Raw genomic sequence first — 115,111 nt, 5'->3', positions numbered from 1 at the left:
CCGGGCCGGCCGAGCTGGCTCGCTACCGCGATCCGGCGCAGTCCGCGGTCGATGCGCCGGCTGCGATGCCCGCCGCGCTGCAGGGCTTCGCCCGCAAGGCCATCGATGCTGCGCTGCGCGATCCCGATGCCATCGACCGCGCGCTGGGCGAATCGCTCACGGAGCCCAAGGCCAACGTCTGGTTCGGTGAAGGCGGCGAGGTGCCCGATGCGATTCAGCATGTGGCGCTCGACCGCCGCACGCGCATGCTCTACGACGCGCGGCACATCTACATCAATGGCGAGAGCTTTCGCGCTGGTGGCGCCGATGCGACGCTGATGCGGAAGCTGGCAGACCGGCGCGCGCTCGGGCCGCGTGAACTCGCGCGTGCCAGCGAAGGTGCCATTGCGTTGCTGGGCGAGTGGTGCGAAGCAGGGTGGCTTCATGCCGGGTGACCTGCCCGAAGGGCGTTTCGACGGCCGGGAGGCCTTCGATGCTCTCCTGCGCAATGCGCTGTCGGCCGCGTCGGAGCAGGGCTGGAAGGAGATCGTCTTCAGCGATCCCGATTTCGCCGACTGGCCCCTCGGCGAGCGCGCGACCATCGAGGCGATGCAGGCCTGGTCGGCCAGCGGCCGCCGCCTGATGCTGCTCGCGCAGCGCTTCGACATTCTCGAACGCGGCCACGCGCGCTTCGTCTCGTGGCGTCGCATGTGGGACCACATCATCGAATGCCGCGCCACCGGCAAGGCCGCGGGCTCCGAAGTGCCGAGCGCCATCTGGACGCCCACATGGTTCGTGCATCGCATCGACCCCGAACGCAGCCGGGGCGTGAGCGGCACCGAATCGCGCGCGCGCCGCGAGTTGCGCGAGGCCATCGACGAGTGCTGGCGCCTCGGTCGGCCCGCGTTTCCGGCATCGACGCTCGGCTTGTAAGCCAATGCCGCGAATGCGGCTGCGAGACATATTCGGGCGGATATGCAGGTCTAGAATTTTTTCGTTCCAGACCTTCATTGCCAAAGGAGATTCCATGAAGAAGTCATCGTCCGTCCTGATCGCCTCGCTGATTGCCGCTGCCGCGCTCGTCGCCTGCGGCAAGAAGGAGGATGCAGCGCCGGCTGTCGTGACGCCGCCTCCTGCGCCCGTGACTGAACCCGCACCCGCTGCGGCCCCCGCGCCAGCAGCCGATCCGGCCGCATCGTCCACGGCGCCGGCTCCGGGCGCTTCGTCCGCACTCGATGCCGCTAACGCAGCCACCGAGGCAGCGAAGAAGAATGAAGCGCCGAAGCAATAGCCAACAAGGCTTCGGCATCCGCCATGCAAAAAGCCGCCATGAGGCGGCTTTTTTTCTTAGGTGAGCGTGAGGACGAGGACGCTGCTGCTGCTCAGACGTCGAGCCAGGGCGAGCCCCCGGCAGCCGTTGCAGTAAGCATCTCGGCCTCGTTGCCGCCCAGTGCCTCGGCCATCAGGCGCCGCACGATCTCGGGTCGGTTGTTCTGCTCGCTCAGGTGCGCCGCGACCACGTGCCGCAGGCCGTCGTGCAGGAGCGCGCGGGCGATTTCGGCCGCGGCCGTGTTCGACAGGTGTCCGTAGTTGCCGCCTACGCGGTGCTTGAGGAAGGGCGGATAGCTCGAGTTGGCCAGCAGCTCGCTGTCGTGGTTGAACTCCAGCAGCAGCGAATGCACGCCGCCCAGCCGAGCCAGCACGTGGGCCGTGGCATGACCCAGGTCGGTCAGCACGCCCAGCGTGCGGTTGCCGTCGGTACAGCGCAATTGCAGCGGTTCGCGCGCGTCGTGGGGAACGGTGAAGGGCTGCACGCAGATGTCGCCGACCGCGAATTCCGCGTCGTCACGCGCCAGGTTCAGCAGGCCCTCGAAGTCGCGCCCGCCGGTGGCGAGCCACGTGCCTTCGCTCATCCAGACGGGAATGCGGTTGCGCCGCGACAGCGAATGGGCACAACCGATGTGGTCGCCATGCTCGTGGGTCACGAAGACCGCATCGATGTCGCTTGCGGCAAGACCCGCCTGGGCCAGCCGCAGGTCGAGCTGCTTGAGGCCGAAGCCGCAGTCGACGAGGAGGCGGGAGGTGCGGCCGGCGCTGGTCGTCTCGACCAGCGCGGCGTTGCCCGTGCTGCCGCTGCCGAGGCTTCGGAAGCGGAGCATGCGGGTTATCTCAGGTCGTCGGCGATGACCTTGACGATGCGCTCGGCGTTGACCGAGGTTTCGGGCGCGCCGGCTTCGTTGAGCACCGACACCGTGGTGGATTCGCCCTGGCCCTTGACCGAGATGCGGAACTTCGCAGGCGCTTCGGTCTTGCTCGAGCCACCGAACAGCTTGCCGAAGAAGCCGGGCTCCTTCTTGTCGGGGTTCGGCGGCACGTAGCGCACGAAGTAGAGGCCGGCGCTGCGGTCGCGGTCTTCCACGGTGAAGCCGGTGCGGTCGAGCGCGAGGCCGACGCGGCGCCATGCGCGGTCGAAGCCTTCGCTGATCTGCACGACCGGCTGGTTGCCGACCTTGGCGATGGTGGCGGTCTTGGGCGTCGCGGTGGTGGCGGCCAGGATCTTCGACTGCTCTTGCGACACGCCGAGCTTGACCATCAGGCGGCGCAGGAATTCGGTCTCGAGTTCAGGATCGCTGGGGCGGGGCTGCCACACGGTCTGGTCCTGGCGCGAGTTGTTGTAGACCTCCTGCATGCCGCGATGGCTGATGAAGATCTCGGTGCCGGTGGGCGTGCGTTCCAGGCGGGTGCGGAAGCGGTCGAGTTCGCCGGTCGAGTAGACCGAGTCGACCAGCTTGCCCAGCGTGCCGCGGATGATGTCCTGCGGCAGCTTGGCGCGGTTCTCGGCCCAGTCGGTTTCCATGATGCCCAGGTTGCGCTGGTCGGTGGTCAGCAGGAAGCCGCTTTCCTGCCAGAAGTCCTTCACCGGATCCCAGAGCTGGTCGGGCGTGCGGTTGACGACGATCCAGCGCTGCGTGCCCGAGCGCTCCATGCGCACGTCGCCGATGTTGGCAACGGCGGTGGGGATGCCCGGGGCGTTGGCGATGCCGGCCTGGTAGGAGTTGGCCGTCACGGCACCGCCGGGGATGGCGTAGCGGTTGTCGCGCGAGAGTTGGGAGAGATCTGGTGGGACTTCGAGCGTCGGGGCCTTGCCTGCGCTCTTGTAGTCGATCTTGTCGCTCTCGAGGACGGAGCAGGCGGCGAGGCTGGCAACGAGGGCCAGCAGTGCAAGTCGCGAAAGGTTCTTCAACGTCGTCTTCCTTGTTGGAATGGTTCGGTCAATCTAGGGGCCGCAGTGCCCGCCGCCATCTCTGAGCGCGGTTCGGGCAAAAGGTTGCTTAACCTTGCTGCGGCCAGGGGAAAGGCAGGTCCGGGACGTGCTGGAGAGAGGCGCTCAGCCCTTCAGCAGGCCGGTGGCGCGCAGGGCGCCCTCGACTGCCGGGCGGCTCGCTTCGCCGAGTTCGGTGAGCGGCAGGCGCAGTGCGCCGCCGCACAGGCCGAGCCTGGCCATGGCCCACTTCAGCGGGATCGGGTTGGGCTCGACGAACAGGTTGCGGTGCAGCGGCATCAGCTCGAACTGGATCTGCATGGCGCGCTTCACGTCGCCCGCCAGCGCAGCCACGCACAGCTCGTGCATCTTGCGCGGCGCGATGTTGGCCGTGACGCTGATGTTGCCCTGGCCGCCGCAGAGCATGAGCGCGACCGCGGTCGGGTCGTCGCCGGAGTAGACGGCAAAGTTCTTCGGCACATCGCGGATCAGCCACTGGGCCCGCTCGATGTTGCCGGTGGCTTCCTTGATGCCGATGATGCCGGGTACCTGCGCCAGGCGCAGCACGGTGTCGTGCGCCATATCGGCGACGGTGCGGCCGGGCACGTTGTAGAGCACGATGGGCAGGTCGCCCACGGCCTCGGCGATGGCCTTGAAGTGCTGGTACTGGCCCTCTTGCGTGGGCTTGTTGTAGTACGGCACGACCTGGAGCTGCGAATCGGCGCCCACGCCCTTGGCGAACTTGGCGAGCTCGATGGCTTCCTTGGTCGAATTGGCGCCGCAACCGGCCATCACGGGAACGCGGCCCTTGGCCTGCTCGACCGAGACACGGATGATTTCGCAGTGCTCCTCGACGTCGACCGTCGGCGACTCGCCGGTGGTGCCGACCACGCCCAGGCAGTCGGTGCCTTCTTCGATGTGCCAGTCGATGAGTCGCCGCAGGGCGGGGTAGTCGACACTGCCGTCGTCGTGCATCGGCGTGACGAGCGCGACGATGCTGCCTGTCAGTTGCTCCAAGGGGAATCTCTTTGTCGGTGGACGAAAGCGCCGATTCTACTTACTCCAGGGGCCCCCGAGACAGCCGCCCCGGCCCCCTCAGTTTCCCTTAAGGAGGTGGCGGGCTGGTGGCCCGGCATCGGGGGCTGTGGGGCGAACGGCGGCGATGCGCTGCACGAAGCGCGCCGGTTCCGGGACGAAGCCGTCTTCGTAGGCCACCACGCGCAACCCGGCGCAGGCCGCCAGCAGTTCGCCCGGCTGAAGCAGGAAGTCGGGGCGCGAAGGCTTGCCGATGGTCTCGTTGCCCGCTGCGAAGGTCTCGTAGAGCAGCACGCCGCCCGGCGCCACCGCGGCCACGATGTCGGCCATGCGCGGACGCCAGAGGTAGTTGGTGACGATCACGGCGCCGAAAGCCTGTCCGGTGAAGGGCCAGGAGCCGGATTCGATGTCCGCCTCGACCGCGTGGCCGAATGCGCCGGCAGCCTCGACGGCTTCAGGAGAGCGGTCGACGCCAGTGACTGCATGCCCCCGGCCTGCGAACCATTGCATGTGCCGCCCGGCGCCGCAGGCCACGTCGAGCACGGTCGCATCGGAGGGGAGCAGGTGCGACCAGCGGACGATCCATTCGGACGGGGCTGCCATGCCGTGCATCGGCGCTACTTCTTTCATAGCGGGCCGGGGCTCAGAAGCACGACCAGATCTGGTCGACCAGCGTCACGAGGAAGTCCGGGTGCACGTAGAGCGTGAACACGCCGCCCAGCACCGCCAGCGCGGCGGCCAGCCAGCCCGCGTGAACGATGTGATGACGCAGTTGAGGAGTCATGGCCCCGATTCTTGCGCAACCGGGCCGGTCAGACGACAGCGCCCGCCGGCTGCGCCGAGGAAGGGCGCGAGATGGCGCTTTCCTTCACCGGCAGGTTGATCAGCGCCGCGAACACGCCCAGCGCGATCGAGATGTACCAGACGATGTCGTAGCTGCCCGTGGTGTCGTACAGGTAGCCGCCCAGCCACACGCCCAGGAACGAACCGACCTGGTGGCTCAGGAACACGAAGCCGCTGAGCATCGACAGGTGCGCCACGCCGAAGATGCCCGCCACGATTGCATTGGTCGCGGGCACGGTGGACAGCCACAGGAAGCCCATCGCCGCCGAGAAGAGGTACACGCTCAACGGCGAGATCGGCGCCAGCAGGAAGAGCGCGATCGACACCGCCCGCGCGAAGTAGATGGCTGCGAGGATCTTCCGCTTGGCCAGCTTCTGCCCCAGCAGCCCGACCGTGTACGTGCCGAACACGTTGAAGAGCCCGATCAGCGCCAGTGCGTAGCCCGCCACTTCTGCAGGCAGCGCGCGGTCGCGCAGGTAGGTCGGCATGTGGATGCCGATGAAGGCGAGCTGGAAGCCGCAGACGAAGTAGCCGGCCATCAGCAGGCCGAAGCTCGGGTAGCGGAAGGCCTCGCCAACCGCCTGCATCACCGACTGCTCGCGGTGCCCGGCAAGCGCCGCCGTCTTCGGTTCGCGAAGGCCGAAGGCGAGCGGAACGATCACCAGCGCCAGCACCGCCACCACGGCCAGTGCGGTCTGCCAGCCCAGCGTGCCGATCAACCGCCCCTCGATGGGCGCCATCAGGAACTGTCCGAACGAGCCGGCTGCCGCCGCCACGCCCATGGCCCACGAGCGCCGCTCGGCCGGAATCTGCCGACCGATCACGCCGTAGATCACAGCGTAGGTCGAGCCCGCCTGCGCCGCGCCGATCAGGATGCCCGCGCTCAGCGTGAAAAGGAGCGGCGTCGGCGAATGCGCCATGCCGAACAGCCCTGCCGCATAGAGCAGAGAGCCGCCGATCAGCACCCGGAACGCGCCGAACCTGTCGGCCAGCATGCCCGCGAACACGCCGAAGATGCCCCACGAGAGATTCTGGATCGCCAGCGCGAACGAGAAGGTCTGCCGACTCCAGTCCTGCGCCTGAGTGATCGGCTGCAGCCAGAGGCCGAAGCCGTGGCGTATGCCCATCGACAGCGTGACGATCATCGCCCCGCACAACAGGACTTGCTTGACCGAGAGGGCAGGAGCTGGGGCGGCGGATTGCATGACTTCGAATGTAACGATTCGCCTGCTCCGGCAGGTGGCATGGCGGCCAAAGCCATTGATGATTTATCGGCGGCTTTTCGATGCGCCGAATGCATCAAAGCCGCGAGGGCTTCAACGCGCTGTCGCACCGGCGACAGCGCGCGCTCCGGGGAAGCCGTGCGCGCAGGCCCTCCACGTCAGCCACAGCGCGGGCGCCAGCAATACGAGCAGCGACCAGGGCAGCGCGCCCGCGCCGCCGCCTTGCAGCAGCAGTCCGCCGATCAGCCCGCCACCCGCAATGGCCAGGTTCCACGCCGTGACCACCATCGATTGCGCCACGTCCGCCGATTCGCCCGCCGCCTGCGCCGAGGCGGTCTGGAACAGCGTGCCCGCACCTCCGTAGGCCAGGCCCCAGATGGCCACGCCCAGGTACACCACCGCCGTCGACCCCGCGGCTGTGCCGAGCAGCAGCGCCGTCAGCCCGAATGCGACCGTGCTCGCCAGCACCAGCTCGCGCAGCCAGCGGTCGATCAGCACTCCCGTCACCCAGATGCCCGCCAGCGAGGCCGTGCCGAAGACCAGCAGCACCAGGTCGACCCGCGCGCCCAGCCCCGCATGCACCAGGAACGGCGCGATGTAGGTGTAGAGGATGTTGTGCGCCAGCACGAAGGCCAGCATCACCCCCAGCACCGGCCGCACGCCCGGCAGCAGGAACACGCGCTTCACGCTCTGTCGGCGGCCGGCTTCCTGGCCCGGAAAGTCGGGCACCTGCCAGCGCACCCAGCCGAGCAGCAGCACTGACAGCGCCGACATGACCAGGAAGGCCGGGCGCCAGCCCACGCCCGTGCCCAGCAGCGTGCCGGCCGGGATGCCCAGCGACAGCGCCAGCGGTGCGCCCAGCATGGCGACCGCGATCGCGCGGCCCTGCATCGACGGCGGCACCATGCGGCCTGCGTGTCCGGCCACCAGTGCCCAGAGCAGCCCCGCGAACACGCCGGCGAAGAAGCGCGCGGCCAGCGTCAGCGGGTAGCTGTGGGACAGGGCGGTGACCGTATTGACGACCGCGAAGCCGCCGATCGCCAGCATCAGCAGCGGACGCCGCCGCCAGCCGCGTGTGAGAGCCACCAGCGGAATGGCAGCCACCAGCGAGCCGAGTGCATACACCGTCACCAGCTGGCCGACCAGCGCGGGCGTGATGGCAAGGCTCGCGCCGATCTGCGGCAGCAGGCCGGCCGGCATGGCCTCGGTGAGGATGGTGATGAAGCTGGCGGCCGCCAGCGCGAGCAGGCCGGACAGCGGCAGCCGTGCCCTGGAAGGGGATGAATTCGGGTTGAAGGATGTCATGCGGCCAACGATAGGAAGAAGCCGACTCCGGAAAAAGGGGGATACAGTTCCGATCAATACGGACATGAGAGTCCGCAATGGAGCCCAGCCATGGACAGCCTCAGCGGCTTCACCGTCTTCATCCAGGTGGCCGAAACCCGCAGCTTCGTCACCGCCGGCCGCGCACTCGGCGTTTCCGCGTCCGCCGTCGGCAAGCGCGTGGCGCGGCTCGAGGAGCGGCTGGGCGTGCGGCTGTTCCACCGCAGCACCCGCAGCATCACGCTCACCGCCGAGGGCGCACTGTTCCTTGCGCGCAGCCGCCGCGTGCTGGCCGAGATCGAGGCGGCCGAGCAGGAGCTGTCTTCCTCGGCCGGCTCGCCGCGCGGCAAGCTGCGCGTGAGCCTGCCGCTGGTCAGTTCGCTGGTGCTGCCGTTGCTGGCCGACTTCATGTGCGAATACCCGGACGTCGAGCTCGATCTCGACTTCAGCGACCGGCTCGTCGACGTCATCGAGGAGGGCTTCGACGCGGTGGTGCGTACCGGCGAACTCACCGATTCGCGGCTCTCGGCGCGTCGGCTGGGCCAGTTCTCGCAACTGCTGGTGGCCTCGCCCGACTACCTGGCGCGCCGCGGCGTGCCCCTCGTGCCGGCGGACCTGGTCCGGCACGCGTGCCTGCACTACCGCTATCCGGCCACGGGCAAGGTGGAAGTCTGGCCGCTCGTGCCCGGGCCCGACGGTACCGAGGTGAAACCGCCGGTCTCCATGATCTGCAACAACATGGAAACCCGCCTGTGCTTCGCGCTGCGCGGCCGCGGCGTTGCCCTGCTGCCGGACTTCTGTGTACGCGAGGCACTGGCCGCGGGCAGGCTGCGTAGCGTGCTGGCCGAGCATGTGCGCCCCCATGCCATCGACTTCGGTGTTCTTTGGCCTTCGGGACGAAATCCGTCGCCCAAGGTTCGGGCCTTCATCGATTTCCTGGGGGCGCGCATGTTCGTGTCGTAGCCGCCTCCTGTATGGGTATCCAGTTGTTTGGCGGCGACTGACTACAATCCGCCCCCATGGCGACTCCCCCCAAGACTCCCCCCAATTCTTCGTCCGCGTCCTCCGGCTACTCGGAAGGCTCCATCCGCGTGCTCAAGGGCCTGGAGCCCGTCAAGCAGCGCCCGGGCATGTACACCCGCACCGACAACCCGCTGCACATCATCCAGGAAGTGCTCGACAACGCCGCCGACGAGGCGCTCGCGGGCCACGGCAAGAAGATCAAGGTCACGCTGCATGCCGACGGCTCGGTCAGCGTCGAGGACGACGGCCGCGGCATTCCCTTCGGCCTGCATCCCGAAGAAAAGGCGCCCGTGGTCGAGCTGGTCTACACCCGGCTGCACGCCGGCGGCAAGTTCGACAAAGGCTCGGGCGGCGCCTACAGCTTCTCGGGCGGCCTGCACGGCGTGGGCGTGTCGGTGACCAACGCGCTGTCGAAGCGGCTCGAGGTGGCGACGCACCGCGAGGGCTCGATCGCAAGGCTGGCCTTCAGCGGCGGTGACGTGATCGAGCAACTCGAAGTGCGCAAGCTCGAGGCCGGCGAGCGCAAGCAGGGCACCACGGTGCGCGCCTGGCCCGACGCCAAGTACTTCGAGACCGCCGCGCTGCCCATGGGCGAGCTCACCCACCTGCTGCGCAGCAAGGCCGTGCTGATGCCCGGCGTGAGCGTCACGCTCGTCAACGAGAAGACCAAGGAAACGCAGCAGTGGCTCTACAAGGGTGGCCTGAGCGACTACCTGATGCAGACGCTCAACGGCGACCCCGTCATTCCGCTCTTCGAGGGCGGCGGCCACGCCGACAAGAACGCCGACAACTTCGCCGAAGGCGAGGGCGCAGACTGGGCCGTGGCCTTCACCGAAGACGGCCAGCCGGTGCGCGAGAGCTACGTCAACCTGATTCCCACCAGCGCCGGCGGCACGCACGAAAGCGGCCTGCGCGATGGCCTGTTCACCGCGGTGAAGGGCTTCATCGAGCTGCATTCGCTCTTGCCCAAGGGCGTGAAGCTGCTGCCCGAGGACGTGTTCGCGCGCGCCTCGTACGTGCTGAGCGCCAAGGTGCTCGACCCGCAGTTCCAGGGCCAGATCAAGGAACGCCTGAATTCGCGCGACGCCGTGCGCCTGGTGTCGAGCTTCGTGCGCCCCGCGTTGGAGCTGTGGCTCAACCAGCATGTCGACTACGGCAAGAAGCTGGCCGAGCTGGCCATCAAGGCCGCGCAGACGCGCCAGCGCGCCGGGCAGAAGGTCGAGAAGCGCAAGGGCTCCGGCGTGGCCGTGCTGCCCGGCAAGCTGACCGACTGCGAGAGCAAGGACATCAGCCACAACGAAGTTTTCCTGGTCGAGGGCGATTCCGCCGGCGGCAGCGCCAAGATGGGCCGTGACAAGGAAAGCCAGGCCATCCTGCCGCTGCGCGGCAAGGTGCTCAACACCTGGGAGGTGGAGCGCGACCGGCTTTTCGCCAACACCGAAATCCACGACATCTCGGTAGCCGTGGGCGTCGACCCCCACGGTCCCAGCGACACGCCCGACATGAGCGGCCTGCGCTACGGCAAGATCTGCATCCTGAGTGATGCCGACGTGGACGGCTCGCACATCCAGGTGCTCCTGCTCACGCTGTTCTTCCGCCACTTCCCGAAATTGATCGAAGCCGGCCACGTGTATGTCGCGAAGCCGCCACTTTTCCGGGTCGATGCGCCTGCGCGCGGCAAGAAACCCGCCTCCAAGGTCTACGCGCTGGACGAGGGCGAATTGACCGCCACGCTCGACAAATTGCGTAAAGATGGCGTGCGCGAAGGCGCCTGGAGCATCAGCCGCTTCAAGGGCCTGGGCGAAATGAGCGCGGAACAATTGTGGGAAACCACGCTCAATCCGGACACCCGACGCCTGATGCAGGTCCAATTGGGCCGGTTTGATTTCACGTCCACCCAGGGCGAAATCACCAAGCTGATGGGCAAGGGCGAAGCGGCCGCGCGGCGCGAACTCATGGAGTTGCGCGCCGACGACGTCGATATCGACGTCTGATTCCGGCCGGAACATTTCTCACGACAGGGCATGAACGGGCACAAGATCATTTGCGGTTCGCTGGCAGGGGCTTGCGTTGTGGGCGCGATTGCCATGCTGGCGCGCGCCCAGCCGGAGATCGCGCCGCCGGACATCTTCTTTGCCGGCCTGTTTCTGTTCTTCGTGTTCGTGTTTATCTGGGCGGGCTGGTGGGACGAGGCGGTCAACGACAACGCCGAGCCCAGCCTTGCAGAGCGGACCGTCGCCACCGGCTGGCTGTGGATGCGCCGGCTCGTCTGCTGGGGCGGTGCGTTCTTCTCTCTCCTGATTGCTGCGTCGATGGTCGCCAAGGGCATCCAGCCCGAGCAGGTGCCTGTTGTTGTCCTTGCCGTGTCGATTGGCGGCGTGCTGATCTGGGCCGGCCTGAAGGGCTTCGGGCGTGTGCGCGGCATGAGCGACGACGCCGCAGTCCACGCCGAGCGCCGCAAGCGCTACGGCTGGTGGTTCTGAGGACAGGGCCCGCATCGCCATGAAACGCTGGTTCCGCCCGTTCTTGCTGTGTGCAGCCCTCGTGCTGTCGCTGCAGGGTGCGCACGCCGCCGACATCTACGGCTACATCGACAGCAAGGGCATTGCGCACTTCGCTTCCGAAAAGATCGACGAGCGCTACCAGATCTTCTTCCGCGGCGGCCAGAGCTTCGACACCGCCAACGGCATCTCCCCGCTGGGCCGCGGTGTCGGCAAGCTCGACGGCAAGGTGTCGCCTGCCTCGCAGAGCCTGCTCGCCATGTTCGAGGCCTCGCCCGGCTACAAGACCGCCAAGGCCGCGCTGCGCGACGCGTCGAGCAAGCATTCGATCGACTACGAGCTGCTGCAGGCGCTCATTGCCACCGAATCTGGCTTCGATGCGCAGGCCGTCTCGCCCAAGGGCGCGATGGGCCTCATGCAGCTGATGCCCGCCACCGCGCAGCGCTACGGCGTGTCTGCGGACAAGCGCACGACCATCGAGAAGAAGCTGTTCGATCCGCGCGTCAACATCGCCGCCGGCTCGCGCTACCTGCGCGACCTGATCGCGATGTTCCCCGGACAGATCGAACTCGCGCTGGCCGCCTACAACGCGGGCGAGGGTGCGGTGCAGCGCGCGGGCAACAAGATCCCGAACTACAAGGAAACGCAGAACTACGTGCAGACCGTGCTGCAGCTCTATGCGTACCTGAAGCCTTCCGTGGCGACGGGCAGCGCCGGCAGCGGTGCGGTGCGCGGCGGCAAGACGCCGGGCCGTGTCCGCATGGAGCTGACGGTGCCGCAGGGCGGTGCCATCGGACGCGGCAACATGCCGTCCGACACGCCGCGTAACGTGCCGACCATGCCCGACATCCCCGAGCCGCAGGCCGTGCCGACCGGCGCGGCCGAGGCGACCGACACTACGCCGCTGTCCTGATGAGGGAGACCGTGATGCACCGTCGAAGCTTCGTTCTCGCGACCGCCGCCGGCATGGTGGCGGGCACGGTGCGCGCGCAGCATCCAGCCACGCACGACACGCTGCCGGCCGCGCCTTCCTCGGCCGAGCCTTACGCGCGGCTGCAGGGCGGCGTGCCTCATCACATGACGCCCGACCAGGAGGCGCAGCGGTTCACTGAAAGCATCGCGCCGCCTGGCCCGCAAGGCCGCTGGGAGCCGCGTGCAGCCTTGCCGATCCCGCGCAGCGAAATGGCCTGGGCTACCGCAGCGATGGGCCGCATGCACGTCGTCGGCGGCTATGGCGAAGGCAAGGTCAACCGCGACTACCACCATATCTACGACCCGAAGGCCGACCGCTGGCTCGACGGCGCGCCTCTACCGCGCGGCGCCAACCACGTCGCGGTGACGGCCGAAGGCGGCCGCGTGTACGCGCTCGGCGGCTTCGTCGAGCAGAACCGCCGCTCCGACACCAACGCCTACGTCTACGACATCGCCGCCAACCGCTGGAGTGCCATCGCCCCGCTGCCGCGCCCGCGTGGTGCCGCCGCTGCCGTGATGCTCGACGGCGCGCTGCACCTGATCGGCGGTGCTTCCGAGCCCGCGGCCGAGCGTGCGAGCGTCGGCTGGCACGAGGTCTACGACCCCAAGGCCGACCGCTGGTCGGCACGCAAGCCGCTGCCCGGCGCGCGCGACCACGTCGGCTGCGTGTCGCACGGCGGCCAGATCCATGTGATCGGCGGGCGCTTCAACACCTTCGAATACAACACCGACCTGCACCACGTCTACCTGCCCGCGCGCGATACCTGGGAGCTGCGCTCGCCGCTGCCCACCGCGCGCTCGGGCCACGGGCTCGTGGTGTATCGCGGCCGCTTCTTCGCCATGGGCGGGGAGGGCGGCATCCTCGTCAGCGGCGTGCCGCGTCAGGCCAGGGTGTTCGGCCAGATGGAAAGCTACAACCCCGTCGACGACACCTGGCAACGCCACGCCCCGATGACCACGCCGCGCCACGCCGTGGGCGCGGCCGTCATCGGCGACTGGATCTACGTCGCGGGCGGCGGCGCGGTGCTCGGCGGCGCCGTGCAGTCTGCGGTGCACGAGGCATTCACACTGGGCTGATCGCGACGCCCATCGCGCGCAGCCTGCAGCAACAGTTTTTCTCACCAGCTCTTTCATGGATTCCCAACCTCCGCTCGATCTCCAGGGTCCCACCGACGGCGACACGACCCTGACCCTCGCCGACTACGCCCAGACCGCCTACCTCGAATACGCGCTCAGCGTGGTCAAGGGCCGCGCGCTGCCCGATGTGTCCGACGGCCAGAAGCCGGTGCAGCGCCGCATCCTTTACTCGATGTCGCGCATGGGCCTGGGCTTTGGCGGCACCAACGGCACCGTGGGTGCCAAGCCCGTGAAGAGCGCGCGCGTGGTCGGCGACGTGCTCGGCCGCTTCCACCCGCACAGCGACCAGGCCGCGTACGACGCGCTGGTGCGCATGGCGCAAGACTTCTCGCAGCGCTATCCGCTGGTCGACGGCCAGGGCAACTTCGGCAGCCGCGACGGCGACGGCGCAGCCGCCATGCGCTACACCGAAGCGCGCCTGGCGCGCATCACCAGCCTGCTGCTCGACGAGATCGACGAAGGCACGGTCGACTTCATTCCCAACTACGACGGCAGCACCGAAGAGCCGCGCCTGCTGCCCGCGCGGCTGCCGTTCACGCTGCTCAATGGCGCCAGCGGCATCGCGGTCGGCCTGGCCACCGAAATTCCGAGCCACAACCTGCGCGAGATCGCCGATGCTTGCGTGGCGCTGATCAAGTCGAACGGCAAGCTCAGCGAGGAAGAACTCTTCGCCATCGTGCCCGGCCCCGACTACCCGGGCGGCGCGCAGATCATCAGCAGCGCGAGCGACATCGCCGACGCCTACCGCACCGGCCGCGGTTCGCTCAAGGTGCGTGCTCGCTGGAAGATCGAGGAACTGGCACGCGGCCAGTGGCAGCTCGTGGTCAACGAGCTTCCGCCAGGCGTCAGCACGCAGAAGGTGCTCGAGGAAATCGAGGAAATCACCAACCCCAAGGTCAAGACCGGCAAGAAGGCGCTGAGCGCGGAACAGACGCAGCTGAAGGCCGCGATGCTGTCGGTGCTCGACGTGGTGCGCGACGAGTCCAGCAAGGACGCCGCCGTGCGCCTCGTGTTCGAGCCCAAGACCTCGCGCATCAGCCAGGATGAGTTCATCACCACGCTGCTCGCGCAGACCTCGCTGGAGACCTCGTCGCCGATCAACCTCACGATGGTCGGCATCGACGGCAAGCCCATGCAGAAGTCGCTGCGCCAGATGCTCAACGAGTGGATCGCCTTCCGCGAGATCACCGTCGAGAAGCGCTCGCGCTTCCGCCTCGGCAAGGTGCAGGACCGCATCCACATCCTCGAGGGCCGGCAGCTGGTGCTGCTGAACATCGACGAGGTGATCGCGATCATCCGTACGGCGGAAGACCCGAAGGCTGCGCTCATCGCGCGCTTCAACCTCAGCGAAGTGCAGGCCGAGGACATCCTCGAAATCAGGTTGCGCCAGCTTGCGCGACTCGAAGCCATCAAGATCGAGCAACAGCTCAAGGAGCTGCGCGAGGAGCAGAAGAAGCTCGAGGACATCCTCGCCAGCCCGGCCGCGCTGCGCCGCCTGCTGGTGAAGGAAATCGAAGCCGACGCCAAGACCTTCGAAGACGCGCGCCGCACGCTGATCCAGGCCGAGAAGCGTGCTGTGGCAGAGGTGAAGGTGGTCGACGAGCCCGTCACCGTCATTGTGTCGCAGAAGGGCTGGGTCCGCGCGCAGAAGGGCTGGGCCAGCGAGAAGGCTGCTGGCAACGGAAACGGCGCGGCGCCCGAGTACAGCTTCAAGTCGGGCGATGCGCTCTACGAGGCCTTCGAATGCCGCAGCGTCGACACGTTGCTGGTGTTCGGCAGCGCCAAGGACAAGAGCGTGCGCGTCTACACCGTGCCTGTGGCTTCGCTGCCGGGCGGGCGCGGCGACGGCCAGCCCGTCACCACGCTCATCGAGCTGGAGGCCGGCACGCACGTCACGCACTTCTTCACGGGCCCTGTGGGCGCCAGCCTGCTGCTGGCCAACACCGGCGGCTACGGCTTCATCGCCACGGTCGAGAACATGATGTCGCGCCAGCGCGGCGGCAAGGCCTTCATCGACGTGGGCGAGGGCGAGCAGCTTTGCCGTCCGTCGCTGGTGGGCGGTGCGAGCGGCGCCGAGCCGATGCCCGCGGCCACGCACGTGGCCTGCGCCTCGACGGGCGGACGCATCCTGACCTTCGACATCGCCGAACTCAAGAGCCTGCCCAAGGGCGGCCGGGGCCTCACGCTGATCGACCTGGAAGCCAAGGACACCCTGGCCGGCGCGGCCGCCTACACGCGCAGCGTGAAGATCGAAGGCATCGGCCGCGGCGGCAAGGAGCGCGAAGAAACGCTCGAAATCCGCACGCTCAACAACGCACGCGGCAGCCGCGCGCGCAAGGGCAAGGCGGCCGACCTCGGCTTCAAGCCGGCGAGCATCGTGCGGGTGCAATAGCCATGGGCGGCATCGACATCAGCGTCATCGGCGTCTTCATCGCCGTGGTCACCGGCATCGGCAGCTACGTGCTGGGCCGGCGCATGCGCGAGAAGAGGGCGGCGAAGAAGCGCGAGAAGGACCGCATCGCCTCTCAGGCGAACGAGACGCGCCAGGTGCGGCGCGCGCGTGAGCGCAAGGAGCGCGGCGAGTAGCTCGCCGGCTCAGGAAGGGAAGGAGGGCCGGTCAGCGCAGATCGGTCCACCAGCGCGTGTTGGTCCGCGCGGCTCCCACCGTCACCACCTCGCCGATCACCGGCGTGGCCAGATCGATCTTCTTTGCTTCCGTGAGGGCCGCGATGCGGTCCAGCGGGTCGCGCCAGGCGTGGAACGCGAGGTCGAAGGTGCTGTTGTGCACGGAGAAGAAGGTCTTGCCGCGCAGGTCCTCGAAGGCTTTCACGCTCTGCTCGGGCGCCATGTGCACGGCGGGCCACATGCTGTCGTAGGCGCCGTTTTCCATCAGCGCGATGTCGAAGCCGCCGAAGCGCTCGCCGATCTGCTTGAAGCCCGGAAAGTAGCCCGAGTCGCCGCTGTAGAAGATGCGCTGGTCGCCGCTTTGCACCACCCATGAGGCCCACAGCGTGCGGTCGCGGTCGCCCAGCGTGCGGCCCGAGAAGTGCTGCGCGGGCGTGGCGGTGAGCTTCACGCCATCGTGCTCGGCGCCCTGCCACCAGTCGAGCTCGGTCACGCGCTCGGCCGGCACGCCCATCGCCACCAGCCGTGAGCGCACGCCCAGCGGCACGAAGTAGCGCTTCACGTCCTTCGAGAGGTATTCGATGGTCGCCACGTCGAGGTGGTCGTAGTGGTCGTGCGAGAGGATCACGCCCTCGATCGACGGCAGATCCTCGAGCGCGATCGGCGTCTTGTGAAAGCGCTTCGGCCCCGCCCATTGCACGGGCGACGCGCGGTCGCTGAACACCGGGTCTATCAGCCAGTACTTGTCGCGCAGCTTCAGCAGGTGCGACGAATGGCCCAGGCGCACCACGTGGTTGGTCTTCGTGTCGAGCGCGTCGAGCGTGGCCTTGTCCAGCGGCTTCACGGGAATGGGGTCGACCGGCACGGTGTCGACCTTGCTGCCCACGATGAAGCGCGACCAGATGCGCCATGCGCTGGCCTGCGCGGGCAGGTCGGGGTTGGCCATGTTGTGGAAGCCGCCGTCCTTGAACTGGGGCGAGTTCTCGTAGCGCGTCTCGCCGCCCCCGGCGGCGCTGCAGCCCGCGACGAAGGCGCAGCCGGCCGCGGCGAGCGCGGTGCCGCGGCGCAGGAGTTGGGGCAGGTAGGAGCCTTGCGAGCCCGGGTCTTCAGCCATGGGAGAGCCTTCTGGATTGTGTTTGTCGGATGGCCGGAGACTATCGAAGGCGCGTGTTTCAATGGTTTCAGCGATAGAAACATTCGGGCAGGAGGGGCATTCCGGTGCTATGCCATGCGCCGTATGGCGGGCGCCGCCGAGGCCCGGCACACTGCCGGACTTCATCGGTTTCACCCGTTCTGAGGAGGCACAAGATCCATGAGCACCAACCGCTATCCCATCATCTACGTGCGCGGCTACGCAATGACCGAGTCGGAGCGCGACGAGACCGCGGCCGATCCGTTCTGCGGCTTCAACATCGGCTCCACGGTGTACCGCGCCACCGTGAAGAAGGAAGCGCCGGCGCAGAAGTTCGTCTTCGAATCGCCGATGGTGCGGCTGCTGGCCGACTTCCAGTACCAGAGCGTCTACCAGAACGGCCTGGACATCCTCGACCCCGACTGGAAGCCCTCGCCCGACGCGAACGGCAACGACGTCGACGGCATTCCCTCGGCCTCGGTCATCATCTACCGCTACTACGACTCGGGCTCCGAGCTGCTGGGCGACGGCAAGGCCAAGGACGTCAAGGTGTACGCGCAGGGCCTGAGCCAGCTGATCCTTCGCGTGCGCGACCTCGTGGTGCAGCGCGAAGGGCCCTCGGGCTTCACGGCCGACGACTTCCGCTGCTACCTTGTCGCGCATTCCATGGGCGGGCTGGTGGTGCGCGCCTTCCTGCAGAACCCCGCGCTCGGCGACGCGAAGGCCCGCGCCTGCGTCGACAAGGTGTTCACCTACGCCACGCCGCACAACGGCATCGACATGGGCGGCATCAACGTGCCGGCCTGGCTCACGGTGAACGAGATGAATACCTTCAACCGCGACAAGATGTCCGAGTTTCTGGCGACGCCGGCCGTCAACGGCCGCATGGACTACCTGCCGGCCGCCGCCTTTCCGCCCGAGCGCTTCTTCTGCATGGTCGGCACCAACCGCGGCGACTACGAGACCGCCAAGGGCCTTTCGCGCATGTTCGCGGGCCACGGCAGCGACGGCCTCGTGCGCATCGAGAACGCTTCGCTCTGGGCCGTCGACGATGCTGGCAAGACGCAGCCGGTGGCCACCGCCTACACCTACCGCTCGCACTCGGGCTACTTCGGCATCGTCAACTCCGAAGAGGCCTACCAGAACCTCACGCGCTTCCTGTTCGGTGACGTGCGGGTCGACCTGTGGTTCGACGTTGACGGCGTCACCTTGCCGCCCGACCTGCCCAAGGACGCGGATGTCGATGCGCTCTACCAGGTCGAGCTGCTGGCCGCGCCGCGCGGCAAGCGCTGGTACCTGAGCCGCCGCATCGCAGAGGAAGACTCCCCCGCCTGCCGCACGCACAAGGAGCTGACCGACCCGGCCACGGCCGATCGCCGTTCGATCTATCTGTCGACCGTGTTCCTCGCCAACAGGGCCCGCGTGAAGCAGGACCGCCCGACGCTGGCCTACGCCATGACGCTGGGCGTGCGCGTGCCCGACTACCAGGTCAACAACAAGTTCTGGCTCGACGGCCATTACGAAGGCAGTTCGCTCTTTCGCGACACGCTGATCATCGAGATCGCGCCGCCCCAGCCCGGCGACCCGGCCGAGAACTGGAACGTCAAGTACGGATGGCAGACCGACACCGCCGGCCGTGCCTCGCTGCCCATGAGCCCGAAGCAGCTGGCGAGCGGCAAGCTGCAGTTCGTGGTGCCGTTGTCCAGCCTCGGCGCGGCACCAGCCGCGCCAGGCATCAGCGGCAAGGTGCGGCTGGAGGTGAGCGCCTGGGACTAGGCAGAACAGGTGGGCCGTAGTCAGGTCGGATCGTTCACAATCGCGCCGGCATGCACTACCTCCTGTTCATCGGAGCCCTCCTGTTCTTCGCGTTCATCGCGCCGCTGAAGCTCGCGGTGACCGCCTGCGCGCTGGTGCTGATCGTGACGGTGGCGGTGAAGGTGTCGGCGCAGGTCGTCGCTGGCACGTCGCCGACGCTGGGCGAGTCGTTCAAGTCCGTCTTCTACGCCTCGCTGCTCGTTGCGCTGGCCCTGATGGCCTTCATGAGCTTTTCGAGCGGCACGGGCATCCACCACATCGAAGGCTGGCCTGCGGTGGCAGTGCTCGCGGGGCTGTTCGTGGCCTACACGCTGGGCTTCCAGATCGGCATCGGCACTTCCTTCGGCGCCAGCGCGGTCATCGCGCTCATCTCGACGCTGGTCTCGGGCGCCATACTCTGGTCGGTCAAGAACCTCGCCTCCTTCTGATTTCCTTCTGATTGATGGATTCCATGAAAACTGCCGTTCTCGTCATCGACGTCCAGCGTGGCCTTTGCGACGACCCGCCGCGCCCCCATGAGGCCGGCGAAGTGATGCAGCGCATCAACGCGCTCACTGCGCGAGCCCGCGAGGCCGGCGTGCCGGTGGCCTTCATCCAGCACGAGAACGCCGTCGACCTCGAGTTCGATTCCGAGCGCTGGCAGCTTGCGAGCGCGCTGAACACCGATTCGCGCGACGCGCGCATCCGCAAGACCACGCCCGACTCCTTCCTGCGCACGCCGCTGGAAGCGTGGCTCTCGGAGCACGGCGTGAAGCGCGTGGTGGTCTGCGGCTACTCCTCGGAGTTCTGCGTGGACACCACCGTGCGCCGCGCCGCCGCGCTGGGCTACCACGTCGTGCTCGCGGCCGACGCCCACACCTCGCACGACAAGCCGCACGCCACGGGCGCGCAGATCCGCGAGCATCACAACGCCACGCTCGCGGACATCACGAGCTTCGGCGTGCCGATCCGCGCGGTGGCCAGCGCGGAAGTCGCGTTCGGCGACTGAACTGAATTGGGTCGGTAGGCCGGCGAGCTTGCCTCCGGAGCTAGACCGCTCTTCATCAGCCGCAGATTTAAGCACGGCGTTGACGGTGTCTTCGAAATCACCGTCGAGCTGCCCAACAGGTGCAAACCTGGGAGTAGTGCGGCTTCGACGCTGAGGACTGCGTTTACCACCACCACGGCTCAATAGTTTCTCGAGGCCAAGTTTGCCTAGACGAGAGAGCCTCACTACGCCTTTCTTCTATCTAGTGCATCACACCAGATATCTACAAAATGAAAATGTGCCGGCCTCGAGTTCATCTTGAAGGCCGGCCTTCAAAAGTACTAAGAACATCAGGTTGATTAAGGGAAAAAATGAGCAACTTAGCCACTCTCAGAAGAGCTATTTACTTCGTTCTTGCCTCCGTGGTGTTGCTATCCATGCTGCTCCGCACGGCGGCCGCCCAAACAATAAATACAACCCCGGTAAATGTTCCCAATCTCTGCAACAGCGTTAGCTTTCATCAGATTCCGGGAAACGGCAACTACTTCATTGGACGCAGGCTGATCAACACCACGCCTGATGGCTGCTCTGGTTCCAACTGGACACTTTCTTTGTTTCAGATGGATTGGGCTTCGCACACGCTAAACCGCATCAGAGATGTGATCAGTCTTCCGGTTGCTCTGACGGACCAGAATGCGAACATCACCTCCGCGTATGACCCCACGGTGATCTCGTTCAACGGAGAACTGTGGATGTCATTCGAGTGTGTTGACACCGGTGCCTCCATGGGGGGAGTTTCTTCCTGCCTTGCGCCCATTTCTTCGACGACCTTTGATGTCGATGCCTCACGAATGACGGTCGCTGTCTCGGCAATTCAACAAACAGCATTCAACGATGGCTACTCAGCGAGTGTTCCCAAGGTTTTCCAGTTCGGAGGTGCTCCATACTTGTATTGGTCCGTGAGCCATTTTGTGCAAAGTGCGGATGGCCCTCTTTTGTCCGACACGACAACCCGAGGAGCGATGCTGGCTCAAGAATCCTCTGGTCTGCGCCGCCTCTGGGTGAGCGGCTCTCTTGGAGCTCGAATCAACACGCTCAACTCGCAATTTACTACCGAAGTTTTCGGGCTGACTTCCGGGCAGAGTCTGTTGGATGGCACTGCAGACTCGTTTGATGTCAAAGTGGTCAGCGGAAAAATCTTGCTGACCACGGGTGTTGGCGGAAAAGGGTGTGGAACACCCATCAGTCCAGCATATGGCTGCTATCGAATGCAGATTCGATCTTCGACTACTCCATTGGGCAATGGAATATTCAATGGAAGCATTGCGACGAGCCCCTCGCTTCCATTCAATCCGCACGAGTACAGCAAGATCATCACGGATCCGAATGGCAGCTCGTTCGTGCTTGGGCAGTATCTCCAGGTCCAGGGTGGAGGAACTCCCGCACCGGCTAACACCATTCCCAACGGAATGTCGATGTTTCCTATAGATCTGAATGCCCTTCAGTTCTCTGCAACGGACCCCACACCGGCACCGGCGCCTGCCCATGCCGGAGAATTCTTCTATACGGCGTTTGACACGCTGCGGCAATTCCAGACCGGTTGCAAGCAGAGTAGTCCGAGACCAAATCAAAACAGCGGGGAGTGCGCCGCCGCGGTAAGTCGCTACTGCCAAAGCCAAGGCTATGGGGCAGGTGGAGTCATGGTCGAGAACGCAGGAAACATCGCTGGGGTGGCTTGCGTGACATCGAGTAAGTCAAGCATGGTCCCGACAACCATCCCCGCCTTGACGGCGTACCACGCTACATGCACGTCGAGCAACATGTACAGCGGCGACTGCGCAAGCTCGATCAATGCGTTCTGTAGTGCTACGGGCTACGGCGGCGGGGGATATGGCCCAATGGAAGTTTCTGGCTCAAACGTGGCGCTTAGCTGCATGAGCGACCAGATCGCAGCGCATGTCGCAACGACGTTCACGGCTCTTTCCACGCAGGCTGCTTGCGATGGCTCCTGGCCTGCGACTGGCTCATGCCACTCTGCAGTTCATCGTAGCTGCCAAGCACTTGGTTATGCATCAGGGTATGGAGTTACTGACTACTCCCAAGATACTGCGATCATGGGCTGCATCAAGAAGAACGTGCCGAACTAGACTTTACCGATACAGACTCAACCCGCTTCGGCGGGTTTTTCGTTATTAAGCGCCGCATCGGTTTTCAGTTGGCGAATGAGATGTCAATGGCTTCGTGCGCCTGAGCGATCACAACCTGCGCTTCTTGCTTCCGCATTGCCACGAACAAACAGGCTCGAGAAGCGGTGGCCGTTTCTGAGAGATGCTTCGCTAAGACATCCGACCAGTGGCAAGGGCGCTGGCCCAGTCAGGCCTGCCGTTCGACATTGCGAGCGCCGCCATGCTCGCGTGGTCGTAGGGCACTGAGATCAGCGTCGAAACCCAGCCTGTAGCCAGCCGTTCGACGATGGCGTAGCGCGCATCAGGCGAGCCCGTCTCGACGACGTGCGAATGCGGGTGAACATCGTCGTAGGCTTGCAGCCCGACGCTGCCCGGGTTGACGATCAACTGCCCGCCCGAAGCACGAACCACGCGTGGCACGTGCGTATGCCCGCAGGCGACGAGTTGCACCCGCGCATCGACCTGACCGAGCCGCGCATCGATCTCCGGCATCGTGGCCGGCCTTAGCAGTGACGGCTCGACCGTCTCCAGGAAGTAGTGCAGGTCGCTCTCGGGCGTGCCGTGGCACAGCAGCACTTCGGGGCTCAACTGGAGCCTGTGTTCGAGCGAGGCCATCCATGCGAACTCCTGTGGGCCGAGCCGGGCATGAGCGAATTCGTCGGACGCGCCACGCTTGCCGGCCGGCAGCGTGAGCACCTGGCGCTCGTGGTTGCCCGCAAGATGGACCCAGTCCTGCGCCATCAGGAAGCGCGCCGTTTCCAGCGGCATCAGCGGCCCGGAGAGGCTGTCGCCCAGGTTGACGACGGTATCCGCGCCGCGGCGGCCGATGTCCTCGACGACGGCTTCGAGGGCGGGGAGGTTTCCGTGGATGTCGGAGACGATGGCGATGCGCATGCGCTGATTCTGGGGGAATCGTGAGCCAGTTCGCCGCCACGAGCACCACGCCGAACCACACGGTCCATAAGGCAACTGCATGGCTATACTGCGCCCGTCACGTCGAACAAGGCGTGATCGGGTTTGACAGCCTGACGCAATCTCTGCGACGTAAGCCGCAGTTTTCCCGAAGGGCGAGTGCGGCGGTTTCTACAAATCGCAACCTCAGGAGGTCGTCCGTGACCAAGTCTGCTCGCGTGCTCAAGCACGCGCCGAAAACCGATACCGCTTCAACGCCGAAGTCGGCTCATCCCCATTCAGATGCCGAGTCGGTTGCCCTGCAAGCAGGCGACGACATCGAGAGCATTCGCCAAGTGCACAGCGCCTACGTATGCCTCGAAAAGCTCGTCGTGCCGATGCAGGTGGATGAGCGTGAGGAGATCTATCCGACCCGATCCGAACTCGGTGCACTGTTCCGCGTGGTCAATGAGGAAATGCAGCGGCGAATCGAAGCCGCGGACAGCACCATCGGCTCCTTGCGCGATGCTCTGAGCAAGCAGGTCCGCGAAGCTCATTGACGACCGGCTCGGGACAAGCGCCGGTCAATCCGCCCCCGGCCTCCACACCTTCGCCAGCGCCGCCAGCTTGCCCCTGAACCCCAGTCGGTCGTTCGACAGCGCATCGATGAAGTCCGAGAGCCGCTGCGACTTCACCATCGTGTAGATCGTGAGCCACGTCGTCGCGACGAACACCACGCCGAACCACACGGCCTTGCGCCACAGCGGCGCCTCGGCCTCGGCCAGCAGGTTCATGCCGAGGAAGCCGGTGGTGATGGTGCCGATCAGGCCGAAGAGCGTGACCACCGTGAGCCGCACCACGGTGGCGGCCTGGCGGCGCAGGCTGTCGGCGTCGAGATACGTGTTCATGTCGGCGATGCGCGCCTTGACCTCGTCGTAGAGCGGATCGAGCCCGAGGTGCGTGGCGCACATGTGGGAGAGGGCGCGCACCTGCGCCTGTTCCGAGATCTCGTGGAACCAGTAGCGGTGCGTGAAGCGCAGGAAGCGTTCGAAGCTCGCGCGGATGGCGCGCTTGAACTGCTTCACGCTCGGCGTGCTGCGGATGTCGAGCCGCTTGAGCGCTTCCACGAGCTGGTCGGAGAACATCAGCAGCGAGGCCTTCTGGAAGTGCGCGATGAGGAACAGCAGGAAGTGCTGGTGCCTGAACTGCGCGAGCACGCCGCGGTCGCGGCAGCAGAAGAACTCGGAGCGCGCGTCGCCCACCACGATGAGCGCGTGGCCGTTGCACAGGTAGCGCGTGTTGGGGGCCGCGCCGGCGTTCACCCAGAAGCGGTCGTAGCAGTACTTGTGTTCGAAGTCGGCGAGATGGTGGTCGGCGTAGGGCAGGTGGGCTTCGCTCGGGCCCGAGCCAGCACCGGTGACCAGCGCGAGCCGCACGAAGTCGTCGCGCGTGAGGCGGCGCGGGTCGTCCAGCGAGAGGTACGCCATCACCGGCATGCGGTAGTACTCGATCTGCCGGTAGCGCAGCACGCCCGCGTCTTCCGAATGGTCGCTCACCAGCGGCTGCATCAGGTAGGCCCAGTGCGCGGCGATGCGCGGCGCGCGGTGCTGCGCCACGTGCGAGAGAAAGGCCTCGCGCTGCTGGGCATCGGAGCTCGCGAGCACGCGGCCATCGGCGCCCAGCCATTCGACGCTGGCCATGCAGTGCAGCGCCGAGCCGTCGGCCTCCCAGCCCGAGGGGTAGGCGCGGCCGAAGCGATAGAGGATGTCCTGCGCCTGCGCGAGGCTCAGGTTGCTCGCACCGACTTCGAGGTTGAGCAGCACCACGTCGATGTCGAAGAAGAAGTACAGGTCGCAATGGATCACGTCGAGCGTGACCGGCGCGTCGCCCGGCTGCGACACGAGGCGCACGGCCGCGACGTCGTGGCGCCGGAAGATGCGCATCGGCGAATCGCCGTCGTTGCCCTTGCTTTCGCCGTTGCCGCGCGAACGGCCTTCGCCGTACAGGAAGCGCTGCACGTAGGGCAGGAAGCTCACGAACTCGTTGTAGTGCCGCTCGTGAAAGCGGCTGCTGTCGCCGGTGTATTCGTCGACCTCTTCGCGCCAGGGCGAGGCATCGCCCATTTCGCGCAGCACGTGCCAGGGCGCGTGATGGTGCCCGGCATGCGGTGCCGGCATCAATCGCAGGGGCCAGAGCAGGGCCTGCCTGAAATGCTGCACGGTGGGGGCGCCGGTGGGGAGCGCATGTGCCTCTGTGGGCATGGTGGCCGCGGGTGGGTTCAGCATGACTCCGGAGTAGGCAGAAGGTGGGACAAAACGACCACTTAGGGGAATCCCTATGAAATCGTGAAACCGGTTTCATATAAGCTGCAAGCATTGCTTTCAGGGCATGCACGTGCCCATGCCGCGCACCTCCAGGGTCCGCCCACCATGAACTACCAGTTTCAATTCGACGCCGTTTTCGCCGCCTGGCCGCTGCTGCTCAAGGGCACGTGGATCACGATCCAGCTCTCGCTGATCGCCACCGTGCTGGGGCTGGTGGTGGCCATCTTCTGCGCCTGGGGCAAGACCTCGGGGCCGGGCTGGCTGCGCTTCATCGTCAATGCCTACATCGAGGTGATCCGGAACACGCCCTTCCTCGTGCAGCTGTTCTTTTTCTTCTTCGCGCTGCCGGCCATCGGCCTGCGCTGGTCGCCGCAGACGGCCGCGCTGGTGGCCATGGTGGTGAACCTGGGTGCCTACGCCACGGAAATCATCCGGGCGGGCATCGAGTCGATTCCCAAGGGGCAGATCGAGGCGGGCAGGGCGCTCAACCTGAAGTCCTGGGAGATCTTCCGCTTCGTCATCATCAAGCCGGCGCTGAAGGCCATCTACCCGGCGCTCACGAGCCAGTTCATTTTGCTGATGCTGAGCTCGGCGGTGGTGTCGGTCATCTCGGCCGACGACCTGACCTCGGTGGCCGCCAACCTGCAGTCGCAGACCTTCCGCAGCTTCGAGATCTACATCGTCGTGGCCGCCATCTACCTCGCGCTGGCGCTGGCCTTCTCGGCCATGTTCAAGCTGATCTACAAGCGCACGCTCAACTACCCGGACCGCCGGTAAGAGTCGACGGACGGAGACAAAAACACCATGCGCACCTTCGGCTTTCCCGAATTCCTTTTCATCCTCGAAGCGGCCAAGTGGACGCTCGCGCTGTCGGCCATCGCCTTCGTGGGCGGCGCGATCCTGGGTCTTGCCATCGCGCTGATGCGCACGTCGGAATCGACGTGGGCGCGCGCCGTGTCGACCACCTTCATCCAGATCTTCCAGGGCACGCCGCTGCTGCTGCAGCTGTTCCTTGTGTTCTTCGGCGCGCCGGTGCTGGGGCTGGACATCAACCCGTGGGTGGCCGCGGGCGTGGCGCTCATCCTCAACAGCGCCGCCTTCCTCGGCGAGATCTGGCGCGGCTGCATCGAGGCCATTCCGCGCGGCCAGTGGGAAGCGGCGCAGGCCCTGAGCCTCAAGTACACCTCCCGCATGCGCGACGTGGTGCTGCCGCAGGCCTTCAAGATCGCGCTGGCGCCCACGGTGGGCTACTTGGTGCAGATCATCAAGGGCACCTCGCTGGCGGCCATCATCGGTTTCGTCGAGGTCACGCGCGCGGGGCAGATCGTCAACAACGCCACCTTCCAGCCGCTCATCGTGTTCTCGGTGGTGGCGGCGATCTACTTCGTCATCTGCTGGCCGCTGTCGCTGCTGGCAGCAAGCATGGAGCGCAAGCGCGCCCGTGCACTGGCCCGCTGACTCTCTTTCGTTTTCTTCCTTTCTCTTTCTTCATCCAGGAGACATCCATGACCCGTTCCACCACTCGCCGTGCCGCGATCGCCGCGCTGGGCCTCGGCGCAGCCCTCACCGTGTTCGCTCCTTTCGCCTCGGCGCAGACCGTGGCCGACATCAAGAAGAAGGGCGAGATCACCATCGGCATGCTGGTCGACTTCCCGCCCTACGGCACCACCGACGCGAAGAACCAGCCCGACGGCTACGACGCCGACGTGGCCAAGCTGCTGGCCAAGGACTGGGGCGTGAAGGCCAACATCGTGCCGGTCACCGGCCCGAACCGCATTCCCTTCCTGCTGACCAACAAGGTCGACCTGCTGGTGGCATCGCTGGCCGTGACGCCCGAGCGTGCGAAGCAGGTGCAGTTCTCGCAGCCGTATGCAGCGGCAACCATCGTGCTGTACGGCGCGACCAAGACCCCCATCAAGGCCGCTGGCGACCTGAAGGGCCTGCGCGTGGGCGTGGCCCGCGCCTCGACGCAGGACGTGGCCGTGACCAAGGCCGCGCCCGAAGGCACCGAAATCCGCCGCTTCGACGACGACGCCTCTGCCATGCAGGCACTGATCTCGGGCCAGGTCGACGCCATCGGCTGCTCGGTGACTGTGGCTGCGCAGATCGCCAAGCGCGTGCCCGCCAACACCTTCGAAAACAAGTTCACGCTGGTGCAGCAGTCGATGGGCATCGCGATGCGCCCCGGCCAGGAAGAGCTGCACAAGGCAGTGAACGACTTCGTGCAGAAGAACACCGCCAATGGCGAGCTGAACAAGCTCTACCAGAAGTGGCTGCAGGCCGACCTGCCGAAAATGAACTGACCCCCAGGCTTCGCGCACTTCGTGTCGCTACGCCAACCCCCTTGCAGGGGGCAACACCGGCGGCCCGGCAAAGCCGGTTCCGCGGTGTTCCTCGAGAAGGCGCAAGGCGCCCCACAGTGAGTATCGGAACAACGAGCATGACGACGGAATCGATCATCCGCATGGAAGCGGTCAACAAGTGGTACGGTGAATTCCAGGTGTTGACCGGCATCGACCTGTCGGTGCGCCAGGGCGAGCGCATCGTGATCTGCGGGCCCTCGGGCTCGGGCAAGTCCACGCTGATCCGCTGCATCAACCGTCTGGAGACGGTGCAGAAGGGCCGCATCGTGGTCGACGGCATCGACCTCACGGCCGGCGGCAAGAACGTCGATGCCGTGCGTGCCGAGGTCGGCATGGTGTTCCAGCAGTTCAACCTGTTCCCGCACCTCACCATCCTCGAGAACTGCATGCTCGCGCCGATGCGCTCGCGCGGCATGACCAAGGCGCAGGCGGAGGAGGTGGCCATGAAGTACCTCACGCGCGTGCGCATTCCCGAGCAGGCCAACAAGTACCCCAGCCAGCTCTCGGGCGGCCAGCAGCAGCGCGTGGCTATCGCGCGGGCGCTGTGCATGGCGCCCAAGATCATGCTGTTCGACGAGCCCACTTCCGCGCTCGACCCCGAGATGGTCAAGGAAGTGCTCGACACCATGATCGCCCTGGCTGAAGACGGCATGACCATGCTGTGCGTGACGCACGAGATGGGCTTCGCCCGCAGCGTGGCCGACCGCGTGATCTTCATGGCCGAAGGAAAGATCGTCGAGCAGGCGCCGCCGCAGGAGTTCTTCAGCAACCCGAAGGATGAGCGCACGCGCCAGTTCCTCGGCCAGATCCTCAGCTCGCACCAAGCCCACTGATGTCCTTCGAGCTTCTTGTTTCCCTGTCGTCCTTCGGCGCGGCCGAGGTGGGGCGGCATGGCCAGCTCTGGTGCTCGCAGCTCTCGCGTGCGGCCGGTGCCGATTCCGTAGAAGTGCGCGGCGAGATGCTGCGCGACGCCGACGCGGAGCTGCCCGCGCTGAACGGCCTTGCCTCGGTCTACTCCAGCCCCGAGGGCCTCTGGGCCGAAGGCGGCTGGCTCGACAGCGCCGCGCTCAAGCGCGGCATCGCCGCCGCCACGCGCGTGGGCGCGAAGCGGCTGAAGATGTCCATCGGCGACTTCCAGCCTTCGTCGCACGGTTCGCTCTGGGGCCTGAAGGTCGAACTCGCCGAAACCCGCGTCGAGCTGCTGATCGAGAACGACCAGACAGTGCGCGCCGGCACGCTGCCCGCGCTGCAGGTCTTCTTCGACGTGGCCGACCGTGCCGGCGTGTCGCTGGGCATGACCTTCGACATGGGCAACTGGCACTGGCTCGGCGAGTGCCCGCTGCAGGCCGCGCAAGCGCTCGGCCACCGTGTGCGTTACGTGCATTGCAAAGGCGCGCAGCGGCTGCCGCACAAGTGGGTGGCGGTGCCGCTGGGCGACTCGGTCGCGCCGTGGCGCTCGGTGCTGCGCGCGCTGCCTGCCGACGTGCCGCACGCCATCGAATACCCTCTGGTGGGCGACGACCTGCTGGCCGTCACCCGCGCACAGATCGACTTCATCCGCGCCGCGCGCGCATAAGCACACAAGAAAACACATGACGGAACCCGCCGCCTTCGACGTCGCACTTTTCGGCGAGGCCATGCTGCTGCTCGTGGCCGACCGGCCCGGCCCGCTGGAGGACGCACAGTCCTTCCACAAGCGCACCGCCGGCGCCGAGACCAACGTGGCCATCGGCCTCTCGCGCCTCGGCCTCAAGGTGGGCTGGGCCAGCCGGCTCGGCACCGACTCGATGGGCCGCGCGCTGCTGGCCGCGATGCGCGCCGAGGGCATCGACTGCTCGCACGTGATTACCGACGCGACGCAGCGCACAGGCTTCCAGTTCAAGGGCCGCGTCACCGACGGCAGCGACCCGCCGATCGAATACCACCGCAAGGGCTCGGCCGCGAGCCACATGGGCCCGGCCGATGTCGACGAAGCCTGGCTGCGCTCGGCGCGCCACCTGCACGCCACCGGCGTGTTCGCCGCCATCTCCGACACCAGCCTGCAGGCCGCGCTCAAGAGCATGGACGTGATGCGCGCCGCCGGCCGCACCATCTCCTTCGACACCAACCTGCGCCCCACGCTGTGGTCTTCCACCGAGACCATGCGCCATTGGGTCAACGAACTCGCCTCGCGCGCCGACTGGGTGCTGCCCGGCATCGAGGAGGGCCTGCTGCTCACCGGCCACACCAAGCCGGAAGACGTGGCGAAGTTCTACCGCGAGCGCGGTGCGAAGCTGGTGGTCGTGAAGCTCGGCGCCGAGGGCGCCTACTACGACAGCGACGTGGCCGGCACCGGCCGTGTCGACGGCTTCCCGGTGAAGGAAGTGATCGACACCGTGGGCGCCGGCGACGGCTTCGCGGCCGGCGTGGTGAGCGCGCTGCTCGAAGGCAGGAGCGTTCCCGATGCCGTGCGCCGCGGCGCATGGATCGGCGCGCGCGCCGTGCAGGTGCTGGGGGATACCGAAGGCCTGCCGACGCGGGCGCAGCTCGAGGAAGCGGGGCTCTGAACGCCATGACGCAACAGAAGAACGTCCTCGTCTTCCGCCCGTTGCCCGCAGACCAGCTGGCGCGCCTGCAGGCCGCGCACCATGTGGTCGTGGCCGATCCGCGCAAGGAGCCCGAAGCCTTCGCCGCCGCGCTGCACACCGCGAACGGGCTGATCGGCTCCAGCCACCCGGTCGATGCCGCGCTGCTCGATGCGGCGCCGCAGCTCCAGGTGATTTCCAGCGTGTCGGTCGGCGTCGACAACTATCCGCTGGCCGAACTCCACAAGCGCGGCATCGCGCTGTGCCACACGCCGGACGTGCTCACCGAGACGGTGGCCGACACCGTGTTCGCGATCCTCATGGCCACGCAGCGCCGCGTGGTCGAGCTCTCGACCATGGTGCGCGAAGGCCGCTGGACGAAGAACATCGGCGAGGAACTCTTCGGCACCGACGTGCACGGCAAGACGCTGGGCATCCTCGGCTTCGGCCGCATCGGCCAGGCCGTGGCACGCCGTGCGGCCCTTGGCTTCGGCATGCCGGTGCTCTACCACGCACGCCGCCCGGTCGACCTGGCCGCGCAAGCGCCCGAGCTGCAGGGCCGCGCCACGCACGCGCCGTTGAATGACCTGCTCGCGCGCTCCGACATCGTGCTCGCGATGCTGCCGCTGACCGAGGCCACGCGCGGCATGATCGACGCCGCCTTCTTCGCGCGCATGAAGCCCGGCGCGGCTTTCATCAACGGCGGCCGTGGTGCCACGGTGAACGAAGAAGCGCTGCTGAATGCGCTCGACCACGGCACGCTGCGCGCCGCCGGCTTGGACGTGTTCGCGAAGGAGCCACTGCCGGCCGATTCGCCGCTGCGCACGCACCCGCGCGTGACGCCGCTGCCGCACATCGGCTCGGCGACGCACGAGACGCGCCACGCCATGGCCGAGCTTGCGACGACGAACCTGCTGCAGGTGCTGGCCGGCGAGAAGCCGACGGCGCCCTACGACACCTCTGCCGCGTGAGATGAAGCCCACGGGCCGCGCCACCATTGCCGACGTCGCCGAAGAGGCCGGCGTCTCCAAGGCCACCGTCTCGCGCTTTCTCAATCATCGCGAGCGGCTGCTGAGCCCCGACATCGCCGCGCGCGTCGAGATCGCCATCGCCAAGCTGGCCTATTCGCCGAGCCCGATGGCGCAGGCGCTGAGCCATGGCCGCTCGCGGCTCATCGGCCTGATCGTGGCCGACATCACCAACCCGTATTCCGTCGCGGTGCTGCGCGGCGCCGAGAAGGCCTGCCAGGACGCCGGCTATCTTGTGATGCTCTTCAACCTCGGCAACGAGAGCGAACGCGAGCGCGAGGCCATCGATGCGCTCGCGGGCTACCAGGTCGACGGCTTCATCCTCAACACGCTGGGGCGCGGCAGCAACGTGGTCGACGCGGTCACGCTGCACGGCAAGCCGGCGGTGCTGGTGGACCGGCGCCACACCGGCATGCACACCGATTTCGTCTCGCTCGACAACCACGCCGCGATGACCGCCACCTGCGGCCATCTGGTCGAGGGCGGGTATCGCGAGCTGCTCTATGTCACCGAGCCGCAGAAAGGCGTGAGCTCCCGGCGCGAACGCACGGCCGCCTTCGGCACCTGCGTGGCCGCGCACGAGCCGCGCGTGGCGGGCGAGGTGTTCGAATCGGTCGAGGGCGAGACCGATGCGCTCGACGCGGCCCTGCGTGCCTTGCGCCAGCGCGCCAGGCGAGGCCGCCGCGCGGCGGTGGTCGCGGGCAATGCGGTCGTCACGCTGCGTGTCGCGCAGGCGATGGCGCGGCTGGGCTGGCAGTACGGCAGCGACCTGGGCTTCGTGGGCTTCGACGATCCCGAATGGGCCTCGCTCATCGGGCCCGGCCTGAGCACCGTGGCGCAGCCCACCGACGCCATCGGCCGCGCGGCCGCGACCTGCCTGATCGAACGACTCCGCGGGCTGGATGCAGCGCCGCGCCAGTTGCTGCTGCCAGGCGAACTGGTGGTGCGGGGCTCGTCGAGGGCAGCCTAGCGATCGAAGGTCAGCGGCCCGCGCATCCAGTCGGCGGCGCGCTCCGCGATCATGATGGTTGGCGCGTTGGTGTTGCCGCCGATCAGCGTCGGCATCACCGAGGCATCGACCACGCGCAGGTTCTCGATGCCGTGCACGCGCAGCTTCGCGTCGACCACGGCCATGTCGTCCGTGCCCATCCTGCAGGTGCCCACGGGGTGGTAGATGGTGTCGGCGCGGGCGCGGATGTGCTGCAGCAGCTGCTCGTCGGTTTGCGCGTCGGCCGTGTAGAACTCCGCCTGCCGGTACTTCACCAGCGCGGGCGCGCGCAGGATCTCGCGCATCTTCTTCACGCCGGCCAGCAGCCGAGCCACGTCCTGTTCGTCCGACAGGAACCGCGGATCGATGCGCGGCGGCGATGCGGGGTTGGCATCGTTCAGGCGCACGTCGCCGCGTCCGTTGGGCCGCAGCACGCAGGCGTGGCATGAAAAGCCGAAGCCGCCATGCAGCTTGCGCGCGTGGTCGTCGACCAGCCCGATCACGAAGTGCAGCTGCAGGTCGGGCTTGTGCAGTCCGGGTGATGTCCTGATGAAGGCGCCCGCCTCGGCGAAGGGCGTGGCCACCAATCCCTTGCCGCTGCGCCGCCATTCGGGAATGGCCTTCGCGAAGTTGAGCAGGCCGGCGGGGCCCAGCCCCGGCAGGCCCTTTTCCTTTGTGCGGTAGGCGAGGATGAAGTCGACGTGGTCCTGCAGGTTGCGTCCCACGCCCGGCAGCGCATGGTGCACCGCGATGCCGTGGCTCGCCAGTTCGGTCGGATCGCCGATGCCCGACAGCATCAGCAGCTGAGGCGAGTTGAAGGCGCCGCCGCACAGCACGACCTCGCGGCGCGCGAAGAGGGTGTCGATCTCGCCGTCGCGCCGCACCTCGACGCCGGTGGCGCGACGCTCGTCGAGCAGCACGCGCTGCGCCTGCACGCCGGTCAGCACGGTGAGGTTCGAGCGCGAACTCATCACCGGATGCAGGTAGGCCGCAGCGGCCGAGCAGCGCTCGCCGTTCTTCGCGCCGCCGTGGAACTGCGTGACCTGGTAGAGCCCGGCGCCTTCCTGCACGCCGTCGTTGAAGTCGTCGTTGCGCGGGATGCCGCATTCCATCGCGGCGCGCACGAAGGCTTCGCTGATGCCGCGCGGCGACTGCTGGTCGGCCACCTGCAGCGGGCCGCCGGCGCCGTGCATCGCGCTTTCGCCGCGCTGGTTGCCCTCGGCGCGCTTGAAGAAGGGCAGCACGTCGTCGAAGGACCAGCCCGTGCAGCCGGCACGCTCCCAGTCGTCGTAGTCGTCGGGGTGGCCGCGCACATAGAGCATGGCGTTGATGGCGCTGGAGCCGCCCAGGCAGCGCCCGCGCGGCTGGTAGCCGCGGCGCCCGTTCAGGCCGGGCTGCGGCACGGTCTGGTAGGCGTAGTTGTTGATGCGCGGGCGTCCCGAGATCATGGCCGCCGCGCCGGCCGGCGCCCGTACCAGGATGCCCCGCCCGTCGCCGCCCGCTTCCACCAGGCAGACCTGCACGGCGGGGTCTTCGCTGAGCCTTCCGGCCAGCGTGGCGCCACCGGAGCCGCCACCCACGATCACGTAGTCGAATTCCATGGCGACTCCTTTCTTCGTGTCGGTTCTTGAGCCGACCCGCGGGTCCGTCAGCCTCCCGGGTCAGTCGCAACTGTAGGAACGAAGTCGGGCGGGAGACTTAAGGTTTTCCCGCTGTAGCGTTCGGGCAGTCGAGCATTGCGTGGGTCCCAGGAGCGAATCACTTTGTCCGTGCTTCCTGTTTCTTGTCTTGTATGACTGGTGGAGGGGGCCTGTCCGGGGTGAGCGCGAACCACCAGGGAGGTATCCATACCTCGATGGCTTTCGACGAGGGCTTGAGCTGTGCGGCAAGCGGCTCGATGGCCCATCCGTTGGGAGGAGCAAACCCTGCCGGCATGTGTTTGTGCATTTCGATCGCACACTTCTGTGCCGATGTGTCGCTTCCGACCAGGGGATATCGGATGACCGGCTGCTTTACTGGAGAAGGGGATCGACGGCCTGCTGTGCTCGCCGTCGCCTGGACGTCCTCGATCGGAGGCACCGATGCACCAAGTGCTTGCCAATCTGGTCGGAGTGCCCTGGCCAGTTCGCGCTGTCCCGGACCATAGATCTGTATGTAGATCGTCATGTCCTTGCACACATTCGACGGACTTGGCGAGGGAGGTGGCGGCGCTGATGTGGGGGCAGGGGCAGGTGCAGGTACGGGAGCAGGTGTAGGTGCGGCGGCGAGTGGCGCCTCGGGGCATGCCACGGAAAGTCCTCTGCCATCCAGCCAGGTGCGCCATTCGGTGGCCCCCATCCTGGCTTTGCGGCGCGGATCGCACGGATGCATGGCCAGAAGGCGCGTCGCCGACGCGGCATAGCCGTAGCCCCAGTAGCCCGCTGGAACCGGAGGCTCCTTTTCCTTGCGCTGACCCTCCGGTTGAATCAGGCATCGCGGGATTTCGGCCGCCCCCTTGCCGGAGCTCATCTGCAGCAGTGTTGCGCAGGCGCTGTCGGGCGACATGGTGGACCCGAAGGTAGTGGCGCAACTGGTTTGCGCCGTCTGGAAGATCATTTCGCTGAAAGTCGACTTTTGGTACCACTTCGCCTCGTCGGATGGGCACAGCGTGTCCGCCGTGTGCACCAACGCCGCGGCCAGTTCCGATACTGCGGCCTTCCTCTTTGCGATCTCCTCCGGCTTGTCCTGTGGGGCCTGGGCGGCGGTGTCCGTCACCTTGGCCCATTTCTCCGTCAGGTCTTTCAGCGCGTCCCGCTCCGTTGCAACTTGCTTGGAGTACGAGGCCCGCACGCCATCGATGGCCTGCCAGGCGCCGATGCTGACGGTGGCAACCGCCCCCAGGCCCACAGTGGTTCCGACAGCACCCGCGGTCAACAGGCTCCGCGCCGGAACACGGCTGCTTCCGGATTCGTCGCCTTGCACCGCGCTTGCCGTCGGCTTCTTGTGGTGCAACGGGGCCGAGTCGGATTTGGCGCGCTCCTCGAATGCGGACTGGTGATCGTTCTCGAAGTACGTTTGCGAATGGCTGGCCAGCCTCGCCAGCAGGGCGGGGCTCAGGCACTTGCCGAGTTCGCGGCCCAACTGGAAGTAGCTCTCCCACTGCGCTTCAGAGAAGAACTGGTCGACCGTCGTCTGCTGGGGAAAAGTCCGGTTCTGGCTCCAGAAGTTCGTCAGATCCACAGGCAGGCCCGCGCACATGTTGGGCTTGACGACGACGAGCACACCCGGCTCGTCCTGTCCCGTGTAGCGAACCTCGGCGAGTGCCAGGCAGGCGCTGCTGTTCAGTGACGACAGGTCCTGGAGGGCACCGAATTTCGCGCGGACGGTTCTGGCGTGCGGGTCTCGCAAGCTTGTGTCGGTGCGCGGCTTCTGGAACGTGATGTAGGCCCCGAGATCGATTCGGGCCTTTCGCACCAGATTCTCCAGGTCTTCGAACAGGAATTCGGGGTCCGCGCCGCAGTCGGCCACCACGATGAGTTCGCACCGCTCGGCCAGCAGCGCATACGCGCCGGTGTTCTCGAAGTGTCCGCCGTCGGACAGGAACCAGTCGTCCTTGGGACCGCCGGCAAAGCTCCCCGTCATCTCGCTCAGTACGGCGGTGGACTTGCTCCCGAATTTCCCCTTTAGGCTCTTGTTCTCGCCGGCCCTTGCATCTGGTTCTGGTGTCGATGCGACTGGTGGAGCTTCAATCGCGCTTTCGCGTGCCTGGTGCCGCCACCAGTAGCCGAGACGAACACCAGCGAAGGTGGCCAGTGCCGAGATACCGCCTCTTGTCAGGCTCCCGAGACCGGGCGCGAAAGCCGCCCCGGAAATCGCGGTCCACGCGGCCAGCGACAGACCGTCTGCGCCTTGCATCACTTTCCAGCCGGCGCCCGGCACCCGTATGAGGCCACTGCTCGCCACCGTCAGCGGAAGGCCGCGCCGGTCCTGGTTGAACAAACCGCCGCGCGGGTCGATGGTCTGGTTGATGCAAGCGTTGATCAGGTGCACCGGTGCGCCCGCGGATTGCGGCTTGTAGTCCGTCAGGGGAACGTTGTCTTCGTCGGTCACCTTGTCGACCGGCGACAGGGCGAATCCCGTGCCCTGGAATTGAGGCACCGGCGCGATGCAGGCCAGCGGGTCGGCCATCGAAGGCTCCTTGCCGCCTGGGCCGGGAAACCGCAGCGGATTCGCGGCGCCCAGATAGCTGCGGGCCAGCCTCGCCCGATAGAACGCATGCAGCGACGAAAGATTGAGGAAGTTGAAGTTCCTGCCCGTCAACAAGAGGTAAGCGACGACAGGCAGAGCCAGCAGCAGCCACGTTTGCAGTGCGGCGTCGAAGTCGAGCGTGAGCCCGCTGGAAGGCGTCGGCACGAACAGGCTGGTCTGAACGACCTTGTGAGCCAGCGAAACCCACCAGGCGAACAGAAGGAACGTCAGTGCGTAGCCCAGGAGCCTGGCGAACAGAAGCAGGGCGCCGCTGCTGCCCGACCCCGGCGCCAGCTTGGAAACCAGCGGCATGCCCGCGCGAAGCACGGCGGCGGCAATGGCCAGCGATGCGCCGGTCTGGATCACCGTGCGTTCGAAGGCGATCGTCCATGCCACCCGGTCGACCAGGCCCGCAACAAGCAGGAAGACGATGACCCGGCCAAGTGTCGTGAGAAAGATCGTCAAGCGGTTGCGGGTCCAGTCTTCCCGCAAGTCGATCGAGTTGATGCCGCGAGCATGGGCTGAGGCGAAGTAGGTGCCGGTGGCCACGGCGACACCTGCCAGCCAGCCTGCCAGCAATCCAGCGATCCCGACGCACAGCACATAGCGGTATTGGGTCGCGGCGGACGGGTCTCCCCGGAGGTAGAGAACGAGCCAGACGAGCGCCCCGGCCGCGAGCGCGGAAACCCCCAAGACCCATACCGGGTTCTGCCTCAACCAAGGCACATTCCAGTAGGCGGCAGACACTACGCCCGCCAATGCGACGAAGAGCAGTGACACCAACCAGGTCACGGGAAGATAAGGCGACAGATGCGCCACGACATCGAAGAAGCGCGTAATGTTGCTCGGCCCCCACTGCGCCAGTGCCCACCATGCGTACAGATCGATGCCAGTGAGCAGCAGACCCAGCAGCAGCGCAATCAGTCCGATCTCGACATGGATGGCCACGAGGTTGCGCAGTACCACGGCCAGCGCGAAGGCAGTGTCTTTCGCACCGCGTGGAATGAGGTAGCGCCCATTGGCTCGCAGCCACAGCAGATACCAGCGCGAGACGTCGTCGCCCAATGCGGACTGGATCTGCTCGGCCTGCGTTGTCGTCGTGGCTCTGCTGAACAGCCGGCCAAGCATCGCGCCGAAATAGCCGCCCCCCGAAACCGTGGACAGCAGGTCGAAACGCAGGAGCACCTTGTTCTTTGCCAGCGATCCGGTCAGTCCGAGGCAGAAGGTCGCACTACGGATGCCTCCGCCCGAAAGGGCGAGCCCCCATTTGTGCGTGGGCCTTGCGGTTGGCTGAGATGCCTGTGGATCGGAGCCTGGTGTATTGCCGGAAGTCCCGGCGGCCCATGCCTTGCGCCTTTCCCGGATAGCCTTGTCAAGTTCACTGAGCGGCTGTTCCGGCTCGGCTTGCGCCGCGGCGGTCGCTTCGATTTCACTGCACCCGGCTAGCCAGCGGATCAGGCGGATCGGCCAGTTGCGAGTGCCGGTGGTCCTCGCTGAATCATTCGGAACCATGGCTTCCTCCGGTGATGAGCCGATACGCCCGCGGGGCTCGGATGCAAACGGTCGATGGACTACGCGAGGTGCTCGCCGGTATGACGCACGGCCATGAGTCGTTGAACTTCATCGATCAATTCGATCTTGCGGACCTTCACGCCGGGACACGCGTGCGTTGTCGCCTTGTCTTCTCGGTGAAGCCTGATCGTCGACGGGTCAAGGCCGAGCACAGCGCTGAGCGTGGCCATGGCCCCGACCGTGTTCTGGTGTACCGCCAGTCCTCTGCCGGAATTGAATTCGTCCTTGTCGTAGTCGCCCAGCATCTCGATGCCGATGGACAACTTGTTCCATGACGGGGAATGCACGCCAGAGACGGTAAGAGGCGTGAATGCCCAGATCTGCCTGTCGTCGATGAACAGATGCGGCCCGGCACTCCAGCCTTTCTGGTCGCGGTAGAAGGAAACCAGGTTCTGTATGTGGGCCTTGCTGAATCCTTTGGGGCGCTGGTCGAGCGAAGGCACGCCGGTGTTGTGAACCACGAGGAACGAGGGGCGCCACGATGTCCAACTGAGACTGTGGCAGTACGCGTCGAATGAATCGAGGTCGAAAGGACTCCCGACAATGTTCTTCCAGGCCATGATTTCTCTCCTCCGGACGACTTCTTGAATCGAGTGCCAACGCTTGCCGGTTCCACAGAGACTGCAGCACCGCTTGCCGGCGCGATGATGAGCTTCCGGCTTGGCACCGGCATCCCTCGAATAGGGGATGTACGCTGGTGCGCCGTTGTCGCTGTCGGCCTCATGGTCCACACTGAAGCTCCACATGGGCGGGCGGCAGGGTTACCCGAATTGGACGGGGAGCGCAATGCAATGGACAGCTACTCGCACGAAGCTGGTGCATCCTGCTCACGCGGCAAGATGAGAATCCAGAAACACGCAAGACACAGCAATGACGACAACAACAGCACTTTCTTCGATTTCCCGGCGCGGCATGCTGCGCCTGTCGCTCGGCGGCACCGCCATGGCATCCATTCCCGGCCTCGGCTGGGCCGCGACCGGCGCCGCAAGTCCCGCCTTCGCCGACGGCCTGGCGCGCAGCCGCCCCAAGGCGCAGGGCATCTCGCCCGCATCGATCCTGGCCTTTCTCGACGATGCCGAGCGCGGCGCGTTCGAGCTGCACGGCTTCATGCTGTGGCGCAACGGCCACGTGGTGGCCGAGGGCTGGTGGGACCCCTACAAGCCCGAGCGCCGGCACATGACGCACTCGCTGACCAAGAGTGTCACCGTGTGCGCGGTCGGCATGGCGATCGCCGAAGGCAAGTTCGGGCTCGACGACAAGGTCGTGTCCTTCTTTCCCGAGCACCTGCCGGCCACGGTCAGCACGAACCTCGCGGCCATGACCGTGCGCGACCTGCTGACCATGCGCACGGGCCACGAGTCGATGGTGTCGGGCTCGGTGTGGCGGCCTATCCGCACGAGCTGGATCGCGGAGTTCTTCAAGATCCCGGTGGTCTACGCGCCGGGCAGCAAGTTCGTCTACACCAGCGCCGCCACCTACATGCTGTCGGCCATCGTCACGAAGACCACCGGCCAGTCTGTGGCCGACTATCTCAAGCCGCGCTTCTTCGAGCCGCTGGGCATCACGGGCTATGAATGGGACGTCGGGCCCGAAGGCATCTCGCCCGGCGCCAACGGCCTGAGCTGGAAGACGGTCGATTCGCTCAAGCTCGGCATCCTGCATGCGCAGAACGGCATCTGGAACGGCAAGCAGGTTCTCACGAAGGCGTGGGTCGATTCGGTGCACGCTCCGCACACCAAGGACCGCTACGGCTACCAGTGGTGGCTGGGCCCGAACGGCGCCTACAACGCCGATGGCCTCTTCGGCCAGTACTCGGTGGTGTTCCCGGAGCACAACGCGGTGCTCGCGCTCAACTCTGCGCTGCCGCCCAAGGCGGGCTTCAACGCGGGCATCCTGTACAAGCACTTTCCGGCGGCGTTCGGCCCCGTCTCCGGCGTGCCCGCCAGCGAGAAGGACAATGCGGCGCTCAAGGCCCGCACGCGCTCGCTGCAGCTGCTGTCGCCGGTGAAGCCGACGAGCTCGCCCGTTGCCGCGAACGTCTCGGGCCAGCGCTACGAGTTCGCCGAGAACGCCGAGAAGATCAAGTCCGTGCGGCTCGACTTCGCATCCTCGGGCGATGCCTGTACCTTCACCATGGAGGACGAGCGCGGCGCGCACAAGGTGCAGGTCGGCCTGCGCAGGCCCGTGGAAGGCGACACCACCGTCACCGGCAACAAGCTGCACCACGAGTACCAGCCCGACGTGATGCGCGTGGTCGCCAGCGGCGAGTGGCTCGACGCGCGCACCTTCGTCATGACGTGGACCTTCGTGGAGTCGGCCTTCCGGGACACGGTGGTGTGCCGCTTCTTGGGGCCGTACATGCGCTTCGACCGCAGCGTGAACGTCAACTCCAGCGCGACGGAGATGCCCACGCTGACCGGAACGCGGGCGAAGGCTGCCGCCTAGGCCGGCTTCACCATTTGAGAGGCGCTTTTACCGGCGCTTCACTTGCCGGACAAATTCCCGGGCGGGCCTCGTGGCTCAATCTGCTCCATGCATATTCCGTCGGACGTCACGGTCTTCACGCAGGTGCGCTTCTGGTTGCTGGTGCTGTGCTCGCTGATATTTCCGGCGGCGATCTTCATCACGCTGTTCGTGCGGCGCGAGTTCTCGAAGAAGACCGTGTTCGCCTTCGGGCTGCTGCTGATCGTGCTGGCGGGCGTGGACATCTTCGTGCTGCGCGCACTCTCTCTCGAGGCCCAGGCCACGCCTTCGCTGGCTGACGACATCGTCTTCTCGTCGGAGCTGTCGATCGCGCTCTACATCATTCCTGCCGCGTTCGGCACCTTCGGGCTGAACATGGTTTCGCATGTGCTGATGCACTACCTGAAGCAGAAGGAAGCGCGCTTCGAGGCGCATCGGCAGCAGTCGGAGCAGCAGCAGCGGCCGCGGCCCGTCGTCGTTGCACCGCGGCATCCGAGGACGCCGGGTGCGCGACGCGCCAAGCCGGCAGCCATGGCGGACCGCCGCCGTGCGGCGGTACATGCCCCCGCTTCCCGTCAGGACGCCTGAGCGGGCCAGCAGGCCCTAATCGTTTTCCCGAAGATGGTGCGCGCCGCAACGGCGCATGCACCGCAATGTCATTGGGGGCGCGCAAGGAGAACTATTTTTTAGTTCGCCCGTTGCGAAAAACGGTGCTTGGTGCGCTCGCACCCCGCTCCTAGCATTCGCCTCGCTGGCCCCACGGATGCCTCGCTGCATCGCAGGCCGGCACACACGCACAGCCGAATGCCTTCACCTCATTGCATCGAAGAAAAGGAATCCGCCATGGCCCATCTCCGCGATCCCGGTCGCCGAAGTCTTCTCAAGACCTCCCTCATCGCCGGCGGACTCTCCGCAGGCGGCCTGCTCTCGGTCGGTGCCTTCGCGCAGGGCAAGGCGCGCATCAACATGCAGCTGGGGTGGATCGTCGGCGGCAACCAGATCGGCGAGGTGGTCGCCAAGCGCATGGGCTTCTACGAGCAGGAGGGCATCGACTTCGCGATCCAGCCGGGCGGGCCGAACATCGATGGCGTGGCCATCATCGCCTCGGGCCGCTACGAAGTGGGGCAGGTCTCGTCGAGCCCGTCGATCATGCTGGCCGTGTCGCAGGGCCTGCCGATCAAGTGCTTCGCCGTCGGCGCGCAGAAGCATCCCTACACCTACTTCTCGCTGGCGAAGAACCCGGTGCGCAAGCCGGCCGACCTGGTCGGCAAGCGGGTGGGCATCCCGTCGACGGCGGCCATCCTGCTGCGTGCGCTGCTCGCGAAGAACAAGATCGCCGAGAAGGACGTGAAGGTGGTCACCATCGGCGCCGACATGTCGCCGCTGCTCACGGGGCAGGTCGACGTGGTGACGGGCTGGCTCACCAACACCACCGCCATCAAGGTGCTGGGCCCCGACATCGCCACGCTCACGCAGTGGGATGCGGGCGTGCGCCTCTATGCGTTGCCCTACTACGCATCGACGAAGACGCTGGAGACGCAGCCCAAGGTCATCGAAGCCTTCCTGCGCGCTACCGCCAAGGGCTGGCATCACGTGCGCGCCAACCGCGACCAGGCGGTCGACATGCTGGTGAAGGAATACCCGAACCTCAAGCGCGAGGACGAGCGCGTGGCGGTCGACGCGATGCTCGAGTACGCCTTCGGCGGCGCGGCGCAGACCCAGGGCTGGGGTGCGATGGACCCGGCCGTGTGGCAGGAGCAGATTTCCACCTATGCGGAGCTGGGCCAGTTCACCGCGCGCACGCCCAAGGTGGAAGACGTGATCTCGCTCGACGCGCTGAAGGCGACCGCCGCCGCGCGGGCCATGAAGGGCTGACGCGCGATGGCCGCCGTTCTTTCCGCTCCCCCGGCCATCGCCTGCCGCGACATCGGCGTGCGCTTCTTCACCGAGCGCCGTGACGTCACCGCCATCAAGAGCCTCGATCTCGAGGTGGCGCAGGGCGAGTTCCTCACACTGCTCGGGCCTTCCGGCTGCGGCAAGTCGACCTTCCTGCGCGTGGTGGCCGACCTGCTGCCGCCCAGCCGCGGCAGCATCGAGGTGTTGTCGTCCACGCCGCAGGCCGCGCGGAAGAACCGTGACATCGGCTTCGTGTTCCAGGACGCGGCGCTCCTGCCCTGGCGCACCGCGCTGCAGAACGTCGAGCTGCCGCTTCAGGTGGGCGGCGGGGCAGGGCGCAAGGGCCGCCGCTCGCCGCTGGAGCTGCTCGAACTCGTGGGCCTGAAGGACCGCGTCAACGCCTTCCCGCACGAGATGTCGGGCGGCCAGCGCCAGCGCGTGTCGATCGCGCGGGCGCTGGCGAGCGACCCGAAGATCCTGCTGATGGACGAGCCCTTCGGTGCGCTCGACGAGATCACGCGGGACCGGCTCAACGAGGAGATCCTGCGCGTGTGGCGCGAGACCGGCGTGACCATTCTTTTCGTCACCCACAGCATCCACGAGGCCGCCTTCCTCGGCCAGCGCGTGCTGATGCTGGCCGCCAACCCGGGGCGGGTGCGCGAGATCGTGCCGGTCGAGCTGCCCGCCGAGCGCACGCTCGAGATGCGCGAGACACCCGAGTTCGTCCGACTCACGAGCCACCTGCGGCGCGTGCTGGAAACCTGCTGAGGCCGAAGCCATGAATACCCGTTCCATCGATTCGGCCGTGCCGGGCGCGCTCGGCGCGCCGGCGGCCTCGGCCGACCCGGAGTACATCGCCTGGGCGGCCGCGCGGCAGAAGCGCATCTGGCGTCGCCGCATCCTGCCGGCGCTGGGCATCGTCGGGCTGATCCTGCTGTGGTGGGCCGTGATCGTCGCGTTCGGCGTCAAGCCCTTCATCGCACCCACGCCGTGGGCCGTGCTGGAGACGCTCTACGCCAAGCGCGACGTGCTGCTCGACAACCTGCTGCCCACGGCCTTCGAGGCGGCAGGCGGCTTCGTGCTGGGCAACCTCGCGGCCATCGTCGTCGCGACGATCTTCGTGCACAACAAGACGCTGCAGGACATCTTCTTCCCGGTGGTGCTGATGTTCAACGCCGTGCCGCTGGTGGCCAAGGCGCCCGTGCTGGTGCTCATCATGGGCAACGGCGTGGAGCCGAAGATCACCATCGCCGCGCTGGTGTGCTTCTTCCCGACGCTGGTGAACATGGTGCGCGGGCTGGAGTCGGTGAATCCCCAGGCGATGGAGCTGATGCGCGTGCTGTCGGCCAGCAAGACCGAGATCTTCTTCCGCCTGCGGCTGCTCAACGCACTGCCATACCTGTTCTCGGCCCTGCGCATCGCGGCGTCGATGTGCGTGATCGGGGCGGTGGTGGGCGAGTGGGTGGGTGCGACGGTGGGCATCGGCGCAATGATCCTGCAGGCCACCTTCAACTTCGACTCGCCGCTGCTCTATGCCGCGATCGTGATGAGCGCAACGCTCTCCGGGTTGTTCTTCCTGCTGGTGACGCTGGCGGAAAAGTGGGTCATCCGTTGGCAGCCCGAAAGCACGCACTGACGCGCCCGGTGCACTTCACACACATCCAAACATTTCAACAGGAGATAGTTCTATGAGCCGTATTGGCGACTGGATGCAGGAGCCCGCGCACGACGTGCGCGTGGCAGCCGAATCGGACGTGGTGGTGGTCGGCGGCGGCCCCGCCGGGCAGGCCGCGGCGCTGGCCGCCGCGCGCAACGGCGCGAGCGTGACGCTGCTGGAGCGCTACAACCACCTGGGCGGGCTGGCCTCGGGTGGCATGGTGCTGGTGCTGGACGACATGTGGGACAGCCACCAGCAGGAAATTTCGGTGCGCGGCATCTGCCTGGAGATGATCGAGCGCATGTCGGCGCTGGGACTGGCCGAGTACCCGCGCCAGCACGAATGGGGCACGCTGCCCGAATCGGTGCGCCGCTGGAAGCGCTGGGGCACCTACGACTTTCACAGCAAGGAGAAGCCGCACCCGATCTGCTTCGCCGCCGCCTTCGATCCCGACGCATGGAAGCGCACCTCGCTCGAGATGGTGCTGCAGGCCGGCATCGAGCTGCGGCTGCATTCGTGGTTCTCGCGCACGCTGGTCGAAGACGGCAAGGTCAGGGGCGTGGTCTGCGAGACCAAGGGCGGGCGCGAGGCCATCCTGGGCAAGGTGGTGATCGACACCACCGGTGACCTCGACGTGGCCGCGTCGGCCGGTGCGCCGCACATCAGCGGCAGCTACATCGTGACGACCGTGTTCCGCCTCGGCGGCGTCGACACCGAGGAGGCCGAGCGCTTCGAGCGCGAAGAGCCCGAGGCCTGGCAGGCGCTCGACCGCGAGATCAAGCACATGCTCGGCGGCGCCTGGGAGGCGTGGTGGCTCAAGACGCCGCTGCCGGGCGTGGTGTGGTGCAACTGCCCGCACATGCCGGGGCTCGACGGCCTGAAGGTGAGCGATCTGACGCGCGCCGAGGTGCAGGGCCGCGCCACCATCCACAGGGTGATCGACTTCGTGCGTGCCAAGCTGCCGGGCTTTGCGAAGTGCACGCTGATCGACATGGCGCCGCAGACCGGCATCCGCCAGACCCGCCTGCTCGAAGGCGCCTACGTGATGACCAAGGAAGACGTCGCCCAGCGCACGCGCTTCGAAGACAGCGTGGCGCGTGGCCGCGACTACTACTACCCGTACCGCACGCTGCTGCCGCGCAGCGTCGAGAACCTGCTGGTGGCCGGGCGCCACTACTCGGCCACCTCCGCCGCGCAGAAGATCTCGCGCGAGATCCCGCCCTGCATGGCGATGGGCGAGGCCACCGGCACGGCCGCGGCGCTGGCGTTGAACGCGGGCATCTCGGTGCGCGAGGTCGACATCGCGAAGCTGCAGAAGACGTTGCGAGCCCAGGGCGCCGACCCCGGTGACCAGAAGGGGCCGAACGCCGACGTGCCGGCGATCGCCCGTTCGTTCGAGAAGGAGGCCGCATGACGACCACGACCGATGCACTGCCGCTCGACGGCATCCGCGTGATCGACTTCACGCAGGTGATGATGGGCCCGGTCTGCACGCAGATGCTGGCCGACCACGGCGCCGACGTGATCAAGATCGAGCGCAAGGGCGCGGGTGACCTGAGCCGCTCGACCTTCGCGCCGGTGGCGGGCGAGGACAACCCGATCTTCTGCAGCCTCAACCGCAACAAGCGCAGCGTGGAGATCGACCTGCGCGACGAGGCGCAGATGGAGCTGGTGAAGGCGCTGATCGCCGGTGCCGACGTGGTCACCAACAACTTCCGCGCCGGTGTGATGGAGCGGCTGGGGCTGGGCTACGAGGACTGCAAGAGGCTGAACCCGCGCATCATCTACGCGGTGGGTACGGGCTACGGAGAGACCGGGCCCTACGCCCACAAGGGCGGCCAGGACGTGCTCGCGCAGGCGCTCACCGGCGTGATGGCGCGGCGCGCCGATGCCTCGGTGCCGGTGTCGATCTACCCCACGGCGCTGGCCGACTACACGGCCGGCATGCACATGGTGCAGGGCATCCTGCTGGCGCTGCTGCAGCGCGAGCGCACGGGCGAGGGGCAGAAGATCTCGGTGTCGCTCTACAACTCCATGCTGGCCATGCAGATGCAGGAGGCGGCCATGGTGATGATGGAAGACTCCGAAGTGAACTGGGCCGCCATGCCGCTGTCGGGCGTGTTCGACACGCAGACCGGGCCGCTGGTGCTGGTGGGCGCGTTCAAGGCCAATCCGCTGCGCGACATCTGCACCGCGCTGGGGCTCGAAGACCTGTCGCTCGATGCGCGCTACGCCACGCTGTCGGCGCAGTTCACCAACAAGACCGCGCTGCACGACGTCTTCCGCGAACGCTTTGCGAGCAACACGCGCGAGCACTGGCTCGTGAAGCTCGAGGAGCAGGACCTGCTCTCCGCCGCGGTGCGCGACATGCGCGAGGCGCTCGTCGATCCGCAGACGCTGCACAACGGGATGATCCTCGAAGGCGGCTCGCCGTCGGGCCGGGCGCTGAAGTTCATCGGCAGCCCGATCCAGATGTCGGGCGCCAAGGCCGGCCTGCGCCGCGAGCCGCCCAGGCTCGGGCAGCACACGGTCGAGGTGCTGGCCGAGGCCCGCGCGCTGATCGAGGAGGCCGACGCATGAGCGTTCTCTTCGAAGTCGCCGACCACGTCGCCACGGTCACCATCGACCGGCCCGAGGTGCTCAATGCGGTCGACCTGCCGACGGAGGCCGAGCTGCAGCGCGTCTGGACCGAGATCGAGTCGCGCGACGACATCCGCGCGGTCGTGCTCACCGGCGCGGGCGAGCGGGCGTTCTGTTCGGGCGCGGACCTGAAGAACACCTCCAACCTCAAGGGCGTGGAGTACTGGGCCGCCGCGCGCCCCGGCGGCTTCGGCGGCATCGCGCTGCGCGAGACGCTCGACGTGCCGGTGATCGCGCGCGTCAACGGCCTTGCGCTGGGTGGCGGCTTCGAGATGGTGCTGGGCTGCGACATCGTCGTGGCCTGCGAGGAAGCCAGCTTCGGCCTGCCCGAGCCGCTGGTCGGCCGTTTGCCGCTCGATGGCGGCATGCTGCTGCTGCAGCGCCAGATTCCCTACCGCCAGGCCATGGGCATGATGCTCACCGGTCAGCGGGTGAGGGCTGAGCGCGCGCTGGAGATGGGCCTGGTCAACGAGGTGGTGCCGCGCGCCGAACTCGACACGACCGTGAACCGTTGGGTGCAGCAGATGCTGGCCTGCGCGCCGCTCTCGCTCAAGGCGATCAAGCAGGTGGTGCGTCGCACCGGCACGCTGGCGCCGGCCGAGGCGCACCGCATGCGCTTGCCGGCGCTGGTGGCTGCGCTGCAGTCGCAGGATGCCGACGAGGGTGTGCTGGCCTTCCAGCAGAAGCGCAAGCCGCAGTGGCTGGGTCGCTAGGCCAGCCAGGTCAGCGAAGGTACGTGCCATGCCCCACGTCATCACCGGCGCCTGCATCGACGTCAAGGACGGCGCCTGCGTCAAGTGCTGTCCGGTCGATTGCATCTACGAAGGCGAGCGCACTCTGTACATTCACCCGGATGAATGCATCGACTGCGGCGTTTGCGTCTCGGCCTGTCCCACGCAGGCCATCTACGAAGACCTTCGGCTGCCGCCCGAAATGGCACATTTCACGGCCATCAACCGCGACTTCTTCGCGGCGAACGTCAGCGGGCTCGGCTCGCCCGGCGGCGCCGATGCGAAGCGCGTGGCGTGCGACCACCCGGCCATTGCAGCGCTGCCCCGCTGATCGGGCACCCTGCGGGAGGGCCGGCTGATGCATGCCAGCATCCTCAAGTACTTCATCGAGGTCGCGAGCTGCGGCTCGGTGCGCAAGGCCTCGGAGCGGCTCTTCGTCGCGGCGAGCGCCGTCAACCGCCAGATCCACAAGCTGGAAGACGAACTGGGCGTGGAGCTGTTCGACCGCATGCCCAACGGCCTGCGCCTCAACGCGGCCGGCGAGCGGCTGCTCAAGCACGCGCAGGAAACGCTGCACCAGTACCAGGTGATGCGCACCGAGCTCGATGCGCTCAAGGGCGAACGCACCGGCCACGTGAAGGTGGCGGCGATGGATTCGTTCTTCGAAGATCTTCTGCCCTCGGCGGTGGAAGACTTCCTGCAGGTGTTCCCGGCCGTCACGTACACCATCACCGCGGTGCAGCCGATGGACGTGCCGCAGATGGTGATGTCGGGCCAGGTCGACGTGGGCATGACCTTCGTGAGCCGGCTGCCCGGCGGCGTGGCGGCGGTGGCGCTGGCCAACCTGCCGATCGGCGTGGTGATGCCGCCGGGCCATCCGCTGGCCAACCATGCGCGCGTGTCGCTGAAGGAGTGCGCGCGCTATCCGTTCTTGCGCTCCAGCTCGCACCCGGTCATCAGTGCCGCGCTGTCGCCCGAGTTCGCCTCGTTCTGGGACGACATGGAGCCGGCCGCCACCTGCAATTCGACGCCCATGCTCAAGCGGCTGATCAGGGCCGGCAAGGGCATCTCGTGCTTCTCGAAGATCGCCTTCATCGAGGACCTGAAGCGCGGTGAGCTGATCTGGCGGCCCTTCGAACTGCCAGCGCTCGACCAGCTGCAGGTCGGCATCGTGGTGCCGTCGCAGCGTGTGCTGCCGCACGTGACGCAGAATTTTGTAGGCCGCATGGCGCGGCGGTTGACGCAGCTCGAGATTGCCGCCGCCGCCGTGTGAACGAACGTGGGCGGTGCGCCGGCTGCAGTTCGCATGAACGTTCGGTCGGCCGTGCCGGACGCCTTCTAGAATCGCCGACGCATTTCTTTCGCGGCCGCACACGGCCCGTCCGGAGCGCAACGCTCCTTCTCATTTCTTCTCTCTTTTCCCCCTGATGCATTTCGGATCCCGACTCACGCTTTCCTCGGCTTTTCTCGCGCTTTCCTTTTCCGCTGCCTGCGCCGCATCCACCCCGCAACTCGTGCTCGTACCCGATGCCGCCAAGGCATCGGAAGCAACGCAGGCCCCCGCGCTCGACCGCGCCGTGACCGCCTTCGCCGGCATGGCGTCCGGCTCCTACTACTGGCCGGAAGGGTTGCTGGCCGAGCAGCTGATCGCGGGTCTGGCATCGCCGCGCCATCGGCAGCAGCAGGCTTTGCCGGGCGGCCGGCGGCTGCTGTCCTCGTACCGCATGCCGAATGGCGGCAGCGAGCGCGCGGCCTTGCTGGTGGACGACCGCAGCGGCAAGGTGCTGGCTGCTGCGCTGGTGCACCGCGAATGCGGCGTCGGCTCGTCGGGCACAGGCTGCCGCGATGACCAGCATGCCGTGCTCTCCGTCTTCCTGCGCCCGGGCATCGACCGCGCGCAGGCACAGCCTCTGCTCGAATGGAGCCGCACGGTGCCGAAGGAAGACCTGGATTCCGGCGAGGCCGAGAAGTTCGAGAAGACCGAATACACGACCATGGATGCGGCCCACACCAAGGCCCGGCCCGTCGTGCGCCAGAAGGGTTTTTCAGCGGCCGTGCCGCTTTATCCGAGCGCGGTGATCTACCGCACCGGGCAAGATGCGCTGAGCGACAAGAAGGCCAGGCGCGTGCTGCGGCTGCAGACCGTCGACAGCGTCGAGCAGGTGCTGGCGTTCTACAAGCAGCTGTCGCCGCCGCTCGACAACCTGGAGTCGGAACTGGAAGGCCGCTCGGGCTACGTGCTCGGCAGCCGTGCGGGCGTTGCCTTCTCCGTCAATGCCAAGTCGCCGCGCGACATGCCGGCCATCACCAACATCGAAATCGAGATCGCCGAATGAATGCCACGCTGATTTGCAGGAGCGCCATCGCATCGCTTCTGCTGCTTGCCGGCGCACTCGGCAGTACGGCGCACGCTGCGCAGCCTGACGCCGCGGCCCCGGTGACCACCGAGCTGCCGCCGCCGAAGACGAGGCTCAGCGAGCAGCCGAAGATCCGCGGCGCGGTGATCGCCATGGTCGGCTACGCGCGCGGCAGCTATACCGATGGCGACAGGCTGATCGCCGCGCAGGTGCTCGACGGCATGCGCTCGCGCTTCGACGTCACGCGCACCGTCTGGCCCGACGGTCGCACGGTGATCGCGTCGGTGAGCGGCGAGGGCCACGGCGAGGAACGCTCGGCGCTGCTGCTCGACGGCGAAGGCCACCTGCTGGCGCTGGGGTTGGTCAACGGCCATTGCCGCGATTCCACCGGGCGCGACGAGCCCAAGGTGTGCAACCCGGCGCCGCAGGCCGTGCTGACGGTCTTTCATCCCGCCGGCGCGAAGCCTTCCGACGCCGATCCGCTGGTCGCCTGGAGCAGGGTGCTGCCTTCGTACCACGCGCTCATGGCGGAAAGCGACGACCCCGCGGAGGCTGCCGCCGCCCAGAAGATCGCCAGCGTCGAGTACATCGTGGGCCAGCCGACGGCGCCGGGTTGGCGCGACGCGCAATTGCCGGCGGGCTTTCCGGCTTCGTTGAAACCGCTGCTGATCCAGGCGGCGGAGGTGAACAGCACCGCCAGCGCCGGCAAGATCGTGATGCCCAAGGGGCTGGCCGGCAAGCCGATGTACACGGACCGCCAGAACGCTCAGCTCAAGGGCGCACGCTGGCCCGACGCCGAGGTGACGCTGCGCAGCTACGCGGCATTCGACGACCTGATCGCCACCTACCGGGAGCTGGCCAAAGAGGCGAGCGTGGAAGCCGGCGACCGCGAGGCCGTTTTCAGCGGCACCAGCGGCGCGGGCCGCTACACCATCCGCCTCCGCGACGCGAAGGAGACCGGTGTGTTCGTCACCGTATCGAGCTGGAATCGCAAGTGACGATGCGCAGCCACGGCCAGCGGGCCTGGTAGTCGCGCGCCTTCACGTCGAACATCTGCGGCATCGGCAGCATCGGGTTCATGCGCAGGATGCCGGCGGCCAGGTCGCCGAGCCCGTCGGGTGCGTAGAGCGAGTCGTCGGCCAGGTCGAGGCCCACGCGGGTGCAGGCGATGAGGTAGCGGTCGATGCCGTCGCGCGCGGACTTAAGGCGCGGGTAGGGCGCGTTGAAGCGCTGTTCGTACCAGAGGTGCACGCGTGCCTGGTTCTTGACCTCGACCGTCGCGCCCAGGTCGGCGACGGCTTCATGCACGCGGCGGATGACGGCGTCTTCAGCTTCCCACGACAGGTCGCGGTCGTCGAAGTAGAAGACGTCGTAGTCCTTCACGCCCCAGCCCGGCGGCCGGCCACTGGTGTGGTTCCATGCCGCCTGGAACAGGCAGCCGGCCGTGAGGAAGCCCTGTTCGAGCCCGAGGCCGGGGAGGCGGGTTGCCAGCGCCGCGTTGACGGGATCCTGCATCGCCTGCGCGATGAGGTCGTCGGGCGTCAGCGTCAACGCGATCAGCCGATTTCGGCGATCAGCTCGATCTCCACGCAGGCGCCCATCGGTATCTGGGCCACGCCAAAGGCGCTGCGCGCATGCGCGCCCTTTTCGGGGCCGAAGACTTCGGCGAAGAACTCGCTCGCGCCGTTGGTCACGAGGTGCTGTTCGGTGAAGGTGCCGACCGAATTGACCAGGCTCATCACCTTGACGATGCGCTTGACCTTGTTGAGGTCGCCCACGGCCGCATGCAGCGTGCCGAGCAGGTCGATGGCGATGGCGCGAGCTGCCTGCTTGCCTTCCTCGGTGCCGATGTTGGCGCCGAGCTGGCCGGTCCAGACCTTGCCGTCCTTCTTCGCGATGTGGCCCGAGAGGAACACGAGGTTGCCGGTCTGCACGAAGGGCACGTACGCGGCTGCGGGGGCGGAGACGGGGGGCAGGGTGATGCCCAGGCTGGAAAGTTTGTCGTAAACGCTCATGGAGACTCCTTGTCTTGGGAAGGCGATTGTGTCTGTGTTTGCGGCAGGCCATCGACCACTTCCCCCACCGGCTGCACGGTCACGCCGACGCTCAGCGTGTGCCTCGCGCCGCCATGGAGTACGCCGCGCATCGGCGACACGTCGGAGTAGTCGCGGCCGATGGCCAGGGTGACGTAGTCCTCGCCGGGCTGGCGGCCGTTGGTGGGGTCGAAGTCGACCCACCCGCCGGGACTGCCGCCGGTGCCGTCGTCCTCGCCGGGCAGGTACACCGACACCCAGGCGTGCGAGGCGTCGGCACCCACCAGCCGGGGCTGGCCCGGCGGCGGCTGCGTGAGCAGGTAGCCGCTCACGTAGCGCGCGGGCAGGCCCATGGTGCGGAAGCACGCGATCATGATGTGGGCGAAGTCCTGGCACACGCCCTTGCGCTGCGCGAGGGCCTCGACGGCGGGGGTGTTGATCTCGGTGCTCTCGGCGTCGTACGCGAAGTCCTCGTACATGCGCTCGGTGAGATCCATCGCCACGTCGAAGGTGGGGCGTCCGGGTACGAAGCTGGCGCGCGCGTAGGACACGAAGTCGTCGTGGCGCGGCACGTAGGGCGAGGGAAAGACGAACTCCGAGGCCGCGTCGAAGGTGGCGTCCTTGCGGAAGCGGAAGCGCTCGCGCACGGCCTCCCAGGGCAGGTCGCGCGCGATGGCGGGCGACAGCACGGGCGCCGAGGTCTCGACCACGCTCTCGGCCGTGACCACGAGACGGTCGTGCGTGGCCTCGAGCGCGAAGAAGGCGCGCGTGTTGCCGTACAGGTCGGCCAGCTCGCCGCGCTGCGCGGGTGCCGGCTCGATGGCGAGCTTGTGGCTCACGAGCCGCTGCGAATCGGTGGCCAGCGGCTTCAGGTGCGCGAGATGCTGCGCCGTCTCGACCGGCGGCGAGTACTCGTAGCGCGTTTCATGAGTGACGTGGAGCAGCATGGCCGGTGCCCGTTGGGTGATGTGCGTCGCCTGCCTACTTCGACTCGGCGCCGAAGTACGAGGCGTAGATCTTCGCGTAGGTGCCGTCGGCGCGGATGGCCTCCAGCCCCTGGTTGATCTTGGCGAGCAGCTCGGCGTTGCCCTTCTTCACCGCAATGCCGTACTTCTCGACCGGAAAGCTCGTGTCGCTCACGGTCTTGAAGCCGCCGGCCGTGTTGTTGGCGAGGTAGTGCACGACCACGCCGTTGTCGGCCACCACGGCCTGCACGCCACCGGCTTCCAGTTCCTTGAGCGCCAGCGGCGTCGACTCGAAGCGCTTGATGGCGGTGCTCGACTTGCCCAGCAGCTTGCCGACGACCTCGTCGCCGGTGGTGCCGTTCTGCACGCCGACCTTCAGCGTCTTGATGTCCTCGAACTTCGTGATCGGCGAGTCGTTCTTCACGGCGATGAGTTGGCGCGCGTCGAAGTAGGGCTGCGAGAAGTCCATCGTCTGGCGGCGCTCGTCGGTGATGGTGATGGCCGACACCAGCAGGTCGCGGTCGCCCTGGTCGAGCGAGTTGAAGATGCCTTCCCACGGCGTGTTGACGAACTTCACTTCCAGGCCGGCCTTCTGCGCGACGGCCTTCACCACCTCGATGTCGAAGCCCACGATCTCTCCCTTGTCGTTCTGCGACTCGAAGGGCGTGTAGGCGGCGTCGGTGCCGACCACGAGCACGCGTGCGGCGGCCGGCGGGGGCGGCGCGCTGGCGGCGGGGGTGGGTGCGGGCTCCTGCTTGCCGCAGGCGGCGATGGCCAGAGCCGCGAAGAGGCCTGCGGCGGTGAGTGCGAAGCGGCGGTTGATGTTGTTTTTGAGCATGGGTGCCTCCTTGGGGTTTATCGGGAAACGCCGCGGAACCGGCTTTGCCGGGCCGCAGGCGTTGCCCCCGGTGAGGGGGTGTGCGAAGCGACACGAAGCGCGCGAAGCATGGGGGAGTACCGGTTCACGCTCCGACGGAGCGTAGCGATTCGGACGTGAGCGTGAAGTACCGCGTGCCGATGGCGTCCGACACATGGTAGGCCGCCGTCTCGCAGTTGGCGAGCAGCTCGACGAGGGCCGGATAGTTGGCCTCGGGCCCGGCGGCGCAGAGGTGTTCGAGCGTCCAGCCGGCCGGGTCGGGCAGCTCGTACGACAGCGCGGTGAGCTTGCCCGGCGCGCTGCCGGCCAGCCGTGCGATGCGCCCGCGCAGCGTCTGCGTGACCCATGCGAGTGAGCGCGGGTTCTCGGCGTCGAGCACCAGCAGGTCGACCATGGTGGCGACGTCGCGGCGCTGCTGGTAGCGGGCGTGGAAGGTGATGGTGCTGTCGAAGAGGGCCACCATGGCCTCGAAGCCGCTCACCTCGTGCACCGCGCCGTTCTCGAAGCCGGCCTCCAGCGCGTTCGCCAGGAAGCCCAGCCGCTCGATGTGGCGGCCGATGGACAGCAGCCGCCAGGCGTCGTCGCGCGTCATGCGGTCGGTCTGCGCGCCTGTCATGGCGGCGAGCGCGGTGCTGGCTGACTCGAGGGCGCGCAGCGCGGCGCTGGAAGCGAAGCTGCCTTCGTCGGCCTGCTCGGCCGCGCGGCGCAGGAAATCGGCCTCGGCGCGCACGATCTGGTTCCAGTTGTCCTGCGACAGGCGCTCGCGCACGGCGGCCGCGGCCTGCCGGATGCAGCGCAGGCTGAAGCCGACGCTGCCGCCGCGCTCCACGTCGCCCAGCTCGGCGATGAGCGCGCGCTCGAACACCCGGCGCGACTGCGGCGCGCTCGGCACGCCGGCCGGCACCAGCGCGTTGCGTAGCGCCATGTGGTGCAGCCATTCGAGCAGCGGACGCGAGGACTGGTCTTCGCTGCCCAGCAGGCTGAGCGTGAGGCGCGCGAGGCGCACCGCGTTCTCGGCACGCTCGGTGTAGCGGCCGAGCCAGAACATGTTCTCGGCGGCGCGGCTGGTGACCGGCGCGCGGTGCCGCGCGAGCGAGGCCGGCGTGCTGTGCGGTTGCAGCAGCGTGGTGCGGTCGACCTCGCCATGGGTCTGCACCCACACGTCGGCGCTGCTGCCGCCGCGCTGCATCGATGCGAACTGCGCGTCGGGCTCAGTGAGCCGCGCCAGTCCGCCGGGCAGCACGCGCCACGACTGCGCGCCGTCGCTCACCGCGAACACGCGCAGCATCACCGCGCGCGGCGCGATGTGGCCCGGGCCCATGTCGTTGGCCCAGGTGGGCATCTGCGACAGCGGCAGGTAGCCCTGCACCGTGTGGACGTCGCCCTCGCGCACGATGCGGCCGGCCCATTCGTCGAGCTCGCGCCGGCCGAGCTGGCTGCCGAGCACTGCGTCGAAGCTGGCGCGGCCGTCGAAGCCGGGGTAGGTGGGCTTGATGGCGCTCTCGGCCAGCTGCGGCAGCACCGATTCGAGCGCGGCGCGCTCGCCGCACCACCAGGTGGGCAGCGCGGGCAGCATGAGCTTCTCGTCGATCAGGCGGCGTGCCAGCCCCGGCAGGAAGCCCAGCAGCGCTGGCGATTCGAGAAACGCCGAGCCCGGCATGTTGGCCACCAGCACGTTGCCGGCGCGAATGGCCTGCAGCAGGCCGGGCACGCCGAGCGTGGAGTCGGGGCGCAGCTCCAGCGGGTCGAGGAACTGGTCGTCGAGCCGCTTGATGAGCCCGTGCACCGGCCGCAGGCCCTGCAGGGTCTTGAGGTAGAGCCGCTGGTCGCGCACCGTGAGGTCGCTGCCCTCGACCAGCGTGACGCCCAGGTAGCGCGCGAGGTACGCGTGCTCGAAGTAGGTCTCGTTGTACGGGCCGGGCGTGAGCAGCGCGATGTGCGGAGGCACGCCGGCCGGGCACATGCGCTGCAGGCCTTCCATCATGGCGCTGTAGGTGGCGGCCAGGCGCTGCACGTGCAGCGCCTCGAAGGCCTGGGGAAACTGCCGCGCGATGGCGAGGCGGTTCTCGAGCAGGTAGCCCAGGCCCGAGGGCGCCTGGGTGCGCTGCGAGACCACCCACCAGTTGCCGTCGGGGCCGCGCGCGAGGTCGAAGGCGGCGATGTGCAGCCAGGTGTCGCCAGGCGGCTTCACGCCGTGCAGCGCGCGCAGGTAGCCCGGGTGTCCGCGCACCAGCGCCGGTGGAATGAGCCCTTCGGCCAGCAGCTGCTGCGGGCCGTAGGCATCGGCCATCACGCGATCGAGCACGCGCACGCGCTGCAGCACGCCGGCCTCGATCTGGCTCCAGCTCTCGGGCGAGACGATCAGCGGGAACAGGTCGAGCGACCACGGCCGCTGCGGGCCGTTGGTGTCGGCATACACGTTGTAGGTGACGCCGTTGTCGCGGATCTGCCGCTCCAGGCTGGCCGCGCGCCGGGGCAGGTCGTTGAAGCCGCCCGGGCCGAGCTGTTCGAAGAAGGCGTTCCAGGCGGGCGTGAGCGGCGACTGTTCGCCGGATGGGGCCTGTGTCTGCGCCTGGGACTGCGAGGACGACTGCGACTGGGATTGCGATTGGGACTGCGACTGGCCGGGCACCGCCGGCCGTTCGGCCGCGGCGTCGTAGAGCTGCGGGGCGGCAGGGGCCGGCGCTGCAGCTCCCGTTGCCGGCCGCGCAGGCGTTGCCGGCGTGGCCTGCCCGCGCAGTTCATCGAAATGACCGGGCAGGGCCGGCGGGGCGAGCGCCGACGCCAGGGCCGCCGGAAATTCCAGTGCCTGGGCGTCGAACAGGGATTCGTTCAAAGGTTCCACAGGGGATGGATTGTCACACTGCCGTCACGGGGTGGCCGTTCGGGCAATGTGCTAAATGTCCCCTTAACGCCGCAGGTCGAGCGTGAACGGGAATTCGCGGCTGCCCGGCAGCTCGATGGTCGCCGGGGGCGTGCGCATGAGTCCGGGTGTATGGCCGGTGCGCGTGAAGCGCGAGTGGCGGCGGCTTTCCGCCTCGTAGGCGTTGACGGGGAAGGTGTCGTAATTGCGCCCGCCCGGGTGAGCGACGAAGTACTGGCAGCCGCCGAGCGAGCGCTTCATCCAGGTGTCGACCAGGTCGAAGGTCAGCGGCGCGTGGGCCTTGATGCTGGGGTGCAGCGACGAGGGCGGATTCCACGCCTTGTAGCGCACGCCCGCCACGAACTCGCCGGCCACGCCGGTAGGCTGCAGCGGCAGCACCTTGCCGTTGACGGTGACGACGTGGCGGCTCTCGTTCAGTCCGGTCACGCGCACCTCGATGCGCTCCAGCGACGAGTCGACGTAGCGCACCGTGCCGCCGGCAGAGCCTTCCTCGCCCATCACGTGCCAGGGCTCGAGCGCGTTGCGCAGCGAGAGCTCCACGCCCATGGCCTGCATCTGGCCCACCAGCGGGAAGCGGAACTCGAAGTGCGGCGCGAACCAGTCGGGATCGAAGGCGAAGCCGGCCTGGCGCATCTCGCTGATGACGTCGTCGAAGTCCATCTTCACGAAGGTCGGCAGCAGGAAACGGTCGTGCAGTTCGGTGCCCCAGCGGGTGACGGGCGCCTTGTAGGGCTCGTCCCAGAAGCGGGCGACCAGCGCGCGAATCAGCAGCTGCTGCGCGATGCTCATGCGCGCATGCGGCGGCATTTCAAAAGCGCGCAGCTCCAGCAGACCGAGGCGGCCGGTGCTGGAGTCGGGCGAGTAGAGCTTGTCGATGCAGAACTCGCTGCGGTGCGTATTGCCCGAAACGTCGATCAGGATGTTGCGCAGCGTGCGGTCGACCAGCCATGCGGGCATGTTCTGGCCGTAGATCTCGCGGTTCTTCGCGATTTCCTTCAGCGCGATCTCCAGCTCGTAGACCTGGTCGTTGCGGGCCTCGTCCACGCGCGGCGCCTGGCTCGTCGGGCCGATGAACATGCCCGAGAACAGGTAGCTCAGCGAAGGGTGGTTGTGCCAGTACAGCAGCAGGCTGGCCAGCAGCTCGGGCCGGCGCAGGAAGGGGCTGTCGGCGGGCGTGGCGCCGCCCATCACGAAGTGGTTGCCGCCGCCGGTGCCGGTGTGGCGGCCGTCGGTCATGAACTTCTCGGCCGACAGGCGTGTTTCGAACGCGGCGTTGTAGAGGAACTCGGTGTGGTCGACCAGTTCCTTCCAGTTGTGCGCAGGGTGGATGTTGACTTCGATCACGCCGGGGTCGGGCGTGACCTGCAGCATCTTCAGGCGCGGGTCGCGCGGCGGCGGATAGCCTTCCATCACGATGCGCACGCCCAGGTCGCGCGCGGTGGCTTCCACGGCCGCGACGAGGTCGAGGTAGTCCTCCAGGCGCGCGAGCGGCGGCATGAAGACGTAGAGCACGCCCGAGGCATTGCCCTTCTTCTCGGCCGCGGGGCCGTTGGCGCGACGCGGGTCGCGTACTTCGACGCACAGCGCGGTGCGCGTGACCCAGTGGGCCGATTCGCCGCGCAGGGGCTGGCGCGTGGTCGATTTGCCGGCCGTAGCGTCGTCGGGGGAGGCCGCATCGCTTTCGCCGGCATCGCCCGGCGCCTGCATGCGCAGCGAGGCGGGCACGACGGGCGGCGTGCCGAAGGCATAGGGCACGGCGCCAAGGTCTGCGCCCGCGCTGCCGACGTCACCAGTGCCAGTTCCCACGGCGTAGCGCGCACGGTAGTCGGCCGAGCTCGGCAGCGCGCCGCGCGGTGCGGTCGGGTCGCGTTCGATCAGGTACGGGTAGTCGCCCTTGCTGGCCCACGGCTGCGAGTCGAGCGGCAGGCGGTAGCCCATGGGCGAGTCGCCCGGAATGAGGTAGAGCCGGTCGTCGCGCAGGAACCAGGGGCCGGTCTTCCAGGCCGGGCCGGCGAGCGCGGGAGCATCGCCGTTCGCATTGCCGGGCTCGATGGGCAGCATGTAGCCGATCACCGCGTCGAGCTTCTGCGTGAACACGCGGCGCAGGCGCACGCGCTCCAGTTCGTCGTCGAGCTTCGAGTCGAAGGGGTCGACGTTGACGGGCAGGCGGCGTTCGCGCCAGAGGTAGTAGTAGATGTCCTCGTAGCCGGGCTGGATGTAGCGCTCGGTCAGGCCCAGCTTGTGTGCCAGCACGGTGGTGAAGCGGCGCGCGTCCTCGCTCGTGTAGTGCGTGGGAAAGCGCTCATCGGCGAACAGGTCCGGGTCGTGCCACAGGGTCTGGCCGTCGGCGCGCCAGAAGATCGACAGCGCCCAGCGCGGCAGCTGCTCGCCCGGGTACCACTTGCCCTGTCCGAAATGCAGGAAGCCGCCCTGGCCGTACTCGGCGCGCAGCTTGTGCACGAGCTCGGTGGCGTAGCCGCGCTTGGTGGGGCCGAGGGCGTCGGTGTTCCATTCGGGCGCGTCGCGGTCGGTGGTGGCCACGTAAGTGGGCTCGCCGCCCATGGTCAGGCGCACGTCGCCGGCCTTCAGGCGCGCATCGACCGCATCGCCCAGGGCCAGAACTTCGGCCCATTGCTCTTCGGTGTAGGGCTTGGTGACGCGCGGCGATTCGTAGATGCGCGTGACCGACATCTCGTGGCCGAACTCGACCTCGGATTCGTCGACCCCGCCCTCGATGGGCGCCGCGCTCGAAGGCGTGGGCGTGCAGGCCAGCGGGATATGGCCTTCGCCGGCTAGGAGGCCCGAGGTGGCGTCGAGGCCGATCCATCCGGCGCCGGGCAGGAACACCTCGCACCAGGCGTGCAGGTCGGTGAAGTCGACCGTGGTGCCGCTGGGGCCGTCGAGCGCCTTCACGTCGGGCGTGAGCTGGATCAGGTAGCCCGAGACGAAGCGCGCGGCCAGTCCGCAATGGCGCAGCAGCTGCACCAGCAGCCAGCCCGAGTCGCGGCAGGAGCCGCTGCCGTTGGTGAGCGTTTCTTCCGGCGTCTGCACGCCGGGCTCCATGCGGATCAGGTAGTTGACGTCCTTCTGGACCTGCTGGTTGATGCCGACCAGGAAGTCGATGGTGCGCTGCTCCTTGCGGTCGATCTTGTCGAGGTAGGCCTCGAGCAACGGCGTGACCGGATCGGCCACGAGGTAGGGAGCCAGTTCCTCGGCCTGCGAGGGCGTGTACTTGAAGGGGAAGTTCTCTGCCTGCGGCTCGAGGAAGAAGTCGAAGGGGTTGTAGACCGCCATCTCGACCACGAGGTCGACCGTGACCTTGAATTCGCGCGTCTTCTCGGGGAACACGAGCCGCGCCTGGTAGTTGGCGAACGGGTCCTGCATCCAGTTGACGAAGTGCTCGGCCGGCTCGACCCGCAGCGAATACGAGATGACGTTGCTGCGGCAATGCGGCGCGGGCCGCAAGCGCACGACCTGAGGGCCCAGCTGCACCAGGCGGTCGTACTTGTAGTGGGTGACGTGGTGGAGAGCGGCGTGAATGGACATGCGTTTTTGTGTGCAGTGCTGGCAGATTGCATCGAGAAGATGTCTCTGGTGAGACGCATACTAGCCGAGATGCCAAAGCAATTAACGCGCCACTGAGCGTGACTTGGGGAGGGTTTGCATCATGGTTTCGGGAGTTGTCCGATGACGCCGTCGCGCGCGTCCGGCGGTGCCGTGGGCGGGGCGGGAGCGTTCGCCGCGCTGGGTGGTTCGCTGCTCGGCGCGGCCCTGCAGCTGCAGCAGCCGGTGCTCTGGCCGACATGGATTTACGTCGGCCTGCTGGTCATGGCCGTGGCTGGCCTGGTGTGGCGGCGCATGCCGGGCAGGGTGCTCGTGTTCATTGCCTTGATGTGCGGCGCGATGGCCGGCACGGGGCTCGCTGGATGGCGTGCGACGGCCTATGCGAGCGGTGCGCTCGACCCGGGGCTCGAAGGACGCGACCTGCGGGTCACAGGCGTCGTGTCGGAGATGCCCCAGCGCAATGAAGCTGGAACGCGGTTCCGTCTCGATGTCGAGTCCGCGAGCTGGGCCGATCCGGACGCGGCCGGACAACCCGACGTACCCGACCGCATCGTCCTCGGCTGGTATTCCGAAGGCTCCGGCCTGTGGAGCCGGGCTTCCGAAAGCCGGATGCCGTCGATGGACGCTCCTGGCTCTCCGCACGCCGGCGAGCGATGGCAACTCACGGTGCGCCTGAGAGCGCCCCACGGCACCCGCAATCCTCATGGCTTCGACAGCGAACTCTGGATGTGGGAACAGGGCCTTCACGCCAGCGGCAATGTGCGGACCGGCTCCCGCGATGCGGCGCCCGTGCTGGTGGCAAGCACCTGGCGGCATCCCGTCGAGCGCGCCCGCGAAGCCGTGCGCGACGCCGTCTTCGAGCGCGTGCCCGACCGCGCCCGGGCGGGCGTGATCGCGGCCCTGGTCACCGGCGACCAGGGCGCCATCGACCGCGCGGGCTGGGACGTGTTCCGCGCCACGGGCGTGGCGCACCTGATGTCGATCTCGGGCCTTCACGTCACGATGTTCGCCTGGCTGGCCGCGCATCTCGTCGGCCTGCTCTGGCGGCGCAGCACGCGGCTGATGCTGTGCCTGCCCGCGCAGCAGGCTGCACTGGTCGGCGGCGTGCTGTTGGCCACGCTCTATGCGCTTTTCAGCGGCTGGGGCGTGCCCGCGCAGCGCACGGTCTGGATGCTGGCGACGGTCGGGCTGCTGCGCCTCACGGGCCGGCGCTGGCCCTGGCCGCATGTGTGGCTGCTGACGGCGGTCGTGGTGGTCGCGCTCGATCCGTGGGCCCTGATGCAGGCCGGCTTCTGGCTGAGCTTCGTGGCGGTGGGCGTGCTCTTCGCCACCGACTCAGCGGTGCCGGGCGAGCGGAAGAAGGGCGCAGCTTTCCGCCTGCTGCAGTTCTTTCGCGAGCAATGGGTCATCACGCTGGCGATCACGCCGTTGAGCCTGCTGCTGTTCCAGCAGGTGTCGCTGGTCGGCCTGCTGGCCAATGCCGTGGCGATCCCGTGGGTCACGCTCGTGATCACGCCGCTGGCCATGCTCGGCGTGGTCGCTCCACCGCTGTGGGACCTCGCGGCCTGGGCCGTGCAGGTGCTGGCGTTGCTGCTGCAATGGCTGGCCGGGTTGCCGCACGCCACGCTGTCGATGGCGGCGCCTCCTCTCTGGATGGCCGCCTGCGGCGTGGGCGGCGGTGCATTGCTGGCCATGCGGCTGCCCTGGTCGCTGCGTGGTCTCGGCGTTCCACTGCTCCTGCCGGTGCTGCTCTGGCAGGCGCCCCGGCCAGCGGCGGGCGAATTCGAACTGCTCGCCGCCGACGTCGGCCAGGGCAACGCGGTGCTCGTGCGCACCGCCACGCACAGCCTGCTCTACGACGCCGGCCCGCGCTACAGCCTCGAAAGCGATGCAGGCCATCGGGTGCTCGTGCCGCTGCTGCGGGCCTACGGCGAGCGCCTCGACACGCTGGTGGTGAGCCATCGCGACACCGACCACATCGGCGGCGCGCCCGCGGTGCTCGCGATGCAGCCGGAGGCCGCGCTGCTGAGTTCCATCGAGGCCGCGCATCCGCTGCAGGCGGTGCGCGCGGCAAGGCGATGCGAGGCGGGCCAGGCATGGACCTGGGACGGCGTGCGCTTCGAGGTGCTGCATCCGTTCGAGAGCGACTACCGCAGCTTCACGAAACCCAATGCCGTGTCGTGCGTGCTGCGCATCGGCAACGGGCGCGCGGCGGCGCTGCTGGCCGGCGACATCGAGCGGCTTCAGGAAACCGCCCTTGTCATGCGCACGCCGCAACTGCTGCGCGCCGACGTGCTGCTGGCGCCGCACCATGGCAGCAGGACTTCGTCGGGCGAAGCCTTCCTCGACGCGGTCCGGCCTCGCATGGCCTTCGTGCAGGCGGGATACCGCAACCGCTTCGGCCACCCGGCGCAGGAAGTGACGGTGCGCTACCAGGAGCGCGGCGTGCGGCTGATCGAAAACATCCGCTGCGGCGCGGCGCATTGGAGCAGTGCGCAGCCCACCGACGTGGCCTGCGAGCGCGAGCGCCGCGCGCGGTACTGGCAGCACCGCCCGTCTCCTGCAGAGCCGCCGGAATCCTGAAACCGTGATTTAGTTGCAAAAGTAATTTGAAAGTATGCCTTTCGAGGCATTCGCACCGGAGCCTCTTGCGTTGTATCGTTTGGCTACAACTCGGTAAACAAGGGGGCAACATGTACAACCGTCAAGACTTTCGGTGGGGCACGACCGCGGGGCGCGTCTCATGACGACCGCGGTTCCGGCCATCACCAGCGTGAACGCCGTGCCCGCGCCGGGCGCGCGGCTCAAGATGCACCGCGAAGGCCCGGTGCTGGTGCTGACGCTGAGCAACCCGGCGGCGCGCAACGCGATCAATCCGTCGGTCTACCGGACAGCCGCCAAGGTGATGCGCGCCACCTCGGGCTTTCGTACCGTGCGCGCCATCGTGCTGTGCGGGGAGGGCGAGCACTTCAGCGGCGGCGGCGACCTGCGGCGCCTGGCCCGGCAGCGGAAGCTTCCGGCATCCGAACAGCACGGCCATATCGATGCGCTGCACGAATGGATCATGGCGATACAGGAGGCGCCGCAGCCCGTCATCGCCGCGGTCGAGGGCGCCGCGATGGGCGGCGGCTTTTCGCTGTGCCTGGCCTGCGACCTGATCGTGGCCGCCGAGGACGCGAAGTTCGCGATGTCGTACGTCAACGTCGGCCTGTCACCCGACGGCGGCGGTACCGATTCGCTGGTTCGCGCGCTGCCCCCGCAGGCCGCGCTCGAGATGCTGCTCGACGGCGCGCCCTGCACGGCCAGGCGGCTGCACGAGCTGGGCGTGGTCAACAAGGTGGTGCCGCACGGGGAAGCCGGCGCCGTCGCGCTCGCCTGGGCACAGCAGCTCGCGCGCGGTCTGTTCGAGGTGCAGGCGCGCATCAAGCAGCTCGTGTACTCGGCGCGCGGACGCAGCCGGCGCGAGCAGCTGGAGGCCGAGCGCGAATCCTTCCTGACCAGCCTCTACAGCGACGAGAGCGGGGAACTCATCAAGGAATTCCTGTCGCCCCGCAAGAAGCCGGAAGCGGGCGAGGAGGAGCCCGCGTCCTGAGCGTGGAAAAAGTCGTCCGGCCTGTCTCCGGCCTTGGCATCAGGGGTTCTACTGGCCCTGAACTTGCTAAGCTATGTGCTCAAGGAGATTGGTCGTTCCATGCACAAATTCGACGAGATGTACGAGCAGCTTCCCTACGCTGGAGCTGCGATCCGACAGCACTACAAGCGCTACGACCAATGGCTCGCGAAGCAACCCGGTGAGGTGATGCGTTCGCGGCGAGAAGAGGCGGAAATGATTTTCCGCCGGGTCGGCATCACCTTCGCGGTGTACGGCGCCAAGGACGAGGACGGCTCCGGCACCGAGCGGCTCATACCGTTCGACCTGCTGCCCCGCATCATTCCCGCCCACGAGTGGGAGAGCATGGAAAAGGGGCTGGTACAGCGCGTCACGGCGCTCAACCGCTTCCTGCATGACGTTTATCACGACCAGGAAATCATCAAGGCCGGCATCATTCCGGCCGAGCAGATCCTGAACAACGCGCAGTTCCGCCCAGAGATGATGGGCGTCAACGTGCCGCACAACGTCTACTCGAACATCTCGGGCATCGACATCGTGCGCGCCCCCGATGCGCAGGGCAACGGCGAGTACTACGTGCTCGAGGACAACCTTCGCGTGCCCAGCGGCGTGAGCTACATGCTCGAGAACCGCAAGATGATGATGCGGCTCTTCCCGGAGCTCTTCAACCAGAACCGCATCGCGCCGGTCGCGCATTACCCCGACCTGCTGCTCGAAACGCTTCGCGCCAGCGCGCCGCCGGCCACGGCCGAGCCCACGGTGGTGGTGCTCACGCCCGGCATGTACAACAGCGCCTACTTCGAGCACGCCTTCCTCGCCCAGCAGATGGGCGTGGAGCTGGTAGAGGGGCAGGACCTGTTCGTCAAGGACAACTTCGTCTACATGCGCACCACGCGCGGCCCGAAGCGCGTCGACGTCATCTACCGCCGCGTGGACGACGACTTCCTCGACCCGGAAGTGTTCCGCCCCACATCCACGCTGGGCTGCGCGGGCCTGATGCGCGCGTACCGCGAAGGCAACGTCGTCATCTGCAATGCGGTGGGCACCGGCGTGGCCGACGACAAGTCGATCTACCCCTACGTGCCGAAGATGGTGGAGTTCTACCTCGGCGAGAAGCCGATCCTGAAGAACGTGCCCACTTACATGTGCCGCAACAAGGACGAGTTGCAATACACGCTCGACAACATGAAGGACCTGGTCGTCAAGGAGGTGCACGGCGCCGGCGGCTACGGCATGCTGATCGGCCCGGCTGCCACGCAGGCCGAGATCGAGGACTTCAAGAAGGCCGTGATCGCCAAGCCCGACGGCTACATCGCCCAGCCCACGCTGAGCCTGTCGACCTCGCCAACCTTTGTCGACGCAGGCATCGCGCCGCGCCACATCGACCTTCGGCCCTTCGTGCTCTCGGGCAGCGAAGTGCAGATGGTGCCCGGTGGCCTCACGCGCGTGGCCCTGAAGGAAGGTTCGCTGGTGGTCAATTCGTCGCAGGGCGGCGGCACCAAGGACACCTGGATTCTCGAAGCCGACCGCAGCCCCAAGCCCAAGGCGGCGCCTGCGCAGTCGCAAAGCCAATCGTAGGAGGACAACGAAGATGCTGTCACGTACCGCCGACCATCTCTACTGGATGTCCCGCTACACCGAGCGCGCGGAGAACACCGCGCGCATGCTGGACGTCAACTACCAGACCTCGCTGCTGCCGCAGTCCGCCGAAGTCGCCAAGTACGGCTGGCAGGGTGTGCTTTCCATCAGCGAGCTGCTGCCCTGGTACAACCAGAAGTACGACCAGATCGCGCCCAAGGAGGTGATGGAGTTCATGGTCAAGGACGAGAGCAACGCCTCGTCGATCGTCTCCTGCCTCAAGGCCGCACGCGAGAACGCGCGCGCCGTGCGCGGCGCGCTCACCACCGAAGCCTGGGAAACGCAGAACACCACATGGCTCGAAGTCAACCGCATGCTGCGCTCGGGCGACTTCGAGCGCGACCCCGGCCAGTTCTTCGAATGGGTGAAGTTCCGCTCGCACCTGTCGCGCGGCGTCACGCTGGGCACCATGCTGCAGGACGAGGCCTTCTACTTCTCGCGCCTGGGCACCTTCCTGGAGCGTGCTGACAACACCGCGCGCCTGGTCGACGTGAAGTTCCATGCGCTGAATAGCGAGTTCTTCGGCGCCGCCACCGAGGAAGATCAGGAATACGACTTCTATCACTGGAGCGCGATCCTGCGCAGCGTCTCGGCCTTCGAGGTCTACCGCAAGGTGTACCGTGACGTGATCAAGCCCGAGCGCGTGGCGGAGCTGCTGATTCTTCGCGCCGACATGCCGCGCTCGCTGCACGCTAGCCTGGTCGAGGTGGTCAACAACCTTGCGAAAGTACAGAACGAGCAGAGTGCGGAGACGCAGCGCCGTGCCGGCAAGCTGCTGGCGGATCTGCAATATGCGCGGGTCGACGAAATTCTGGCGACCGGGCTGCATGCTTATCTCACGCAATTCCTTGATCGCGTGAATGAACTGGGTGTGCGGATCAGCCAGGATTTTCTGGTTCCGGCGCATTGATTGGAAATGCGGAGGCTTCATCCTTTTTCCGAGGGTGAAGCCAGCCCGGTTCGATGCGAATTCTTGACAATTGTTGACGAGGCAGATTCGATCAACAAGAGATTAATCAATAAGAATTAATTCAACGGAATTGAATAAATTCTGTCGTTGAAAAGCATGTATTAATTCCTTGAAAGCAAGCGCCGCTCTTTCATAATCGCGCCCCTGCAGCTTTCATTTCGTCACAGATTTGACTGCGAAATGACAACTACCAGGGAGCCTCAGAACAATGAATCGGCACTTGCACCGCGTGGTCTTCAACGCGGCCAGAGGGATGCGCATGGCGGTCCAGGAAACGGCCGCCAGCACTGGCAAGGGTGCCAGCAAGGCGACCAGCGCTGGTGTCTTCGTCGCCATCGCAGGCGCGTTGATGGCAATGTCGGCGCAGGCGCAAATCGTCGGCGCTCCCAACGTTCCAGGCAACCTTCGCCCGACCGTGCTGACAGCGCCCAACGGCGTGCCGCTGGTCAACATCCAGACGCCTTCCGCTGCTGGTGTCTCGCGCAACGTCTACAACCAGTTCAACGTCGGTGCGAATGGCGCCATCCTGAACAACAGCCGGGTGAACGTGCAGACCCAGTTGGGTGGGTTCGTTCAGGGCAACCCGTTCCTGGCATCGGGTCCGGCACGCATCATCCTCAATGAGGTCAACGGCGGAGCGCCCAGCCAGCTTCGCGGCTATATCGAAGTGGGTGGCCAGCGCGCCGAAGTGATCATCGCGAACCCGGCGGGCATCAGCGTCGATGGCGGTGGCTTCATCAATGCCAGCCGCGCCACCCTCACGACCGGCACGCCGCAGTTCAACGCCGTCGGCGGTCTCGACAGTTTCCTTGTTCGTGGCGGCACCGTCACCATCGACGGCGCGGGCCTCGATGCCAGCAAGACCGACTACGCCGCCATCCTCGCGCGCGCCGTGCAGGCCAATGCGAGTATCTGGGCCAGCGAGCTCAAGGTGGTGACCGGCGCAAATCAGATCAGCGCCGACTATAGCCAGATCACGCCTACGGCGGGTACGGGCGCTGCTCCGACGTTTGCGCTCGATGTTGCTGCCTTGGGTGGCATGTACGCAAACAAGATCGTCTTGATCGGGAGCGAGGCCGGCCTGGGCGTACGCAACGCCGGCAATATCGGCGCCGGTGCAGGGGGACTTGTCGTTACGGCGGCAGGCCGTCTCGAGAACATCGGCACGCTGGAAGGCCAGCGCGTTGAATTGACCACACCTGGCGATATCTCCAACCGTGGAGGCACGATCCGCCAGGGCAGCTCGACAGGCCTGACGATTGCTTCGTCGGTCTTGAGCAATACCAACGGTGGGGTAATCGGTGCTGAGCCCGTGAGTGCCAGTGCAAGCGGCGGCGGCGCGGCAACTCCTGGGACCCCGACACCAAGCGGCGGTGGAGGCTCGGCCACACCATCGACAACGGACGCTGGTGGCACCAGCACAAGCACCGGCGGCACGTCTACTCCGACAACGTACACGCCACCAGCGCCAGGCGTCATCACCGCCGGTGGTACCGTATTCAACGACGGCGGCAAGATCTACGCGGGTGGTCCCATCACGCTCAACACGCCGCAGATCAACAATGCTGGTGGCTCGCTCAATGTCGCGACGATGGCTGTCGCAGGTCCGAGTTTCAGCAATGCGGGTGGCACGCTCAATGTCAGCCAGAGCTTCGGCGCAAACGTCGGCACGTTCGACAACACCGGAGGCAAGCTCAATGCGGGCAGTCTGAGCATTACCACCACCGGCGATCTGCGCAACGTCGACGGCACGCTCACGAGCGCGTCCGATGCCAATCTGACAGTGGGCGGCAATGCCGACAACGCGCGCGGGACCATCTCGGCTACGGGTGCGCTGACCGCCAACGTCGCAGGCGCGATTCAGAACACCTCTGGCAGGCTGGCTTCGAACCAGAGCCTCAATATCACCGGCCAGTCCCTGAACAACAGTCAGGGCAACATCTCTTCAGCAGGCAGCAATGTTCAGCTCAACGTTGGTCAGCAGCTGCTGAACACCGCTGGACATATCGCCGGCGGCGGGACGCTTGGCATCCAGACCGGGAGCCTCAACGGTACTGGTGGCAACCTGCAAAGCACCGGAGACATGACCGTCACGGCCAGCCAGGATCTGACCTCTACCGGCACCAACGTCGCAGGTGGCAACGTCACATTCACGGGCGCTTCCGTCGACCTCTCGGGTAGCCAGACCGGCGCAGCCAATATTGCTATCACGGCGACCCAGGGCAACGTGATCACCAGCGGCGCCACTGTCGCGACCTCCGCGCCTGCCGGCACGCTCGCCATCACTGCTGATGCGCAGTCCGGTCAGACGCTGGTCAACAGCACTGGCAAGCTCAACGCCGCCCAGTTGCAGATCAATGCCTCGAACATCGCCAACACCAATAGCGGCGAGATCATCCAGACGGGCACCGGCGCGACCGTTCTTGCCGTCAGCGGCAGCATCGACAACTCGAACAGCCACATCGCCACGAACGGTCAGGACCTGACGCTCCAAGCCACATCCATCACGAACACCAGCGGCAAGATCGAACATGCCGGCACCGGTACGCTGACCATCGCCGGCGGCAACTTCAACGGTGCGAACGGTAAGCTCACCGGCAACGGTGCATTGGTCGTCGACCTCACTGGCGCGTTCAATCAGGACGCTGGCACCACCTACGCAAAACAGATCGACATCAAGGCCGGCTCGCTGAGTAACCAGCGGCTTGGCAGCATCGTGCAGGCCGGCACCGGCAACACGACGCTCAATGTCAGCGGCGCTCTTTCCAACAACGGAGGCACCATCGCCAGCAATGGCGTCATCACGGCCAGCGCGGGCTCGATGACCAACAAGGGCGGCAAGCTGCAAGCTGCCGGCAGCTCCGATCTGAACCTCGCCGTCGCGAATTCTCTCGACAACTCCGCGGCGGGCCAGATCCTGGCGGGCGGCAATGCCACCGTCCAGGCAGGTAGCTTGAAGAACGACACAGGCAACCTGACGGCCGTCGGCAACCTGAGTGCAACCATCGCAGGTGGGGCCACGAACGCAGGCGGTACGTTGGCCGCCAATGGCAACACCACGGTCACCGCCGCCAGTTTGGACAACAGCGCCGGCACGACCGCAGCCGTCAGCGGCAATCTGGCCGTGACGACCACGGGCGCCACCACCAACACAGGCGGCACCTTGCAAGCCGGCGGTACCACGACGTTGAGCAATGGTGGCCTGAGCAGCGCGGGCGGCAAGGTCTTCGGCAACAGCCTGAGCATCGACACCCATGGGGGAGCGCTGGACAACAGCGCCAAGGGGACCATCGCGGCGGACACCACTGTCGACGTGAAGTCCGGAGCACTCAACAACGACACCGGCCTCATCCAGTCTGGCACTGCGATGACCATCGATACCAACAACCAGGCGCTCATCAACACCAAGGCGGCCGGCTACACCAACGGCAAGGGGGGCATCACGAGTGCAGACACCCTGACGCTCAACGCGGGCTCCGTCAAGAACAACGCGGGGTTCGTCAGCGCCAAGGAAGCGCTCACCGCCACGACAAAGGCTGCGCAGGGTTTTTCCAACACCACCGGCGGAAAGGTCATCGGACAGGCGGCGGTCACGATCAACACCAGCGGCGCGAGCTACGACAACAGCGGTGGCGAGACCCAGGCGGTCGGGGCCCTGACGGTCAATGCCGGCGCGCTCCAGAATGCGGGCGGTCTGCTGCGCTCCAGCGACACCACGACCTTGAACGCGGCGAGCGTCGACAACGCCAACACCAGCGGCACGAACCAGGGCATCGAGGGCACGAACGTCACGATCAATGCCGGGGGGCTGGGGAACAAGACCGGAGCCATTCGCGCTGTACAGAATCTTTCTGTGACCAGCGGTGGCACCGTGGACAACTCGACGGGCGGCCTTCTGTCAGCGGGAGACACCCTCAAGGTTACCGATCCGAACGCAGGGAATCCGAGCGCCAAGACGCTCAACCTGGTGAACACCGGCGGCACCCTGACGGCCACGAACAGCCTGCAGATCGACGCCGCCAAATTCAGCAACGACGGGAATTTCACGACTGGCAAGGACCTATCCGTCGCGCTCACACAGGACATCGTCAACAACCGCGACGTCAGTGTCAGCGGCAATCTCACCTACGGCACCACCGGCAACCTGACCAACAACGCCAAGCTGCTCGCGGGCAATACCCTGACGGTGAATGGCAATGTGGTCGGCAACAACGCCGCGGGCGAGATGTCGGGCACGAACACCATCGTCAATGCCGGTACCCTGAACAATCGCGGGCTGATCGACAGCCAGGGCAGCACGCAGGTCAACGTGGGAACCCTCAACAACATCGGCACAGGCCGCGTCTACGGCAATGCCATTTCAATCAGCGCCGGGACGTTGACGAACGAGGCCGAGACAATGGGCGGTACGACAACGGCGGCCACCATCGCCTCGCGGGGGGATTTGGATATCGGCGCGGGCAACCTCACGAATCGCGAACACGCGTTGATCTTCAGTGCGGGCAGCATGGCTATCGGCGGTGCGCTCGACGCGAACGGTGCGGCCACAGGTCAAGGCAGCATCTTGGACAACCTAAGCGCAGACATCCAGTCGTTGGGCAGCATGTCCATCTCGATGGCCAACGTCAACAACCGCGACGTGCACATCCAGTTGGGCACGCCCACTTCGGTCTCGAGCGTGGCGGTCGGCGTGGCGCCAGTCACGCCAATGGGCAGTGGCGTCGGCAGGACGACGCAGTACAAGATGGAGGAGGTTAACCTCGATCCTATTGATGGATTCATCTATCGCAAGGACACTGGCGAGTTGGTCGGCATGGGAGGCTACGGCGTCTGGACCAACAACATCACGACGGTCTCGGACACTGCCATCAATGTCGACCCGGCGTACTTCATCGCGGGTGGCAACATGACGGTCAACGGCCGCCTGCACAACCAGGACAGTCAGGTCCTCGCGGGAGGAACGATCACCGCCAATGCCTACCAGTCCAGCCAGCTGACAGGCTCGGTCAATGTGTCGGGCCTGGCGAGCGTGGTGAACAACCAGGGCCAGGTGCAGGCCGTCAACATTCCTCTGGTACTGGCGCCGCAGAGCATCGCATTGGGCGCCTACAAGTATCAGGAGAACCTCAATGCGACCACGGGCTACAACGCCGGCAGCGCGGCCAAGGGATCCGGCAGTGCGACCGGTGGCGGGGCCGGTAGCGCAAGCGGCGGTCCTGGCGCGGGCGTCATCGTGGAGGTGGCGGCCAATGTGGGCACGGTCGTTAGCACGGGCGGCACTGGGGCCAGCGGCGCATCTGGCGGCAGCAGTGCCGGAAGCACTCGGACCGTCCCGGCGGTGGTGCGCACCAGCACACCGAACCTGAACGTGCCCCAGGCGAGCCTGTTCCGTACGCAGGCCGGTGGGAACTACCTGATTGAGACCGACCCACGGTTTGCGAACTATCGCAACTGGCTCAGTAGCGACTATCTGCTCAACAGTTTCGGGTTCGACCCGAACAACACCCTCAAGCGCTTGGGCGATGGCTTCTATGAACAGCAGCTCATCCGCGAGCAGGTCGCCCGCCTGACGGGCTATCGTTATCTGGGTGGGTTCAACAACGACGAGGCCCAGTACGCCGCACTGATGGATGCAGGTGTGACCTTTGCGAAACAGTACGGACTCCGTCCAGGTGTGGCGTTGACTGCCGCGCAGATGGCCCAGCTCACGAGCGATATCGTGTGGCTGGTCGAACAGACCGTCACCTTGCCGGATGGCTCCACGCAGAGGGCGCTCGTACCGCAGGTGTATGTGCGGGTCCAGCCGGGCGACATCGACGGCTCTGGCGCGCTCCTGAGCGCGGATGCCACAGTTATCAAGAGTACAGGCGATGTGACCAACAAGGGCACCATCGCAGGCCGATCTTTGGTGTCGATCAGTGCCGACAACGTCAATAACCTCGACGGCGGCAGGATTGCTGGTGGAAATATTGGTATCAATGCTGCAAGAGATATCAACAACATTGGATCGAGCATCGCCGCCAGGGACACCGCCGTCCTGACGGCGGGTGGGGATATCAACATGGAGACCACCACGCGGTCTCGCGGCACGAGCACCGCCATCGATCGTGTGGCTGGCGTCTACGTCACCAACCCGGGCGGTGTATTGCTGGCCTCCGCAGGCCACGACGTCAATCTTGTCGGTGCAGCCCTGGTGAGCGCGGGCTCCGCGGCCGTTGGTGCCGGGCGCGATGTCAACCTCGGCACAGTCACCGAAGGCCACACACTCGTCTTTAGCGCTCCAGGCGCGGCGGGCATTTCGAGCGAGAGCCGCGAGATGGGCTCCGTCATTCAAGGACAGGATAACGTCCAGGTAGCTGCTGGCAACAATCTGAACATCCGTGCTGGTGCCTTGCAAAGCTTGAATGGCACGTTGGTCGCCACTGCTGCCAACGATATCAACGTCACTTCAGGGCAAGCGACGAAGAATACTGCGTCAGTCACGCGGAAGTCCTCCCAGAACCTGTTCAGAAAGAGCAGTTCCAGCACAGCAGATACCAGTGCCACCACCGAGGTCCTTTCCAGCAGTCTCGGCGGCAAGAACGTCGCGCTGGTCGCGGGTAACGACATCAATCTGCAGGCAGCACAGCTTCGCGCCGTCGATGCAATGAGTCTGTCCGCAGGTCGAGACATCAACCTCACGACAGCCAACCAGACGGATCTGGAACTGCATGCGGCCCAAAGCAAGACCAGCGGCACGGCCTTCGGCATAGGATTGGCCGCCGCTACGTTCATGGGTGACGCAACGGCGGTTGCCATTGCTGGCAACAAGAAATCTTCCAACCACGCCGACGCCAGTATCTCCACCCAGGCCATAGGCACCACGATTTCGACTGGAAGCCTGCAAACGGTGAGCGGGCGAGACACCACGTTGCAGGCGGCGACTGTCGTGGCGGACAACGGCATCACCATGATGGCTGGACGCAACTTGACGGTCGAGAGCGCTCAGAACTACCGCATTTCGAGCAGCTACGACGCCAGCAGCAAGTCCGGGATGATCGGCACTTGGTACAACCCAGCCATCGGCAACATCAAGGGCTCGCAAGCCAACGCCGAGATCAGCACGACGCAGCAGGCCAGCCAGGTAGCCAGTCTTGCAGGCAATGTGACGATGATCGCGGGTAACGAGTACCGCCAGACGGCCAGCAGCGTCTTGGCTACAGGACAAGCCGGACCGCTGGTCGGGGGTGACGTCAATATTCTGGCGAAGAACGTCATCATCAACTCCGCCGACAACACCTCGCTGTCAATGACGCTGGACAAGAGTTCCAGCACTGTCGTCGGCGGAAGCGCCAGCTTCGGTGGAATCAGCACAAACATGATTCAGGGGGCAGTGAACACCGTGAGGGCAGTGGGTGGCACTGGCGGTGATGGTCGCATGCAGGCCCTCGGTGCAGTGAACCTGGCCATGGAGGGCAAGTCCGCGTACGACACGGCTCAGGCGGTTGCGAGCGGCGGTCCGATGAGCTACGGCGTGAGCGTGAACGTCAGCCGCAACACCAGCCAGAGCACGAGTGTTACCACCACCACCACGGCGGTGGGGGCCGGCATCGTGGGGGCGAACAACGTCAACATCGTGGCCACGGGTGCAGGGAAGGACTCCAACATCGACGTGGTCGGCTCGACCATAGCGGCGGGGAACACTGTGAACCTGGCCGCTGATAACGCTGTGACGCTCGAAGCCAGCAAGAACTCGAGCGTAACGACGGGCCGGAACTCCAGCCATGGAGCAAGTGTAGGGGTGACCTTCGGGGCTGGAGCGCAGAACGGCTTCAGCATCCAACTGGGAGTGAGCAACGGCAAGGGCAGCAACGACCAGAACGGCGTCAGCTACAACGCTTCGCAAGTCATCGGAGGTCAGGCGGTGAACGTCTCCTCGGGCGGAGATCTCATGCTCAAGGGGGCAACGATTCAGGCCAACAGGGTCACCGCCGACGTGGGCGGCAACCTGAGCATCGAGTCCTTGCAGGACACGAGCATCGGGCGCTCGCGCCAGAGCAGTTCGGGTTTCAATCTGAATCTGTGCATTCCACCGATCTGCTACGGCGTCAGCACTGCAGGAGTCAGCGCGGCGGGAGCCAAGTCCGATGGTGTGTTCATCAGTCCCGCCATTCAATCCGGGATCAAAGCAGGCGATGGTGGCTTCGATGTCAAGGTCTCAGGAAACACGGATCTGAAGGGCGCGGTGATCGAGAGCACGCAGGCAGCAATCGACTCCGGCAAGAACAGGTTCAGCACTGGTGGCTCGCTCACGATGAGTGATTTGCAGAATGTGAGTCAGTCCAGCGGCAGCAGCTATTCGATGAGCGGTAGTGTGGGGTTCATGGCTGGTGGTGCGAGCAATCAGCAGGCCGCCATGCGCATGGATCAGAACATGAGCGAGAGCCAGGTCGCAATGGCCAGCAACACTGCGCCCGGCGGCAGCGCGGGCACGGGGAGCTACAGCAGCAGCCAAAGCAGCGTTACCAAGTCCGGTATCTCCGGCATTGCGGGCGATCAGACAGTAAGGACCGGCGACAACAGCAGCGCCGGTACCTTGATCAAGGACTGGAATACACAGGACATCATCAAGAATGTCCAGGCACAGACGCAGCTCACGCAGGAGTTCGGAAGACAGGCCGCCAGAGCGATCGGCGAATATGCTGATGAACAGGAAAGGCAAGCTCAAAGGCTGCGCGCGCAGGCTGCACTAGCTGGTGATCCCGAAACCAGCCAGGCACTCATCGGCCAAGCAGAGACACTGGAAGGCCAGTGGCGCGAAGGTGGTACTTCACGTGTGGGGTTGCACGTTCTTGCCGGTGCGTTGGGAGGGGGCGTTAACGGAGCGCTCGGAGCGGCTGCAAGTGCCGGAACTGCGCCACTGCTCAACAGTCTTCAGGATTCAATTGCAAGTCAGTTGATCGCCTCGGGCGTTAATGAACAGAGCGCTATCGCGACCGCACGTGTGATCTCCGGAAGCACTGCGGCGGCGTTGGGTGCTGCAGTTGGAAGTGCGGGAGGCGCGGCAACGGCGCTCAATACGGACCTGAACAATCGCCAGCTGGCGCCACAAGAGCAGGCACTCTTGCGCAAGAAGGCGCGCGAACTTGCTGCAGCCCAAGCTGCAGCAGGCGGGCCGGTGGGCAATGACACGTACTGGTACAACATTCTGTCGTTGGCCGCTACCGCAGGCATGGACGAGCAGACCGCAAAGGATCTGAAAAACTACTTGAACAGTCTCGCGTATCAGGCGCAGCAGCCGAATGCCAATCCCGTCGGTGCACAAACATTCTTGAGAGACTTGGTTGCCGCACAGGGCTACGTCAATGAGATGCGCGGCCAGACGTTGTACGACGGCAATGGCAACGCGATTGTGGTGGATGGCGGTGTTTTGACCACCTTCATGGCGACAGGGAATCAATACGCAAATCACAACCTCTTCGGCGGAGGGCCGATTGGTGGATTTGCGACTATGCTGGGCTTCGGCAACGGGGCGGGGTCGGTTTCCATAGACCCGGAATACTTGGCAGCAGGACGGGTCAATTCGCAATCGGATACGCAGATAAAGAGCCTGCTCAACAGCGTGATGGCAAGTACGTCGGATGCGATAACGCCCATCTGTCCTGAGTGCAATCTGATCGGACTTAACGTTGCCGGAATGGCGCAGGGGCTAGCCGGAGCACTTAGGGGAACCGCGGCGGCGGAAGTCAACGCGATTGCAGATGTGACAAAGGCATTGGCAAGCGGGAGAGGAGATACAGGAGTTGTTTTGAGTGAAGGCCAGCGCTTGACACAGGCAGAGGCCAATGCTGCGCGGTTGACTCCTTGCTGCTTCGCACCGGGAACCTTGGTGTCAACGGAAGCAGGCGAGCGGACGATTGAATCCATCAAGATTGGCGAGCGTGTTTGGACGCGGCTCGAAGATGGAACAGGCGCTCCGTTCCTGGCTCCCGTGACCGCCACACACGTTCGCGATGACCGTCCTATCCTCCGTTTGAGCATCCGGGAGGGCGACAAGAGCGAAGACTTGCTGGTGACGCCGGGCCACCCCTTCTATGTGCCAGGGCGTGGATTTGTCGGTGTCGAAACCCTCAGGTCGGGTGATCCTCTGGTTTCGCGTAGCGGCCAAGCTCCGTTGCACGTGCGCTCAGTCGCGCTGGAGTCGCCAAAGGGCGTTACGCACAACCTGACAGTGGAGGCGGGGCACACATTTTTCGTGGGTGCATTCGATACCTGGGTGCATAACGTAGGACCTTGTGTCTCCTGCGCCAACGGAAGCTGTGCCGTGCATCTGCCTGACTCACTTCCGGGCATAGGTAGTGGTGGCGCCTACGGCAAAGGGGTTGCTGGGCCAGAAGTGAATAGATTCATTTCAGACGCGTCCGCCAATCGTGTTGCCGATGTCTTTGCCGCGCGGAAGGAAAATCCCGCATTACTTGCACAAGGTGAATCTGTGGGAGTGAACGGCGGATCAGTTGTTGCGAAATCAATTAAAGACGTCTCGATAGCTGAACTTCAGTACGCCTATGATTCCGCAGCAGCGGGGAATAAAGTGGTTATTTTGGGTGGCAGTGGCAATAGCGGCCTTGATCTTATTATCAATGGGCAGAGATTCGAGTTGGCCACCGTCACGGCAAATAGCGATGCTACTGTTTTTTATGCCATCAAAAGAAAGCTGGAGTCCAGTGCCCCTGGAGGAACTATTTACGAGAGCGGTGCGTCCATCGTCATTGATGGGCGGGCGGCTAATTTAAGCATGGGCAACGCAAGAAAAGCAGTGCAAGAAATATTGAATAGCGAAACTTACAGGTTAAATCCAAAGACGGTAACAATATACACAGCACAGGGGAAGGTTGTTTTTTAATTCGATTTAATGGAGATTGAAAATGGCTGTGGAATTTGTATTGCTTAATCTCGATAGTGGTGATGTTTTTTTTCTCGGAGATCAGCGAACTTTTCGACCGATTCCAGAGATCGGCATAGATGAAGAGCATAAGTTTTTTGATGAAATACCCAATTACGATAGTGCAGAGCCTACCGAGAGGCTGAGGGATTTTTATCGAAAAGCCGGACATGCCTTAAATTTCTTTTTGGCCCATTCTCGTGGGTGTCGGTTAATTGTCATGGAGGCGGGTGATTTGTTCAATTTGCTCGGAGAGCTGGGTGAAGAGTATTCAGGGGTGCATATCAGCCTTGCACAGTTTGACGCGGGATACTACAAAAATCGCTTAAAAAATATTGAATCCGCCAAACCTGTAACTGAAGTGGAAAAAAAATCACATTCGGATAGAGAGACTCACTGCAAAGAAGAAATAAAAGAAATTTTTCGAAAAAATATCGAAAAAAATAAAATAGAAAACCCGGGTACTTCCGAAGTGACACTCGGAAATCTTCGCCCCATTCCTGTCTTTACTCCTTGGGATGATTGAACTTAAACTCTGGGCGCAATCCGGCTTGGCTGGATTTGTGTAGTCCAAATTCAATTTGCACTACGAATAAATTTTTGGTTAGACATTTGAATGGAAGAGAAATAAATTTTGCGAAAGCAGATGTTATTTATGATGAACGGATGGACTCTTAGGTCAGAAAATATGAAGCTGTCACACTCCCTCCTGTCTCCTGCTGTGACCATGGCGGTTGTCGCCGGTGTGTTCTTGTCTGGCTGCGCAATCAAGCTTTCTCCGCCCATCACCGGCTACACCTGCTGCAACTTGCGTCCCGATTACGGCTGGGTATCCAGCACCAACATGCTGGGCGGTGCCATCGTGCCGGCCGGCGAGCCTGTGGTGATCGACACCGTGAAGCGCGATAAATACGCTTACGGCACGATTGGTGGCGACTACGTCTCTCTGCGAGATGACACCGCCCGCAGCAAGGAAGACATGCAGCGCTGGATGCGCCAGATCGTTATTCCGACAGACCCCAAGCAGACGCTTGCAAGCTGGAGTTCCGACGTTCAGAAGGCTGTCTACTCTGCCAAGGTCGTGGTCGGCATGACCCGGCCTCAGGTGCTGATGTCGCTGAGCTATCCGTCGCGCAACGACACCAAGGACCTGAACGCCAACACTTGGCGGTACTGGACGACCCAGGAAGATGAGCCGGTAGACATCCTCTTTGGCGCTGATGGCACCGTAAGCGGCTTCTCTGGCAAGCCGTCCGCTGTCCGTACGGTTGAGTTCAAGCGCTGATCATGATTCGTCCTGTTGGCGTGCATCAGCGCACGCGCATGGCCGTGGCCGCAGCCCTTGTCGTCTCCCCGCTGGTAGCACTGGCCCAGCAATCCCCAACAACGCCACAGCCCTTCGTTGAGCAGCAGCGTCAGCAAGAGCGCGAACGCGCTCTGCGTGAGCAGAACGAACGCACCGTTGATCAGCGCCCGCAAGCCGCGCCGCCGGCACCGGTGGCGCGCATCCCCGAATCCGAGGCCCCATGCTTTCGCATCGACCGCGTACTGCTGGTCGGCGAGCAATCCGAGTCTTTCCAATGGGCCGTGGCCGATCTGTCCGGCCCCGAGCGCAGCGATTCGCCTCTCGGTCGCTGCCTTGGCACCGCTGGCGTCAATGTGGTGCTGGCGCGTGCGCAGCAAGCCGTCATTGCGCGTGGCTTTGTCACCACCCGCGTGCTGGCCGCCCCGCAGGACTTGTCGACCGGCACGCTGACGCTCTCGCTGGTACCCGGCCGCATTGCAGCCATTCGCACGACTGCTGATTCCTCATCTACGCTGCTCGGCAGTTCCGCCTTGCTGGCCACGGCCATCCCCGCGCGTCCAGGTGATCTGCTGAACCTGCGCGACATCGAGCAAGGCCTGGAAAACTTCAAGCGCGCCCCCACCGCCGAAGCCGACATCCAGATCGAACCTTCGACCGCCCCCAACGCCAAGCCCGGCGACAGCGACCTCGTCGTCAAGTACGTCCAAGCCAAGAAATGGCGCGTCACCCTGAGCCTGGACGACAGCGGCACCGAAGCCACCGGCCGCTACCAGGCCGGCGCCACCCTGTCCCTGGACAACCCCTTCGGGCTGAATGACCTGTTCTACGTCAGCGCCAACCACAACATCAACAACCACGTCTTCGGTGACCCAGCCAAGGGCACCGAAGGCCAGACCGTTCACTACTCGCTGCCCTACGGCTACTGGCTGCTGGGCCTCACCGCTTCCAACAGCCAGTACCACCAGAGCGTGGCCGGCCTGAACCAGGACTACGTCTACGCCGGCAAGACCAACAACGCCGAGGTCAAGCTCTCACGCCTGGTCTACCGCGACCAGAGCCGCAAGACGAGCGTGGCGATCAAGGGCTGGCGCCGCGAGTCGCGCAACTTCGTGGACGACACCGAGGTCGAGGTGCAGCACCGCGTGGTCGGTGGCTGGGAGCTCAGCCTCAATCACAAGGAGTACCTCGGCGAGGCGACGCTCGAAGGCACGCTGGCCTACAAGCGCGGCACCGGCGGCTTCGGTTCGCGCACCGCGCCGGAAGAAGAGTTCGGCGAGGGCACTTCGCGCCTGAAGCTCTACACCGCCGACATCAGCCTAAACGCGCCATTCAAAGTCGGTGAGCAGAAGCTGCGCTATTCCGGCTTGATCCGCGCCCAATGGAACCGCACGCCACTGACGCCGCAAGACCGCTTCGCCATCGGCGGGCGCTACACGGTGCGAGGCTTCGATGGGGAGACGAGCCTGATGGGCGAGCGCGGCTGGCTCATCCGCAACGACGTCGGCTGGGCCGTGGGCCAAAGCGGAGCGGAGCTTTACGTCGGTGCCGACTATGGGCATGTGGGTGGCCGCTCGACGGTCGATCTGCTCGGTCGAAGTCTCGCCGGCGCCGTCGTCGGCGTGCGCGGCCAGTGGACCAAGCTGAGCTACGACTTCTTCGTCGGCGCGCCGATCAGCAAGCCGGAGGGTTACCGCACTGCGAAGGTCACGCTGGGCTTCAATCTCAACGCGAGCTTCTGACGCGGCAGGCGATCGTGCGGCTTGCGAGCTACCGCGAGAACGACTCGACCTTCACCGGAATCTCCGGCGCCTGCCACCGATAGGACTCCGCCAGCACATCCCTCTCGGGCTGCTGTCCGTTCCACCGAATGTTGAGCAGATCCATCAAAGTCCAGCCCGTCCAGTCCGCTCGGAAAGGTTGCTGCGTGGCCGCCTGCGGCAGCGGCTGCCGGTTGCGCCACACCACGGCCGGAATACGGTAGCCCGAAGCAGTCGACGGGCTATGCCCCGCGCGGTCGCTCACATGCCCCACCTCCTGCCCGTGGTCCGACAAATACATCCACGCCCGGTACTCGCCCGGCTTGCCCGGCGCACGCGTCTGCTGCAGCAACTCCGACACCACGAAGTCGTGATACAGCAGCGCCGCGTCGTACTCCTGCCGGTAGCGGCGCACCCAGGCTGAACGGCCGTCCTTCACCAGGCCGTTCTCCACCGCATCCACGTTGTCGTCGAAGGGATTTGCGTTCTCGGGAAAGCGCAGGCTGTAGTGCGGGTGCGCGCCCATCAGGTGGACGACGATGAGCTTGCGGTCGGTGCTGGTGTCTGCCAATGCTTCCTGCATGCAGTCGAGGATCTCGCCGTCCAGTGATGCACTGGCGCGGCCCGGCGTGCGGTTGACCATGTCGACCACGTCGGCCAGCCGCGCGTGCTGCTGCTCGATGGCGAGGTCGTCGTGGTTGCTGATCCACCAGACCTTGTAGCCGGCAGCGCGCGCGAGTGCCAGCACGTGCGGCGGGTTCTCGGCCTCGGGCAGGCCGAAGTGGAACATGTTGCGCAGCGCAGGGAGGGTGCTGGCGTCCACCGACCACGCGTTCTTCAGCACCGCCATCTGGTCGCCGGTCTGCGCCTTGTGCGCCAGCAGGCGCGGCGTGGTCGGGCGACCGTAGCCATAGAGCGCCATGTTGTCGCGGTTGATGCTGTCGGTGATGACGAGCACCACAGTGGATGGGCCTTCTTGCGCAATCACCGGCGCGATGCCCTTGGCCTGCGCCATCAGTCGATCGCGCTGCTTCTGCTGGTCGGCCCACGCGGAGCGCAGCGTGTGGAGGGAGTCGATCCACTGCGTCCAGAAGATCGCGGGATGCAGCCTGCGCCAGGGCTTGCTCGCATAGGCCACGCAGGAGACAAGGAGCAGCAGCGCGACCAGCGCCACCACCCATCGCGACGGCCGGGCGGAGGCGGCGCCCGCCACGGCACCGCGCCGCGCGAACACGCCCACGAGCACGCCCGCCACGACCAGCACCGCTCCCCACACTGCCGCCGAGCGCCAGTGCATCCACAGATACTCGGAGCCCTCGCGCGCATTGGTGTTGGCCGCGGCGCCCAGCACCATCGCGCCGTCGGGCGCTGCCTGGTAGGTATCGAGCAGATAGGCGCGCACTGCGCCGTCGAGCGCGAAGCCCATGGCCCAGAGCCAGACCAGCATCGTGCGAACGCGCCGCATGCGCGCACTGCGCAGCGGCCACGCGAGCCACAGCACCATCGGCATGGCGAGCACCGCGAGCTGCGCGGTACGGCGGCCGTCATGGCCCAGTGCGATAAGCGCCAGCAATGTCGCGCCCACCACGCCGCAGGCGAGCAGCGCGTTGCGCGACGACGACGGGGATGCGTCTTGGGGCAGGGTGGTCAAGCGGGTGGCGCGGCGAGTCGGGGGCGGGCGGATTCTGCCCCGGGGCTCGCGCGGCGGCTCCAGTGCCCCGATGTCGCAGAGGCCCTTTGGCGAGCCGGTGCACTCAGGGATATCCCGGCGGAACTTATCTGGCGGCAGCTTCCCAGACGGGCTTTCCGCAACTCCCCAGAAAGGAATCCCCGCTCCATGCTCAGATTCAGCCGGCTGCCCGCGCTCCTGCTCGCTTTCGCTCTTTCATGGATGGCGCTGCCGTCCGCCACCGCCGCACAGACGCAGATGGTCAGCGTCGCCGTCAAGACGCTGAACATGCGCACAGGCCCCGGCCAGCGCTATGAGACGCACTGGACGGTCACCAAGGGCTATCCGTTCCGCGTGATCGGCAGGAAGGGCGACTGGCTCAGGGTCAGCGACTTCGAGGGCGACAAGGCCTGGGTCTTCCGTCCGATGACGAACAAGACGCCGCACCACGTGGTGAAGGCCCAGTCGGCCAACCTGCGCCGTGCACCCGGTGCGCGCAGTCCGGTCGTGAAGAAGGCCGGCTATGGCGACGTGCTGTGCACGATCGAGCGGCGCGGCAACTGGCTCAAGGTGCAGCACGAAGGCGGCGCCACCGGGTGGGTGCAGCGCAGCCTCGTCTGGGGCTGGTAGGACCGGATCAGGTCGCCGTGGCCTGCCGCACGGCGCGCTCCCAGCGCGCCATCGATTCCTCGGCCTGCGCGCGGCCCATCGTCGGCATGAAGCGCCGCTCGATCTTCCACAGCTTCGACAGCTGGCGTGCGTCGGTGTAGACGCCGGTGGAAAGGCCCGCGAGATACGCGGCGCCCAGCGCGGTGGTCTCGATCACTTCGGGCCGCACCACCGGAATGCCCAGCAGGTCGGCCTGGAACTGCATCAGCAGGTCGTTCACGCTCGCACCGCCGTCCACGCGCAGTTCCGCCACGGGCTTGCCGCCGGCCGCCACCGCGTCACGGCTCATGGCCTGCAGCAGCGCGGCGCTCTGATAGGCGATGCTTTCGAGCGCGGCGCGCGCGATGTGCGCCACCGTGGTCCCGCGCGTGAGGCCGGTGATCGTGCCGCGCGCGTCGGCGTCCCAGTAGGGCGCGCCGAGGCCGGTGAAGGCCGGCACCATCATCACACCGCCCGCGTCGGGCACGCTCTCGGCGAGCGACTGCACTTCGGCGCTGCCCTTGATGGCCTTGAGCCCGTCGCGCAGCCATTGCACCACCGCGCCGCCCACGAACACGCTGCCCTCCATCGCGTACTGCGGCTTCGCGTCGGTCTGCGCGGCGCTGGTCACGAGCAGGCCGTTGTGCGAGGGCTGGAACTCGCCGCCGGTGTGCATCAGCAGGAAGCAGCCGGTGCCGTAGGTGTTCTTGGCCATGCCGGCCTCGAAGCAGGCCTGGCCGAAGAGGGCGCTCTGCTGGTCGCCGGCCACGCCGCCGATGGGCAGCGCGTGGCCCAGCAGGGCCGCGTCGGTGTCGGCGAAGTGCGAGCTCGAGGGCTGTACCTTCGGCATCAGTGCTGCGGGAATGTCGAGGGCCTTCAGCAGGTCGGCGTCCCACTCGTTGCGATGCACGTTGAAGAGCATGGTGCGCGAGGCGTTGCTCACGTCGGTCACGTGTACCTTGCCGCCGGTGAGCTGCCACATGAGCCAGCTGTCGACGGTGCCGAAGGCGAGTTCGCCGCGCTCGGCCTGTTCGCGCGCGCCGGGCACGTTGTCGAGCAGCCAGCGCAGCTTGGTGCCGGAGAAGTAGGCGTCGATCACGAGGCCGGTCTTCTCGCGGATGGTGTCGGTCATGCCTTCGTCGCGCAGCTGCGCGCACAGCGGCTCGGCGCGACGGTCCTGCCAGACGATGGCGTGGTGCACCGGCTGGCCCGTCTTGCGGTTCCACAGCACGGTGGTCTCGCGCTGGTTGGTGATGCCGATGGCGTGGATGTCGGCAGGCTGGAGCTTCGCCTTCGCGAGCACCTCACGCGCGGTGGCGAGCTGGCTGCGCCAGATTTCCATCGGGTCGTGCTCGACCCAGCCCGGCTGCGGATAGATCTGCGTGAGCTCCTTCTGCGCGATGGCGACGATGTGGCCTTCGCGGTCGAACACGATGCTGCGCGAGCTGGAAGTGCCCTGGTCCAGGGCGAGCAGGTAGGTGGTCATTCGTTCGTGTTCCTTCTTGTCAGTTCTCGCGCGCGATCTCCAGGCGCACCTGGGCGGTGTGCAGCAGGTCGGCGAATGGCGCCGGCGGCTCCGCGTCGGTGAAGAGCCGGTCGATCTGCGAGAGCGTGCCCAGCTGGATCATCGCGGGCCGGTTGAACTTGCTGGCGTCGGCCGCGAGCCACACCTCGCGCGCCTGCGCGATGATGGTCTGCGCCACCTTCACCTCGCGCAGGTCGAAGTCGCGCAGCGAGCCGTCGGCCTCGATGCTCGACACGCCGATCAGCGCGATGTCGACCTTGAACTGGCGGATGAAGTCGATGGTGGCCTCGCCCACGATGGCGCGGTCGCGCGGGCGCACCGAGCCGCCCGCCACGATCACCTCGCACGAGGTGTTGCCGCTCAGGATGGTGGCCACGTTCAGGTTGTTGGTGATCACGCGCAGGCCCGTGTGGCGCAGCAGCGCCTTGGCGATGGCCTCGGTGGTGGTGCCGATGTTCAGGATCAGCGAGCAGTCATTGGGCACCAGCTCCGCCACGCGGCGGGCGATGCGGGCCTTGCCCTCTGCGTTCAGGGTCTCGCGCTGCTGGTAGCCGATGTTCTCGGTGGTCGAGCTGGGCACGCGCACGCCGCCGTGGAAGCGCGTGAGCAGGCCCTCGTCGGCCAGCCGCTGCACGTCACGCCGCACGGTCTGCAGGGTGACGCCGAGCATGTCGGCCAGTTGCTCGACGGTGACGGAACCGCGCGCGCGCACGGTGTCCAGGAGGTTGATCTGGCGCGGGTTGGAGTTCACAGGGGCGTCGTGGAAGGCGGGAAGACTGCGTTCGAGGGTACAGGGCGCGTCACTTTAAAGCGAAAAAAAACGAAGCCAACTAAGGGAAAACTCGTAGGAAAATCGCGCCAAAAGGAACCCAAATGAAAAAACACGAAAATACAATGGCCGCCGTCAGTGACCGAAGTCACACATCAACGGACCCATTTGCTGTGAGCGATTTTTCCTCCGGTTCGCCCGCGCCAGCCACCGATTGCGACGTGCTGATCGTCGGTGGCGGCATCAACGGCTGCGGCATCGCACGCGACCTTGCGGGCCGCGGCTGGCGCGTGGTGCTGTGCGAAAAGGACGATCTCGCCTCGCACACCTCGTCTTCCTCCACCAAGCTGATCCACGGCGGTCTGCGCTACCTCGAGTACTACGAGTTCTCGCTGGTGCGCAAGGCGCTGCAGGAGCGCGAGGTGCTGCTCAAGAGCGCGCCGCACATCATGTGGCCGCTGCGCTTCGTGATGCCGCACGACCCCTCGATGCGTCCGGCCTGGATGATCCGCATCGGCCTGTTCATGTACGACCACCTGGCCCGCCGCGAGGTGCTGCCGGGTTCGCGCAGCGTCGACCTGCGCCGCCACGCCGCGGGCAAGCCGCTGAAGGATCAGTACAAGCGCGGCTTCATCTATTCCGACGGCTGGGTCGACGACGCGCGCCTGGTGGTTCTGAACGCGCTCGACGCGCAGGCACGCGGCGCCGAAGTGCTGACCCGCACGCGCTGCGTGCATGCCCAGCGCGATGCCGACGGCTGGACCGCCACGCTGCTGGGCGCCGATGGCAACAAGCGCACGCTGCGCGCCCGCGCGGTGGTCAACGCCGCGGGGCCGTGGGCCGAGTCCTTCCTGCGCGGCGTGGCGCAATCGGCCAAGGGCGAGGCCCTTGCCACCAAGAGCCTGCGCCTCGTGAAGGGCAGCCACATCGTGGTGCCGCGGCTGTTCGAGCACGACCACGCCTATATCTTCCAGAACCCCGACAAGCGGATCATCTTCGCGATTCCCTACCAGGACGAGTTCACGCTGATCGGCACCACCGACATCGAGCTCACCGGCGACGATCCCGGCGCCGCGCGCATCGCGCAAGAAGAGATCGACTATCTCTGCACCCAGGCCAGCCGCTACTTCGAGAAGCCCATCGCGCCTTCCGACGTGGTGTGGACCTACTCGGGCGTGCGCCCGCTGCTGGACGACGACTCGGGCGACCCTTCGGCCGTCACGCGCGACTACATGCTCGAGTCGAACACCACCGCGGCGCCGCTGCTGTCGGTGTGGGGCGGCAAGATCACCACCTTCCGCAAGCTGGCCGAGGACGCCGCCGACGAGGTCGGACGGATGCTGGGCCAGTCGGGCGCGCAACGTCCGGCATGGACCGATGGCGCCTTCCTCGCGGGCGGTGACCTGTCGGCCTGGATCGGCGCAGCGAAGCGGCCCGACGACGATTTCGAGCGCTTTGTGTCGGCCGTGCAGGCGAAGTACCCGTGGCTCTACGGCCAGCTGGCGCGTCGTCTTGCGCGGGCCTACGGCGCGCGCATCGACCAACTGCTGGGTGACGCGAAGTCCTTCGCCGACCTGGGCGCCGAGGTGGCACCGGGTCTGTTCGAACGCGAGCTGCGCTTCCTGCAGGACAACGAATGGGCCGTGAGCGCCGAAGACGTGCTCTGGCGGCGTTCCAAGCTGGGCCTGCACTACACGGCCGAGGAGCGCGAGCAGGTCGCGCGCTGGCTGCAGCTGAATCAGCCGCGGCAACCGCAGCAGCAACGCGCCAACCACAACTAGACCGGACACAAGGGAAGAGCGCCAATGCAATTGACACTCGAGCGCGTCACCAAGAAGGTGGGAGCGCAGACATGGCTCTACGAGCAGAGCATCGCGCCCAGGAGCGGCGCGGTCACCGTGCTGCTGGGCGCCACGCAGGCCGGCAAGACCAGCCTCATGCGGCTGATGGCCGGGCTCGACACGCCCACCACCGGCAAGGTGCTGGTCGACGGCAAGGACGTGACCGGCATGCCGGTGCGCGAACGCAACGTCGCGATGGTCTACCAGCAGTTCATCAACTACCCCTCGCTCAAGGTGGCGGACAACATCGCCTCGCCGCTCAAGCTGCGCGGCGAATCGAACATCGACGCGCGGGTGAAGGCGCTGGCCGACAAGCTGCACATCGGCATGTTCCTCGACCGCTATCCGCAGGAACTGTCGGGCGGCCAGCAGCAGCGCGTCGCGCTGGCGCGCGCGCTCGCCAAGAATGCGCCGCTGATGCTGCTCGACGAGCCGCTGGTCAACCTCGACTACAAGCTGCGCGAAGGCCTGCGCGAGGAGCTCACGCAGCTCTTCGCCACCGGTGATTCGACCGTGATCTATGCGACCACCGAGCCGGGCGAAGCGCTGCTGCTCGGTGGCTACACCGCGGTGATGGATGCCGGCGAACTGCTGCAGTACGGGCCCACGGCCGAGGTGTTCCATGCGCCGCAGTCGCTGCGCGTGGCGCGCGCCTTCAGCGATCCGCCCATGAACCTGCTGCCGGGCACGGCCACCGCAGGCCGCGTGCAGCTCGCGGGTGGCCCGGCATTGGCGCTGGCATTGCCCGAAAGCGTGTCGGGCCCCGTCACCGTGGGCCTGCGCGCGAGCGCATTGAACGTCGACGCGGGGCAGGGCGACATCGCCCTGCCGGGCAAGGTGGAGCTGGCCGAGATCTCGGGCTCCGACACCTTCGTGCACGTCGAGACGGCGGTTGGCGAACTGGTGGCGCAGCTCACCGGCGTGCACCGTTTCGAGCTGGGCGCTTCGCTCACGCTGTACTTCAGCGCGTCGCAAGCCTATGTGTTCGATGCCAGTGAGAAGCTGGCGCTGGCGCCTGCATGGCGCAAAGGAGACTAGTCATGGCACGCATCGATCTCGACCTGGCCCACGCCTATCGCCCCAACCCCACGCAGGACAGCGACTACGCGCTGCTCCCGCTGAAGATGAGCTTCCGCGACGGCGGCGCCTATGCCTTGCTCGGCCCCTCGGGTTGCGGCAAGACGACCATGCTGAACATCATCTCCGGCCTGCTCGTGCCCTCGCAGGGCACGGTGACCTTCGACGGCCGCGACATGACACGCGCCACGCCGCAGGAGCGCAACATCGCGCAGGTGTTCCAGTTCCCGGTGATCTACGACACCATGACCGTGGCCGAGAACCTCGCGTTCCCCTTGCGCAACCGCAAGGTGCCGGCCGACCAGATCAAGAAGCGCGTCGGCGAGATCGCCGAAATGCTCGACATGAGCGGGCAGCTCAACCAGCGCGCCGCCGGCCTCGCGGCCGATGCCAAGCAGAAGATCTCGCTCGGTCGCGGGCTGGTGCGCAGCGACGTGTCGGCGGTGTTGTTCGACGAGCCGCTCACCGTGATCGACCCGCACCTGAAGTGGCAGCTGCGCCGCAAGCTCAAGCAGATCCATCGCGAGCTGAAGCTCACGCTGATCTACGTGACGCACGACCAGGTCGAGGCGCTCACCTTCGCCGAGGAGGTGGTGGTGATGACGCGCGGCAAGGCCGTGCAGGTAGGCAGTGCCGACGCGTTGTTCGAGCGGCCGGCCCACACCTTCGTCGGCCACTTCATCGGTTCGCCGGGCATGAACTTCCTTTCGGCGCAGAGCGCCAACGGCACCATCGAAGTGGCGGGCACGCCGCTGGTGCCCACGCGCGAGCTGCCGCAGGGGCCGCTGAAGATCGGCATCCGTCCCGAATACCTGCGTCTGTCGAACGCGGGCGCGGCAGGTGCCGTGCCGGCCGTGGTGAAGCAGGTGCAGGACGTGGGTACGCACGTGATGCTGAGCGTGGAAGCCGGAGGCAGCCTGCTGAAGGTGCGCCTGCATTCGGACGACCGCTCGCCGGCGGTGGGAGACACGGTGTGGGTGCGGGTGCTCGACACGCACACCTGCTATTACAAGGATGAGGAACTGGTGGCATGAACGCAACCAACAAGCCAATCAATCAGAAGGCCTGGTGGCTCGTGCTGCCGGTGCTGGTCTGCGTGGCCTTCTCGGCCATCGTGCCGCTCATGACGGTGGTCAACTACTCGGTGCAGGACATCATCTCGCCCGAGCGCCGCGTGTTCGTCGGCACCGAATGGTTCGCCGCGGTGATGCGCGACGACGAGCTGCTCGAGGCGCTCGGCCGGCAGCTCGGCTTCTCGCTGTCGGTGCTGCTGGTCGAGATTCCGCTGGGCATCGCGCTCGCGCTGTCGATGCCGGCCAAGGGCTGGAAGTCGTCGGCCGTGCTGGTGGTGGTGGCGCTGTCGCTGCTCATTCCATGGAACGTGGTCGGCACCATCTGGCAGATCTACGGGCGCACCGACATCGGCCTGTTCGGGCACGCGCTGGCTTCGATGGGCATCGAATACAACTACACCGGCAGCGCCACCGACGCGTGGCTCACAGTGCTGGTGATGGACGTGTGGCACTGGACGCCGCTGGTGGCGCTGCTGTGCTTCGCGGGGCTGCGCTCCATTCCCGATGCCTACTACCAGGCCGCACGCATCGACGGCGCCAGCAAGTTCGCAGTATTCCGCTACATCCAGCTGCCCAAGATGCGCGGCGTGCTCATGATCGCGGTGCTGCTGCGCTTCATGGACAGCTTCATGATCTACACCGAGCCCTTCGTGCTGACGGGCGGCGGGCCCGGCAACGCCACCACCTTCCTGAGCCAGTACCTCACGCAGAAGGCCGTGGGACAGTTCGACCTCGGGCCGGCAGCGGCGTTCTCGCTGATCTACTTCCTCATCATCCTGCTGTTCTGCTTCGTGCTCTACAACTGGATGCAGCGGGTGGGTACGCAACAGGTCGAGGTCGAGCAATGAACGAAAAGAGATTCCACAAGCGCAGCATCTTCCTAGTGCTGTACATCCTGTTCGCACTGTTGCCCATCTACTGGATGATCAACATGAGCTTCAAGACGAACGAGGAGATCCTGTCTAGCTTCTCGTTCTTCCCGCAACAGCTCACCTGGGCGAACTACGCGCGCATCTTCACCGACGAGTCGTGGTACTCGGGCTACATCAACAGCCTGATCTACGTGGCGATCAACACGGTCATTTCGCTCACCGTGGCGCTGCCGGCGGCCTATGCGTTCTCGCGCTATTCGTTCCTCGGCGACAAGCACGTGTTCTTCTGGCTGCTGACCAACCGCATGACGCCGCCCGCGGTGTTCCTGCTGCCGTTCTTCCAGCTCTACACCACGGTCGGCCTGATGGACACGCACCTGGGCGTGGCGCTGGCGCACCTGCTGTTCAACGTGCCGCTGGCGGTGTGGATCCTGGAGGGCTTCATGAGCGGTATTCCGCGCGAGATCGACGAGACGGCGTACATCGACGGCTACTCGTTCCCGCGTTTCTTCGTGACGATCTTCCTGCCGCTCATCAAGGCGGGCGTGGGCGTGGCGGCGTTCTTCTGCTTCATGTTCAGCTGGGTCGAACTGCTGTTGGCGCGCACGCTCACGAGCGTGAATGCCAAGCCCATCGTCGCGACCATGACGCGCACGGTGAGCGCCTCGGGCATGGACTGGGCGACGCTGGCCGCGGCCGGTGTGCTCACCATCGTGCCCGGCGCCATCGTCATCTGGTTCGTCCGCCACTACATCGCGAAGGGTTTCGCGATGGGCCGCGTCTAAGGAGCGCCGCATGTTCAACTGGATGGTATGGACCACCCCTGTGGCCGTGTTTTTCACCTGCATCGCACTGATGCTGGTGGTCATGACCGTATGGGAATTCAAGTCGCCCACCACGCTGCGGCGCGGCTGGCTGCCGATCGAGACCACGCGCGGCGACAGGCTCTTCATCGGGCTGCTCTCGGCTGCCTACATCAACCTGGCCTTCGTCGGCCTGGCAGGCAAGTTCCAGGAATGGATGAGCCTGGAGGCCGAGCCGTCGGTCTGGATCAGCTTCGTCATTTCGATGGCCGTTCTCGCGCTGATCATGCGCAAAGGCTGAAAGCACCGTTCTTTGCAGGCGTCCGGCTCTCTGCTTCCCCGGAGCCGCGATCAGACAACACCGGGGAAGCACCAACCGAGGAGACACAGTCATGAAGATGCGCTACACGGCACTGGCAATGGCGGCGGCGATGTTCGCCACGCACGGCGCCTGGGCTGGCGAGGCCGAAGCCAAGAAATGGATTGACACCGAATTCCAGCCGTCGACCTTGTCGAAAGACAAGCAGATGGAGGAGATGAAGTGGTTCATCGACGCGGCCAAGAAGCTGCAGGGCAAGGGCGTGAAGGAAATCTCGGTCGTTTCCGAGACGCTGACCGTGCACGAATACGAATCGAAGACGCTGGCCAAGGCCTTCGAGGAAATCACGGGCATCAAGGTCAAGCACGACATCATCCAGGAGGGTGACGTTGTCGAGAAGCTGCAGACCTCGATGCAGTCGGGCAAGTCGATCTACGACGGCTGGATCAACGACTCCGACCACATCGGCACCCACTACCGCTACGGCACCGCGCTCGCGCTGACCGACCAGATGACGGGTGCGTGGAAGGACTACACCAACCCCGGCCTCGACCTGAAGGACTTCATCGGCACCAGCTTCACGACGGCGCCCGACAAGAAGATGTACCAGCTGCCCGACCAGCAGTTCGCCAACCTGTACTGGTTCCGCGCCGACCTGTTCGCGCGCAAGGACCTGCAGGACAAGTTCAAGGCCAAGTACGGCTACGAGCTGGGCGTGCCGATCAACTGGTCGGCCTATGAAGACATCGCCGCCTTCTTCAGCGAAGACGTGAAGACCATCGACGGCAAGCCGATCTACGGCCACATGGACTACGGCAAGAAGGACCCGTCGCTGGGCTGGCGCTTCACCGACGCCTGGCTGTCGATGGCAGGCTCCGCCGACAAGGGCATCCCGAACGGCCTGCCGATCGACGAATGGGGCATCCGCGTGGCCGACGACAAGTGCACGCCGGTGGGCGCGGCCGTGTCGCGCGGCGGTGCGACCAATTCGCCCGCGGCCGTCTATGCGCTGACCAAGTACATCGACTGGATGAAGAAGTACGCGCCCAAGGAAGCCATGGGCATGACCTTCGGCGAATCGGGCCCGGTGCCGGCGCAGGGGCAGATCGCGCAGCAGGTGTTCTGGTACACGGCCTTCACGGCCGACATGATCAAGCAGGGCCTGCCGGTGGTGAATGCCGACGGCACGCCGAAGTGGCGCATGGCGCCCGGCCCGCACGGCCCGTACTGGAAGGACGGCATGCAGAACGGCTACCAGGACGTGGGCTCCTGGACCTTCCTGAAGTCGAACGACCCCGACCGTGCGGCTGCGGCCTGGCTCTACGCGCAGTTCGTGACCTCGAAGACCACTTCGCTGAAGAAGTCGATCGTCGGCCTCACTTTCATCCGTGACAGCGACATCCGCTCCGACTACTTCACGAAGAACGCGGCCAAGTACGGCGGCCTGATCGAGTTCTACCGCAGCCCGGCCCGCGTGGCCTGGACGCCTACCGGCAACAACGTGCCCGACTACCCCAAGCTCGCGCAGCTCTGGTGGAAGAACGTGGCCGTGGCCGTGACCGGCGAGAAGACGCCGCAGGCCGCCATGGACAACCTGGCCAACGAGATGGACGACGTGATGGGCCGCCTGCAGCGCGCGGGCATGGCCAACTGCGCGCCCAAGCTCAACGCCAAGGGCGATCCGAACAAGTGGCTCAGCAGTGAACAAGCGCCGTGGAAGAAGCTGGCCAACGAGAAGCCCAAGGGCGAGACCGTGGCCTACGACAAGCTGCTCACCGCCTGGAAGGAAGGCCGCGTGAGGTAAGGCCCGGCACCCTCCCCGCGAGGGGAGGGTGCAAGGACAATGGGCGGGCCATGAAGATTCGATTCCACTGCGACCCCGCTCTTTTCGACCTGCTGCCGCGCCCGGTGCCGGCGAAGGCCGCGCTGCCCGACTGGCTGCGGCAGATGGCCCCCCGGGCGCCGTCGGCAGTGCACCAGCGCAGCATCCGCACCGTCAAGCAGTGCCCGCCGTTCGTCGATGCGATGACGCACGGCTTCATGGTGCTGCTGCCCTGCGACGTGCGCGTGGAAGAAGGGCGCTTCAGCTGGGACTGGCCCCTGCCGGCGCTGTCGGTGCCGGGGCATCCGCGCGCGCCGCTGAGTTTTCATGTGCCCGAGCAGATTGCGGGCTCGCCGCTTGCGCACGGCTCGCAATCGGCCATCAAGTTCAACAGTTTCTGGACCGTCGAGATCGACGAGGGGTGGTCGCTGATGGCGGTGCATCCCGTGAATCGCGACGACCTGCCGTTCCGGCTCGTCACGGGGCTGGTCGACGCCGACCGCTTCAACGAGGTAGGCATCAACTTTCCTGCGCTCTGGATCGACCCTGGTTTCAAGGGTGTGCTGCCGCGCGGCACGCCGGTGGCGCAGTGCTATCCGGTGCCGCGCGGGCCGCTGGAGCTGTCGTGCGAGCCCATGTCGGCGGCTCAGGTGACGCGCTACGAGCAGCTCGCCGAAAAGATCATGGCCGGGCCCGGCGTCTATCGCAAGGCGTTCCGCAGCAAGCGCGGCCCGGGCTGAGCGTCAGGCGGGCGCGGCAAGCAGCAGTGCCGCGCGCAGGTCTTCGAGGTCGAGCCAGAGGCGGCCGGTGGGGGCGGTGGCCAGCGCGTGCGCGATGCGCCCGAAGGTGTCTCCGTTCAGCCGGTAGGCGCGGCCATAGGCCTGCATCGCCTCGTCCATGCGGCCAGCCTCCTGCAGCACGATGCCGAGGTTGACCTCGACCTCGGCCCGTGGCGGCGAGACGCGCAGCACCTGTCGCAGCGCATCGGCGGCGCCCTCGAAATCCCGCAGGTCCTGCAGCACCAGTGCGAGCTCGAACCAGATGCCACCGTGCGCCGGTGCGAGCGCAGCGGCCTGCCGCAGCGCCTGCGCCGCCTCGGCCTGGCGACCGGCCGCCTTCAACGCGAGGCCCAGCGAGTGCAGCGGCTGCTCGCGCCCGGGCAGCAGGGCCACGGCGCGTTCGAGATAGCTCAGGGCCTGCGCGATGTCGCCACGGGCCCGCGCCACGTCGCCCGCCAGCAGCAGCGAGGGACCGTGGTCGGGGCGCAGCGAGAGGCTCTCGGCGATGGAGGTGGTGGCGTCAGCCGGAGCGCCGGCCTCCAGCTGCAAGCGTGCCAGCAGCTGGAGCACCGCCGGATGAGGCGGGTACTGCGTGCGCGCGTGTTCGCAGAGCTGTCGCGCGCGTGACGCCTGCCCCGCATTGACGAGACGGATCGCAAGTTCGAGCAGTTGTTCGACGGAAGCGGGTGGGCTGGACATGATGGCTGGAGAGGGTCATCGAATGTAGCGTTTCGCAGCGGCACAAATTGGCGTCGACCGTCTGATTGCCGCGACGCCATGACCAATGGCAGATGCGTTTGCATGATGGTTCGCGTACATTCGACGGCCCCCGAAAAGCCCAGCCAGTGAATTCCAGCCTTTCCAGCCCTCCAAGAAGCGTCAAGCGCGTCCTCGTCCTGCGCTATTCGCAGTCCGGCCAGCTCGACGAGGTTGCCGACCGGATCGTCGCGCCGCTGAAGGCGGACCCGGGCATCCAGGTGCACGAGGAGACCCTGCGTCCGCAGGCGCCGTACCCCTTTCCCTGGCCCTTCCTGAGCTTCTTCGACGCCTTCCCCGAATCGGCGCACATGAAGCCGCAGCCGCTGGCGCCGCTCTCGCTCACGGGCGACGAAGACTTCGACCTCGTCGTGCTGCCGTACCAGGTGTGGTTCCTCGCGCCCTCGCAGCCCGTGGCCGCGTTCCTGAAGCATCCGGTGGCCGCGCGCCTGCTCAAGGGCAAGCCGGTGGTCACGGTCATCGCCTGCCGCAACATGTGGCTGCTGGCGCAGGAAAAGCTCAAGGGCATGCTCGACGACGTGGGCGCGCGGCTGATCGACAACGTGGTGCTGACCGACCCCGGCCCCACGCTCGCCACCTTCTTCACGACGCCGGCGTGGCTGATCTGGGGCCGCAAGCGCGGCTTCTGGGGCATGCCCGACGCCGGGCTCAGTACCGACCAGATCGCGGGTACGTCCCGTTTCGGGCGGGCCCTGCGTGACGCGCTGCACAACGACCTGGAGCGCGGCACGCAGCCGCTGCTGGCCGGCCTCGGGGCGGTGCAGGCCAATGCCAGGCTGCTCATCAGCGAGAAGGCCGGCACCCGCAGTTTCTACCTCTGGGGCAAGCTCATCATGGCCGCCGGCGGGCCTGGCGCGTGGCAGCGCAAGCCGCTGCTGCTGTTGTACGTGCTGTTTCTGCTGGTACTGATCATTACGGTGGTGCCCGTGAGCCTGAGCCTGCAGGCGCTCCTGCGCCCTCTGTTCAGGGGGTGGCTGACTAGAATGACGGCCAAATTCGAGTGCCCGTCGGGCTCTGCCACGGACCGCACCCCTCTCTATGACGACTGATGTCTTCCTGACCCGCACCGCCGCCTTTCTGCCCTTTTCCCCGGTCAGCAATGAAGACATCGAAGACGTCCTCGGTCGCATCGGCGGCAAGGCGTCCCGCGCGCGGCGGCTGATCCTTCGCAGCAACGGCATCCAGTCGCGCCACTACGCCATCGACCGCGCCACTGGCGAACTGGCGATGAGCAACGCGCAGCTCACGGCCAATGCGATCCGCGCGCTGGGCGACGTGGGGCAGGTCGACTGCCTCGTCACCGGCACCTCGCTGCCCGACCAGCTCATGCCCAATCACGCGGTGATGGTGCACGGCGAGCTCGGCTGGCCGCGGCTCGAAGTGGTGGCCTGCGCGGGCATCTGCCTGGCCGGCGCCACCGCGCTGAAGCATGCATGGCTTTCGGTGCGCGCAGGCGATGCGCGGCGTGCGGTGGCCACCGGCTCCGAGCTGGCCTCGGCCGTGATGCGCGGTTCGCGCTTCGAGGCCGAACTCGAGCACAAGCTCGAGGCGCTGGAGTCGCGGCCCGAGCTGGCCTTCGAGAAGGACTTTCTGCGCTGGATGCTGTCCGACGGTGCGGGCGCTGTGCTGCTGGAGCGCGAGCCGCGCGGTCCGCTGTCGTTGCGCATCGACTGGATCGACCTGTCGTCGGCGGCACACGAACTGCCCGCGTGCATGTACGCCGGTGCCGAGAAGAATGCCGAAGGCGGCCTCGACGGCTGGGGGCGCAAGTCGCCCGAGGAGTGGCAGCGCGAGTCGACCTTCGCAGTGAAGCAGGACGTGCGCCTGCTCAACGAGAACATCGTGCGCGCGACGTTGACCGAGCCGCTGGCGCAGGTCATCGAACGCAGAGGCCTCAAGCCGTCGGACGTCGACTGGTTCCTACCGCACCTGTCATCGCAATATTTCGTGGAGCCGGTGAGCCGCAGCCTCGAGGAGCTGGGCTTTCCGATTCCGCGCGAGCGCTGGTTCAGCAACCTTGCGACCAAGGGCAACACGGGCTCGGCTTCGCCGTACATCATGCTCGACGAACTGTTCCGCTCGGGCCGCATCAGGCCCGGCCAGAAGCTGCTGATGTTCGTGCCGGAGAGCGGTCGCTTCTCCAGCGGCTTCATCTACATGGAGGCTGTGTAGCCATGGACCTCGATGCCGTGCCGCAGGAGGGCAACGCGACCCTCGACGGTCATTCCAAGCTGATGTACGCCCGCGACGCGCAGGGCCGTGTCGTCACCACCACCTCGCGCGGCTGGGAGGCGGAGGAGATCGTCACCAGCCATGCGGTCGACGTGCTGGTCGAGCAGGCGCGCGCCGCAAAGGAGCGCGTGAAGACAGGGCAAGCCTCGCCGCTCGAATACTGGATGTACGAGCGCCGCATGGATGTGGCGCTGCTCTCGCAGACCAGCGGCTTCTGGCAGTGGCGCGTTCGGCGCCATCTGCAGCCGCGCCATTTCGCCGCGCTGTCGCCGGCCCAGCTGGCTCGCTACGGCGAAGCGCTGGGCCTGCCCGTTTCCACCTTGCAGGGGCTGCCGTGAACTTCAAGCACCAACAGGCGGCGCATTGCGAAAGCGGCGTCATCTCCAGCCTCATGCGCCACCACGGCGCGCCGATGAGCGAGAGCATGGCGCTGGGACTGTCGTCCGCGCTGTCGTTCGCGTACCTGCCCTTCATCAAGCTGTCGGGCCTGCCGCTCATTTCATACCGCATGCCGCCCAAGGCCATCATCAAGGGCCTGCTGGCGCCGATGGCCGCGCGCTTCCGCTTCGAGACCTTCAGCAGCGTCGAGGCCGGGCAGGAGCGGCTCGACGCGCTGCTGGCCGACGGCAAGCTGGTGGGACTGCAGACCTCGGTGTACTGGCTGCCGTACTTCCCGCCGAACATGCGCTTCCACTTCAACGCGCACAACCTGCTGGTGTACGGCAAGGACGGCGACGACTACCTCATCAGCGACCCGGTGTTCGAGGAGCCCGTGCGCTGCCCGAGCGGCGACCTGGCGCGTGCCCGCTTCGCCAAGGGCGTGCTGGCGCCGAAGGGGCTCATGTACTACCCGCAGGCCATCGACCGCAAGGCCGTCGACGCGGCCTCGGTGGTCAAGGCCATCCGCAAGACGGTGCGCACCATGCTCGCGCCCATTCCCATCGTCGGCGTGCGCGGCATGCGCACGCTGGCAAAGCGCATGCAGAAGCTGTCGCCAGCCGATCCGCGCAGCGTCGACTTCATCGGCCACCTGGTGCGCATGCAGGAGGAAATCGGCACGGGCGGGGCGGGCTTCCGTTTCATCTACGCAGGCTTCCTGCAGGAAGCGGCGCAACTGCTCGACAAGCCGCAGCTGCAGCAGATGTCCGAGCGGCTGATCGCCATTGGCGACGGCTGGCGCGCCTTCGCGCTCAAGGCGGCGCGCATGGTGAAAGGGCGCGAGGCTGTCGACCCGGCCGCGCTGGCCGCCAAGCTGCGCGAGCAGGCGCAGCAAGAGGAAACCTTCTTTCGCGACCTGAAGGCCGCCGTCGCCTGATGCTCGAGCTGCGCCAGCTCAGCTACCGCTACCCGCATGCGGACAAGCCCGCGCTGGCCGACGTGTCGCTCGCCGTGCCCAAGGGTTGCGTGCTCGGCTTGCTGGGACCGAACGGCGCAGGCAAGACCACGCTGATCTCTCACCTGTCGGGCACGCTGGCCGTGCAGTCGGGCGAGATCCGCATCGACGGCGAGCCGCTGAAGGCGGTGCGCGCGAAGACGCCCACCCGCATCGCCGTCGCGCCGCAGGAACATGCCTTCTATCCGATGCTGACCGTGGCTGAGAACCTCGCGGTGTTTGCTGCGGCCGGCGGGCTCGTGGGCACGCGCAGGAAGCAGCGCATCGAGGCATGCACGCAGTTCGCGCAACTGGAGCAGTTTTCGGACGTGCGCGCCGAGCGGCTGTCGGGCGGCCTCAAGCGCCGGCTCAACCTGGCCATCGCCTTGCTGCCCGAACCCGAGCTGATGCTGTTCGACGAGCCCACGGTGGGCGTCGATCCGCAATCGCGCGCCTTCATCCTCGACGCCATCAAGAGCCTGGCGCAGCAGGGCGCGGCGGTGATCTATGCCTCGCACTACATGGAAGAGATCGAGGCCATTGCCGACCGCGTCGTCATCCTCGACCGCGGCCATGTGCTGCGCGAAGGCTCGCTCGACGAGCTGCTGTCGAAGAGTGCGATGCTGCTCACGCTGGCGGCCGACGGGCTCGATGCCGAAATGCTCTCGCGCTTCGGCACGGTGGAGCAGGGCGGCGTGCACTGGCGCGTTCACCTCGATTCCGGCATTGGACCGGCCCCGGTGCTGGCCGAGCTCGAAGCCGCGGGCATCGAGGTGCGCCATGCCGAATTCGGCCGTCACGACCTCGAGCAGCTCTTCATGGCGCTCACCCATCGCTCGCTGCGCGACTGAACCGAAGCCCGCCATGCTCCTCGCGCTCATCAGGAAAGAACTGCTCGCCCTCACGCGCGACATGCATGGCCTTGCCGCGCTGTTCCTGATGCCGATGGTCTTCATCGTGCTGATGTCGCTCACGCTGAAGGACATCTACCGCCCGCCGCTGGCCGAGCTGAGCTACGCCGTCGACATGCGCGACGCCGCGACGCCCGCGCAGTGGCTCAAGCAGCTCTGGCAGCGCGGGCATGGCGCGCCGCAGCCGCTGGGCGGCGACTGGCGGGAGCGGCTGCGCAACGGCTCGCTCAAGTACGTGATCGTGATGGAGCCAGGGCTGTCGGAAGAGCTGGAGTCGGCCGCGCTGTCGACCGAGGCACGCATCCATCTGCTGACCGAGCCCGGTATCGACGCCAACCTGTTCAACGCACTGCGCGCCGAGCTCATCGGCGCATCTGGCGAACTCAAGGCGCGTCTCGCGCTGGCGGTGCCCGGAACGGCGGGCCCGGCGCCGGATGCATCCATCCAGGCAATGGTGCACGCCGAGCGCTTCTCCACCGCCGGACCCCGGCCGACCTCGGTGCAGCAGAACGTACCGGCCTGGCTGGTATTCGGCATGTTCTTCGTGGTGGCCTCGCTCTCCAGCCTGTTCGTGCAGGAGCGCAGCTCGGGTGCGCTCGGCCGTCTGCAGAGCCTGGGCGTGTCGCGCGGCATGCTGCTGGCGTCGAAGGCGCTGCCGTACCTGGGCGTGAATGCGTTGCAGGCGGTGCTGATGCTGGCGGCCGGCATCTGGTTCATGCCGTTGATCGGCGGCGATGCGCTGTCGCTCGCGGGCATCCACTGGGGCGCCTTGCTGCTGTCGCTGGCGGCGGTGAGCCTCGCCGCCGTGAGCCTGTCGCTCGCGCTGGCCTGTCTGGTGCGCAGCCATGCGCAGGCCGCCACCATCGGGCCGATGGTCAACGTGCTGATGGCGGCGGCCGGCGGCATCATGGTGCCCAAGTTCGTCATGCCGGGCTTCATGCAGCGGCTGGTCGAGATCTCTCCGATGAACTGGGGGCTGGAGGCGTTGCTGACCGTGCTGCTGCGCGGTGGCGGCGTGGTCGATGCCCTGCCGCAGATCGGCCGGCTGGTCGCGTTCGCGGCGCTGATGTTCGTTCTGGCCGTTTTTCTGTTTCGCAGGCGCGCATCGTGAGCATCACCGTCACTCCTGAATTCATCGCCAGCCTCAAGGCCATGGTGCTCGAAGCCGTCGAGAAGGGCACGCCCCCCGGCGGCCTTGGCGACGACGAGCCGCTGTTCGGCCCCGAGGCCCGGCTCGACCTCGACTCGCTCGATGCCCTGCAGGTGTCGATGACGATCCAGCAGCGCTTCGGCGTGCGCATGCCCGACAGCAAGGAAACGCGCCGCGCGCTGACTTCCATCGCCCACCTCGCGGAGCACCTGGCGCAAGCGGGCAAGGCATGAGCGCTGTCTACCTGGCCGGCATGGGCCTGGCCTGCGCGCTGGGCGAGGACATGCCATCTGCGCTTGCTTCGCTGCGGCATGGCGGCGTGCCACCGGTGATGGTGGACGTGGCTGAGGGGTTCCGCTGGCCGGTCCATGCCCTGGCGAAGAAGCAGGGCGACTGGACGCAGCGCCTGCGCGATCTCGTGCGCGGCGTGGTCGCACAGACGGGCGACTGGGGACCGCGCACCGCGCCGCTCTTCGTGGCCTCGTCGTCGCTCGACATCGGCTTCATGGAGCACGAGCAGCAGGATCTGCGGCTGGGTGGCGACCTGCAGGACTTCGCCAGCGTCGTGGCCGATGCGCTCGGCTGGCAGGGGCCGGTGTTCACGGTGTCCACCGCCTGCACCTCTGCGCTGAACGCCGTGCTGGCCGCCGCCGACCTGATCCGCGCCGACGAAGCCGATGAAGCCTTGGTGATCGGTGCCGAGATGGGCAACCGCTTCACCGTGGCCGGCTTCGGCGCGATGCAACTGCTGGCACCGGACAGCGCAAGGCCTTTCGGCGAGGGGCGCAACGGGCTGGTGCTCGGCGAAGCGGTGGCCGTGTTGCGCATGACGTCGCAGCCTTCGCGCTGGCAGATCGCGGGCGGCGCCAACGTGGTCGACGGGCGCAATCCCTCGGGCACCGAGGCCACGGCAGTGCACGCGATGTGCAGCGGCGCGCTGGCGCAAAGCGGCCTGCGGCCCGGCGACATCGACCTGATCAAGGTGCAGGCTGCCGGTAGTCCCGTCAACGATGCCATCGAGGCCGAGGCGCTGAAGCAGGTGTTCGAGCCGCTGCCACCGTTGGTGTCGCTCAAGTCGGCGCTGGGCCATACGCTCGGCGCGTCGGGAGCGGCGGAGCTGGCCTTGCTGGTCGGCTGCATCGAAGGCGCTGCGTGGCCTGCGGTGGACTATCCGCTCGACGCTTCGCTCGGCATCGCGTTGAGCGAACAGGTGCCGCGAAGGCTGCGCAACATCCTGCTGAACTTCGCAGGCTTCGGCGGCGGGCATGCCTCGTTGGTGTTGAAGGACACGGGGCCATGAGCGCCTGGCGCACCGTCGCGCATTTCGTCGCGCATCCGCCACCTGCCGAATGGCGCGACGATCTGGCACGCCGCATCGGCCGCCGGCCGCGTCGTGTCGGCCTGTGGACCGAGCTGGCCATGTACGGCGCCCGGTGCTGCCTCGATGCTGCCGGCGAAGACTCGCTGCCTCCCGGCGCGCGCATCCGCGTTTCCAGCCAGCGCGGCGCATGGGGTGCCACGCACGCAGGGTTGGTCCAGCTCGATGCGGGGCTGCCGATGCCCTTCACCTTCATGCAGAGCCAGCCGGCGCTGATGCTGGCCGAGGTGGGGCGGTGTCTCGAATGGCAAGGCGATGCCAGCTTTGCGTTGTGCCGCGACCCGGCGCAGGTGCTGAGGCTGGCGAAGCTCGGTGCCGCGCCAGACGGGCTGCTGTTCGGCATCGTCGAAGAAGAGCGCAACGGCGAGCCGGCGCGCACCGAGTGGTGGCGGCTGTTGCCGGCCTGAAGTCAGCCTGAGATCGAGCGCCGGAGATTGGCGCGTGCCCGCGCCTCCAGCTGCGCGTGCATGCGCGGCGTGGCGTAGATGGCCTCGCGGTCGAGAAAGCGTTGCAGGATCGCGCGACGGCGCGGCAGGCGCACCTCGTCGGGAACGAAGGCGTACTCGGCCTGCACCTGGCGCTCGTATTCGTCGAAGCGCGCGCGGTCGGCGCCGAGGATCGACAGGTCGATGTCGATCAGCAGTTCGGCGTCGCGTCCCTCGGGCACAGCGTCATGGCGGGTCGCCATCACGAGTGCGTGTACCCGTTCGGCCGCTGCAGCATCCACGCCTGCTTCGATCAGGGCTTCGCGTGCCCAGTCCGCGCTACGCGCCTCGTTGTCGTGCGCATGCACGTCGTAGATCGCGTCATGGAACCACAGCGCGAGCGCCACCTCGCCAGGGCGCTCGGCCAGCGCCTTCTCGCGCTCGAACCATGCCAGGCACTCGCCCAGGTGCTGCATCGTGTGGTAGCGGCGCTGCGGCTCGGCGTAGCGGCGCTGGAGTTCGGTGCACAGCGCTTCGCCGGGCGAACCGACACCGAGCGCATGCCATGCGTCGGCCCAGTTCGTGTGCAGCGCCTCGGGTGTCACTTGGCTGCCTGTTGCTGCTGCTCCATCGCCGCCTTGACCTCCTGCCCCAGGTCGAGCACGGACATGGCGTAGTAGCTGCTCCAGTTGTAGCGCGTGATCACGTAGAAGTTGCGCGTGCCGGCCACGTAGGTCGGTGGCGCATCGACGCCGTTCTGCAGCTCGACCAGCGCGAGCAGGCCCTTGTGGTTGATCCCGTCTCCCTCGGGCACCGCGCCGGCCGCCACGAAGCTGTCGGCGCTGAAGCTCGGCAGGATGTCCGGCGCCAGCAGCAGCGCCTTCTGCAGCCGCGCTTCCTCGAAATGCACGGGGTAGATCGCGGGCATGCCGGGCGTCCAGCCGAAGGACTTGAAGTAGTTGGCGACCGAGCCGATCACGTCGGCCGGGTTGTTGACGAGGTCGATGCGGCTGTCGCCGTCGAAGTCGACCGCGTACTTGGCGATGCTGCTGGGCATGAACTGCGGCATGCCCATGGCGCCGGCGTAGCTGCCAACTGGCACGAGCGGGTCTTCGGAGGTGCGGCTCTCGGTGCTCAGGAAGCTTTCGAGCTCGCCTCGGAAGAAGGCCCGGCGGTCGGCCGCGCGCGGGTGGGCGTCGGGAAAGTCGAAGGAGAGCGTGGCCAGCGCGTCGATCACACGGAAGTTGCCCATGTTGCGGCCGTAGATGGTTTCCACGCCGATGATGCCGACGATGATTTCCGCCGGCACGCCGTATACCTGCTCGGCGCGTGCGAGCGTGTCGGCGTTGGCGCGCCAGAAGCGCACGCCGGCCGCAATGCGCACCGGATCGATGAAGCGGCTGCGGTAGGTCTGCCAGTTCTTCACCGTACCCACGGGGCCCGGCAGCATCAGCCGCGGCACGTTGGGCAGGAAGCGCGCACTGCCGATGGTGGCGCGCACCCATTCGCGGTCGAGGCCGCGGCGCTCGGCGACGTCGTCGGCGAACTGCATCGCGTCGTCGCGCGTGGCGTAGGGCGTGCTGCCGCGAACCGCGTTGGCCGCGGTACTGCGGCCGTTGGTTGACTTCTGGGCCAGGGCCCCCGTGGACCATGCGAGGCAGCAGGCGGCAAGGAGGGCTGCAGCCGCCGTGGCGGTGCGCGAAGGCTTGGGAAGAAGGAATCGCATGGGCCCATTGTGCCGTCCGCCCGCGCGGCCCTTCTTCAGCGTCACATGTGGTTTCAGCCCTTTGCCGGATTGGCGCTGGGCCACGCGAGGCGGCGGAACTCCGTGCGCAGGGTGGAAAGCGAGTCGGGCGTGGCCGGTGCATAGCGCTGGGCTTCGAGCTTGAGCAGCCAGTCGCGCACGGCCTGTGCGGCGGGGCCGAAGCGCGCGTCGGCCGCTTGTGCCATCTGGCGGGGCGGGGCGGTGTCGGGCAGTTTCAGTCCGGCCTTGGCGAGCCGCGTGCGCGCCTGGCCCAGCAGTCGCAGCCACGGATCGTGCCGGCTGCGTTCCCACAGTGTCCAGCCGGCGCCTGCCAGGCTGGCGGCTACCAGCAGGTAGAGCAGCACGTAGGCCAGGTCTTCGAGACTGGGTGCTTCGAAGCCGATGTTCTTCAGCAGGTCGAGCTGGCGGCTCTGCGTGTAGTTGAGCACCCACTGGTTCCAGCCGTTGTTCACCGCCTCCCATGCGGCGCGGATGTTCTGCGCGAGCGTGGGGCTCATGGAGCCGATGGCGCCCGCGATCAGTCCGGGTTGCGGAGTCAGGCGCTGGAACTGGCCGATGCGCCCCGGCGCGACGGAGCCCGTGGGGTCCACGCGTGTCCAGCCGTTGCCTTCCTGCCAGACCTCGGCCCAGGCGTGGGCGTCGCTCTGGCGCACGATCCAGTAGTTGTCGACGTTGTTGAGCTCGCCGCCCTGGTAGCCGGTCACGATGCGTGCCGGGATGCCGAGGTTGCGCATCAGCACCACGAAGGCCGAGGCGATGTGCTCGCAGAAGCCCTGCTTGCGGTCGAACCAGAACTCGTCGGCGGTGTCGTTGCCGTAGACGCCCGGCTCCAGCGTGTAGGTGTAGCCGCCGGTGCGCAGGCGCCGCAGGGCGGCCTGCACGAAGGCCTGCGTGTCGGCCTGGGCCAGCGCGGGGTCGGCGCGCATCTCGGCGGCGAGCGCGGCGGTGCGCGGATTGGTGCCCGGCGGCAGCGCGAGGTAAGCCTGCAACTGGCCGCCCGTGCGCTTGAGCGGACCGCTCTGGAACTGCGTGTAGCTCTCGGCGCTGTAGCGAACGAGATCGTTGATGGGGCGGCTGGCGAACCATTGCAGGTCGGGCGTACCGCTGACCTCGTAGCCCGGCACCTCGGGCGCGCGCTGCGCGACATCGAGGGTCAGCAGCCAGGGGCGGTTGCTGGCTTCGAGCGTCACTTCGTAGCGCACCGGCGAACCGCTCACGTGCAGGTTGGAAGACCACTGCGCGCCGCGCGCCCACGAGGGGAGGGCTGTCCATTCGCGGCCGTCGAACTGCGCCAGCACCGGGCCACGGAAATACATCTGGCTCTGCGGCGGCGCGCGATCGCCTTCGAACTTGATGCGCGCGGCGATGCGGTCGTCGAGCGCCAGCTCGGCGATCGTGCCCACGCGCATGGTGTTCGACAGGCCGCTGCGGCCCACCATGGCGTCGCTGGGCGTGCCCCACAGCGGCGCGAAGCGCGGGAACAGCAGGAACAGCGCGAGCATGATCGGCGCGCCCGCCAGCGCCATCCAGCCGGCGGTGCGCGCGGCCTGCATCAGCGGAGGCCGGCCCACCGGCATGTGCGCGTTGACCAGCGCCGTCAGCAGGCCCAGCAGCGCCAGCAGCATGGTGAAGGCGGTCAGTAGCGACTGCGAATAGAAGAAGTTCGTGAGCATCGCGAAGAAGCCCAGGAAGAAGATGACGAAGGCGTCGCGTCGTGCGCGCAGCTCCAGTGTCTTGAGCGCGAGCAGGCTGACGATCAGCGTGACGCCCGCGTCCCGGCCCAGCAGCGTGCGGTGGGTGGCATAGGTGGCGCCGAGTATCAGGGCCAGCAGCGCGAGGCGCCACCACTTGCTCGGAAGCGGGAGCGCCTTCACCGCCAGCGAGGCGCGCCACAGCAGCACCATCGCGGTGATGGACGAGCACCACCACGGCAGGTTGTCGATCTGCGGCAGCAGGATCAGGCCGATCACGCAGAGCAGGAAGAGGGTGTCCCGCGCGTCGCGGGGGAGCGCCGCGAGTTCGCGCATCACTCGGTTCATGTGGTGCTCCCGTTCAGCACAGGGCCAGTGCCTCGAGGCAGGTCCGCCGGTGGGCTTCGCCCTGCGAAGGCTTCACCACCCGGCCCGCCACGCGCAGGCCGTAGTCGACGCCCAGCCGGTCGGCCATCAGCACCCAGGCGCACAGGCGCGAGATGCGGGCTTCGGTGTCGGGGAGGCTGGCGGCCTGCGCGTCGAGCCAGAGCTCTTCGCGCTGGGTCTGTTGGGTGTCGCGGCTGACGAGGTCTTCCGAGCCGGTCGCCTGCGCCCGTGCGGCTCTCTTCCAGACCACGAGCTTGAGCGGATCGCCGCGGCGGTAGGCGCGCACGCCGTCGTATTCGCCGGCGTTGTGGGCGCGCATCGAAGCGGTCATTGCGGCCGGACCCGAGAGCGGCTCGCCGGGCGGCAGCGGTGGTGGATGCGCTTCGGGCGCGGGGTAGACCAGCATCTGCGCGGCCGGCCGCCAGACCGTCCAGACGCGGAAAGTCCCGAGCGGAAAGCGCGTCTCGGCCGTGAGCGGCGGCACCGGGTGCAGCCCGCGCCGCTCGGGCTGGAAGGCGATCTCGACGGTGGAGGTGCCTTCCGCCGGCACGTCGGTCCAGGCCCACTGCCCGCTGCCGCGCACCGCCATGCCGATGCCGTAGCGCACGCTGCGTCGCGTGTTGTGCAGCACCACCCGGAAGACGGCAGCCGCGCCCGCGTAGTGCGCCTCGGGCTGCACCATGTGCATGGCCAGCCCGCGCAGCGTGCCGTGGCACACGTGCATGCCCACGGCCACGCTGCCGGCGAGCAGGAAGGTCAGCAGGTAGCCCAGGTTGAGCTGGTAGTTGATCGATGCGACCAGCAGCACCAGCAGCGTCGCGCCCAGCGTCCAGCCGGCACGCGTGGGCAGGATGTAGACATTGCGCTGGGTGAGTTCCAGCGTGTCGGACGGCGCCCGGCGCGACAGGAACCAGCCGTCGATGCGCGAGCGGATGACGCCGGCAGGGCTCACGGCAATGGCACGGCGGCGATCATCGCGCGCACCTGCTCGACGGCGCCGCGGCCGGCGTCGCCCACGGGCGTGAGACGGTGCGCGATGGTCTGCGGCAGTACGGCCTGCACGTCGTCGGGCGCGACGTAGTTGCGGTTGGCCAACAGCGCCTGGGCCTTGGCTGCGCGCAGCACCGCGATGCCGGCGCGCGGCGACAGGCCCTGCAGGAACCAGCGGCCCGAGCGGGTGGCGGCGATCAGGTCCTGCACGTAGTTCAGCAGCGCGTCGGCCGCATGCACCTGCAGCACGCGCTGCTGCAGGGCGGTCAGCTCGCCGGCGGTCAGCATCGCGGGCAACGAGGCCAGCATCTCGCGGCGGTCGATGCCCGCGAGCAACTGGCGCTCGGCGGCGCGGTCGGGGTAGCCGAGCGAGATGCGCATCAGGAAGCGGTCGAGCTGCGACTCGGGCAGGGCGAAGGTGCCGAGCTGGTCCTGCGGGTTCTGCGTGGCGATCACGAAGAAGGGCGTGGGCAGGGGGCGGGTCTCGCCTTCGACAGTGACTTGCTTCTCTTCCATGGCCTCGAGCAGCGCGCTCTGGGTCTTGGGGCTGGCGCGGTTGATTTCGTCGGCCAGCAGCACCTGGGCGAAGATCGGCCCGGGGTGGAAGGTGAAGGCCTGTTGGCCCCGGTCGTAGATCGCCACGCCCGAGAGGTCGCCGGGCATCAGGTCGGCCGTGAACTGCACGCGCGAGAACTGCAGCCCGAAAGTGTGCGAGAGCGCGTGGGCGAGGGTGGTCTTGCCCACGCCGGGCACGTCCTCGATCAGCAGGTGGCCGCCCGCCAGCAGGCAGGCCACGCAGTCGCGCACCTGGGCCTCTTTGCCCACGATCACCGTGTTAAGCTGAGTTAACAAAGTGGCTAGCTTTGCGGCAACGTCCATATTTGTATCCATATGCAAACGATACCGTAAGACCCGCCGGCCCCATGCTGCGTGAGGTCTAGACGTGGCGATAGAGACACATGGGCAAGACAGGCTACTTCACACACCGGGACTTCTGGAAGCACGACATGGGCGGAGGGCATCCCGAGTGCCCCGGCCGGCTCGATGCCATCGAGGATCGCCTGCTGCTCACCGGCGTGGGCGACGCGCTGGAGCACCGCGAGGTGCCGCTGGCCACGCTGGAGCAGCTCACCCGGGCCCACAGCACGGAACACGTCGAGTACCTGGAGTCGCTGCACCAGCGCCTGGTGGCCGACGAGCCCGCCGGTGGCCCCGACCATGCGCAGGTCGACCCCGACACCACGCTCACCCGCTACACCCTGCTGGCCGCGCGCCGCGCCGCAGGCGCAGCGGTCGCCGCAACCGACGCGGTGATCGCCGGCGAGCTGGAGAACGCCTTCTGCTCGGTGCGCCCGCCCGGCCACCACGCCTGCCGGGAGCAGGCGATGGGCTTCTGCTTCTTCAACAACGTGGCCATCGCTGCGCGGCACGCCATCGAGGTGCATGGCATCGAGCGCGTGGCCGTCGTCGATTTCGATGTGCATCACGGCAATGGCACCGAGGACATTCTTTCGAACGACCCGCGCGTGCTGATGGTGGGCTTCTTCCAGCACCCGTTCTACCCCTACAGCGGCACCAGTCATCCGGCGCCGAACATGCTGAACCTGCCGATCCCGGCCTACACACGGGGCATGGACGTGCGCGAGATGATCGAGGCGACTTGGATGCCGAGGCTGGAGGAGTTCAAGCCGCAGATGATCTTCGTCAGCGCGGGCTTCGACGCCCATCGCGAGGACGACCTGGGCCAGCTGGGCCTCAACGAGAACGACTTCGCCTGGATCACCGGCCGCATACATGATGTTGCCAGGCGGCACGCCAAGGGCCGTATCGTCTCGATGCTCGAAGGCGGCTACAACCTCGACGCACTGGCGCGCAGCGTGGAAGCCCACATCCGCGTGCTGGCTTCCCTGTGATGCAGCGGGCTCGGCTGGCGCCGATGCCCTGTCCCAATAGATGAATTTCAACGACTTCCTTCAACGATTGAGCCAGGTCGACGCGCGTGGCCTCGGCATCGAACTCATCGCGCTGGTGACCTGCGTGGCGCTGGCCTGGGCCATCTGCAAGTGGTTCGGCCGCGACCAGCCCAAGGACTCGATCTGGTTCGGCGAGAGCACCTTCGACGGGCTGCTGTTCCCGCTGCTGGCGCTGGTGTTCACCGATCTCGCCCGGCGCGTGGCGCTCGACTTCCAGACCGTGCTGGTGCTGCGCATCGCGGTGCCGGTGTTCCTGTCGCTGGCGGTCATCCGGCTGTTCGCGCGGGTGCTCAGGGCGGTGTTCCCGGCCTCCAATCTCGTCAGGCTGATCGAGCGCACCATCTCCTGGCTGGCCTGGATCGCGGCGGTACTGTGGATCGTCGGGCTGCTGCCGCCGGTGCTGGCCGAGCTCGACGACATCACGCTGGCCTTCGGCAAGACGCGCGTGAGCCTGCAGACGATCTTCCAGGGCGTGCTGTCGGCCGGCGTGGTGCTGATGATCTCGCTGTGGATCTCCAGCACCATCGAGAAGCGCATCCTGCGCGAGGCCGTGTCCGACCTGTCGATGCGCAAGGTGGCGTCGAATGCGGTGCGCGCCTTCCTGCTGCTGGTGGGCCTGCTGTTCGCGCTCTCGGCGGTGGGGGTGGACCTGACGGCGCTCTCGGTGCTGGGCGGTGCGCTCGGCGTGGGCCTCGGCTTCGGCCTGCAGAAGCTGGCGGCCAATTACGTGAGCGGCTTCGTGATCCTGCTCGAGCGCTCGATCCGCATCGGCGACAACGTCAAGGTCGACACCTTCGAAGGCCGCATCACGGACATCAAGACGCGCTACACGCTCATCCGCGCGGGCAACGGGCGCGAGGCCATCGTGCCGAACGAATCGCTGATCACCAGCCGTGTGGAAAATCTCTCGTTGGCCGACCGCAAGTTCAACATCACGACCACCATCGTGGTGGGCTACGAGAGCGACGTGGCGCAGGTGCAGTCCATCCTGTGCGAGGCGGCCAAGGCTCAGCCTCGCGTGATGACCGACCCGGCGCCGGTGGCCTTCCTCATGAACTTCGCGCCCGACGGGCTGGAGTTCACGCTGAATTTCTGGGTGGCCGACCCGGACAAGGGCAAGGACAACCTGCGCTCGGCGATCAACATCGCGATCCTCGATGGGTTGCGTGGGGCGGGTATCGATATTCCATATCCACAGCGTGTGGTGCGGGTGGAGTCTCTTCCAGTGGGAGTGGCACCTGCGGGCTTGTCCACGGAAAATTAGGCGGCCGAGACTTCCCGCGTTCGCACGCTGTTGGAGGTTGCGCGTCTAAGGTCGGGGTGCTCAAGGGTTGCGAATCGCTGCGCCATCGGAGGCCCGCTCGGCACGCCGATCAATTCACACGGGTTTCGGATGACACGCCTTTCAGCCTGAGCGGATCGGTCATTCGATGGCGATCGCGAGTCAGTGACCGATTGCTATGGGCCCGTCGCTGAAATCAGGTCGCTCCAGTCGGGCGCCGGAAAGCGGTCAAGTTCGGATATGGGTCACTATCTGATGACCAGTGCCAGAGTGCCTGCGCCGCTCGCTGAAGTCCGGTGGAGCAACTAGCCTGCAGTGCCACACGTTCAAACCATCACGCGTCCGCCGGCGACGTCCAGCACGATGCCGGAAATCCACGAGGACACATCGCTGAGCAGGAACAGCGAGGCTTCGGCGATGTCATCCGGTGTGCCCAGCCGACCCAGCGGAAAAGCACGCAGCATCTGCGCTTGCCGCTCCGGCGACATGTTCATTTGCGTGCGCTCAGTGAGTACCGCCGATGGTGAAATGCAATTGACGCGCAAGCCGCTCGGTCCGACCTCCTGAGCCAAGTGGCGCGTGAGCATGATCACACCGGCCTTTGCTGCGCCATAGCCAGCCGGCGCACCGGAGGCCACGCGTGCGCCCGCCGAAGCCATCGTCAAGATGCCGCCACTGCCGCGCGCAAGCATGCCGGGCAGAAAGCTCTTGATCGTGAAGAAGGTCGAGGTCAGGTTGTTGTCGAGACTGGAGCGCCAATCCTCTTCGCTGATGTCATGCACCGGCACAGGCTTTCCAGTACCGCCGCCAGCAAAAGCCAGTACGAAATGCGGTGCGCCGAAATGCGCTTCGACCTCGTCGCGCATCCGCAGCACTTGCGCCAGATCTGCACAGTCGGCCTGGATGGCGATCGCATCCACGCCCAATGCCCGCACGGCGGCCAGGCTTCTCTGCAATGCCACGTTGTCGCGCCCGTTGATGGCCAGCCGTACACCACTGCGCGCGAGCGCGAGGCAAGTCGCGGCACCGATGCCGCGCGAGCCGCCGGTCACGACCGCGACCTTGCCGTGCAGGTCGCCAAAAATGGGCGAGGTGGTCGCGGCTGCGCGAGCTTCGCCGTCAGGGCTTGTCATAGGTCCTCACTTCAATGTTGTGATGATCAGGGTCGTGAAAGTACAGCGCGTCCGCCCAGCCACGCGCGCCGTATTGCGATGCGACCCGGCCATCCCGTGTGAACGGGTCTCCACCAAACGGAATACCCAGCTTCTGTAGTCGCTGATGAACTGCTTCGAACGCATTTCGATCAAGGACGAGCGCCAGGTGGGCCGGATCTTTCGGTGTCTGCGCCAGCAAGTCGATAACGCTGTCGTCGCTGAGGCGCAGCACGTCGAAAGGCGGCTCGCTTTCGCGAGTAAGGCCCAGGACCTGCCGGTAGAAACCGGCGGATCTGGCAGCGTCGGTGACGCGCAGGATGAGATGATCTATTTGCATCGTAGTGTTGGCAAAGGATGGGGCAGCCCCTCTCGCCTTCATGAAATCCTAGGCCGCGTCGATGGCCGATGCACTCAACGATGCGACATGCCCCCCATTCGAAAACGCATAGCAAAGTACGACGATGTCGATCAACTGGGATGATCTGAAATTCGCACTTGCCATCGCGCGCTACGGCACGCTGAGCGCCGCGGCGCGTGCGCTCGGCACAACCCAGCCCACGGTCAGCCGGAGGCTCGATGCCTTGGAGCTTCGCTTGCAGGCGAAGCTGTTCGACCGGGAAGCGAGCGGCTTGCGGCCGACGGTGTTGGCGAGTTCGCTGCTTGATGGTCTTGAGCAGATGGATGCGGGCGCACTGTCGATACAGCGGCAGGTGGCGGCACGCGACACCGGCTTGAGCGGTGAAATCCTCGTGACCAGCCTGGACTGGCTGGGCGACGAAGTAATCGCGCCGATGCTCGCTCGTTTCGGCGCACTGCATCCGGGCGTGGTGGTTGAACTGATAAACGGACCGCAGGTGTTCAACCTGGCGCGGCGTGAAGCGGACTTGGCTTTTCGCTTCGGAGCGTTCACGCAGGAGAACCTCATCGAGCGCCGCGTCGGCGAAGTCGCCTACGCGCTCTACGCGTCCGATGCGTATCTGCAGAAACATGGATTGCCGGATGTCACTCACGGCCTTGTTGGCCACCGCTTGGTCTATCTCGATCGCGCCGCGGGCGAAGTGCCACATGAAGCCTGGCTACGGGCCTTGGCGACACGCGCCCACACAGTGCTGCACGTCAATGGATTACGCGCGCACCTGGCCGTCGCGCGCGACGGTGTGGCGATGGCTGTACTACCCCGTTTGCTTGGGGATAGGGAGCCGCAATTGCGTCGCGTGGAGTTGCAGCACCGGATGCCTGCAAGATCGGTGCGCGTGGGGTTTCATTCCGACATGCGCGAGACCCCTCGCATTCGCGCCCTTGTGGATTTCGTCGTGCAAGAACTGGAGCTGCTGCAGATGAGATTGAACCCTGGGAGCTAGTCCACGCAGAACGGAAACGCGATCCCCAGCCCAGTCGCTAGTGTCAGGCTTGCGCGCCAGGTCGCTTGCGCAAGCCCTCGATCAGCGTCACCACCATGCCGTGTGCGGTGGCATCCAGGTCGGCCGGCGTGCAGGCATCGGCCAAGAGCCCGTCGACGTACAGCGATGCGAGACCGTGGGTCAGCGACCAGCCCGTCAGGGCAATCCGCTGCACGTCGCCCTCGGCAATTCCGAGGCTGACCCGCGCGTCGGCAACGGCCTGCTGCACCACACCCAGCGATTCGCGGCCTGCCTGCATGAGTTCGGGAAAAGAGGCCTTGTCGCATTCCGGTCCGAACATCACTCGGTAGAGCCGAGGCCGATCGGCCGCGAACCGCACGTACGCCGTGCCCGATGCCACCAGCGCCTGCAACGGATCGGGCGCCGCGCGGCGCGCCTCGTCCGTGCGGCGGGTCAGGTCACGAAAACCCTCGGCAAGCGTGGCCGCAAGCAAGGCCTCCCGGCTCTCGAAATGACGGTACGGCGCCGCGATACTCACACCCGCCGCAATGGCGGCCGCACGCAGCGTGACGTGCTCGCCCGCCCCTTTGTCGATAAGGCGCGTTGCCGCGGCCACGAGGGCTCTCGGCAAGTCGCCATGGTGGTATCCAGCCTTCGGCTCGGCTTTTGAGCGAGGGCTGTGCATCGCGTTCGCTCTCTTCATGTTGACAAGAATAACATTGCCTCGTACGCTCAATGTTAGCAACAATAACTTCCTGCCGATTTCCCGAAAGGTGACTGATGCTTGCTGCGACGCCCCCTGGTTCTGGCACCCCGGCACGTCTGGGCGCGCTGCTGTACGGCATCGGTGCCGTCGGCCTCATTGCCACATGTGTGTTCTATGTCCTGGCTGGACCGGAGGCGGCGTTGCCTGGTGGTACATCCAGCACCGCGCAGGCCATGACGGCCACACCACAAGCGACAGGCTGGATGCGCCTGGCAGGCTTGGTCGGCATGCCCTGCGACGTGTTCCTGGCGGTGGGGACCCTGCTGCTCGCCTCATGCGAATACAGGCGCGGAGCCATCACAGCACTGGCGGGATGGCTCGCGCTGGCCATCGCAAGTGCGCTGTTTATCGTCGTCGATGCCATGGTGGCCATGGTGCTTCCGTTGAGCGCATCGCAAACCGGCGGAGAAGCGGCTTACGCGGGCTTGCGCGCGCTCTTCGACGTGCTGTTCACGATTGGGGCGTGGACAGCGGGCGGCGGCGCGCTATTGGCGGCATGGAGAACCGACGGAGTGCTGTTCCGGAAACCTGCCGTCGGGTGGGCAATGCGGCTGGCTGGCACCGTGTGCCTGCTCTCGGCTACGGCGCACCTGATCGGCTTGCCGGGCGCGCAACTCATCGGCCCCGGTATTGCCCTCCTGGCGCTGGCTTCGGGCGGCGCGGCAATGATTTATGCAGGTGAGCCGCGGGCAGTCGCCAGCACTCCGAGGTGATGCCACGCGACCGTGGAGAACCTGCGCCGCGCCGGGCCGAGGGCCGTATTCACGCACCGGGCGCCAGGTGCGTGCGACCAATTTGCGCCAGAACATCGGGCAGTGCCCGCGCCAACAGCGCTTGCTTGGAGTGTTTGGCCGTCGTCTCCACGGGCAACAACCAGCGCAGGTGGGTCTGCTTGATGCTTGATGTTGACCCTCCGCATGACGCAAAGGCTGGGTTACATGGCTAGTAGTTTTCCTTCGGCGGAACGGTAATCTCTGTATCTGCAGTGGCGCTACACCACATCGAGGGTTCACTCATCGCGCGCAACTGCTGCGAATACCACTCGCGGATGAAGTCATCTTTCTTCGCAAAGGTGCCTGAGCGGAAGTCTCAGCCTCACGCAAAAGCGGTCACCGCAGGCAAGCACAGCGCGTACTCCACGGCGCGCCAATGCGCACGGTGCGAGCCACCTTCTCATCGCTTCCCATGCCCCCACTGATCCGCCCACGCTGACAACGGCTTCAGCGCCTTCGCAAGCCGTCGCCCTTCGTCCGTCAGTCGATAGCCACCCTCGGCATGTTCGACAAGGTCGACCTCCCTCAGCTCAGTGAGCCGCGTATTGAGCAATCTGGTGTTCGTCTCGCAAGCGTCTTGCAGGGCTCTGAAGGTAAGCGAGCCTTCCCGAAGTTCCCAGAGCACGCGCAGCGCCGTGCGCCGCCCCAGCAGGTCCAGGGCAACCATGATGGGGCGGCCGGTGGTGGAACCGCGAACTGGTTGACCGATACGAGGTGTCGTCATGCTTTACTTTATACAGCAACGGGTCTACGATGGGGTGTACCTTGAATCAGGAGTCAGCATGCTCGCTCGCATCGAGCCGCAATAGCTTGCTGAAGAAGCCACCGTTGAACTGCTGATGCTGGCTGGCTTCCATCACACCGTTGCTCCCTCGTGAACGGGCTGCGCATGCCCTTGGAAGAGGCGGGCGGACGATTCCCAGCCCGAGGCTGCTTGTGGCGGAGCCGCCGGCGTATTGATTAGCGTGCAACAACAGGAGAAATCTCGATGATCAAAGTCAGTGTCATGTACCCATACGCCGCAGGCGTGCGATTCGATCATGCCTACTACCGCGAGCGGCATATGCCCATGATGAAGCGACTGCTCGGCGCTGCGTGTCTGTACTACATGGTGGACAAGGGCATCTCGGGGCGTGGTCCGGGCACTGACCCTGCTTACGTAGCCAAATGCGAATTCGTCTGCACTTCCGTCGAAGCTTACCGGGCTGCCTCCAGCCAGCACCAGCAGGAGATCATGAGCGACATCGCCAACTACACGGATATTCAACCCGTGGTGCA

98 protein-coding genes (2 of these 98 cut by a window edge) are annotated in these 115,111 nt (G+C 66.4%); 66 read left to right on the top strand and 32 right to left on the bottom strand.

Features of this window, described 5'->3' with window-relative positions; all coding sequences use genetic code 11:
* The 3 genes from EJO71_RS27980 to EJO71_RS27970 all read left to right on the top strand — a co-directional run.
* Nucleotides 1-434: the final stretch of a cupin domain-containing protein gene (locus EJO71_RS27980; protein ID WP_125951815.1), read on the top strand. Its footprint begins 709 nt before the window's first position; only the last 434 of its 1,143 coding nucleotides appear in the window; its start codon lies beyond the left edge, outside the window; its stop codon occupies nt 432-434.
* Nucleotides 424-912, top strand: a complete 489-nt coding sequence (locus EJO71_RS27975) for a hypothetical protein (protein ID WP_125951816.1) — start codon at nt 424-426, stop codon at nt 910-912. Before EJO71_RS27980 ends, EJO71_RS27975 begins: the two co-directional genes overlap by 11 nt.
* Before the next feature lie 94 nt (nt 913-1,006).
* The gene (locus tag EJO71_RS27970) at nt 1,007-1,270 is read left to right on the top strand and encodes a hypothetical protein (protein ID WP_125951817.1); all 264 of its coding nucleotides are present in this window, start codon (nt 1,007-1,009) and stop codon (nt 1,268-1,270) included.
* Nucleotides 1,271-1,361: 91 nt separating this feature from the next.
* On the opposite strand, the gene EJO71_RS27965 is transcribed toward EJO71_RS27970, so the two are convergent.
* From EJO71_RS27965 to EJO71_RS27940, 7 genes are all read right to left on the bottom strand, one after another.
* Nucleotides 1,362-2,138 (bottom strand): MBL fold metallo-hydrolase, encoded by a 777-nt coding sequence (locus EJO71_RS27965; protein WP_125951818.1) that lies wholly within the window; start codon nt 2,136-2,138, stop codon nt 1,362-1,364.
* Nucleotides 2,139-2,143: 5 nt separating this feature from the next.
* Nucleotides 2,144-3,223, bottom strand: coding sequence for an outer membrane protein assembly factor BamC (gene bamC / locus EJO71_RS27960; protein ID WP_125951819.1), 1,080 nt, complete (start codon nt 3,221-3,223; stop codon nt 2,144-2,146).
* A 144-nt stretch (nt 3,224-3,367) separates the two neighbouring features.
* Entirely contained in the window at nt 3,368-4,258 is an 891-nt protein-coding gene (gene dapA / locus EJO71_RS27955; protein ID WP_125951820.1) for a 4-hydroxy-tetrahydrodipicolinate synthase, read from the bottom strand.
* Nucleotides 4,259-4,336: 78 nt separating this feature from the next.
* Nucleotides 4,337-4,906, bottom strand: a complete 570-nt coding sequence (locus EJO71_RS27950) for a class I SAM-dependent methyltransferase (RefSeq protein ID WP_125951821.1) — start codon at nt 4,904-4,906, stop codon at nt 4,337-4,339.
* 13 nt (nt 4,907-4,919) lie between these two features.
* A complete protein-coding gene (locus tag EJO71_RS34465) occupies nt 4,920-5,060 on the bottom strand; it encodes a hypothetical protein (RefSeq protein ID WP_164546918.1) in 141 nt (46 codons plus the stop codon).
* A gap of 28 nt (nt 5,061-5,088) precedes the next feature.
* Nucleotides 5,089-6,324, bottom strand: coding sequence for an MFS transporter (locus EJO71_RS27945; protein WP_125951822.1), 1,236 nt, complete (start codon nt 6,322-6,324; stop codon nt 5,089-5,091).
* 111 nt (nt 6,325-6,435) lie between these two features.
* On the bottom strand, nt 6,436-7,647 hold the full coding sequence (locus tag EJO71_RS27940; RefSeq protein WP_125951823.1) for an MFS transporter: 1,212 nt from the start codon (nt 7,645-7,647) through the stop codon (nt 6,436-6,438).
* A gap of 90 nt (nt 7,648-7,737) precedes the next feature.
* Between EJO71_RS27940 and EJO71_RS27935 the strand changes: the two genes are divergently transcribed.
* From EJO71_RS27935 to EJO71_RS27905, 7 genes are read left to right on the top strand one after another with little or no spacing between them, the layout of a single operon-like run.
* Nucleotides 7,738-8,628, top strand: a complete 891-nt coding sequence (locus tag EJO71_RS27935) for a LysR family transcriptional regulator (RefSeq protein WP_125951824.1) — start codon at nt 7,738-7,740, stop codon at nt 8,626-8,628.
* Nucleotides 8,629-8,684: 56 nt separating this feature from the next.
* A complete protein-coding gene (locus EJO71_RS27930; RefSeq protein ID WP_125951825.1) occupies nt 8,685-10,682 on the top strand; it encodes a DNA topoisomerase IV subunit B in 1,998 nt (665 codons plus the stop codon).
* A gap of 30 nt (nt 10,683-10,712) precedes the next feature.
* Entirely contained in the window at nt 10,713-11,171 is a 459-nt protein-coding gene (locus EJO71_RS27925) for a hypothetical protein (protein ID WP_125951826.1), read from the top strand.
* A 19-nt stretch (nt 11,172-11,190) separates the two neighbouring features.
* The gene (locus tag EJO71_RS27920) at nt 11,191-12,102 is read left to right on the top strand and encodes a lytic transglycosylase domain-containing protein (protein ID WP_125951827.1); all 912 of its coding nucleotides are present in this window, start codon (nt 11,191-11,193) and stop codon (nt 12,100-12,102) included.
* A 14-nt stretch (nt 12,103-12,116) separates the two neighbouring features.
* Nucleotides 12,117-13,238: a kelch repeat-containing protein gene (locus EJO71_RS27915; RefSeq protein WP_125951828.1), complete on the top strand. Its 1,122-nt coding sequence runs from the start codon at nt 12,117-12,119 to the stop codon at nt 13,236-13,238.
* Between the two features lie 55 nt (nt 13,239-13,293).
* Nucleotides 13,294-15,690: a DNA topoisomerase IV subunit A gene (gene parC / locus EJO71_RS27910; RefSeq protein ID WP_125951829.1), complete on the top strand. Its 2,397-nt coding sequence runs from the start codon at nt 13,294-13,296 to the stop codon at nt 15,688-15,690.
* Nucleotides 15,691-15,692: 2 nt separating this feature from the next.
* Nucleotides 15,693-15,884, top strand: coding sequence for a hypothetical protein (locus EJO71_RS27905; protein ID WP_093203137.1), 192 nt, complete (start codon nt 15,693-15,695; stop codon nt 15,882-15,884).
* A gap of 31 nt (nt 15,885-15,915) precedes the next feature.
* On the opposite strand, the gene EJO71_RS27900 is transcribed toward EJO71_RS27905, so the two are convergent.
* Nucleotides 15,916-17,037: an MBL fold metallo-hydrolase gene (locus EJO71_RS27900; protein ID WP_125951830.1), complete on the bottom strand. Its 1,122-nt coding sequence runs from the start codon at nt 17,035-17,037 to the stop codon at nt 15,916-15,918.
* A gap of 198 nt (nt 17,038-17,235) precedes the next feature.
* Here EJO71_RS27900 and EJO71_RS27895 point away from each other — a divergent pair, with 198 nt between their 5' ends.
* From EJO71_RS27895 to EJO71_RS27880, 4 genes are all read left to right on the top strand, one after another.
* Nucleotides 17,236-18,831 (top strand): hypothetical protein, encoded by a 1,596-nt coding sequence (locus EJO71_RS27895; RefSeq protein ID WP_125951831.1) that lies wholly within the window; start codon nt 17,236-17,238, stop codon nt 18,829-18,831.
* 50 nt (nt 18,832-18,881) lie between these two features.
* A complete protein-coding gene (locus tag EJO71_RS27890) occupies nt 18,882-19,298 on the top strand; it encodes a hypothetical protein (RefSeq protein WP_125951832.1) in 417 nt (138 codons plus the stop codon).
* A gap of 23 nt (nt 19,299-19,321) precedes the next feature.
* Nucleotides 19,322-19,858, top strand: coding sequence for a cysteine hydrolase family protein (locus tag EJO71_RS27885; RefSeq protein WP_125951833.1), 537 nt, complete (start codon nt 19,322-19,324; stop codon nt 19,856-19,858).
* Nucleotides 19,859-20,208: 350 nt separating this feature from the next.
* Nucleotides 20,209-21,984, top strand: a complete 1,776-nt coding sequence (locus tag EJO71_RS27880; protein WP_125951834.1) for a hypothetical protein — start codon at nt 20,209-20,211, stop codon at nt 21,982-21,984.
* Nucleotides 21,985-22,173: 189 nt separating this feature from the next.
* Here the strand turns inward: EJO71_RS27880 and EJO71_RS27875 are convergent, their stop codons facing one another.
* Complete coding sequence (locus tag EJO71_RS27875; RefSeq protein WP_125951835.1) at nt 22,174-22,917, bottom strand: metallophosphoesterase family protein; 744 nt, start codon at nt 22,915-22,917, stop codon at nt 22,174-22,176.
* A 218-nt stretch (nt 22,918-23,135) separates the two neighbouring features.
* Here EJO71_RS27875 and EJO71_RS34860 point away from each other — a divergent pair, with 218 nt between their 5' ends.
* Entirely contained in the window at nt 23,136-23,474 is a 339-nt protein-coding gene (locus EJO71_RS34860; RefSeq protein ID WP_240651533.1) for a hypothetical protein, read from the top strand.
* A gap of 24 nt (nt 23,475-23,498) precedes the next feature.
* On the opposite strand, the gene EJO71_RS27865 is transcribed toward EJO71_RS34860, so the two are convergent.
* Nucleotides 23,499-25,199: a CorA family divalent cation transporter gene (locus tag EJO71_RS27865; protein WP_240651534.1), complete on the bottom strand. Its 1,701-nt coding sequence runs from the start codon at nt 25,197-25,199 to the stop codon at nt 23,499-23,501.
* Between the two features lie 144 nt (nt 25,200-25,343).
* Here EJO71_RS27865 and EJO71_RS27860 point away from each other — a divergent pair, with 144 nt between their 5' ends.
* The 8 genes from EJO71_RS27860 to EJO71_RS27825 all read left to right on the top strand — a co-directional run bounded on the left by EJO71_RS27860 (nt 25,344) and on the right by EJO71_RS27825 (nt 32,163).
* Complete coding sequence (locus EJO71_RS27860) at nt 25,344-26,015, top strand: amino acid ABC transporter permease (RefSeq protein WP_125951836.1); 672 nt, start codon at nt 25,344-25,346, stop codon at nt 26,013-26,015.
* Between the two features lie 27 nt (nt 26,016-26,042).
* Nucleotides 26,043-26,696 (top strand): amino acid ABC transporter permease, encoded by a 654-nt coding sequence (locus EJO71_RS27855; RefSeq protein WP_125951837.1) that lies wholly within the window; start codon nt 26,043-26,045, stop codon nt 26,694-26,696.
* Nucleotides 26,697-26,743: 47 nt separating this feature from the next.
* Nucleotides 26,744-27,541: a transporter substrate-binding domain-containing protein gene (locus EJO71_RS27850; RefSeq protein WP_125951838.1), complete on the top strand. Its 798-nt coding sequence runs from the start codon at nt 26,744-26,746 to the stop codon at nt 27,539-27,541.
* 137 nt (nt 27,542-27,678) lie between these two features.
* Nucleotides 27,679-28,434, top strand: coding sequence for an amino acid ABC transporter ATP-binding protein (locus tag EJO71_RS27845; RefSeq protein WP_125951839.1), 756 nt, complete (start codon nt 27,679-27,681; stop codon nt 28,432-28,434).
* The gene (locus EJO71_RS27840) at nt 28,434-29,177 is read left to right on the top strand and encodes a glutamine ABC transporter ATP-binding protein (RefSeq protein WP_125951840.1); all 744 of its coding nucleotides are present in this window, start codon (nt 28,434-28,436) and stop codon (nt 29,175-29,177) included. Before EJO71_RS27845 ends, EJO71_RS27840 begins: the two co-directional genes overlap by 1 nt.
* Nucleotides 29,178-29,193: 16 nt before the next feature.
* A complete protein-coding gene (locus EJO71_RS27835) occupies nt 29,194-30,147 on the top strand; it encodes a sugar kinase (RefSeq protein WP_125951841.1) in 954 nt (317 codons plus the stop codon).
* A gap of 5 nt (nt 30,148-30,152) precedes the next feature.
* Nucleotides 30,153-31,136 carry a D-glycerate dehydrogenase gene (locus EJO71_RS27830; RefSeq protein WP_125951842.1) on the top strand — a complete coding sequence of 328 codons (984 nt, stop codon included), beginning with the start codon at nt 30,153-30,155 and terminating at the stop codon, nt 31,134-31,136.
* A 1-nt stretch (nt 31,137) separates the two neighbouring features.
* Nucleotides 31,138-32,163: a LacI family DNA-binding transcriptional regulator gene (locus EJO71_RS27825; RefSeq protein WP_125951843.1), complete on the top strand. Its 1,026-nt coding sequence runs from the start codon at nt 31,138-31,140 to the stop codon at nt 32,161-32,163.
* Here the strand turns inward: EJO71_RS27825 and EJO71_RS27820 are convergent.
* The 3 genes from EJO71_RS27820 to EJO71_RS27810 all read right to left on the bottom strand — a co-directional run bounded on the left by EJO71_RS27820 (nt 32,160) and on the right by EJO71_RS27810 (nt 38,540).
* Nucleotides 32,160-33,782, bottom strand: coding sequence for a GMC family oxidoreductase N-terminal domain-containing protein (locus tag EJO71_RS27820; protein WP_125951844.1), 1,623 nt, complete (start codon nt 33,780-33,782; stop codon nt 32,160-32,162). The two genes, EJO71_RS27825 and EJO71_RS27820, sit on opposite strands and share 4 nt — an antisense overlap.
* A gap of 157 nt (nt 33,783-33,939) precedes the next feature.
* Nucleotides 33,940-37,920 carry a patatin-like phospholipase family protein gene (locus EJO71_RS27815; protein WP_125951845.1) on the bottom strand — a complete coding sequence of 1,327 codons (3,981 nt, stop codon included), beginning with the start codon at nt 37,918-37,920 and terminating at the stop codon, nt 33,940-33,942.
* A gap of 59 nt (nt 37,921-37,979) precedes the next feature.
* Nucleotides 37,980-38,540, bottom strand: coding sequence for a peptidoglycan recognition family protein (locus EJO71_RS27810; protein ID WP_164546919.1), 561 nt, complete (start codon nt 38,538-38,540; stop codon nt 37,980-37,982).
* 310 nt (nt 38,541-38,850) lie between these two features.
* Here EJO71_RS27810 and EJO71_RS27805 point away from each other — a divergent pair, with 310 nt between their 5' ends.
* From EJO71_RS27805 to EJO71_RS27750, 12 genes are all read left to right on the top strand, one after another.
* Nucleotides 38,851-40,425, top strand: a complete 1,575-nt coding sequence (locus tag EJO71_RS27805; RefSeq protein WP_125951847.1) for a serine hydrolase — start codon at nt 38,851-38,853, stop codon at nt 40,423-40,425.
* An 87-nt stretch (nt 40,426-40,512) separates the two neighbouring features.
* Nucleotides 40,513-41,031, top strand: a complete 519-nt coding sequence (locus EJO71_RS27800) for a hypothetical protein (protein ID WP_206169056.1) — start codon at nt 40,513-40,515, stop codon at nt 41,029-41,031.
* A gap of 255 nt (nt 41,032-41,286) precedes the next feature.
* Nucleotides 41,287-42,318 (top strand): ABC transporter substrate-binding protein, encoded by a 1,032-nt coding sequence (locus EJO71_RS27795; RefSeq protein WP_125951848.1) that lies wholly within the window; start codon nt 41,287-41,289, stop codon nt 42,316-42,318.
* A 6-nt stretch (nt 42,319-42,324) separates the two neighbouring features.
* Complete coding sequence (locus EJO71_RS27790; RefSeq protein WP_125951849.1) at nt 42,325-43,107, top strand: ABC transporter ATP-binding protein; 783 nt, start codon at nt 42,325-42,327, stop codon at nt 43,105-43,107.
* Between the two features lie 10 nt (nt 43,108-43,117).
* Nucleotides 43,118-43,975 carry an ABC transporter permease gene (locus EJO71_RS27785; protein WP_125951850.1) on the top strand — a complete coding sequence of 286 codons (858 nt, stop codon included), beginning with the start codon at nt 43,118-43,120 and terminating at the stop codon, nt 43,973-43,975.
* A 52-nt stretch (nt 43,976-44,027) separates the two neighbouring features.
* Entirely contained in the window at nt 44,028-45,410 is a 1,383-nt protein-coding gene (locus EJO71_RS27780) for an FAD-dependent oxidoreductase (protein ID WP_125951851.1), read from the top strand.
* Complete coding sequence (locus EJO71_RS27775) at nt 45,407-46,576, top strand: CoA transferase (RefSeq protein WP_125951852.1); 1,170 nt, start codon at nt 45,407-45,409, stop codon at nt 46,574-46,576. The genes EJO71_RS27780 and EJO71_RS27775 overlap by 4 nt, the downstream gene beginning before the upstream one ends.
* A complete protein-coding gene (locus EJO71_RS27770) occupies nt 46,573-47,349 on the top strand; it encodes an enoyl-CoA hydratase-related protein (protein ID WP_125951853.1) in 777 nt (258 codons plus the stop codon). The genes EJO71_RS27775 and EJO71_RS27770 overlap by 4 nt, the downstream gene beginning before the upstream one ends.
* 28 nt (nt 47,350-47,377) lie before the next feature.
* The gene (fdxA, locus tag EJO71_RS27765; RefSeq protein WP_125951854.1) at nt 47,378-47,698 is read left to right on the top strand and encodes a ferredoxin; all 321 of its coding nucleotides are present in this window, start codon (nt 47,378-47,380) and stop codon (nt 47,696-47,698) included.
* Nucleotides 47,699-47,725: 27 nt separating this feature from the next.
* Entirely contained in the window at nt 47,726-48,640 is a 915-nt protein-coding gene (locus EJO71_RS27760; RefSeq protein WP_125951855.1) for a LysR family transcriptional regulator, read from the top strand.
* Nucleotides 48,641-48,794: 154 nt separating this feature from the next.
* Entirely contained in the window at nt 48,795-49,703 is a 909-nt protein-coding gene (locus EJO71_RS27755) for a hypothetical protein (RefSeq protein ID WP_240651535.1), read from the top strand.
* Complete coding sequence (locus EJO71_RS27750) at nt 49,700-50,722, top strand: hypothetical protein (protein ID WP_125951856.1); 1,023 nt, start codon at nt 49,700-49,702, stop codon at nt 50,720-50,722. Before EJO71_RS27755 ends, EJO71_RS27750 begins: the two co-directional genes overlap by 4 nt.
* On the opposite strand, the gene EJO71_RS27745 is transcribed toward EJO71_RS27750, so the two are convergent.
* The 6 genes from EJO71_RS27745 to EJO71_RS27720 all read right to left on the bottom strand — a co-directional run bounded on the left by EJO71_RS27745 (nt 50,694) and on the right by EJO71_RS27720 (nt 60,029).
* Nucleotides 50,694-51,275 carry a nucleotidyltransferase family protein gene (locus EJO71_RS27745; RefSeq protein ID WP_240651536.1) on the bottom strand — a complete coding sequence of 194 codons (582 nt, stop codon included), beginning with the start codon at nt 51,273-51,275 and terminating at the stop codon, nt 50,694-50,696. The two genes, EJO71_RS27750 and EJO71_RS27745, sit on opposite strands and share 29 nt — an antisense overlap.
* A gap of 5 nt (nt 51,276-51,280) precedes the next feature.
* Nucleotides 51,281-51,739 carry a RidA family protein gene (locus EJO71_RS27740; protein ID WP_125951857.1) on the bottom strand — a complete coding sequence of 153 codons (459 nt, stop codon included), beginning with the start codon at nt 51,737-51,739 and terminating at the stop codon, nt 51,281-51,283.
* The gene (locus tag EJO71_RS27735; RefSeq protein WP_125951858.1) at nt 51,736-52,704 is read right to left on the bottom strand and encodes a transglutaminase family protein; all 969 of its coding nucleotides are present in this window, start codon (nt 52,702-52,704) and stop codon (nt 51,736-51,738) included. Before EJO71_RS27735 ends, EJO71_RS27740 begins: the two co-directional genes overlap by 4 nt.
* 34 nt (nt 52,705-52,738) lie before the next feature.
* Entirely contained in the window at nt 52,739-53,560 is an 822-nt protein-coding gene (locus EJO71_RS27730) for a basic amino acid ABC transporter substrate-binding protein (RefSeq protein ID WP_125951859.1), read from the bottom strand.
* Between the two features lie 124 nt (nt 53,561-53,684).
* Nucleotides 53,685-56,444: a circularly permuted type 2 ATP-grasp protein gene (locus EJO71_RS27725; protein ID WP_125951860.1), complete on the bottom strand. Its 2,760-nt coding sequence runs from the start codon at nt 56,442-56,444 to the stop codon at nt 53,685-53,687.
* A gap of 63 nt (nt 56,445-56,507) precedes the next feature.
* A complete protein-coding gene (locus tag EJO71_RS27720) occupies nt 56,508-60,029 on the bottom strand; it encodes a transglutaminase family protein (protein WP_125951861.1) in 3,522 nt (1,173 codons plus the stop codon).
* Between the two features lie 141 nt (nt 60,030-60,170).
* On the opposite strand from EJO71_RS27720, the gene EJO71_RS27715 reads away from it, so the two are divergent.
* The 8 genes from EJO71_RS27715 (at nt 60,171) to EJO71_RS27680 (ending at nt 80,231) form a co-directional block, all read left to right on the top strand.
* The gene (locus EJO71_RS27715) at nt 60,171-62,630 is read left to right on the top strand and encodes a DNA internalization-related competence protein ComEC/Rec2 (protein ID WP_125951862.1); all 2,460 of its coding nucleotides are present in this window, start codon (nt 60,171-60,173) and stop codon (nt 62,628-62,630) included.
* 160 nt (nt 62,631-62,790) lie between these two features.
* Nucleotides 62,791-63,639: an enoyl-CoA hydratase family protein gene (locus tag EJO71_RS27710; protein ID WP_125951863.1), complete on the top strand. Its 849-nt coding sequence runs from the start codon at nt 62,791-62,793 to the stop codon at nt 63,637-63,639.
* A gap of 99 nt (nt 63,640-63,738) precedes the next feature.
* Nucleotides 63,739-65,235: a circularly permuted type 2 ATP-grasp protein gene (locus tag EJO71_RS27705; protein WP_125951864.1), complete on the top strand. Its 1,497-nt coding sequence runs from the start codon at nt 63,739-63,741 to the stop codon at nt 65,233-65,235.
* 13 nt (nt 65,236-65,248) lie between these two features.
* On the top strand, nt 65,249-66,205 hold the full coding sequence (locus EJO71_RS27700; protein ID WP_019656032.1) for an alpha-E domain-containing protein: 957 nt from the start codon (nt 65,249-65,251) through the stop codon (nt 66,203-66,205).
* Nucleotides 66,206-66,485: 280 nt separating this feature from the next.
* Nucleotides 66,486-77,147: a hemagglutinin repeat-containing protein gene (locus tag EJO71_RS27695; RefSeq protein WP_276311700.1), complete on the top strand. Its 10,662-nt coding sequence runs from the start codon at nt 66,486-66,488 to the stop codon at nt 77,145-77,147.
* 22 nt (nt 77,148-77,169) lie between these two features.
* Nucleotides 77,170-77,712 carry a hypothetical protein gene (locus EJO71_RS27690; RefSeq protein ID WP_125951866.1) on the top strand — a complete coding sequence of 181 codons (543 nt, stop codon included), beginning with the start codon at nt 77,170-77,172 and terminating at the stop codon, nt 77,710-77,712.
* Between the two features lie 162 nt (nt 77,713-77,874).
* Nucleotides 77,875-78,471, top strand: a complete 597-nt coding sequence (locus EJO71_RS27685; protein WP_125951867.1) for a hypothetical protein — start codon at nt 77,875-77,877, stop codon at nt 78,469-78,471.
* Between the two features lie 38 nt (nt 78,472-78,509).
* The gene (locus EJO71_RS27680; protein WP_125951949.1) at nt 78,510-80,231 is read left to right on the top strand and encodes a ShlB/FhaC/HecB family hemolysin secretion/activation protein; all 1,722 of its coding nucleotides are present in this window, start codon (nt 78,510-78,512) and stop codon (nt 80,229-80,231) included.
* 28 nt (nt 80,232-80,259) lie between these two features.
* Here the strand turns inward: EJO71_RS27680 and EJO71_RS27675 are convergent, their stop codons facing one another.
* The gene (locus EJO71_RS27675; protein WP_125951868.1) at nt 80,260-81,900 is read right to left on the bottom strand and encodes a phosphoethanolamine transferase; all 1,641 of its coding nucleotides are present in this window, start codon (nt 81,898-81,900) and stop codon (nt 80,260-80,262) included.
* 186 nt (nt 81,901-82,086) lie between these two features.
* Here EJO71_RS27675 and EJO71_RS27670 point away from each other — a divergent pair, with 186 nt between their 5' ends.
* Nucleotides 82,087-82,548: an SH3 domain-containing protein gene (locus tag EJO71_RS27670; RefSeq protein ID WP_125951869.1), complete on the top strand. Its 462-nt coding sequence runs from the start codon at nt 82,087-82,089 to the stop codon at nt 82,546-82,548.
* A 7-nt stretch (nt 82,549-82,555) separates the two neighbouring features.
* Here EJO71_RS27670 and glpK read toward each other — a convergent pair whose 3' ends face one another.
* Together glpK and EJO71_RS27660 are read right to left on the bottom strand one after the other, a co-directional pair.
* A complete protein-coding gene (gene glpK / locus EJO71_RS27665) occupies nt 82,556-84,052 on the bottom strand; it encodes a glycerol kinase GlpK (protein WP_125951870.1) in 1,497 nt (498 codons plus the stop codon).
* Nucleotides 84,053-84,071: 19 nt separating this feature from the next.
* Entirely contained in the window at nt 84,072-84,842 is a 771-nt protein-coding gene (locus tag EJO71_RS27660) for a DeoR/GlpR family DNA-binding transcription regulator (protein ID WP_125951871.1), read from the bottom strand.
* A gap of 122 nt (nt 84,843-84,964) precedes the next feature.
* Here EJO71_RS27660 and glpD point away from each other — a divergent pair, with 122 nt between their 5' ends.
* The 8 genes from glpD to EJO71_RS27620 all read left to right on the top strand — a co-directional run bounded on the left by glpD (nt 84,965) and on the right by EJO71_RS27620 (nt 93,407).
* On the top strand, nt 84,965-86,641 hold the full coding sequence (gene glpD, locus EJO71_RS27655) for a glycerol-3-phosphate dehydrogenase (RefSeq protein WP_125951872.1): 1,677 nt from the start codon (nt 84,965-84,967) through the stop codon (nt 86,639-86,641).
* 24 nt (nt 86,642-86,665) lie between these two features.
* A complete protein-coding gene (locus EJO71_RS27650) occupies nt 86,666-87,739 on the top strand; it encodes an ABC transporter ATP-binding protein (RefSeq protein ID WP_125951873.1) in 1,074 nt (357 codons plus the stop codon).
* A 2-nt stretch (nt 87,740-87,741) separates the two neighbouring features.
* Nucleotides 87,742-88,812 (top strand): ABC transporter ATP-binding protein, encoded by a 1,071-nt coding sequence (locus EJO71_RS27645; RefSeq protein ID WP_125951874.1) that lies wholly within the window; start codon nt 87,742-87,744, stop codon nt 88,810-88,812.
* Entirely contained in the window at nt 88,809-89,699 is an 891-nt protein-coding gene (locus EJO71_RS27640) for a sugar ABC transporter permease (protein WP_125951875.1), read from the top strand. Before EJO71_RS27645 ends, EJO71_RS27640 begins: the two co-directional genes overlap by 4 nt.
* A complete protein-coding gene (locus EJO71_RS27635; RefSeq protein WP_125951876.1) occupies nt 89,696-90,508 on the top strand; it encodes a carbohydrate ABC transporter permease in 813 nt (270 codons plus the stop codon). The genes EJO71_RS27640 and EJO71_RS27635 overlap by 4 nt, the downstream gene beginning before the upstream one ends.
* 10 nt (nt 90,509-90,518) lie before the next feature.
* Entirely contained in the window at nt 90,519-90,827 is a 309-nt protein-coding gene (locus EJO71_RS27630) for a DUF2160 domain-containing protein (protein WP_125951877.1), read from the top strand.
* 91 nt (nt 90,828-90,918) lie between these two features.
* Nucleotides 90,919-92,649 (top strand): ABC transporter substrate-binding protein, encoded by a 1,731-nt coding sequence (locus EJO71_RS27625; protein WP_125951878.1) that lies wholly within the window; start codon nt 90,919-90,921, stop codon nt 92,647-92,649.
* A 50-nt stretch (nt 92,650-92,699) separates the two neighbouring features.
* Nucleotides 92,700-93,407 (top strand): hypothetical protein, encoded by a 708-nt coding sequence (locus EJO71_RS27620; protein ID WP_125951879.1) that lies wholly within the window; start codon nt 92,700-92,702, stop codon nt 93,405-93,407.
* 3 nt (nt 93,408-93,410) lie between these two features.
* Here the strand turns inward: EJO71_RS27620 and EJO71_RS27615 are convergent, their stop codons facing one another.
* Nucleotides 93,411-94,145 carry a tetratricopeptide repeat protein gene (locus tag EJO71_RS27615; protein ID WP_125951880.1) on the bottom strand — a complete coding sequence of 245 codons (735 nt, stop codon included), beginning with the start codon at nt 94,143-94,145 and terminating at the stop codon, nt 93,411-93,413.
* Nucleotides 94,146-94,291: 146 nt separating this feature from the next.
* On the opposite strand from EJO71_RS27615, the gene EJO71_RS27610 reads away from it, so the two are divergent.
* The 9 genes from EJO71_RS27610 to EJO71_RS27570 are packed head-to-tail and all read left to right on the top strand — an operon-like array spanning nt 94,292 to nt 101,673.
* Nucleotides 94,292-95,272 carry a dialkylrecorsinol condensing enzyme gene (locus EJO71_RS27610; RefSeq protein WP_125951881.1) on the top strand — a complete coding sequence of 327 codons (981 nt, stop codon included), beginning with the start codon at nt 94,292-94,294 and terminating at the stop codon, nt 95,270-95,272.
* The gene (locus EJO71_RS27605) at nt 95,262-96,395 is read left to right on the top strand and encodes a beta-ketoacyl-ACP synthase III (protein ID WP_125951882.1); all 1,134 of its coding nucleotides are present in this window, start codon (nt 95,262-95,264) and stop codon (nt 96,393-96,395) included. The genes EJO71_RS27610 and EJO71_RS27605 overlap by 11 nt, the downstream gene beginning before the upstream one ends.
* A gap of 2 nt (nt 96,396-96,397) precedes the next feature.
* A complete protein-coding gene (locus EJO71_RS27600; protein ID WP_125951883.1) occupies nt 96,398-96,793 on the top strand; it encodes a hypothetical protein in 396 nt (131 codons plus the stop codon).
* Complete coding sequence (locus EJO71_RS27595) at nt 96,790-97,770, top strand: BtrH N-terminal domain-containing protein (protein ID WP_125951884.1); 981 nt, start codon at nt 96,790-96,792, stop codon at nt 97,768-97,770. The genes EJO71_RS27600 and EJO71_RS27595 overlap by 4 nt, the downstream gene beginning before the upstream one ends.
* Complete coding sequence (locus EJO71_RS27590) at nt 97,770-98,678, top strand: ABC transporter ATP-binding protein (protein WP_125951885.1); 909 nt, start codon at nt 97,770-97,772, stop codon at nt 98,676-98,678. The genes EJO71_RS27595 and EJO71_RS27590 overlap by 1 nt, the downstream gene beginning before the upstream one ends.
* A 13-nt stretch (nt 98,679-98,691) precedes the next feature.
* On the top strand, nt 98,692-99,849 hold the full coding sequence (locus tag EJO71_RS27585) for an ABC transporter permease (protein ID WP_125951886.1): 1,158 nt from the start codon (nt 98,692-98,694) through the stop codon (nt 99,847-99,849).
* Nucleotides 99,846-100,121: a phosphopantetheine-binding protein gene (locus tag EJO71_RS27580; RefSeq protein WP_240651537.1), complete on the top strand. Its 276-nt coding sequence runs from the start codon at nt 99,846-99,848 to the stop codon at nt 100,119-100,121. The genes EJO71_RS27585 and EJO71_RS27580 overlap by 4 nt, the downstream gene beginning before the upstream one ends.
* Nucleotides 100,118-101,188, top strand: a complete 1,071-nt coding sequence (locus tag EJO71_RS27575) for a beta-ketoacyl synthase N-terminal-like domain-containing protein (protein ID WP_125951887.1) — start codon at nt 100,118-100,120, stop codon at nt 101,186-101,188. The genes EJO71_RS27580 and EJO71_RS27575 overlap by 4 nt, the downstream gene beginning before the upstream one ends.
* The gene (locus EJO71_RS27570) at nt 101,185-101,673 is read left to right on the top strand and encodes a hypothetical protein (RefSeq protein WP_125951888.1); all 489 of its coding nucleotides are present in this window, start codon (nt 101,185-101,187) and stop codon (nt 101,671-101,673) included. Before EJO71_RS27575 ends, EJO71_RS27570 begins: the two co-directional genes overlap by 4 nt.
* A 2-nt stretch (nt 101,674-101,675) precedes the next feature.
* On the opposite strand, the gene EJO71_RS27565 is transcribed toward EJO71_RS27570, so the two are convergent.
* From EJO71_RS27565 to EJO71_RS27545, 5 genes are read right to left on the bottom strand one after another with little or no spacing between them, the layout of a single operon-like run.
* Entirely contained in the window at nt 101,676-102,296 is a 621-nt protein-coding gene (locus EJO71_RS27565; protein WP_125951889.1) for an N-methyl-D-aspartate receptor NMDAR2C subunit, read from the bottom strand.
* Nucleotides 102,293-103,417, bottom strand: a complete 1,125-nt coding sequence (gene mltB / locus EJO71_RS27560) for a lytic murein transglycosylase B (protein WP_125951890.1) — start codon at nt 103,415-103,417, stop codon at nt 102,293-102,295. The genes EJO71_RS27565 and mltB overlap by 4 nt, the downstream gene beginning before the upstream one ends.
* Before the next feature lie 53 nt (nt 103,418-103,470).
* Nucleotides 103,471-105,495: a DUF3488 and transglutaminase-like domain-containing protein gene (locus EJO71_RS27555; RefSeq protein WP_125951891.1), complete on the bottom strand. Its 2,025-nt coding sequence runs from the start codon at nt 105,493-105,495 to the stop codon at nt 103,471-103,473.
* Between the two features lie 13 nt (nt 105,496-105,508).
* Nucleotides 105,509-106,486, bottom strand: coding sequence for a DUF58 domain-containing protein (locus EJO71_RS27550; protein WP_125951892.1), 978 nt, complete (start codon nt 106,484-106,486; stop codon nt 105,509-105,511).
* Nucleotides 106,483-107,403: a MoxR family ATPase gene (locus tag EJO71_RS27545; protein WP_125951893.1), complete on the bottom strand. Its 921-nt coding sequence runs from the start codon at nt 107,401-107,403 to the stop codon at nt 106,483-106,485. Before EJO71_RS27545 ends, EJO71_RS27550 begins: the two co-directional genes overlap by 4 nt.
* Before the next feature lie 80 nt (nt 107,404-107,483).
* On the opposite strand from EJO71_RS27545, the gene EJO71_RS27540 reads away from it, so the two are divergent.
* Together EJO71_RS27540 and EJO71_RS27535 are read left to right on the top strand one after the other, a co-directional pair.
* The gene (locus EJO71_RS27540) at nt 107,484-108,437 is read left to right on the top strand and encodes a histone deacetylase family protein (protein WP_125951894.1); all 954 of its coding nucleotides are present in this window, start codon (nt 107,484-107,486) and stop codon (nt 108,435-108,437) included.
* A gap of 40 nt (nt 108,438-108,477) precedes the next feature.
* Nucleotides 108,478-109,761: a mechanosensitive ion channel domain-containing protein gene (locus EJO71_RS27535; protein ID WP_125951895.1), complete on the top strand. Its 1,284-nt coding sequence runs from the start codon at nt 108,478-108,480 to the stop codon at nt 109,759-109,761.
* Nucleotides 109,762-110,105: 344 nt separating this feature from the next.
* Here EJO71_RS27535 and EJO71_RS27530 read toward each other — a convergent pair whose 3' ends face one another.
* Nucleotides 110,106-110,912 carry an SDR family NAD(P)-dependent oxidoreductase gene (locus EJO71_RS27530; RefSeq protein WP_125951896.1) on the bottom strand — a complete coding sequence of 269 codons (807 nt, stop codon included), beginning with the start codon at nt 110,910-110,912 and terminating at the stop codon, nt 110,106-110,108.
* Nucleotides 110,899-111,270, bottom strand: a complete 372-nt coding sequence (locus EJO71_RS27525) for a VOC family protein (protein WP_164549655.1) — start codon at nt 111,268-111,270, stop codon at nt 110,899-110,901. The genes EJO71_RS27530 and EJO71_RS27525 overlap by 14 nt, the downstream gene beginning before the upstream one ends.
* 124 nt (nt 111,271-111,394) lie before the next feature.
* Here EJO71_RS27525 and EJO71_RS27520 point away from each other — a divergent pair, with 124 nt between their 5' ends.
* Nucleotides 111,395-112,294, top strand: a complete 900-nt coding sequence (locus EJO71_RS27520; RefSeq protein WP_125951898.1) for a LysR family transcriptional regulator — start codon at nt 111,395-111,397, stop codon at nt 112,292-112,294.
* Between the two features lie 43 nt (nt 112,295-112,337).
* On the opposite strand, the gene EJO71_RS27515 is transcribed toward EJO71_RS27520, so the two are convergent.
* Nucleotides 112,338-112,979, bottom strand: coding sequence for a TetR/AcrR family transcriptional regulator (locus tag EJO71_RS27515; protein WP_164546920.1), 642 nt, complete (start codon nt 112,977-112,979; stop codon nt 112,338-112,340).
* A 95-nt stretch (nt 112,980-113,074) separates the two neighbouring features.
* On the opposite strand from EJO71_RS27515, the gene EJO71_RS27510 reads away from it, so the two are divergent.
* Nucleotides 113,075-113,773, top strand: coding sequence for a hypothetical protein (locus EJO71_RS27510; protein ID WP_125951900.1), 699 nt, complete (start codon nt 113,075-113,077; stop codon nt 113,771-113,773).
* 460 nt (nt 113,774-114,233) lie between these two features.
* On the opposite strand, the gene EJO71_RS27505 is transcribed toward EJO71_RS27510, so the two are convergent.
* On the bottom strand, nt 114,234-114,557 hold the full coding sequence (locus EJO71_RS27505) for a winged helix-turn-helix transcriptional regulator (RefSeq protein WP_125951901.1): 324 nt from the start codon (nt 114,555-114,557) through the stop codon (nt 114,234-114,236).
* Nucleotides 114,558-114,821: 264 nt separating this feature from the next.
* On the opposite strand from EJO71_RS27505, the gene EJO71_RS27500 reads away from it, so the two are divergent.
* Nucleotides 114,822-115,111: the 5' portion of an EthD family reductase gene (locus tag EJO71_RS27500; RefSeq protein WP_125951902.1), read on the top strand. 37 nt of this gene lie beyond the right edge of the window; only the first 290 of its 327 coding nucleotides appear in the window; it begins with the start codon at nt 114,822-114,824; its stop codon lies off the right edge, out of view.

Origin of the sequence: Variovorax sp. 679, assembly GCF_003952185.1 — a bacterium.
Classification (GTDB): domain Bacteria; phylum Pseudomonadota; class Gammaproteobacteria; order Burkholderiales; family Burkholderiaceae_C; genus Variovorax.
Note: the sequence above shows the minus strand (reverse complement) of the source record. Positions and strands in the feature narration are given on the sequence as shown.

Excerpts from the sequence above, each read along its gene's own strand:
- EJO71_RS27715 (WP_125951862.1), top strand. The coding sequence starts at position 60,171 with ATGACGCCGTCGCGCGCGTCCGGCGGTGCCGTGGGCGGGGCGGGAGCG.
- EJO71_RS27700 (WP_019656032.1), top strand. The coding sequence starts at position 65,249 with ATGCTGTCACGTACCGCCGACCATCTCTACTGGATGTCCCGCTACACC.
- EJO71_RS27525 (WP_164549655.1), bottom strand. The coding sequence starts at position 111,270 with ATGCAAATAGATCATCTCATCCTGCGCGTCACCGACGCTGCCAGATCC.
- parC (WP_125951829.1), top strand. The coding sequence starts at position 13,294 with ATGGATTCCCAACCTCCGCTCGATCTCCAGGGTCCCACCGACGGCGAC.
- EJO71_RS27890 (WP_125951832.1), top strand. The coding sequence starts at position 18,882 with ATGCACTACCTCCTGTTCATCGGAGCCCTCCTGTTCTTCGCGTTCATC.
- EJO71_RS27805 (WP_125951847.1), top strand. The coding sequence starts at position 38,851 with ATGACGACAACAACAGCACTTTCTTCGATTTCCCGGCGCGGCATGCTG.
- EJO71_RS27780 (WP_125951851.1), top strand. The coding sequence starts at position 44,028 with ATGAGCCGTATTGGCGACTGGATGCAGGAGCCCGCGCACGACGTGCGC.
- EJO71_RS27865 (WP_240651534.1), bottom strand. The coding sequence starts at position 25,199 with ATGCTGAACCCACCCGCGGCCACCATGCCCACAGAGGCACATGCGCTC.
- EJO71_RS27815 (WP_125951845.1), bottom strand. The coding sequence starts at position 37,920 with ATGGTTCCGAATGATTCAGCGAGGACCACCGGCACTCGCAACTGGCCG.
- EJO71_RS27685 (WP_125951867.1), top strand. The coding sequence starts at position 77,875 with ATGAAGCTGTCACACTCCCTCCTGTCTCCTGCTGTGACCATGGCGGTT.
- EJO71_RS27680 (WP_125951949.1), top strand. The coding sequence starts at position 78,510 with ATGGCCGTGGCCGCAGCCCTTGTCGTCTCCCCGCTGGTAGCACTGGCC.
- EJO71_RS27855 (WP_125951837.1), top strand. The coding sequence starts at position 26,043 with ATGCGCACCTTCGGCTTTCCCGAATTCCTTTTCATCCTCGAAGCGGCC.
- EJO71_RS27590 (WP_125951885.1), top strand. The coding sequence starts at position 97,770 with ATGCTCGAGCTGCGCCAGCTCAGCTACCGCTACCCGCATGCGGACAAG.
- EJO71_RS27535 (WP_125951895.1), top strand. The coding sequence starts at position 108,478 with ATGAATTTCAACGACTTCCTTCAACGATTGAGCCAGGTCGACGCGCGT.
- mltB (WP_125951890.1), bottom strand. The coding sequence starts at position 103,417 with ATGCGATTCCTTCTTCCCAAGCCTTCGCGCACCGCCACGGCGGCTGCA.
- EJO71_RS27750 (WP_125951856.1), top strand. The coding sequence starts at position 49,700 with ATGAATGCCACGCTGATTTGCAGGAGCGCCATCGCATCGCTTCTGCTG.
- EJO71_RS27730 (WP_125951859.1), bottom strand. The coding sequence starts at position 53,560 with ATGCTCAAAAACAACATCAACCGCCGCTTCGCACTCACCGCCGCAGGC.
- EJO71_RS27820 (WP_125951844.1), bottom strand. The coding sequence starts at position 33,782 with ATGGAATTCGACTACGTGATCGTGGGTGGCGGCTCCGGTGGCGCCACG.
- EJO71_RS27940 (WP_125951823.1), bottom strand. The coding sequence starts at position 7,647 with ATGACATCCTTCAACCCGAATTCATCCCCTTCCAGGGCACGGCTGCCG.
- EJO71_RS27635 (WP_125951876.1), top strand. The coding sequence starts at position 89,696 with ATGAACGAAAAGAGATTCCACAAGCGCAGCATCTTCCTAGTGCTGTAC.
- EJO71_RS27755 (WP_240651535.1), top strand. The coding sequence starts at position 48,795 with ATGCATTTCGGATCCCGACTCACGCTTTCCTCGGCTTTTCTCGCGCTT.
- EJO71_RS27630 (WP_125951877.1), top strand. The coding sequence starts at position 90,519 with ATGTTCAACTGGATGGTATGGACCACCCCTGTGGCCGTGTTTTTCACC.
- EJO71_RS27825 (WP_125951843.1), top strand. The coding sequence starts at position 31,138 with ATGAAGCCCACGGGCCGCGCCACCATTGCCGACGTCGCCGAAGAGGCC.
- EJO71_RS27785 (WP_125951850.1), top strand. The coding sequence starts at position 43,118 with ATGAATACCCGTTCCATCGATTCGGCCGTGCCGGGCGCGCTCGGCGCG.
- EJO71_RS27555 (WP_125951891.1), bottom strand. The coding sequence starts at position 105,495 with ATGAACCGAGTGATGCGCGAACTCGCGGCGCTCCCCCGCGACGCGCGG.
- EJO71_RS27935 (WP_125951824.1), top strand. The coding sequence starts at position 7,738 with ATGGACAGCCTCAGCGGCTTCACCGTCTTCATCCAGGTGGCCGAAACC.
- EJO71_RS27545 (WP_125951893.1), bottom strand. The coding sequence starts at position 107,403 with ATGGACGTTGCCGCAAAGCTAGCCACTTTGTTAACTCAGCTTAACACG.
- EJO71_RS27850 (WP_125951838.1), top strand. The coding sequence starts at position 26,744 with ATGACCCGTTCCACCACTCGCCGTGCCGCGATCGCCGCGCTGGGCCTC.
- EJO71_RS27770 (WP_125951853.1), top strand. The coding sequence starts at position 46,573 with ATGAGCGTTCTCTTCGAAGTCGCCGACCACGTCGCCACGGTCACCATC.
- EJO71_RS27760 (WP_125951855.1), top strand. The coding sequence starts at position 47,726 with ATGCATGCCAGCATCCTCAAGTACTTCATCGAGGTCGCGAGCTGCGGC.
- EJO71_RS27670 (WP_125951869.1), top strand. The coding sequence starts at position 82,087 with ATGCTCAGATTCAGCCGGCTGCCCGCGCTCCTGCTCGCTTTCGCTCTT.
- EJO71_RS27900 (WP_125951830.1), bottom strand. The coding sequence starts at position 17,037 with ATGGCTGAAGACCCGGGCTCGCAAGGCTCCTACCTGCCCCAACTCCTG.
- glpD (WP_125951872.1), top strand. The coding sequence starts at position 84,965 with ATGAAAAAACACGAAAATACAATGGCCGCCGTCAGTGACCGAAGTCAC.
- EJO71_RS27710 (WP_125951863.1), top strand. The coding sequence starts at position 62,791 with ATGACGACCGCGGTTCCGGCCATCACCAGCGTGAACGCCGTGCCCGCG.
- EJO71_RS27845 (WP_125951839.1), top strand. The coding sequence starts at position 27,679 with ATGACGACGGAATCGATCATCCGCATGGAAGCGGTCAACAAGTGGTAC.
- EJO71_RS27970 (WP_125951817.1), top strand. The coding sequence starts at position 1,007 with ATGAAGAAGTCATCGTCCGTCCTGATCGCCTCGCTGATTGCCGCTGCC.
- EJO71_RS27775 (WP_125951852.1), top strand. The coding sequence starts at position 45,407 with ATGACGACCACGACCGATGCACTGCCGCTCGACGGCATCCGCGTGATC.
- EJO71_RS27740 (WP_125951857.1), bottom strand. The coding sequence starts at position 51,739 with ATGAGCGTTTACGACAAACTTTCCAGCCTGGGCATCACCCTGCCCCCC.
- EJO71_RS27895 (WP_125951831.1), top strand. The coding sequence starts at position 17,236 with ATGAGCACCAACCGCTATCCCATCATCTACGTGCGCGGCTACGCAATG.
- EJO71_RS27860 (WP_125951836.1), top strand. The coding sequence starts at position 25,344 with ATGAACTACCAGTTTCAATTCGACGCCGTTTTCGCCGCCTGGCCGCTG.
- EJO71_RS27505 (WP_125951901.1), bottom strand. The coding sequence starts at position 114,557 with ATGACGACACCTCGTATCGGTCAACCAGTTCGCGGTTCCACCACCGGC.
- fdxA (WP_125951854.1), top strand. The coding sequence starts at position 47,378 with ATGCCCCACGTCATCACCGGCGCCTGCATCGACGTCAAGGACGGCGCC.
- glpK (WP_125951870.1), bottom strand. The coding sequence starts at position 84,052 with ATGACCACCTACCTGCTCGCCCTGGACCAGGGCACTTCCAGCTCGCGC.
- EJO71_RS27520 (WP_125951898.1), top strand. The coding sequence starts at position 111,395 with ATGTCGATCAACTGGGATGATCTGAAATTCGCACTTGCCATCGCGCGC.
- EJO71_RS27720 (WP_125951861.1), bottom strand. The coding sequence starts at position 60,029 with ATGTCCATTCACGCCGCTCTCCACCACGTCACCCACTACAAGTACGAC.
- EJO71_RS27885 (WP_125951833.1), top strand. The coding sequence starts at position 19,322 with ATGAAAACTGCCGTTCTCGTCATCGACGTCCAGCGTGGCCTTTGCGAC.
- EJO71_RS27965 (WP_125951818.1), bottom strand. The coding sequence starts at position 2,138 with ATGCTCCGCTTCCGAAGCCTCGGCAGCGGCAGCACGGGCAACGCCGCG.
- EJO71_RS27585 (WP_125951886.1), top strand. The coding sequence starts at position 98,692 with ATGCTCCTCGCGCTCATCAGGAAAGAACTGCTCGCCCTCACGCGCGAC.
- EJO71_RS27600 (WP_125951883.1), top strand. The coding sequence starts at position 96,398 with ATGGACCTCGATGCCGTGCCGCAGGAGGGCAACGCGACCCTCGACGGT.
- EJO71_RS27605 (WP_125951882.1), top strand. The coding sequence starts at position 95,262 with ATGACGACTGATGTCTTCCTGACCCGCACCGCCGCCTTTCTGCCCTTT.
- EJO71_RS27645 (WP_125951874.1), top strand. The coding sequence starts at position 87,742 with ATGGCACGCATCGATCTCGACCTGGCCCACGCCTATCGCCCCAACCCC.
- EJO71_RS27945 (WP_125951822.1), bottom strand. The coding sequence starts at position 6,324 with ATGCAATCCGCCGCCCCAGCTCCTGCCCTCTCGGTCAAGCAAGTCCTG.
- EJO71_RS27830 (WP_125951842.1), top strand. The coding sequence starts at position 30,153 with ATGACGCAACAGAAGAACGTCCTCGTCTTCCGCCCGTTGCCCGCAGAC.
- EJO71_RS27950 (WP_125951821.1), bottom strand. The coding sequence starts at position 4,906 with ATGAAAGAAGTAGCGCCGATGCACGGCATGGCAGCCCCGTCCGAATGG.
- EJO71_RS27880 (WP_125951834.1), top strand. The coding sequence starts at position 20,209 with ATGAGCAACTTAGCCACTCTCAGAAGAGCTATTTACTTCGTTCTTGCC.
- EJO71_RS27625 (WP_125951878.1), top strand. The coding sequence starts at position 90,919 with ATGAAGATGCGCTACACGGCACTGGCAATGGCGGCGGCGATGTTCGCC.
- EJO71_RS27640 (WP_125951875.1), top strand. The coding sequence starts at position 88,809 with ATGAACGCAACCAACAAGCCAATCAATCAGAAGGCCTGGTGGCTCGTG.
- EJO71_RS27875 (WP_125951835.1), bottom strand. The coding sequence starts at position 22,917 with ATGCGCATCGCCATCGTCTCCGACATCCACGGAAACCTCCCCGCCCTC.
- EJO71_RS27915 (WP_125951828.1), top strand. The coding sequence starts at position 12,117 with ATGCACCGTCGAAGCTTCGTTCTCGCGACCGCCGCCGGCATGGTGGCG.
- EJO71_RS27795 (WP_125951848.1), top strand. The coding sequence starts at position 41,287 with ATGGCCCATCTCCGCGATCCCGGTCGCCGAAGTCTTCTCAAGACCTCC.
- EJO71_RS27615 (WP_125951880.1), bottom strand. The coding sequence starts at position 94,145 with ATGTCCAGCCCACCCGCTTCCGTCGAACAACTGCTCGAACTTGCGATC.
- EJO71_RS27620 (WP_125951879.1), top strand. The coding sequence starts at position 92,700 with ATGAAGATTCGATTCCACTGCGACCCCGCTCTTTTCGACCTGCTGCCG.
- EJO71_RS27690 (WP_125951866.1), top strand. The coding sequence starts at position 77,170 with ATGGCTGTGGAATTTGTATTGCTTAATCTCGATAGTGGTGATGTTTTT.
- EJO71_RS27510 (WP_125951900.1), top strand. The coding sequence starts at position 113,075 with ATGCTTGCTGCGACGCCCCCTGGTTCTGGCACCCCGGCACGTCTGGGC.
- EJO71_RS27705 (WP_125951864.1), top strand. The coding sequence starts at position 63,739 with ATGCACAAATTCGACGAGATGTACGAGCAGCTTCCCTACGCTGGAGCT.
- EJO71_RS27515 (WP_164546920.1), bottom strand. The coding sequence starts at position 112,979 with ATGCACAGCCCTCGCTCAAAAGCCGAGCCGAAGGCTGGATACCACCAT.
- EJO71_RS27840 (WP_125951840.1), top strand. The coding sequence starts at position 28,434 with ATGTCCTTCGAGCTTCTTGTTTCCCTGTCGTCCTTCGGCGCGGCCGAG.
- EJO71_RS27920 (WP_125951827.1), top strand. The coding sequence starts at position 11,191 with ATGAAACGCTGGTTCCGCCCGTTCTTGCTGTGTGCAGCCCTCGTGCTG.
- EJO71_RS27650 (WP_125951873.1), top strand. The coding sequence starts at position 86,666 with ATGCAATTGACACTCGAGCGCGTCACCAAGAAGGTGGGAGCGCAGACA.
- EJO71_RS27975 (WP_125951816.1), top strand. The coding sequence starts at position 424 with ATGCCGGGTGACCTGCCCGAAGGGCGTTTCGACGGCCGGGAGGCCTTC.
- EJO71_RS27790 (WP_125951849.1), top strand. The coding sequence starts at position 42,325 with ATGGCCGCCGTTCTTTCCGCTCCCCCGGCCATCGCCTGCCGCGACATC.
- EJO71_RS27570 (WP_125951888.1), top strand. The coding sequence starts at position 101,185 with ATGAGCGCCTGGCGCACCGTCGCGCATTTCGTCGCGCATCCGCCACCT.
- EJO71_RS27540 (WP_125951894.1), top strand. The coding sequence starts at position 107,484 with ATGGGCAAGACAGGCTACTTCACACACCGGGACTTCTGGAAGCACGAC.
- EJO71_RS27530 (WP_125951896.1), bottom strand. The coding sequence starts at position 110,912 with ATGACAAGCCCTGACGGCGAAGCTCGCGCAGCCGCGACCACCTCGCCC.
- EJO71_RS27810 (WP_164546919.1), bottom strand. The coding sequence starts at position 38,540 with ATGGCCTGGAAGAACATTGTCGGGAGTCCTTTCGACCTCGATTCATTC.
- EJO71_RS27835 (WP_125951841.1), top strand. The coding sequence starts at position 29,194 with ATGACGGAACCCGCCGCCTTCGACGTCGCACTTTTCGGCGAGGCCATG.
- EJO71_RS27800 (WP_206169056.1), top strand. The coding sequence starts at position 40,513 with ATGCATATTCCGTCGGACGTCACGGTCTTCACGCAGGTGCGCTTCTGG.
- EJO71_RS27575 (WP_125951887.1), top strand. The coding sequence starts at position 100,118 with ATGAGCGCTGTCTACCTGGCCGGCATGGGCCTGGCCTGCGCGCTGGGC.
- EJO71_RS27905 (WP_093203137.1), top strand. The coding sequence starts at position 15,693 with ATGGGCGGCATCGACATCAGCGTCATCGGCGTCTTCATCGCCGTGGTC.
- EJO71_RS27735 (WP_125951858.1), bottom strand. The coding sequence starts at position 52,704 with ATGCTGCTCCACGTCACTCATGAAACGCGCTACGAGTACTCGCCGCCG.
- EJO71_RS27925 (WP_125951826.1), top strand. The coding sequence starts at position 10,713 with ATGAACGGGCACAAGATCATTTGCGGTTCGCTGGCAGGGGCTTGCGTT.
- EJO71_RS27930 (WP_125951825.1), top strand. The coding sequence starts at position 8,685 with ATGGCGACTCCCCCCAAGACTCCCCCCAATTCTTCGTCCGCGTCCTCC.
- EJO71_RS34465 (WP_164546918.1), bottom strand. The coding sequence starts at position 5,060 with ATGACTCCTCAACTGCGTCATCACATCGTTCACGCGGGCTGGCTGGCC.